This is a genomic window from Sphingomicrobium sp. XHP0239, from assembly GCF_039555325.1.
GTDB lineage: Bacteria > Pseudomonadota > Alphaproteobacteria > Sphingomonadales > Sphingomonadaceae > Sphingomicrobium > Sphingomicrobium maritimum.
On sequence record NZ_CP154608.1, the window covers coordinates 451,064 to 561,186 of the forward strand.

Genomic DNA, 110,123 nt, shown 5'->3' on the forward strand with positions numbered 1-110,123 from the left:
TGCGCGTGCGCGTCTCACCATCGGGACCAACGGTCGCGTGACGGGTTGCAGCATCGTCCAGTCGACGGGATCCCGCGCACTGGATCAGGCGACGTGTCAGGTGCTCGAGCGCCGCGCCCGCTTCACTCCCGCGACCGATTCCACCGGCGCGCGCGTGCAGGACGAATATACGACCCCCTCCATTACCTGGCGGCTTGAAGGCCGGTAAGTTTCACTCTTGAATTTAGAATAGGGAATATCGACCCATGAACACTGAACTTCTTCTTGCCGCCGCCGCCGAGGGCGAAAACCCTTACGGCCTGATTCCTGCGCTTCAGGAAGGTGGGCCCATCGCCTGGGCGACCTTCGGCGTGCTGATCATCATGTCGATCGGGACCTTCTACATCCTGTTCACCAAGTTCATGCAGCAGCAGAAGATCATCAACCAGGGCAACAGCGTTCGCGCCGCCTTCTGGAACTCGAACAGCCTCAAGGACGCCGCGGGCAAGCTCGACAAGAAGAGCGCCTATCGCGCGATCGTCGAGGACGCGCTCGTCGCGCAGGACCAGCACGGCAAGCTCACCGACCCTGTCGACCAGCATGACTGGATGATCGGTTCGCTCGAGCGTTCGAAGACGTCGATCAACAACCGTCTCGGTGAAGGTCTCGCCTTCCTCGCGACCGTCGGTTCGACCGCGCCGTTCATCGGTCTGTTCGGCACCGTCGTCGGCATCTATCGCGCGCTGGTGAAGATCGGTGCGTCGGGTCAGGCCAACATCTCGACCGTCGCCGGTCCGGTTGGCGAGGCGCTCATCATGACCGCGCTCGGCCTGATCGTGGCGGTTCCTGCGGTGCTTGCCTACAACTGGCTCATCCGCCGCAACAAGGGCATCACCGAAGATCTCAACGCCTTCACGACCGACGTGCACGGCTATCTGATGAGCGACGGCAAGGTCCGTCCGGTCATGGCCACTGCCGGTGCCAAGGGTGCCGCTGCCAAGAGCGCGGCCGCCAAGCCGGCGCCGAGCAGCCCGCCGAAGCCGGGCGTGCAGGCCGGTGGTACGCCGACCAAGCCGACGGCGCGCAGCTAAGCCGATCAGGGGAGGTTCAGGTCGCGGGGTCTAAACCTGCGACCATGCCTCCCCGACCGGGCCCCGGACGCGCACTGCGTCCGGATCGTCCGTGAAGTATTTGATTAGAAGGAAGCATTGCCATGGCCATGACGGTCGGAATGGATCAATCGGGCGAAGACGTCCCGATGTCCGACATCAACACGACGCCCCTCGTGGACGTCATGTTGGTTCTCCTGATCATCTTCCTCATCGCGGTTCCCGTGGTGCTCGAGACCATTCCGGTGGCCCTGCCGGAAATCCAGTACGAGCCCACCGAGACCAAGCCGGAAAACGTGAATCTGTCGGTTCGCGGCGGCGAAGGCGGGACCTGCGAAATCTACTGGGACGTGACCCAGGTCGACAGCGAGGAGCTTCTGGAGCGCGCGGTAACGCGGCTTGAGGAAGCGATCGATGCGGCGGGCGGCGAGGCGAACATCACCGACGAGAATATGCCCGAAGCGCATATCCGCGGTGACATCGACACGCCCTACAAGTGCATCGGGGGCGCGATCTTCACCATGCAGCGCGCAGGCTTCGCGCGGGTCGGCTTCATCTCCGAACCGCCGGCGGGCACCGCCGTCGAGCGCCTGTAGTATCGAGTAGAGGAACCAAGAAATGGCCGCAGCTACCCTGTCCGACGATGGTGAGCCGATGATGGACATCAACACGACGCCGTTGATCGACGTCATGCTGGTGCTCCTCATCATGTTCATCATCACCATTCCGATCCAGAGCCACGCGGTGAAGCTCGACCTTCCGGTCGACGATGGCAGCAACAACCCGCCGCCGGTCGACCCGATCAAGAACAAGATCGTGGTCACGCAGAACGACGAGGTCCTGTGGAACGGCGAAGCGGTGAACTTCCAGCAGCTGCGCGAGTATCTCGACCTGTCGCAGCAGCTTCCGGTTCTTCCCGAGTTGCACCTGCAGCCCGAACCGAATGCCCGTTACGAGACCGTCGATCGCGTCCTGGTCGTGACCAAGGAAGCCTCGGTCGACAAGATGGGCTTCGTGGGCAACGAGGCCTACGTCAACGAATTCTAGGCTTCGCGTTTCAGCGCGAGTTTTACGAATGAGAAAGGGCGGCCCGGCGGGTCGCCCTTTTTCATTCATGCGAGCTGTTCGCTGGTGGCGAGCGCGTCATATTTGCGAAACCGTAAGTTGGCGCCGGCCTGTTCGGACTGGGTTACGCGTTCGCAATTCGCTGCAATTGAGGCCGGTCTCGGACGGGTAGCCATTCTGCTTCTCGAACACGTCCGCCGCGTCGTTCCCGCCAGCCGCACGGGCGCACAGGTCCGCGATCCGGACGTTCCGGAGCGAGAAAATCGGATGAGGCGGGTTATGCGGAGCCCTTAGGCGGGACGGAACTTCAGCGAGAGGCCGTTGACGCAATGCCGCTTGCCCAACGGCGCGGGGCCGTCGTTGAACACGTGCCCCATGTGACCGCCGCAGCGCGAGCAATGTTCCTCGGTGCGGGCCATGCCGAACGACATATCGCGGGCATAGCCGATGCGACTGGACGCGATCGGTTTCGTGAACGCGGGCCAGCCGGTACCGCTGTCGAACTTGGTCGCGCTGGAGAACAGCGCCTGATCGCAGCCCGCGCAATGATAGATGCCATCGCGCTTCTCCTTGTTGAGCGGCGAGGAAAAGGCACGCTCCGTGCCTTCTTCGCGCAGGATGCGATAGCGTTGCGGGCCCAGCTGCTTCTTCCATGCCGCGTCGGATTTCGACACGGGGAAGCTGCGGCGGTCGACCTTGGTCCCTCCGCCGCCAAAGGCCAGCGCAGTGCCGGCAATGCCGAGCGCGGAAGCGCCGAGAACGGTTCGTCGGGTGGCAGTTTTGTTGAGCATGCTGCTCTTATAGCAAGGCGAAGGTGAGGAAGAGCTGAACGCTTTTGCCTTTCACTGAAGCCGGATCGGTGGAAGGATCGTCCAAGCGTCGGCAGGCCGGGGGAAACGCGTGGACTTCTTCAAACTCATCAAGTCGCTCGATGACCTGGTGTTCGAGATCCTGTCCTGGCTGTATTTCTATCCGCGCACTTTGCTTCGCGTCCTGTTCCGACCCTTCGCGTTGATGTCAGATACCGCACGGCAGATGGACGAGGACGACGAGCCTGCGTTCGGCGACCGCATCGGACCGCCGCTGTTCCTCGCGATTACGTTGGCGCTCGGCCATTTCATCATGCTGGGGGTGGACCCGTCGGCGGAGACCGCGCAGTTTGAGGGTGGAGTGCTGGAAGGCTTCATGGCCGACGATCGCAATCTGCTTGCCTATCAGATCGTCTATTTCGGGTTGCTCCCTCTGTTCGCGACGGTCCGCCAGCTCGGGCTGCAGCATATCGTGGTGTCCAAATCGACGATGAAGGCGCCCTTCTATGCGCATTGCTATGCCGCTGCCGGGTTCGCCGCCTTGACGACCGCTGCGCAGGTCGGCGCGCACGAGGCCGGTGAAGAGCGGGCGGCTCTGTTTCTCGCGTTCATTCTCGGCGGGTCGCTGATCGCGATCCTGTGGATCGGACTGGTCGAGGCGCGCTGGTTTCACCGGACGCTAGATATCTCGCGCTGGAAAGCGTTCGGCCACGCGCTCCTCGTTCTGGGGGGATGGGCGGCGCTGTCGATCGGGCTCGACCTGCTGCTGACCTGACAGGAAGCTTCAGGCGGCGTCGGAGAATTGCAGGCGAGCGAGGCGGCTGTAGAGACCGCCCTGCGCGAGGAGTTCGTCGTGCGTGCCCTGCTCGACGATGCGCCCTTCGTCCAACACGAGGATCCGCGTCGCGGCGCGAACGGTGGCGAGGCGGTGTGCGATGACGATGGTCGTACGCTGACCCATCAGGTCGTCGAGTGCAGCCTGGACCCGCGCCTCGCTCTCGGCGTCGAGCGCGCTGGTCGCTTCGTCGAGCAGGAGGAGCGGCGCATCCTTGCGTACGAGTGCCCGCGCGATCGCCAGCCGCTGACGCTGCCCCCCGGACAGGCGTGCTCCGCCTTCGCCTAGATAGGTGTCGAGGCCGTCGGGCAGGGCCCGCAGGAAATCCTCGGCGTGGGCCGCGCGGGCAGCCTCCCAGATGTCTTCGTCGCTGGCGCCCCAGCGGCCGTAGCGCAGGTTGTCACGGGCCGAGGTGGCGAAGATCATCACTTCCTGCGGAACCATCGCGATGCGTCGGCGAAGATCTTCGGGATCGACGGTGGCGATGTCCACGCCGTCGAAGAGGACGCGGCCCGCAGCAGGATCGTAGAAGCGCTGCGCGAGCTGGAAGATGGTGGTCTTGCCCGCGCCCGAGGGTCCGACAAGCGCGACCAGTTCGTCGGGCCGGATGTCGATCGACACATCGTCGAGCGCGGCCACGCCCGGGCGGGTGGGATAGCGGAAGGTCACGCCGTCGAGCGTCAGCCGACCCCGCGGCGGATCGGGAAGCGCGGCGGGATTTGCGGGCGCGAGGATGTCCGGTTCGACCCGCATCAGTTGCGCGAGGCGGTCGCTCGCCCCGGCAGCACGCAGCAACTCGCCATAGACTTCGGACAGCGCTCCGAACGCCCCGGCGAGGAAGATGCCGTAGAGGACGAAGGCGGCGAGGCTTCCCCCCGTCATGGCGCCCGCGTTCACATCGCGCGCGCCCTGCCAGATGACGAGCACGATCCCCGAAAAGAAGAGGAGGATGGCGAAGAAGGTGAGCAGGGCGCGAAGGCGGATGCGCTGCTTGGCGACGTCGAACACGGTCTCGGTGGCCGCCGAGAAGCGTTCGGTCTCGCGGCGCTGCTGACCGAAGGCGAGCACGATCTTCATCGCAGAGAAGACCTCGCTGGACACGGTCCCGACGTCGGCGATGCGATCCTGGTTGCGGGTCGAGACGTTCTTCACCTTCCGGCCCAGTAGGATCATCGGCAGCAGCACGATCGGCAAGCCCGCCACGAGCAATCCGGCGAGCTTGGGAGACTGCAGAAACAGCATCACGACGCAGCCCACGCCGATGACGAGGTTGCGCAGCGCGACCGAGACGGTGGTGCCGACGATCTGTTCGATGATGGTGGTATCGACGGTGATGCGACTGGTGATCTCGGCCGGTCGGTTTTCCTCGAAGAAACCCGGGCTGAGGCGAAGGAGGTTGCGATGGACAGCGAGGCGGATGTCGGCGACGACCCGTTCGCCCAGCGTCGAGACGAAATAATAGCGGGCGGCGGTCGCGATCGCGAGGACGACGACCAGCAGCAGAAGATACTGGAACCAGCGCGCGATATCGCCGTCGGCGGTGAAACCGCGGTCGATGACCAGCTTCAGCCCCTGCGGGATCGCCAGCGTGGCGGCGGCGGCAAGCGCCAGCGCCAGACCCGCGCCCGCAATCTGGCCGGGGTAGCGCGTTGCCGTGCGGGCCACCATCGCGAGGTTGGAGATGGGCTTCTTGGGAGGCGGGTCGGATTTCATGGCTCACCCGAGCGCCTAGCAGCGGGGCCTGTCGCCGCCAAGTTCTTCGCAATCGCACAAAGGGGGTTGCGGGGCGGGCATGCGAGGGCCAGATTCACAGGCAACCGACCGATTTTGACGAACTTTCAGGAAATGACAATGCTCTACGACGCTTACGAGCTTCAACGCTCGCTCATGGCTGGGGCCAGCAAAATGGCGGGCCTTTCCGCCGGATGGCTCAGCAATCCCAGCAATCCGTTCGGATACGGGTCGGTGGGGCCGGTCATGGCGGCGGGTCTCGACGTCTTCGCGCACGCCAGCGCACCGCGCGGGAAGCCCGAATTCGGGATCACCGCGGCGGAGGTCAACGGCAAGGCGGTCCCGGTCGACGAGGACATCACGCTGCGCAAGCCGTTCGGCGACCTGCTGCACTTCCGCAAGGAAGGCATCGAGGGGCAGGAGCCGCTGTTGATCGTGGCGCCCATGTCGGGCCATTTCGCCACCTTGTTGCGCGGGACGGTCAAGCGAATGCTCCCCGCGCACGATGTCTACATCACCGACTGGAAGGACGCGAAGAACGTTCCGCTGGCGGACGGGCATTTCGATCTCGACAGCTATATCGACTATCTCGTCGAACAATGCGCCGCCATCCTCGAGGAAACGGGCAAGCGTCCGCACCTGATGGCGGTGTGCCAGCCCGCGGTTCCCGCCTATGCGGCGACCGCGATCATGAACCGCGACGACCATCCCGCTCGACCCAAGACGCTGACGATGATGGGCGGTCCGATCGACACGCGCGAAAGCCCCGGCGCGGTGAACAACGTCGCGACCCAGCGGCCGCACGCGTGGTTCCAGCAGAACGCCATCGCAACGGTGCCCTACGTCTACCCGGGTGCGGGGCGGAAGGTCTATCCGGGGTTCCTGCAGCTGATGGGCTTCATGACCATGAATCTCGGCGATCACGTCATGAGCCATTGGGAGATGTTCAAGCATCTGGTCGTCGGTGACGAGCAGAGCGCGGACAAGACCCGCGAATTCTACGAAGAATATCGTTCGGTCGCGGACATGACGGCCGAATTCTACCTGCAGACCGTCGACGTCGTCTTCCAGCGGCACCTGTTGCCCAAGGGCGAGTTCACGCATCACGACGAAATCGTCGATGCAGGCGATATCGACGAGACCGCGCTGTTGGCGATTGAGGGCGAGCGCGACGATATCTCGGGCGTCGGCCAAACAAAGGCCGGACTGAGCCTCGCGACCGGGTTGGCGGAGGACAAGAAGCAATATTATCTTGCCAAGGACGCCGGCCATTACGGCATCTTCAACGGCGGCAAATGGCGCGACCAGATCGCGCCGGTGGTCGAGGAGTTCATCGCTCGCCACGCGTAGAAGCTTGCCGCGAGGCGTCATCTCGTTACTGATGTTCAGGTCCTGCTATCATCGCGCCCGAGTGGCGATAGCGGGGCTGGTAAAGACGTGGTGACGAGGGGAGCGTGTTGATGGCAGCGGGATTGCTGACGGGTCTGGTGGCGATGGCAGGGGCGACGCAGGCGCAAGCGCAGCCGTTGCAGCCGGATGGCCAGTGGGAAGTCAATTTCGGCGAACGCGCCTGTGTCGCCGCCCGCAAGTTCCGCGATGCGGACGAGGATGCCGTCACGGTCTTCTTCAAGCCCGCAGCGCATCTGCGCAGCATGGAAGTGGTCTCGATCGTCGATGGCTATCGGCGCGATGCCCAGGGCGGAAAGGGCTCGGTCCAGTTCGCCGGGCAGCGTCACGATGCCAAGCTGATCCGCTACGGCGACCGGGAAAGCGATTCCGTGGTCACGCGATTCACCGTACCGCTTCGCGCCGAAGATTTGTCCGAGGCGAGCGAAATGGTTCTCGACACCGAATGGGATCGGCTTTCCATGCCCCTGTCGCGGATCGACGAGGTATCGGGCCTTCTGGCCGACTGCGTCGAGAAACTGCGTATCCTGTACAACGTCGATGGATCGGGGCTGACGGACGGCCCGCGGGGTGGTGCGGACGGCGCGAAGGGCGACGTGCGATCGCTGTTTCGATCGACCGATTATCCGTCTCGTTCGATGCGCGCGGGGGTCGGCGGAATGGCGCGCGCCTTCCTGCTGATCGACGAAGAGGGGAAGGCCGTCGACTGCTCGCTGTCGGCCTATGGCGGCGACCCGCTCATCCTCGCGCAGACGTGCGCGATCCTGCTGGAGCGCGCGCGATTCGAGCCGGCTACCGATGCGAACTGTTTCCCGACGCGCGGATCCTATTTCACCCCGACGATCACCTGGCGAATGCAGGGCAAGGGCGACACCGGGCAGGCCGAGTTCGACGAGATGGAGGCGATCTACGCGACGCCGGTCGACGACCTGATCGATCGGTCCGAGCTGACGCCTCTCGAAGAATAAAGTTCTACGGCGGGACGTGCCTACAACTTGGTGCGGTCTCGATCCGGGCTCAGGCGCGCGAAGGCGCGGGCGATGAGCGATCGTGCGCGCATGACGAGATAGAAGGTCAGGCCGACGACCAGCGCGGCCACAATGGCGGCGGCGACCGGATTGAGGATTGCCATCGCCAAGAGTCCACCGGTCGCGACGTCTTCCACGGTGCTCACCACCACGTTGCTGACGGGCTCGGGCGAAGCGTTGACAACCGTGCGCGCGCTGGCCTTTCCGGTGTGCGCCATGAAGGCGGCGCCACCGCCCAGCAGGAAACTCGCCACCTGGAACGCCGGATCGCCCGCATCGATGATCGCAAGGCCGAGCAGGGCCCCGCCCAGCGGCCGCAGGATCGAGTGGAGCGTATCCCACGCGCTGTCGACCCATGCCACCTTGTCGGCGAAGAACTCCGCAAAGGTGCCGACACCCGCGAGGGCGAGCACCCAATTGTTGGCGAGGACCTGCATGCCTTCCAGCTGTTCGGGTAACGGGACCCAGCCGAACTTCATGCCCAATCCGGTGATGAAGGTGACGAGATAGAGCCGCCAGCCCGCGAGCAGGCTGGTCGAGGCGGCGAGCGCGACGAGTTCGACGGCGTCCATCCTCGCCAGTTTGCCGTTTCGTGGACCTCTTGCCAAGCGCGGTCGGCCGCTCCAGCATCGCGTCCGACCGTTTCAGGAGATCCGCCATGTTGAAAGCTTTACTTGCCGCCGCTTCCGTGATCGCGATTGCGGCGCCCGCCGCCGCGCAGGACACGATCCTCGCCGGCAATCTCATCGCCGATACGCGGGAGGGAGCGATGGGTCCCGCCACGATCGTCGTGAACGATGGACGGATCGTCTCGGTGGCGCGCGGGCTCGACGCGCCGCGCCAGGGGACCGTCCACGACCTTTCCGACAAGACGGTGATGGCGGGAATGATCGACCTGCACACCCATATCACGGGCGATCCGTCGGGCGAATATTGGCGCGCCGCGACGACTCCCGACGAATGGGGCGTGATCGTGGGCGTGAAGAATGCCGAACTGACGGTGAAGGCGGGCTTCACGACCATCCGCGATGTCGGCAGCCGCGGGGCGCAGTCCGCCTACGTGCTGCGCCGCGGGGTCGAGGAAGGCTATGTCACCGGTCCGCGCATCATTTCATCGGGCAGCACGATTGCGATCGTCGGTGGACACGGCGACGTCAACGGCTTCCGCCCGGAGATCAACGAGGCGCTGGACGGCGGCTTCAACTGCACGGGGCCGGTCGAATGTGCCGCGAAGGTACGGCTCGCCAGCCAGAACGGCGCGGACCTGATCAAGATCACCGCCACGGGCGGCGTCCTGTCCCAGCAGGGTCGGGGACTGGAAGCGCATTTCACCGATGCGGAGATGGAGGCGATCGTCGATACCGCTCACTCGCTCGGCCTCAAGGTCGCCGCGCACGCTCATGGCGCGCGCGGGATCGAGGCGGCGGCGCGCGCAGGCGTCGATACGATCGAACATGGCACTTATGCCGACGAGGCGGCGCTGCGCCAGATGCGCGAGACGGGGACTTATTTCGTGCCGACGTTGCTGGCGTTCGAGGGCGTGCGCGAAGGCATGGCGGCGGGAATGTACACGCCGACGGTCGACGCCAAGATCCGCGAAGTGATGGACCAGGTCGGCAAGCCGATCCGCACCGCGATCTCGATGGGCGTTCCGATCGCGTTCGGCACCGACGCGGGGGTGTTCGATCACGGCCGCAACGCCGAGGAACTGGCACTGCTCGTACGGGCGGGCATGACGCCGCAACAGGCTCTGGACAGCATCACGGTGGTCGCTGCGGATGCGCTGGACATGGGCCGCGAAATCGGCCGCGTCGAAAGCGGTATGAGCGCCGACATCATCGCCTTCGACGGCGACCCCTATTCGAACGTCAGCGTGTTGGAAGAAGTGGATTGGGTAATGGCGCGGGGCAACGTTATCGACTAGCGCGCACGACCGGAGCGCCGGTCGGTTCGACCAACGGGCTTGCGACCACGTCTGTAGTCGATTACATCGGTAATCAGAGGTCTCGCCCATTGCCGTCGCGGGCAGGGAGGGGCTTCTTGCATGGCGATGCGAGGGAAGCGGCGCCGGGAGCATGAACCCGGCGCCGTTTTTCTATCGAAGTTCGCATTTGCGTTGGGCGGAACGGGGCAGAGCGGCCTGCCCCCAACGGTCGCCCGGGTTCGCCGTGCGACCCCGTCGGCAGCATTTTCAGGCTCTCTCGCCTAGGTCCCGCGCGCGCTTCGCTCCGCTTGGCTTGCGCTTGGGCCCTACAGAACTTCGAACAGACCCGCCGCGCCCATGCCGCCGCCGACGCACATCGTCACGACGACGTACTTCGCGCCGCGGCGCTTACCTTCGATCAGCGCGTGGCCGGTGCAACGCGCGCCGGTCATGCCGTACGGGTGGCCGACCGAGATCGAGCCGCCGTCGACGTTGAGGATGTCGTTGTCGATGCCGAGCTTGTCGCGGCAGTAGAGCACCTGCACCGCGAACGCCTCGTTCAGTTCCCAGAGGCCGATATCGTCGACCTTCAGGTCGAACTTCTTCAGAAGCTTGGGAATGGCGAAGATCGGGCCGATGCCCATTTCGTCGGGCTCCGCGCCCGCAACCGCCATGCCGACATAGCGGCCGAGCGGGGTCAGGCCGCGCTTCTCGGCCTCCTTCGCTTCCATGATGACGCTGGCACTGGAGCCGTCCGACAGCTGGCTGGCGTTGCCTGCGGTGATCGTGGTGTCGGGGCCGAGGACGGGCTGGAGGCTCTGCAGGTTCTCAAGCGTCGTGCCGGGGCGGTTGCCCTCGTCCTTCTCGATCGTGGTTTCCTGCATCGAGGTCTCGCCCGTCTCCTTGTTCTTGACCATCTGCATGGTGGTGACGGGGACGATCTCGTCATCGAAACGGCCGGCTTCCTGCGCCTCGGCGGTGCGCCGCTGGCTCTCGACGGCATATTCGTCCTGCTGTTCGCGGCTGATGCCGTAGCGGTCGGCGACGATCTGCGCGGTCTGAAGCATGGGCATGTAGGTGGCGTTGTGCATGTCGATCAACGCCTGATCGGGCTGGACGCGCATCTCGGGGGTCTGAACCGTCGAGATGCTCTCGAGCCCGCCCGCAACGACCACGTCCTGGCGGTCGGTGATGACCTGCTTGGCGGCGGTGGCGATGGCCATGAGGCCGCTGGCGCACTGGCGATCGATGCTCATCCCCGGCACGTCGACGCCGAGGCCGGCGCGCAGCGCGACGAGGCGGGCGATATTGGGGGCCTGGCTACCCTGCTGCAGCGCCGCGCCCATGACGCAATCCTCGACATGGCCGCCCTCGATACCGGCGCGTTCGACCGCGGCCTTCACGGCATGCGCGCCGAGCGAGGGGCCGAGCGTCGCGTTGAAGGCGCCCTTGTAGGCCTTGCCGATGGGGGTGCGGGCGGTGGAAACGATGACGGCGTCGCGGGACATGGGGTGATCTCCTGTGTTTAGGTAAAAATGAGGCCGAGCCAGTCGGCGACGAGCGCGGGTTTGTCCTCGCCCTCGATTTCGACGGTGACGTGATGATGGGTCAATAACTGGCCGGGTGCCTTTTCGGTCATTGCGGTCAGAACGAACCGGCCGCGCACTTTTTTCCCTGCCGCGACGGGCTTGAGGAAACGCACTTTGCCGAGGCCGTAATTGACGGCCATCTTGGTCGTTTCGGGCATTAGCATGACGTCGGCGGCCATCCGGCTCAGCAGTGACAGCGAGAGGAAGCCGTGCGCGATCGTGCCGCCGAACGGCGTCTGTTTCGCAAGCGTCTCGTCGACGTGGATGAACTGCCGATCCTCGGTCGCGTCGGCGAACCGGTCGATCCGCTCCTGCGGGACGGCGATCCAATCGGAAACGCCGATTTCGGTGCCGATGGCAGACTGCATGTCGTCGAGGGAGGCAACGGGCATGGCGGCTGCTTACACTTACGTAAGCGGAAAGGGCAAGGGGAATGGGTTAGCTCGCGGTGACAGCGCGGTCAGCGCCTGAGGCAGGGAGAAACCTCGATCGGAACGCGGTGCTCCCGGACAGCCGGGAAAACCGCAGATTGCAGGAGTGAACTTTTACCCCTCGTCGCCGTCGGTATCGCTGGCTCCGGGGCCTTCGATGCGCTGTCCGCCCTTGAGGGAAGCGGAGCCGCCCGCCACGGGCTTGGCCGGCGCGGCGTCCGTCTCCTCCTCGACCAGTCGAAACCCGTTTTCCGGATAGGGCATGATCATCGTGCCGTCGGGCGCGGAGGTGAAGGTCGTCTGGGTGGGATAGGCGAATTCGATGCCCTCTTCTGCGAACAGGCGCGTGATCGCGATCAGCACCAGGCTCTTGGTGCCCACCAGCGTTTCGTAATCGGTCGTGTAGTGATCGTAGACGAACAGGAAGTCGATCGAGCTGTCGCCGAAGCCGGTGCAGATGGTCCGGACCGGAACGATGTCCTCGTTGTCGGCGATGGTGCCTTCGACGAGTGCCTTCATCCGTGCCAGTTTGTCGGGCGGGGTCTGGTAGATCACTCCGAAGGGAATCTCGACGCGGCGGCGCTCGGCCATCGCGATGTTCTTCACTTCCTGGTCGAGCAACTGGGTATTGCCGATGATGATCTGTTCGCCCGTGATCGCGCGCAGCCGCGTGGTCTTCAGTCCGATCTTCTCGACCGTGCCGAAGGTGGAGCCGTAGTTGATCGCGTCGCCGCGCCGGAACGGACGGTCGAAGACGATCGACAGCGCCGCGAACAGATCCTCGAAGATGCCTTGGGCGGCCAGACCGATGGCGATGCCCCCGATGCCGAGGCCGGTGATGAGCGGAAGGACGTTGACGCCGAGATTGCCGAGAATGAACAGCCCGGCGAGCGCGAAGACCGCGACGTTGATGAACACGCGGATGATGCTGATGGCGTTGCCGAGGGTGGAATCGGGATCGTCTTCTTCCTGCGCGGCCTTCGATTTGACGACGCCGAGGATCAGTTCGCGGATCCAGATCGCCCCCTGGATGGCGGCGATGATCACCAGCAGCGTGTCGAAGAAGCCGTCGACCCGTTCGGGCACGCGGGTCTGGTTGATGACGATGTCGACGGCCAGCACGACCATGAACAGCACCTTCGTCTTGGCGAAGACGCCGGCGATGATGCCCTTCCAGCTGGTGCGGTCCTTGGTGCGCGTCCGGTAACTCTGGCCGATCATGCGAAGGATGAGGAGAATGCCGACGATGCCGAGGGCGACGGCGCCGCCGATCAGCAATTCTTCCCAGTTGGTTCCGACCCAGTTCCACGTGTCGACCAGCGGGCGTTCGACGGTTTCTGCAGCATCGGCGATGGCCGCCTCGTCATCGGCGATGATGTCGGACAGCGTGTCGGTAGTCTGGGTCATGCCCGCGGCACTAGGAGAAAAGCGTGCCTGACATCAAGCCGGGCGTCACGCCGGAGCGCGGCCTTTCAGGAAGCGGGCGAGGCGTTTGCGCTTGCTGGGCTTGAGGGCGCCGGGTTCGAGAAAGGCGATCAGGCGGGCCTCGCTCCGTTCCAGTCGCTTGCGCCCGCGGGTCGGGAGCTTGGCGTCGGCGAGCGGGTCGAGCGGCCTGTCCTTGACCGCGTCGATGATCGCGGGATGGATATAGCTCGAACGGGTCACCGCGGCGGTATTGCCGAGCGCCTGCGCCACCGGTTCGACGATGGATTTCAGCGTGACCTTCTCGCCCGACTTGAGCTGTTGTTCCATCTCCTCGAACGCGAGACGCGAGGCGCCCCAGGTGCGGAAATGCTTGGCGGTGAAGTCGGTCCCGCTGATCTCCTTGAGATAGGCGTTGACGTCGCTCGAGCTGATCTGGCGAAGCTCGCCCTTGTCGTCCTGGTACTGGAACAGCGATTGGCCCGGCAGATCGTGGAGCCCCCCGACGATGCGATTGAGCGAGGCGTCGGTGACCGTCACGTCGCGCTCCACGCCATGCTTGGCACGAAAATGAAGCTTGATGCGGGTCTTCAGCTTCTTGACGTGGCGGTGCTGCAAGGTCGTGGCGCCGAAACTCTTGTTGCTTTTCGCGTAGGCGCGGTTGCCGATCCGCAGATGCGCGGTGTCGAGCAGGCGGACGATCGCGGCAAGGACGGGTTCGCGGCGCAATTTGCGGCGGCGCAGGTGGCGGTCGACCTGTTTACGGATCTTGGGCAGCGCCTTGCCGAACTCGACGCATCGGTCGAACTTCGCTTCGTCTGCAAGCTCGCGATAATCGTCGTGATAGCGATACTGCTTGCGTCCGCGTTCATCCATGCCGGTGGCCTGGATATGGCCGTTCGCGTCGCGGCAGTACCACACGTCGGCATAGGCCGGAGGGACGGCGAGCGTGTTCAGTCGCGCGATGACGTCGTCATCGTCGATCCGGGTCCCGCCCTCGTCATGATAGCTCCAGCCCTTGCCACGACGGACACGGGAAAAACCGGGTTCGTCGTCGCTGGAATGCCGCAAGTCACGCACGGCCTGTCTTCCTTTCGGATAGTAGAGCGTTCCGATGCGTTCGGGGTTCCGAGCGATGAATCAAAGAACAAGGAGACACACGATGCGTAATCTCGACGGCAAGAAGGTGCTGATCATGGCGACCGACGGATTCGAGGAACTGGAACTGACGGGTCCGCGCGACCGACTGGGCGAAGCCGGCGCGGATGTGAAACTGGCCAGCCCCAGTCGCAATCCGATCCAGGGGCGGGTCAAGGACGAACCGACGATCATGGTGACGCCCGATCTTCTGATCGAGGAGGCCGACGCGGACGATTTCGATGCTCTGGTGCTTCCGGGCGGGGTCATCAACCCCGACCATCTGCGCACCAACGAGGATGCGATCGCGCTGATCAAGGCGTTCGATAAAGCGAAGAAGCCGGTTGCCGCCATCTGTCACGGGCCATGGCTGTTGGCCGAGGCGGACGTGGTCAGGGGACGAAAGGTCACCAGCTGGCCCTCGATCCGCACCGACCTCAAGAACGCCGGTGCCGAGGTGGTCGACGAAGAGGCTTGCACCGATGGCCATCTCGTCACCAGCCGGAACCCCGATGACGTGCCGGCCTTCTGCGAGGCAATCGCCGAGATCGTCGCAGGCTAGGCACAGCCATTAGGACGACGGAAGGACACCGGCGGCTCGAACAGTCGCCGGTGCCTATTCCCGCGGCCTCATGCGTCGACCAGGGTAAGGGCCTCGATCCGCAGTTCGACGCTGCCGTCCGGCTGGCGGTCGGGACCGGAGGCGACGGCGATGTCGGCCACTATGTGGCCAGCCAGCGTCAGCTCGGCTTCCTCGATTCCGCGAACGAGCGCGGCTGCATCTTCCGAAGGCGTATGCCCGCGGACCCGCAAGGAAATTTCATGCCGCTCACCCTCATACGTGAGCGAATACCAGTCCGTGGAGCGGAAATCGCCGATCAGGATCCGGTCGCGCGGAATGTCGGTCCGTGCCAGGATCTGGCGCAACAATCCGGTGGCGGCGCGCGACAGGGGCGGGCGCATCATCGCCCTTTCTCCAGAAAGCTGCGCACGCGATCGATGGTGCGCTGTCGAGGCTCGCGGCCCCGGCGCAGATCGAAGACGAACCGCGGATCGTTGACCGCATCGCGCCCGAAGCGCGCCGCGGCGATGTCGTTCGACTTCAGAAATTTCTCAACGTCTCTCAGTAGATACACTTGTTTGTCCCTATGATGGCATAGCGACTCGGCACGCATGCTGTGTCCCAAGCGATTTCCTACTTGTCTAGGAAAAAACCTACGCTATAACGGTTCGCATGGTTAACGATCCGCGCGAACGGCTGGAGGAATTGTGCCGCGAGCATCGCGTCGATTTTGCGACGCTTTCCAAGCTGGTCGGGAAGAACCCCGCCTACATCCAGCAATATATCCGGCGGGGCACGCCGAAGCTTCTGGGTGAGCGCGAACGGCGGTTGATCGCCCATTACTTCGGGGTCAGTGAAATCGAACTGGGGGGACCGGAAACCGACAACGCGTTCGGCCAGATGGCGGGAGGCCTGGTGGCGGTACGGCATCGGTCGGTGCGCGCCGCGGCGGGGGCGGGCAGTCTCAATGAGGATCGGGACAGCGGTGCGCGAATGGCCTTTGACCGCCACTGGCTGCGCGGGCTGACCCAGTCACGCCCCGAACAATTGTCGGTGATCCAGGTCGAAGGCGATTCGATGGCACCGACCCTGTCGGGTGGCGACGACATTCTCGTCGATCATGCCGACCGAATGGATCGGCTTCGTGATGGCATCTACGTCCTGAGGATCGACGATGCGTTGATGGTCAAGCGGCTTGCGCTCCACCCGATGGAGCGCACGGTCACGATCCAGTCCGACAATCCCGCCTATCCCGACTGGCCCGGTTGTTCGCTCGGCGAGCTCGATGTGGTCGGCCGGGTGCTGTGGACGGGGCGGCGCATCGGCTAGTTCGGCCTCGGGAAGGCGACGTTAACCCTCAATGTTGGGTGGTTCGTTCACGCCCTGGCGCTAGGAAAAAGCGCATGTCGCTTCCCTTTATCGTCGATCGCGCCGCACTCGAGGACGCCACTCGGCTGATCGACCAGCACGGGGCCGCCGCCCAGCTGAAAGCGGCGGCGATGGCCGAAGCCTCGCGCCGCAACGAGAACGTCCATCTTTTCTGCCATTGGCGTCAGATCGAGCGGGTGATCGCCGCGCTCGCAACGAACGTCGAGGGCGCCACGCGTCACTGAGGCCGCTCGCTTGAGGCACGGTTGGACCTGCGGCGGAGACGCGGAGCGCAGGGGTCGGCCTAACAATTTGCTTGGAGACGGAAAAATGCCCGCCTAGGTTGCGCGCCTATGTCTGTCTCGTACCGCCGGGGGGTTTTGGCCATGTTACTCGCCGGCGCGGCGATGGTGCCCGGTCGCGCCTGGGCGCAGGATTCCGGCGCAGAGGGCGACGTTCTCCCCCCGCCATTGGTAGAGATCGACCCCGACGCGCCCCTCGATCCGCTGCCCGGCCTCGATCTCGACTGGCCCGAGATTCGCGGCGAGGAAGCCGATCCGGAATTCGAACCGCTCGAGGATCTGCTGGCCGAAGAGGACGAGGCGAGCGCGAACGAGGAAGCGCTGCTCGAAGCCGACATTCGCGACTATCGCTGGGAACTGGTCGGTCTGCCCGACGACGAAGCGGAGAGCATCGAGACCGACTTCGATATCCTCTCTACGCTCGAGACGAGCGGCGATGCGGACAATGCGGCGCAGATCGACCGGCGGGCGCAGACCGATCTCTTGCTGCTGGAAAGCATTCTCGACAGCCGCGGCTACTATGCCGCCACGATCGACCTTTCCTATGTGCCGCAGGGCGAGGCGTTGCTGGTCCGCTACACCGTCGATCCGGGGCAGCAGTTCCGTTTTACCGACGTGCAGTTTCCGGGCCTGTCGGCAGCGCAGGACGGTGACGAGGCAGCACTTCGCGAAGCCTATGGCATCGGCGAGGGCGACGCGGTGGTCGCCGCCGACGTGATCGGGGGGACGGTCGCGCTGACCAACGAACTGGGCCAGCGCGGATACGCGACGGCGCAGCTGGGCGAGCGGCAGGTCATCATCGACTACACTACCGCGACCGCCACCCTCGTTCAGCCGGTCACCACCGGTCCGGTGGCGCGCTACGGAACGCTGACGGTCGAAGGCAATCCGCCCTTTCCTCCGCGTCATGTCCAACGGATCGCGCGGTTCGAACCCGGTGAGATCTACAATCGCGACGAGATCGTCGACCTTCGCCTCGCGCTGATCGAGACGGGACTGGTGAGTTCGGCCGTGGTCGAAACGGAGCCGCGCGAGGGCAATGAGGTGGTCGACGTCGCGGTACGGCTCGAGCCCGCACAGACCCGGACCATCGCCGCCGAGGTCGGGTTCGGCACGGGCGAGGGCTTCCGCGTCGAGGGCGAATGGCAGCACCGCAATTTCTGGAACCCCGAAGGCGCGCTCACGCTTCGTGGCATTCTCGGTACGCAGGAACAGCTCCTCGGTGCCTCGATGGTCCGTTCCAACTGGTTGCGGCGCGATCAGCGGCTGAGCATGACCGCGCTCGCGTCCAACATCGACCGACAGGCTTACGAAGCCGAGACGATCCAGCTGTCGGGCCGGGTCGAACGGGTCAGTGATTTCCTGTGGCAGAAGGAATGGACCTGGGGGGCTGGGGTCGAGCTGATCGCGACGCGCGAAGTCGACAGCCGACCGCGGCTGGAGAACGAGGATGGCGAACCCATTCCGCTGCCCGAACCGCAGCGCCTGACCTACTTCATCGGAGCGCTTCCCCTGACCGGCGAATGGGACCGGTCGAACGACCTGCTCGACCCGACCGAGGGCTTTACCGTTTCGGCTTTCGTCAGCCCCGAAGTGAGTTTTCAGGGCGACCGCGATCAGTACGTCCGGTCGTGGATCCAGGGAACCTACTACCAGCCGATCAATGACCAACTGGTGGTGGCGGGCAAGCTGAAGACCGGGACGATCACCGGCACCGACCTGCTCGAGATCGCGCCGTCGCGGCGCCTCTATGCCGGCGGGGGCAGCTCGGTTCGCGGATATGGCTTCCAGCAGCTGGGGCCGCGGGATGAATTCGGCGACCCGGTGGGCGGAAAGAGCGTGAGCGAAGTGCAGCTCGAAGCGCGCTACCGAGTCTTCGGGCAGTTCGCGGTGGTGCCCTTCGTCGACGCCGGGCGCGTCAGCAGCGATGCCTTCCCGGGCGAGGACGACTGGCAGGTCGGGGTCGGCATCGGCGTTCGCTATCACAGCAACTTCGGACCGCTCCGGGTGGATGTGGGCACGCCGTTGAACCCGCGGGAAGGCGACGGGCCGGTGGCGGTCGTTGTCGGGCTCGGGCAGGCTTTCTGACGATGGCGCGCGACGACGAGGAGATTCCCAGGAAAAGGTCGCTCGGCAAACGGGTGAGCCGACGGCTGGGCAAAGAATTGCTGACGCTGCTACTAATCCTCATCGGACTGGTGGCGGTGGGGCTTCTCCTGCTCGACAGCGGACCGGGGCATCGCTTCATCGCCGATCGCATCGCAGCCCTCGAGAACGAGGACTGCACCGAGTTTCGGATCGGGCGGATCGAGGGATCGATCTACAATACCGTTGTCCTGCGAAACGTCGAAGTGCGGGACCCGAACGGCGCCTTCGTGACCATCGACCGCGCCGAGATGGATTGGTCGCCGCTCGCCTATCTGTACCGCGACATCCATATCGACCGTCTCGCCATCGATACGCTGACGATGTTGCGGGTGCCCGATCTGTGCCCTGTCGACAGCGATCCGGACGACCCCATCCTGCCCGACATCGACATCTATATCGGCGCGCTGAACGTCGAACGGGTCGTGGTCGAGGAAGCGGTCACGGGTACGCGCCGCGAAGGAGCGATGAAGGGGCAGGTCACGCTTCGAGCGGGCCGCGCGCTGGTGGAATTGCAGGCCGCGCTCGCCGGCGGCGACCGGATCGCACTGAGCCTCGACGCGGCGCCCGACGATGATCGCTTCGACCTCGATCTCGCTTTGGCGTCGCCCGACGACGGGGTGCTGACAGAACTGGCGGGGCTCGACGAGGCGATCCGTCTGGACGTCGAAGGCGAAGGCAGCTGGACCGCGTGGAATGGCACCGCGCAAGGTTCGATCGGAGACGTGGAGGCGATCGACCTTTCGATCCTTCTCGACGCCGGTACCTATAATCTGGAGGGTCGGGTGGATCCCTCGCCGCTGGTTTCGGGAACGGTCGCGCGGCTCGTCGAGGGCGGGGTGGTCGTGGATGCCGCACTGACCTTCGAGGACAATGTCGTGGCGGGGGACGCCATGCTGACCAGCGCGGCGTTGCGGGCGGTCCTTGGTGGGGGCATCGACCTCGGCACCAATCGCTTCGTCGATCTCGACGTGGGAATGGACGTGCGGCGCCCCGATGCGCTGCTGGCCGATCTGGGTGGCGAGCGGCTGCGGGTGGTGGCGAACCTCGACGGTGCCTTCTCGACCTTCGATTACGATTATCGGTTCAACAGCCCGGTGCTGAATGTCGACGCACTGACCCTCTACGATCTCGAAGCGGACGGCAGCGGGCGATGGTCGCGCTCTCCCCGCCGGGTGCCGTTGACCGCCAGCGCGAGCCGCGTGGTCGGGCTGGGCGCCGATTTCGAGGCGATCCTGCGCAACCTGTCGCTGGACACGACGCTGGTCGTGTCCGATCGCGAACTGGTGAGCGAGAATTTGCGGTTCCGGTCGGACAAGGCCGAGGGGACCGGCGTTCTGACGATCGACTTCTCATCCGGTGCGATCGATTTCGTCCTGTCGGCCAACCTCACCCAATATCTCATTCCCGGCGTGGGCATCGTCGATGTGACGACGGACCTGAACATCGTGCCAGGCGCGGGCGGCGTCCAGTTCGAAGGCAATGCGACCGCACGGGTGCGACGGCTGGACAATCGTTTCTTTGCCGGATTGCTGGGCGGACTGCCGGTCATCGAGACGCGGCTGTCGCGCGGAGCCGATGGCATCATCCGGTTCAGCAAAACGCGGCTGGAAAGCCCGCTTCTCGACCTTTCGGGATCGGGTTTCAGGCGACGCGACGGCACCTACCGGTTCGAGGCGAGCGGGACCCACGAACGGTATGGACCGGTTACCCTTTCGATGGACGGCCGGCTGTCCCGACCGTCGGTCGATCTGGTGCTCGCCAGTCCGAACGAGGCATTGGGGCTCAACGACGTGGCCATCGCACTCCGGCCTAATGCGGCGGGTTTCTCCTATGTCGCTGAGGGTGGCAGCCGGTTCGGTCCGTTCACGTCGAACGGCAACATCCTGCTTCCGCGCGGCGGCGGGCAGGCGGCGATCGACGTCGCCGATCTGACCGTGGCGGGGTCGAGCGGATCGGGACGGCTCGCCATCGTTCCGGGCGGGTTCGACGGGACACTGAACCTCGCGGGCGGCGAGATCGGCGGCACGATCGACCTCAGCGTTCCGCGCGGACTTCGATCCGGCGAGGCGGGTCAGCGAATCGCGCTCGATTTGACTTTCGACAATGCTGCCTTCCCCGGACCGCCTGCCATCGCGGCCCGTTCGGGCACGCTCGACGGCGTGATCCTGCTGCGCGAGGCGGGGCTGAGCGCCGATTTCGATTTCGCACTCGACCGCGCGACCATCGCCGGGCTCACGTTCGACCGAGTGACCGGCAGCGGGCGGCTGGAGAACTTGGTCGGAACCATCACCGCATCGCTGGACGGAAGCCGGCAGAGCGAGTTCGATTTCGATCTCGAGGCGAATTTCACGCCCGACAGCATTTCGATTTCCGGTGCAGGGATGTTGCAGGGACGGCGCTTGGCGCTGGTCCAGCCGGCGGTGTTCCGTCAGACCGAGGATGGCTGGCTGCTGTCCGACGTCGACCTACGCTACGGCCGTGGGCGGGCCCGCGTATCCGGCCTGGCTGGCAGTGGCGGGCCGATCGACATCGCGCTGACGGGAATGCCCTTGCGGCTGGCCGACCTGATCTCGCCCGATCTCGGCCTTACCGGCACGGTCAGCGGCACGGCGTCCTACAATCCCGACACGCGCAACGGGCGGGCAAGTTTCCAGGTTCGCGATCTCAGCCGATCGGGACTGCTTCTGGCCTCGCAGCCGATCGACATGGCGGTGAACGCGGTAATCGAGGGGAACCAGGCAGGCGCACGGGTGGTGATGGAGACCGACGGACAGTCGCTCGGGCGCGGACAGGTCCGTTTCGCGCCGCTACCGTCGGGCAATATCGCCAGCGCACTGCTCGCCGCGCCGATGTTCGCGCAGATCCGGTACGACGGGCCGGCGGGGACCCTGTGGCGCCTGTCGAATGTCGAACTGTTCGATTTGACCGGGCCGCTCGACGTGGCGCTGGATGCACGAGGTTCGTTGCTGCGTCCGCGAATTTCGGGTGTGCTTCGGCTGGATGGCGCCAAGCTAGAAAGTCCGGTGACCGGCACGGTCGTCAACAATCTCGACGCGCGCGGCAGGTTCCGCGGATCGCGGCTGATCGTGGAAAGCATGACCGGCACGACGCCCGGAAACGGCCGTCTGTCGGGAAGCGGGGACTTCACCTTCCTGCCGGGCGGAATCGGTATCGACCTCGGCATCCGTGCCACCAACGCGCGGCTCCTTGCGCGCGACGATATTGCGGCGACCGTGACGGGGCCCCTTCGCATCAGTTCGCGCGGGAACGGGGGATTGATCTCCGGGAATCTCCAGCTCGACGAGGGACGCTACGCACTCGGCCGCGCAGGCCGTGTGGCCGAGGTTGCTAGCATCGAGGTGATCGAACGCGGGCTCGATCCCGACCTCATCATCGAGCAGGAGCGCATTTCGCCGTGGAGACTGGACATCGATGTGGCGGGCGGGCCGCTGTCGGTGACGGGGCTGGGGCTCGAATCGACGTGGACGACCGATGTGTCGATCGCGGGCAGTGCACTCGAGCCGCAAATCACCGGCAGCGCCGACCTGCTGCGGGGCGAGTATAATTTCGCGGGTCGACGCTTCCGCGTCGAGCGCGGCGACATCGACTTCAACGGCAATGCGCCACCCAACCCGACGATCGACGTGCTGGCGGTCGCCGACGGGGTAGGCATCGACGCGCAGGTCCGCGTCACCGGTAGCGCGCTCGAACCGCAGATCAGCTTCACAAGCCCGGGCGTTTCGGACCAGGACGAAATCCTTTCTCGACTGCTGTTCGGCACGTCGGTCGCGAACCTGTCGGCGGCCGAACTGCTCCAGCTTGGAGCCGCGGTCGCCAGCCTTCAGGACGGCGGGGGCGGGCTCGATCCCATCAATGCGGTACGGACCGCCATCGGGCTCGACCGACTGCGGATCCTGCCCGCCGACATCGCCACGGGGCAGGGGACGGCAATCGGTGCGGGTAAGTACATCACGCGGCGGCTGTATGTGGAAGTCATCACCGACGGACAGGGATATACCGCCACGCAAGCCGAGTTCCAGGTCACCAACTGGCTGGCGCTGCTGGCCGAGATCAGTTCGATCGGACGGGCAGGGGTCAATGCGCGCTATCAGCGGGACTATTGATCCTGCCCGGCCAATTTTGCGCGCCGGCGCCGCTCAATATTTCAGATAACCTTCGAGGTCTTCGCGCAGATGTTCGAGGCTGGGCGCGTTCCAGTGACTGGCCCAGGGAGACACCTTCGACGCCTCGCCGCTCTCAGCCTGATGCCGTGACAGGTAGTCGGGACGCGACCAGTTGCTCCGCAATTGCGGACGCGCCTCGGCGAGCCGGGAGATATTGAACGGCATCTCGAACCGCAGGCCCGTCTGTCCGCCCCGCGACCAACTGACATGCGCGAAGATTTCTCCGGCATTATCGAGATCAAGCAGGAGTCCGGCATCGACCGGGAAATAGACTTTTGCCTCGATCAGCGCGCCGTCCGCGGAGATATTGCGCAAGCGCACGGGATGGGTGTCGTGATCGTAATGCACCGCGCCGAACCAGATCAGCGGATGACGCCGTGCGCCGCGTTGAGCCCGATCTTCGTTTGCGATCTCCGGTCTCGAAGAGAAGACCGACGGACCGTGCGCCATGCCGTCGAGATTGGCGGCCGGGAAGCTGCGCCGAATGGTGTCGAGCAAAAGGGCATCCCGCGTGGCGGCATCGCAGCCGAACTGCGTCTCCTCGGCGAATTCCATTCCGATGCGACCCTGCTTCACCCAGCGAACGGCCGCCTCGATCTCGCCGCCGTCGCCGAGGTCGAGAATGATCGGCTCGAGATCTTCGGGCACGTAATCGCTGCCCACCATCGCGCCGCCACCCGAAAGGTTGACGAGATCGACGATGCGGCGCTCGTTATCGATCGTCGTAATGACCGCCTGTTCGGACCGAAGGCGATGCCGTTCGTCCTCGCGCATGTTGGTGAACCGGGTCTGCGATCGCGGGATCGAGATGGAGCGCAAATCCTCCTCCCGCACCGAAAGACGCTTGGCGTCGAAGGGTCGCAGCAGGGCGGGCTCCGCGCGTTCTTCGGGCGAGCCCAGTCGCAATCGTTCGCGGACGTCCTTCAAAAACAGCTCTCCCCCTACCGACACATGCCGGCAGAAGGGAAATTAAATCCGAATGGTTGCGAAGCTATTCCGCAAAAGGGTTAAGGGCGCAGTGTCCATGCGCCAAACGAAAGGCCGCGCCGACGCGGTCGGCACGGCCTTCGTGGTGACAGGTGTGGGGTCGATCAGGCGCTGTAGTACATGTCGAACTCGATCGCGCTTGGCGTGGTTTCCCACTTGAGCACTTCGTCCCACTTCAAATCCATGTAGGCGTCGATCTGATCGTCGGTGAACACGTCGCCCTTGGTGAGGAACGAGCGGTCCTTGTCGAGTGCGACGAGCGCCTCGCGAAGGGATCCGCAGACGGTCGGCACGTCGACCAGTTCGGCGGGCGGCAGATCGTAGAGGTTCTTGTCCATGGGCTCGCCCGGATGAATGCGGTTTTCGATCCCGTCGAGACCCGCCATCAGCAGCGCCGAATAAGCGAGATAGGGGTTCGCCGTCGCGTCGGGGAAACGGAATTCGACGCGCTTCGATTTCTCGCCCGTGCCATAGGGAATACGGCATGAGGCCGAGCGGTTACGGCTGGAATAGGCCAGCAGCACCGGTGCTTCGAACCCCGGGACGAGGCGCTTGTAGCTGTTGGTCGAGGGGTTGGTGAAGGCGTTGAGCGCGCGTGCGTGCTTCACCACGCCGCCGATAAAGTAGAGCGCGGTGTCGCTGAGCCCAGCGTAGCCGTCGCCCGCAAACAGCGGATTGCCGTCCTTCCAGATCGACATATGCACGTGCATCCCGCTGCCGTTGTCCTTGGCGATGGGCTTGGGCATGAAGGTTGCCGACTTGCCGTAGGCGTGCGCGACCATGTGCACGACATACTTGTAGATCTGCATCCGGTCGGCGGTTTCCAGAAGGTTGCCGAACGTAAGACCCAGTTCGTGCTGTGCCGGCGCGACTTCGTGGTGATGCTTGTCGCAGGGGAGGCCCATTTCGAGCATGGTCGAAACCATTTCGCCGCGAATGTCGCTGGCGCTGTCGACCGGCGCGACGGGGAAGTAGCCACCCTTTTCGCGCGGACGGTGCGCCATGTTTCCGCCGTCGTAGGTCGTGTTCGAGTTGGACGGCAGTTCGACGTCGTCGAGCTGGTAACCGTTGCCTGCATAGCCGTTATGGAAACGCACGTCGTCGAACATGAAAAACTCGGCTTCGGGGCCGACGTAGATCGTGTCGCCGATACCGGTCGTCTTGAGGTAGTTCTCGGCGCGCGTTGCGGTCGACCTGGGGTCACGCGCATAGAGTTCGCCCGATCCCGGATCGACGATGTTGCAGAAGATGACCAGGGTCGGCACCGCCATGAACGGGTCGACATAGACCGCGTCGAAGTCGGGCTTCAGGATCATGTCGCTTTCGTTGATTGCCTTCCAGCCGGCGATCGACGACCCATCGAACATAAAGCCGTCGTCGAGCATGTCCTCGTCGAGCGCCTCGGCGACCATCGAGAGATGCTGCCATTTTCCCTTGGGGTCGGTGAAGCGCAGCTCCACATATTCGATTTCCTCATCGTCGATGCGCTTGAGGATGTCTTTCGCTTTCGCCATTTTCCGTGCTGCCCTTCGCTATTGAATGCCTGCCGACGAGCGGGACTCGCCGTTCATGGGCAAGATGTTTCGGACGCGGGGCAGGTTCCGACAAGCGCGATGGCCCGCGCGGTCAATATTTCACGCCGGTGTATTCAGCCACGACCTCAGACAGCGAGAAACTCGCTCCAGTCCGTCGTCGCAACCAGCACTTGCGCGCCGAAAAAGGATGCGACCAGCGCCCAGTCGGCGGCGTCGGAAAGCAAGCGTGACATGCGCGTCTCCTGAACGAGGAATCCACGCAAACTGCCCGATATCCATGGGCAAACGGTCAAGGGAGATAGTTAAGAGACTCTTAACTAAATAATTCTGTTTGCTCGTAAAATGTTATGAATTAATGGCCGGCAAACGATGCTCGGAGAATCTCCCATGTCCAATGCCACCCGCACGCGATCATACGTGCTGACGACGCCCGAGGTCGCAGGCGATCTCGTCGTCGCGCGCCCGGGAGATCGGGAAGGCGACGAGGATTCCGGGCAGATTCCCTATCGCGAGAAGCGCCGTTTTTACGTTCCGGTGCCGGCGAAATATCTTTTCGCGTTGGTAGTTGGACTGGCGTGGATGGTCTTCTCGATCTGGGTGTCCATTCCGTGGATGACCGATCTGGCAAGCTATGTGACATGGCCCGTGTCGATCGCGATCCTGACGCTGGTCGCTTTTGCGCCAGGCTTCATGAACGCCTTCCTGATCACGTCTCTGCTGATGGATCGCCGGCCGCAGCGCTATCCTCTCACGACCTATCCCGGCGTATCGATCCTCGTGGCCGCCTATAATGAAGAAGGGACGATCGCGACGACGATGGAATCGATCGCGCGTGAGCGCTATCCCGGCCCCGTCGAAGTTTTGATCCTCAACGACGGTTCGAAGGACGACACCGCCAATGTTGCGAGCGCGGCCCGAGACCGGATCGACTTCCCCGGCAACGCGGCGGTCAGGATCTGCAACTACGAACAGAATCGCGGCAAGGCTGCTGTCCTCAACGAAGGGCTGAAGGAAGCGAAGCACGACCTGATCGTGACGATCGATGCCGACACGCTTCTTCGTCCCGACAGTCTGACCAAGTTGGTCGAACGGTTGATGGCCGATCCCGACAATACGATCGCTGTCGCGGGGGCCATCCTTGTCGGGAATTCGCGGGAGACCGCGATGGCCGGCTTGCAGGAATGGGACTATTTCCACGGGATCGCGGCGGTAAAGCGGATGCAGTCGATGTATCATGGCACGCTCGTCGCGCAGGGCGCCTTCTCGATCTACTATCGCGATGCACTGCTGGAGGTCGGCGGCTGGCCCGAGACAGTGGGTGAAGACATCGTCCTGAGCTGGGCGCTGCTCAAGAAGGGATGGCGTACCGGATACGCCGAGGATGCGGTGGCCTTCACCAACACGCCCACGTCCTTCCGTCAGTTCGCCAATCAGCGTCGCCGATGGGCTCGCGGACTGGTGGAAGCGTTCAAATATCACGGCAGTCTGCTGTTCAAGCCGCGCCTGCGGACGATGTTCATCTGGTGGAACCTGCTGTTCCTCCCGATGGATCTCATCTTCACGTTCGTTTTCATTCCGGGCGTGATCCTGGCGCTGTTCGGCTATTATTTCATCGCCGGGCCGATGACGCTTCTGACGCTGCCACTCGCCGCCTTCTGGAATATCGTCATCTTCCGCATTCAGAACCGGATGTTCCGCGAACAAGGTTTGAAGGTGCGTCGCAATTTCGGCGCGCTGTTCGGCTATATCCTGTTCTACGCCTTCATCATGCAGCCGGTCTCGCTCTGGGGTTATGTCTCCGAGCTTGTCGGACGTCAGAAAAAATGGGGTACCAAATGACCTTCGGTCTTCGCCTGGCGGGCCTGAGCGCCTGTCTGATCGCCGCACCCGGCACCGCTCTCGCACAAGATGACCAGGATGGTCCCGACCATGCCGTCGGCGCCAGCGTGATCTATTCGACCGACGCCGACGAAACGACAGTGGTGCGCATCGGCCTCAATATCGATGCGCTCTATACCAGCCCCGACGATTATGTCGGTGTCCGCGTCGAGCGCGCCGACTATCGTCCCGAAGGCCTCGACGGCGATACGGACGAGCGTTTCTATCTGCGGGTCGCCAAGCCGATCGGCGACTGGCAGTTCCGCGCCGAGGCCGGGACCGACGGTCGCACCGCCATCGGCGCGATCGCCGTTCACAACCGCGATCCGGTGCGGGTCGAGGCATTCGTCGAGCGCGATCGGCTCGAGACCCCGCTCGGGATCGCGCTGGAACGCTACACCACGTTCGGCGGCGCGGCGATCGACCTTCCGTTCAACGAGGAGCAGACGACGCAGGTTACCCTGCTCGCGGGACTGCAGGATTTCGAGGACGAGAATCTTCGCCATCACCTGCGCGCGAACTTCATCCAGGTCGTGAAGTCCGACTGGGGCCTGAGTGCTCAGTTGCGGACGCGTTACTTCGGCAACAGCGAGCCGCGCGCGCTCGATTATTATTCGCCCGAGTGGTTTGTCGAAGCCATTCCGGTGCTGCAGATGCGTCGTTTCTCAGCGGGATGGCAATATCTGGCGGCGGCGGGGTGGGGCGCCCAGCGGGACAGCGACAGCGACTGGCGATCGGCACGCCTCCTCAACCTGCGTATGATCAGTCCGCAATATGGCGAAGGATGGTCGGTCACCGGCGATCTCGTTTATTCCAACCAGCCGATCACCGACAGCGAGACATACGATTATCTGCGCATCAGTTCGGGCGTCACGCGCGCGTTCTAGGCTCAGTGTGCGCGGCGTTGCGCAGAGAGCAGCATTCGCAGCAGCATCGCGACCGGGCGGGGTACGCCGACCTTTCCATCGAGCCACAGGCTGACGGAAGAACGGGAAACCCCGATCGCGCCAGCAAGATCGGACTGGGTACGATAGCCAAGCGCGCGCATGATGCGGCGCAACTCTTCAGGTGGCATGGAGGCCAGGCGGGGGTCGCGATCGTCGTCGGTCATCGGTGCCAATCGTCCTGCCGGAAAAAGTCCGGCCACTGCCTGTCGTTAGGATCGTTGTTCAAGAAGGAAGGCGGGTCCGGGGTCAAGCCCGCGGTCAAACGTCGCGACTTTCAAAGCGCGTCCATATCGCGGTCGCCCGTGCGGATGCGGACGGCCTGTTCGACGGGCGTGACGAAGATCTTGCCATCGCCGATGCGGCCGGTTCGGGCGGCATTCTCGATCGCTTCGATGGTCCTCTCGAGCTGGTCCTCGACGACCACCACCTCGATCTTCAGCTTGGGCAGGAAATCGACGACATATTCGGCGCCGCGATAGAGTTCGGTATGACCCTTTTGGCGCCCGAAGCCCTTCACCTCACTCACGGTCATGCCGCTGACGCCCACATCGGTCAGCGCATCCTTCACGTCATCCAGCTTGAAGGGTTTGATGATGGTTTCGATCTTCTTCATGGCGTGTGTTGTCGGCATTTTGTGCCTGTTCGGCAAGGGCGATGCGTCGCTGAAGCAGCAAAATCGCCAGCAGCGCGACGGGTACGGCGACGACTTTCGCGATGGCGAGTGCGGCCGCGACGACCAGAACCCGTTCGACGATTGTCAGCCGACCCCAGTCTCGCCACACGAGGCTGGCAATGCCCAGCAACACGACTGCCATGTCGTATGCGAAGGCATAGGGCAGGATCAGGAACGTCGCCGTCGCCAACGGAAAGACGAGCACCTTGAACGGCAGCTTCACCAACGGTGCGATCAGTACCAGCGCGGCGATCGAGAATGCGATCTGGGCGGGCCAAGCGAAGGGCGTGCCGCGAAACCAGACGTAGGCCGACGTCATCGAGCCGAAATATTGCTGCTCGCTGTCGGTCAGAAGGATGCGCGACTGCATCCACAAACCGTCGGTCAGGAACGCCTGAGTGAGACCGAACGCCAGTTCGGCGACGACGAGCAATCCGAGAGCGACCGCGCAAGCGACGAGGATCATGCGCCACCGTTGCTGGACCGCCATCGCGAGTGCGAGGAGGATGCCGACATGGGGCTTGATGGTCAGCAATCCCGCCGCCACGCCGGAACCAGCGAAGGCGAGCATCCACAGTCCCGCAGTGTAGAGCCCATACTGGCCGTTGGGGATCGAGACCATCGCGGGGAACAGGAAGAGCCAGGGCCAGGGAAAGGTGATGTGACGCCGCGCGGCCAGTACGAAGAGCAGCGCACCGCCCACGTGCCACAGCCCCAGAGCGAGGAAATAATCGAGTTGCGACAGAGGCGCGCCGAGCAGGTAGACGGTCGGCGGGTAGGAACTGTTCTGACCCGCGACAATCCCCAGTTCCTTCAGTTCGCGCTGATAGACGGAGACATCGTAGATCGCGACATCGTCGAGCACGAGACGACCGCCGAGATAGAGGTTGGTGAAGTCGCGACCGAACCAAGTCCCCCCGCCATCGAGCAACAGGCCGTCGCGATAGAACCAGTCGCCAAGGGCATATTGAAACGCCGGCAGGCTGATGAAAACGAGCAGCGCCGCCCATGCGATCAGGGGCGGCGGCCGGTTCTCCCGATCCGGCGCGAAGCGCTCGTCCTCCACCACGTCTGCCCCCCTCTTCGACGACGCGTCAGGCGTCGTAGGGAGGCTTATCGAGACCGAGTGGGGATTTGGTAAAGATTTCGCAGCCGTCTTCGGTAATGCCGATGGAATGTTCGAACTGCGCGGACAGGGAGCGATCGCGGGTCACGGCGGTCCAGCCGTCGCGCAGCAGTTTGACGTCAGCGCGACCGATGTTGATCATCGGTTCGACGGTGAAGAACATGCCGGGCTTGAGTTCCGGACCGGTGCCTGGGCGGCCGGCGTGGACGACTTCAGGACTGTCGTGAAAGAGGCGGCCCAGTCCATGGCCGCAGAAATCGCGAACGACTCCGTAGCGATGCGATTCCGCATGGCTCTGGATCGCATGGCTGATGTCGCCCAGCCGCTTGCCGGGCCGCGCCTGTTCGAGGCCCAGCATGAGGCATTCGTGGGTGACCTCGACGAGACGCTTGGCTTTCACATTGGGCTCGCCGACGAAATACATACGGCTCGTGTCGCCGTGCCAGCCATCGAGGATCGGCGTCACGTCGATGTTGACGATGTCGCCATCCTTCAGTGCCTTGTCGCCCGGAATGCCGTGACAAACGACATGGTTGATCGAGGTGCAGCAGCTCTTCGTATAGCCGCGATAACCGAGAGTGGCCGGCACTGCGCCAGCCTCCAGGGTCATGTCGAAGACGATACGGTCGAGCTGGTCGGTCGTCACGCCCGGAGCGACATGCTTCGCGAGCGTATCGAGGATGGTCGCGGCGAGGCGCCCCGCGGCGCGCATGCCCGCAAAACCTTCCTCGCCGTGAAGCTTGATGACGCCCGACTTGGGCTCGACGCGGTCCTCGGGACCCACTTGGACATATTCGGTCATGAACCGCGATATAGACGATCACGGCGCGGAATGCGAGACGGCCAATGTCCGGGCCTTGTGGGGCGCGGACGGGGGGCGCATGAAGGGCGCCATGACCAAGATCTATACCGCCGCGCTGGTCGTCATCGGGGACGAGATCCTGTCGGGGCGGACGCAGGACAAGAATATCGCGCAGATCGCGCAGTGGCTCAATGTGCAAGGCATCCGGCTGGCTGAGGTCCGCGTGGTGGCCGATATCGAAGAGGCGATCGTGGAGGCGGTCAACACGCTTCGCGTTCGACACGACTATCTGTTCACGACGGGTGGGATCGGTCCGACGCACGACGATGTCACGGTCGACGCCGTAGCCGCGGCGTTGGAAGTCCCCGTCGTGATCCACCCCGAGGCCGAGGCGATGCTGAAGGCCTACTATGCCAAGATCGGGAAGGAGCCGACGCCGGCCCGGATGAACATGGCGCGGGTGCCCGAGGGCGCGGACCTCATCCCAAATCCCGTTTCGGGGGCGCCCGGCATTCGCATCGGCAACCTGTTCGTAATGGCGGGAATTCCTCACATTACCGCCGGTATGCTGGAGGGACTGACGGGGGAACTGGAGGGGGGCAGGCCGCTCGTCAGCGTGACCGTCGGGGCCTATTCGCCCGAGAGCGAGGTGGCCGATCTGCTCCGCGACTTGCTGACCCGGCATCGCGATATCGCGCTCGGCAGCTATCCCTTTTTCAAGGACGGCAAGTACGGGTCGAATTTCGTTATGCGTTCCGACGAGGAAGTGAAGGCGAACGAGTGCGCGCGCGACCTGACCGAGGCGTTGCGGGCGGCGGGTTACGAACCGGTGCCCGGCGGGCTCTGACCGCTCGCCCAGTCCGCATAGGGCGTGTTCCTTGCCATCTTGCGATTGAAGTCGGGGGCGCCGTCGGTCCACCACGGCTTCCCGCGTTCACCGAGCGCGTGCTTCGCGGCGTCGATCTGTTGGCGGGCTTTTTCTCGTGCATCGTCATCGCCCGCGCGCATTGCCCGACCCTTTGCGGAACGCGCCGTCATCAGGTCCTTGACCAGTTGCTCGCGCCGCTCGTCCGACAGGGAAGGGTCGCTCGTTCGCCATAGTCGGCCACGCGCGAGGAAATAGCGGCCATCGGGGGTGACGGGATAGTGCACGGTTGCGCAACGTCCACGTGCTGCCTATCGCTCCTCGGGAATGGCTGATTTCCTTCCCCTCCTTCTGGCTGCCGGCGACAACAGCACGGTGATCGCGATCGCGATGATCGGGCTGGCCGGGATCGGAGCGCAATGGGTGGCGTGGCGGACGGGTCTCCCGGCGATCGCGCTCATGCTGGTCGCGGGGGTGCTGCTCGGCCCGGTCTTTGGACTGGTGCGTCCCGAAGAGCAGTTCGGCGATCTTGTCGAACCGGCAGTCAACCTGGCGGTGGCGATCATCCTGTTCGAAGGCGGGTTGAGCCTTCGCTTCAACGAACTCAACAAGACGGGCGGCGCAGTGCCGAGGCTGACGCTGATCGGGGTACCGGTCGGCTGGGGTCTCGGAAGCCTTGCGCTGTATTATATTGCGGGTCTCGTCTGGCCGGTGGCGATCCTGTTCGCGGGTATCCTCGTGGTGACCGGGCCGACGGTGATCATTCCGCTGCTACGGCAGACCAATCTGGCTCAGCGGCCGCGGGCGATCCTCAAATGGGAGGGGATCGTCAACGACCCGATCGGCGCGTTGCTGGCGGTCGTGACCTACGAGTTTCTCCTCCAGCAGCAGCAGGGGCAGGGGTTTCTCGACAATATCATCGGGCTGGCCGTCGCGACGGCGGCGGCGGGCGCTGTCGGCTATGGCGCGGCCAAGGCGGTCGCCTATACCTTCCCGCGTGGACTGGTTCCCGAATTCCTCAAGGCACCGGTGCTGTTCGTCATCGTCTTGGCGACCTTCGTACTGTCCAACTGGGTTCAGCAGGAAACGGGTCTGCTCGCCGTGACCGTCATGGGCATCGTGCTGGCCAACTCGCATCTGTCGAGCGCGCGAACCTATCTGCCGTTCAAAGAGAATATCACGATCATCCTCGTTTCCGGGGTCTTCGTGCTGCTATCGGCCAGTCTGTCAGGAGAGGATATCGCGCAGTTCGAGGGCCGCTTCGTCCTGTTCCTTCTCGCGCTCTTGTTCCTCGTCCGGCCGCTGACGGTGCTCATCAGCCTCTTGTTCTCGCAGGTTCCTTGGAAGGAGCGGCTCTATATCGCGTGGATTGCGCCGCGGGGTATCGTTGCGGTGGCGATCGCGGGGCTGTTCGCCCTCCGGCTCGATGAAATCGGCTATGGCGATGGGACCTTGCTGGTGACGTTGAGCTTCGCGGTGGTGGCGGCCACGATCGTGGCGCACGGGTTCACCGCCAAACCGCTGGCCCGGTTGCTCAACCTCAACGGGCCCGAGAGCAACGGCGTTCTGATCGTCGGAACCACGCCGTTTTCGCTACAACTAGCCAAGACTTTGCGCGATCTCGATGTGCCCGTCATGATCGCCGACACCAGCTGGCAGCGGCTGGGCTCAGCCCGCGCGGAGAAATTGCCGACTTTCCACGGCGAAATCCTTGCCGAGGCAACCGAGGAAGAGCTGGACTTCAATCAGTTTCAGGTGCTCGTCGCGACGACCGCGAACGAGGCCTACAACGCGCTCGTCTGCTCCGAGTTCGCACCTGAGATCGGATCGGATGCGGTCTATCAGCTGGGCGATGCGGCGGGCGACGATCCTCATGCCCTGCCGATGAGCCTGCGTGGCCGCGCCCTGTTCCATACCGGCCACGGGGTCGAGGACGTGGCCGATCATGTCTCGCGCGGCTGGGTGATGATGCCGATCGAACTGACCCTGCGGCTCGACAACGAAATGATGCGCGGGGCGCTTCCCGAGGAGGCCGAGCCGCTGTTCGTTCTTCGCGAGGACGGGCGCCTGCGCTTCTTCACGCATGCGACGCGGCCCGAGGGGCGGCCGGGAGACACGATCGTGATCTATGTTCCGCCGGGAACCCGGAACCCGCGCGAGATCATCCTGCCCGATGCCGACGAGGACGGCGCCGAAGCGGGAATGCGCGATCCGGGCGATGAAATCGAGGAGAGCTGACCGATGCGAGCCGAGCTGAAACCCCTTTCCATCGCGATAGTGCTGCTGGCCCTGGCGGCCTGTGACGGCGGACCGGGCGACGCTGTCAGCCCCGAGGAAGATCCCGCGGCAGCGCCCGATGGCCCGCCCCAGTCGATCATCCGTGAGGACGTTCGCACGGAGGTGGGGATCGAAGACGATCTCGACGTGCCGATGGAACTGACCGTAGGCTTCGGTGACGGCGAGACACTGGGGGCCGAAGCCGTGCAGGCGATCGAGGCCTTCATGGGTCGCGAACGTGTGGAAGGCGACGAGCCCATCACGCTGTTCGGCCATTCGGATTCAATCGGCTCCGACGAGGCGAACGAGCGTGCCAGCCGCGAGCGCGCAGAGGTCGTGGCCGACTATCTCGAGGAGCTGGGCGTCGATCCCGATCGCATGACCATCGTCGCGCTCGGCGAGCATAATCCCGTGGCGCCGAACCTCATGCTCGACGGCGGCGACGACGAAGCGGGGCAGGCGCGCAACCGGCGCGTCGAGATTGTCATCGGCAACCCTGCGCAGATCGCCGAACGCCGTGCCGCCGAAACGCGGCAGCGCCGCGCGAGCGCCGAGGGAGCGGAACTCGATGACGACAGCGCCGAGGATGTGCCCGGGGCATCGAGCGCGACGAGTGAGCCGCGCACCACGGGCTGATCGCGATCAGGCGGCGGGCGGCACCATCTGGCTGTGCTGCACCACACGCCATTCCTCATCGTCCAGACGTCGATAGGTCGACGTGCACCACGCCTCGTAATCGGCATCGTCGCCATCGCGGCGCGCCTTCGCATGATAGGCGATGACGATCATCCCGTGTTCGGGCCGCGCGATAGTGAGATCCGTGAGCTCCGCCTCTGCCCAGCGCGGCGTGCTCTCGACCGCGTCGATGGCCTGTGTTCCGTTCATGATGAACGGTTCGGACGGTACGACGATCACGACATTCTCGCTGTCCATCTTCGCTTCGTAGTTGGCGGCGTCGCCTACCCACAGGCTATGTTCGAAATCTCTGATTTCCTGGTCTTGCATGATGTTTCTCCCTTTGGCGGGATCAACGGTCCGGCGCGGCAAGACGTTCACATCGTTTCGCGCCGGGAAGGAGGTTCATGCAGACCGCGGCGATCGGCATTCAGAATGAGGGCGGCCAAAGCGTCCGAAGAAACCGTCTGAAAAAGTTGGAGCGGGTGAAGGGAATCGAACCCTCGTCTTAAGCTTGGGAAGCTCCTGCTCTACCATTGAGCTACACCCGCCCGGATAGCGCTTGTCCGCCGAATTGTCCGCTGTCCGCTCGTCGCGAGCATGCTGGGTTACAGTTTCGGTTTACACGGCGTGCGATCCGCTGGCCGATTGCCACGCCCTTCGCGCTGTCGTCAATGTAGACTTTGCGGATCCGCGTAACTTCTTCGGGCGACGACGCTCCATCCTGGCAAGCGATTAATCCGGCACTTTTATTGTATCAGGCGCTGTCAGTTTCGAAACGGCGGTTCAAGTATCAGCAGATTTGTCTCGCACATCCGGCTGCGGCTAGGCCGATTCCGGTCAGGCGCTTGTGGTGTAGCGCTGGCCGAAAGGAGCCATTTGGTTTCCCACCCGATCGCCGACCCGAGTAAGTCCCACATAGCTTTAAAAACGGAGCGTCCTAGTTCGCCACCAGTTTGCGAACAGCACTCCGCAGGATGGTCTCGCCATCGACGCGCGCGAGCCTCCCATCGCTCGAGAAAGCGCCGTCCAATACCAGTCCAATCTGCAGCGCGACCGTATTCGGATCATCCAACCCAAGGCGCTTGCAGACCCCGGTCAGACGCTCATGCATCATCTTTTTGTGTTTTCGTGCGACGATCCGGGCTGGGTGGCCCGCGTCAGCGAACTCGGCGGCCACGTTGATCTGCGGGCAACCACGGTAGCCATCGCGAGCTACGCGCTGTGCGATCCATTCGCACAACGCGTCGAGATTTGATCGCGGCCCCGCGACTTCGTCGACAACCGCGTCCCACTGCGTCCAGAACTCTGCATCTTCTCGTTCGAGAAAGGCTGCAATCAGATCGTCCTTCGTCGGAAAATGGCGATAGATGGTCGTCTTGGCGATACCCGAGCGCTCGACGATCATGTCCATGCCAACCGCCCGCACACCGTGTGCGTAGAAGAGCTGCGAAGCCACTGCCAAAGCTCTGTCGCGCGGCTTTGTGAAGGATGTGTGGGCAGCGACGCCGCTCATGAGAGATACGGGATCATCGATTGATGTTGACGACGCTACCGATCGGTGTCAACTAGCACTGCGATACCGATCGGTAGCGGAGTAAAAGAATTGGCGAGAGTGGCGGTGCTAGGCGCAAATGGGCATACCGCTCATTTCGTGATCGACGAGCTCGACCGGCGGGGGTTCGATGTTCTTGCCGCAACGCGCGACGGCAACCTCAATAGCGCGCGCCATCGTGCCCTTCGATGCCAGCCGGTGGACTTCTCGGATGCGCGTTCGCTCGATGCGATTTGCTCGGATGCGGACGCGGTGATCAACTGCGCTGGCCCGTTCTTCGACACCGCTCTTCCCGCTGCCCAAGCGGCTGTACGGGCCGGCATTCCGTACCTTGACGTGACAGCCGAGCAGCACACAACGAAAGCTGTGCTCGACACACTCGACGGCCCGGCTACGCGCGCTGGCGTCGTCGTCGTGCCGGCAATGGGCTTCTTCGGTGGCCTTGCCGACCTCATGGCCAGCACGATCGCGCAACAAGTACGCTCCGTCCGTTCAGTCGAAATCGGCGTCGCACTCGATCATTGGCATCCGACAAAAGGCACGCGGCTGACCGGTGCGCGCAACATCTTTCCGCGCGTCCATGTCGCGGACGGCAGCCTGACGGAAGTCGCACCTTCTGGGTTGCACCAAAAATGGGACTTTGGCGGCGACTTCGGCGTCCAGCACGTCACGCCGGTGCAGCTTTCCGAGATTGTGCTGATCCACCGGCATATCCGTGCACAATCGATCGTGAGCTACATGAACGAGGCGCCGCTGGACGATCTCAAGAACCCCGATGCGCCGGCACCACATAAGGACGGCGACGGGGGCCGCTCGGCGCAGAACTTCGCTTTGTGTGTTTCAGTTACTGACGGTTCCGGGGTACGAAGGCATGTAAAAGCCGAAGGTCGGGATATCTATGCTGTGACGGCACCGTTGGTGGTGAGCGCTTGCGAGCGAATCCTGCGCGGTCAAATCAGGATCAACTCGGGTGCGCGAGCACCAGGCGAACTCTTCCAAGCGCGTGAATTCCTATTCGACCTGGAGCCGAATATTCACGTCGAGTATCGCTGATGCCAAACCCTGACCGAAGAGGATTGCGACGCACAACATTGTCCGCTTTGAATAATCGAACGGGCGTAGTCAGACTAACGCCTTCACTCTTTAACCTTGTCATCGGATAGTGTCGTAGGTGCGGGCGACCACGTTGGCTCCCCCGAACACCATCTGGTTGCGCGCTGGCGGTTGGAACAGCCCATAAAGGAACCTGCCACCTTCATCGCTGGCGGAATCAAGAGCAGATGTCGCTTCCGAAGGCAAAGACAGGCCCAGCGCCCCGACGTTATCGTTCACCCGATCCACGCGGCTTACTCCCATCAATGTGGACGCGACGCAGGGACGCCCGGCGACCCAAGCGAGCGCCACACGTGCTGGGGTTTCGCCCATGTCCGCGGCGACTTTCTTCACGGCGTCTACGATGCGCCAGTTGCGATCGGTGAACAGTTGGTCGCCAAAGGGATTGTCGCCGTCGAGACGCTTGTCGTTCTCCGGTCTGCCGCCGGCTTCGCCGCCGCTGTTCGGAACGCCTCCCGAGCGCGACGGCTCCGCCTCGACCGTCGCCCGATCATACTTGCCGGTGAGTAGCCCGTAGGCAAGCGGGCTCCATGGAACGAGACCCATTCCGAGTTCCCGCGCCATAGGCACGTGCTCGTCCTCCACCCCGCGCTCCACGAGCGAATAGAAGTATTGCAGCCCGATCGGAGCAGGCAGGCCATGCACGCGTGCCAGGGTGCCGAGCTGCGCCACGAACCAGGCCGGGCTGTTCGACAGGCCCCAATAGCGGATCTTGCCTTGGGCGATGAGGCCGCTCATCGTCTGCAGCAGTTCGAGAGCCGGGGTGATGCCATCCCAGATGTGGATCCAGTAGAGATCGATATAGTCGGTCTGCATCCGCTTGAGCGAGCGATTGACCGCGGCTTCGAGATGGCGCCTGCCCTGACCGCCTTCGTGCGACCCGTTGCCAGTGTTGAAACCAGATTTGGTTGCAAGAACCATCCGCTCTCGCAGAGCGGCTTCGGCCACGAACTTGCCGACCATCTCTTCCGACTTGCCACCGGAGTAGACATCGGCCGTATCGACGAAATTGCCGCCCAGTTCGACGTAGCGATCGAAGACCGCCCTGCTTGCCGCCTCGTCCATGCCCCAGCGCGGTGTGCCAAAAGTCATCGTACCGAGGGCGAGGGGGCTGACGAGCAGCCCGGACGATCCGAGCGGGCGAAGGGTGGCGAGGTTCATATTCTGTCTCCGAATGTTTCGGGATAGATTTGGAGAGAAGCACATCGATTGATAAGGGCATGAAAGAAGAATGGGTTGCTGAGGGATTTTCACGAGTGGACCGTGACGTATGGTCGGGGCTGGCGGTGTTCGCGGAGATCGTCGATGCGGGAAGCTTCGCTGCGGCTGCCAAACGGCTAGGCGTATCTCCTTCTGCCTTGAGCCATGCGATGCGAAGTCTCGAGACGCGTCTCGACATCCGCCTGCTCAACCGCACCACCCGTTCGCTCGCTCCGACTGAAGCCGGGCAGGTCCTGCTCACCAGGTTGCAACCTGCAATGACGTCGGTTCAGGACGTCCTCGGAGAATTGGAGAAAGTCCGCAGCCGACCCACCGCTTCTGGGCCGATAGCTGTCACTCGACGAGCGACCCGTGCTTCCCTTTTTTGCTGCACGCAGCGCCCGGGCCGGACAAAATTGTCCATCCCTTTCGCCTTTTGTGCCCTACCTCAGCCCACAAGCGCTTGTGCTCCTGAGAGTAACAGCGCGGAGAGCTGAATTCAGTTCATCGGGTCGGAATGGTTTTGAGAGCAGCGCGAATTCGGAGTTTCTGATTCCCTCCGCGTATCCGGAGATGAGCAAGAGAACCAAATCTGCATTTTTGGATTTGGCGCGCTCCAGAAACTCTTCCCCGGTCATTCCCGGCATGAGGTAATCGGAGATGACGACGTCGAAATCGTGCGCGTCGAGCATCCGCAATCCCTTTTCGCCGGAATCGGCCTCGGCAACATCATGTTCTTCTGCACGCAGGAGCTCGGCAGTAGACCGACGGACCAGGTCATTGTCGTCGACGAGAAGAATGCGTCGTGGGAGAATACGTTCGGCGACGACCCCCGCAGCGACGGGCTCGTCGATCGCATCGTCGGGCGCCGACGGAAAATGCAACGTTACGGTGGTCCCCACACCGACTTCGCTCGCGATATCCAGTCGACCTCCCGACTGCGCGGCGAGTCCGTGCACCATCGAGAGACCCAGCCCGGTGCCCTTTCCCGTCTCCTTCGTCGAATAGAAGGGCTCGATCGCGCGCGCCACCGTCTCATCGTCCATACCCGACCCATCATCCTTGACCGACAGGGCAACGAGCCCCGGGTCCGCGGGATCGACCATGACGGCGATCGTAAGCGTACCGCCGTCCGTCATCGCATCGCGCGCGTTCACGGCCAGATTGAGCAAGGCGAGCTCGAGCTGGTTCGGATCGACCATCGCGAAAGGAACGTCGGGCTCCAGTTTCAGGTCGATTTCAACACGCGGTCCAAGTGAGCGTTGAATTAGATCGACCATTCCCTCGACGAGTTTGCCGACGTCGACCGGGCGCGCCTCGAGCTTCTGGCGGCGTGCGAAGGACAACAGACGCGAGATCAGGGTGCGGGACCGCTCGGATGCCTCCTGCGCCCCGGCAATCAGGCGTTGTGTTCTCTCGTCATTCTCCCGCCGCGACAACAGGTCAAGCGTACCGATGACGGGCGTGAGAAGATTGTTAAAGTCGTGCGCGATGCCGCCCGTCAACTGGCCGATGGTCTCGATCTTCTGCGCCTCGTGCAATTGCGCCGCCGTCTCCAGCTGTTTGCGGGTTCGCTCTTCGACCCGGCGTTCCAGATCGTCCGCAATGTTGCGAAGGGCCTTTTCGGCCTCCTGCTGGACGGTGATGTCGGTATTGGTCCCGAACCAGCCTACGACCGTGCCATCGGAACTTCTGACCGGAACGACCCGGGTGAGAAACGGCGAATAGGTTCCGGACGCGCTCTTGATGGGAAAGACCATCTCGAAGGGCTCGCCCGTCGCGATCGAATGACTCCATCGCTCAACAACCGTGGGAAGGATCTCGGGGTCGTGGACCGATTGCCAACCCCACCCCTGCATCGAAGCTTCGGTGGTACCGGTATATTCGTACCAACGCGAGTTGTACCAGTAGATCGACCCGTCGGCATGGGCGACCCAGCATAGCGTCGGAATGCTGTCGGCAAGCGTCCGAAACTGCCGCTCGCTCTCGCGTAGCCGCTCGTCGGCCTCCTTCTGAGCGGTGATGTCGCGCACAACTCCCGTTGCCCGGGATACATGTTGTGAATTGTCGAACAGGGGACGCCCCTGTGCCTGGACCCAGCGGACTTCGCCATTCGGGCGATGGAAGCGGAACGCGATCTCGTAATTCTGTTCCTCCACCAATGAAGCGGCAATCGCGGCATCCACGTTCGGCCGATCTTCACGATCGATTCCATCGAGAAAGTCGTCCCAGGTGAACGATTCATCCTCGGTGCGACCGTAGATTGCCTTGCACGCGGGTGTGGTATCGAGCCGCATGTCCGCGAGGTGCAGCGTCCATTGACCGAGTGCGCCGGCATTCAACGCATCGCGCAACTCCATTTCGCGATCGGCGATCTCGGTGATGCGGGCGCGGGCGTCGTACTGGCGCTGGCGGCTGCGGAGTGCGGCGCGCGCAAGGCTGACGAATGTCGTGGGGTGGAACGGACGTTCAAGGAAGGTGACGTTGCGAAGGACCTGGAGATAGCGTTGGGCCCTGGGGTTCCGCTCCAGGCCGCCACCCTGGTTTGTTAGAAGGATGAACGGAAGGTCGGACCATTGCTCCTGTTGCTCGAGCGTTTCGACCACCGGTTTGAGATCGACGTTGAGGAAGGCTTCCTCGGCAATGACGGCCAAACCCACACCGCTCTGAAGGCTTTCCACGAAGCTAGCCATGTCGGCGCTGGTATCGGACTCGATGTCCCCCTCGCGCAGCATGGACGCCGCCAATCGAGCATCGCGACCATTGGGCGCAAAGATCAACGCCCGTTCGGATTGGGTCGTGTGCATCCGGCGTTAACGATCGAGAAGCGGCGCGTCATCACCGACGAAGGTCGGGACGCCGCGAAGAACCCCCTGGAAGCCGGTCAACGGCGGTCCGAGATTGATACCGGACTCCGAGATACTGAATTCGCGGATCGTATCCTCGTGCGCCCCGGTGCGCTTTTTCACGACCGACAAAGCGCGCCGCACTCGACCCGCCGCTTCGAAATAGCGAAGCAGAATGACGGTGTCCGCCAGATAGGTCACATCGACCGGCGTGCGCATGTCGCCCACCAGTCCATGTTGCGCGACCGTGAGAAAGGTCGAAGCTCCGCGTCGGTTCAGGAACTGCAGAAGCTCGTGCATGTGCAGGATGAGCGCCTGCTCCTCGGGCATCGCGGCCTGATAACCGTTGAGGCTGTCGATCACCACTGTCGTGGCATCGTTGTTCTCGACCTGCTCTCTCACGCGTTGCGAGAATTGTCCCGGAGTCAGTTCCGCTGCGTCCACCTGCTCCAACGACAACTTTCCGTTGTCGACCATGGCCTGAAGGTCGATGCCCAGTCCTTTGGCCCGCTGCTTGAGCAAGCCCAACTCCTCGTCGAACACGAACATCGCGGCCCGCTCGCCACGATCGACGACGCTCTGGACGAAGCTTAGCGTGAGAAGTGATTTTCCGGTCCCGGCAGGTCCGAGGATCAGCGCGCTCGATCCCCTGTCGAGACCACCACCCAGGATGTTGTCGAGTTGCTCGTTGCCCGTCTTGACCGTGCTTCTCTCGAACTGCCGACGATGTTCGGACGACACGAGGCGCGGGAAGATCTTCACGCCGCCAGTATCGATAATCATGTCGTGGAAACCGCCACGGAACCGCCTTCCGCGATACTTGATCACCCGCATCCGGCGGCGTTCGGGGCCGTAGGTGGGAGCCGACTCTTCGAGCCGCATCACGGCATGAGCGACCGAATGGACGGTCTTGTCGAGAACATCGGTCGTCAGATCGTCCAGAAGCAATACGGTCGTGCGGTGCTTCGCGAAATAATGTTTCAGCGAAAGGATCTGCCGCCGATAACGCAGCGAACTTTGTGCCAGCAGCCGAATTTCCGACAGGCTGTCGAGCACGACGAGGTCGGGTTTGACCCGCTCGAACGCCTCGAATATCCGCTTCGTCGTTTCACCCAGTTCCAGGTCGGAGGAATAGAGAAGACTTTGCTGTTCGTTCTCGTCCAGCAGCGTTTCGGGCGGGACGAGTTCGTAGATTTCGACGGAATCATCGATTTCCCAGCCGTGCGACCGCGCGCCGCTGCGAAGCTCTTCCTCGGTTTCGGAAAGCGTAATGTAGAGGCCCCGCTCGCCATTTTTCGCCCCTTCGAGCAGGAACTGCGTCGCGATCGTGGTCTTGCCGGCGCCCGGGCTTCCCTCAAGAAGATAGATCCGCCCCCGTTGGAGACCTCCGGCGGTGACGTCATCCAGTCCCTCAACACCCGTAAGAGCATTCTCGATCATGACGGGTCGCCTTCTCGCAGCAGAACCAATTGGACGCGCAGTGGGACCGGCCTGATGTGCCGAGACGACAACGAGTTTCTTGGCTTTTTATTCCGGAGCGTATCGAGTGCATTCGCGACCGAATTTTCGATACGCCAATCGAGCGTTACGGAATTTTCTTAGCTGGATTGGTGCGGCCTCGCAATGGGTATGGGAAAGTCCGGCTGTCTGAGGGACGACGTGCCGAGAAATAGCAATGTCGTGGGCTATTTTATCCTAAAAGGGTCGGCGGCTTTTGGGCCGGTAGCGGACTGGCGGCTTTTTGTCGAAGGAGGTGTCAGACGGCAAAAGCATGGGCCGCGGGACACTACAAGCTTCGCGGGGCGTTCGTTTTGCATGACCATGTTCCATACGCGCTCAGGGCGCGGCAAACCCCTCCTGCTCGTCCACGGTTTGGGCGGAAACCATCGCTCGTGGGAAACGATCGCGCCAGCGCTTGCCCAGACCAGGGAGGTGATTTCCCTGAACCTACCTGGCCACGGACAAACCGTCGCAGAGGCCGACAGCGGCACGTTTGACGGGCTGGCGCGCAGCTTGGATGACTGGCTTGACGCCGAGAACCTTGTCGGAATCGATATGGTCGGCAGTTCGATGGGAGCTCGCCTCGTGCTGGAAATGGCGCGGCGCGAGCGCGCCGGCGCTGTCGTCGCCCTTGATCCAGGCGGCTTCTGGCGTGGCTGGGAACGGACCTTCTTCAGAACCACTATCATGGCCTCGATCAAACTAGTGAGAGCCATTCGACCGGCACTTCCAACCATCACCGGCAATGTTGCCAGCCGGACCGCCCTTATGCTCCAGCTTTCCGCAAGGCCATGGGCGCTCGATCCTGCTCTGGTGTTGGCGGAATTACGCGCGTTTGCCGATACATCCACGTTCGACTCATTGGTGAAGGATCTTGCTACCGGCCCAGCGCAGAAAGGCCCATCGGGCACATCCGCCCCGGTCATCATTGGCTGGGGCCGCAAGGATCGGCTCTGTCTGCCAAGACAGGCAAGCCGTGCGATGGCAGCCTTTCCGGAAGCAAGGTTGCACTGGTTTGATCGAAGCGGGCACTTCCCGATGTGGGATCAGCCAGAGGAAACGATCCGACTAATCTTGGACTCTACCGGCACGGAAACACCCGCCTGAAAGGACAACGCGTTGGTCCATAGCCGGATTACAAAGACGTGTTTCTAAACGAATTTCTTGGGCCGAAAGCGGGCCGTCCGGTTCTGAATTTTGCGTCGGCGAAAGCTGGCGTTCGCTTCTAGCGGCACTATAAACGTCTACGCCCGATTCTCCGATTGAAGAGGAAGGTGTAGTCGGCCATCGGCTGGACTTTCCGGTCAATCGCGGTCGGGTGCACCGAGAGGGAAGTAGGAGCGGTACGGCCGCGCATCCTCGATACAGCGCACGGCGGCCGGCAGGACAAGCAGTTCGGCGCGCAGAGCGCGGACCTTCGCGCAATCCTCGGGGATGCGCTCGACCCAGTCGGCATAAAACAGGCTGGGCATCGCCGCGCAGCTGACGAGGCTGATGTGCGGCGGCAGACTGTTCTCACCCAGCCAGACTTCCAGCCATCGGTAGGAATGCAGCAATCCGGTCCGGGCGGCTTCGAGCGCGGCAGGGTCCGGGTTTTCGGCATCGGCGATATGCGCGTTCACCGACAGTTGCGCCACGTCCATGACGTACCGGTCGAAGAACCGGTCCAACATCCGCGCGATCGCGGCTTCGCCCGGCTCGGCAGGAAGGAGTGGCGCGGGACCTGGATGGCGGACTGCGAGCCATTCCACGATGGCGGTCGATTCGAAGATCGTCGTATCGCCGTCGACTAGCAGTGGGAACTTGCCCGCCGGATGGTGGGCGCGCACGAAATCCCAGTTGCCCTGGACCGAGGGATCGACGTTGCGGAAGTCGAAATCGGTGCCGTTGGCGTAGAGCGGCATCAGCGCCTTCCAGGTGTAGCTGGAAAACGGGTGGCCGTAGAGGACGAGGCCGCTCACCAGCTACCATCCTCGATGCGCCTGCGCCGCGCAACCTCGCGGTCACTGGTCGCAGCGATCGGCGCTTCCTCGGGGTAGGGCGGCAGGTCTCCGCCCGGTTTCCAGTGCGCGACGACGACGCCTTGATCGGTCACGCGGTGGCCGGTCATCTCCAGCTTCGTGATCGGGCTACCGTCGCCGAACAGGCGTTTACCGTGGCCCAAAATCACCGGGTAGGTCATCGTGATGAGTTCGTCGATCAGGCCCGCCTCAAGGAGGGCCGGGTAGATCGTGCTCGATCCCTGGATGATGATGTCGGCGCCCGGCTCGGCCTTGATCCGCGCGACATCCTCGACCCCCGTCATCCGATGGCTGTTCTGCCATTCGAGCGGCTGGTCGCCGCGGGTGAGCACGTATTTATTCGCCGCGTCGAAAGCGTCGCGCATCGGGCGGTTCTCCGGCTCCTCGGCATAGGGCCAGTAAGCGGCGAAGATGTCGTAGGTACGCCGGCCCAGAAGCAGGTCGTACTTGCCCGAAAACAGTTCGCCGAGCGTTTCGCCGACCTGTTCGTCCCACAGCCTGAAGACCCAGCCGCCTTCGTCGAAACCGCCGGTCGGGTCCTCGGTCGGGCCGCCGGGGGCCTGCATCACGCCGTCGAGCGACAAGAAGGCGGCCCCGGTGATTTTTCGCGCGGGATTCGGCGTGTCCATTTTAGTTCTCTACGCGCGGGCCGACGAGGCCGAAGGCGACGCCGTGCGGATCGGTACAGACGGCGCTGAACTCGCCGCCGGGGATATGGTGCGGCCCTTCGAGCAGCGTGCCGCCGCCGTCCTTTACGGCGGCAACGGCGCGATCGATGGCGTCGACACCAATGGAATAGACCCAATTCGATTGGGGCATGGCGGGCGGCTTTTCCATCACCGCGCCGATCATCCCCTCGCCGCGATGGAGGAACTTGTAATCGCTCATGCCCGGTATCGGCATCGCGCCCTCCTGTCGCCAGCCGAACAGGTCGGTGTAGAAGGCGATCGCTCCGTCCTGATCGGTCGTGGACAGCTCGTTCCAGCGCACGTGCTGCGCCTTCTCGTAGTCGAACACGTCGCTGCGCGCGTCGGGATCGCCCTCGGGCGGAGTGGGGGTCATCACGTAGAGCGGCGCGCCCTGTCCGTCGGTGACGAGCGCCATGCGGCCGACGCCCTCCATCGTCTGGTCGAAATGGACCGTGCCGCCCGCCGCCTCGAATGCCTGCTTCGCCGCATCGACGTCGGCGACGTGGACGTAGCCGTACCACGCGGGCCGGGCGCCGCCGTCCAGCATGTCCTGCGAGAGGGCGAGGACGCCGCCCGCCATGCCGCCGTCGGAGCGCCGGATCATGCGGTAGTCCATCTCGCCTTGGCTCGCATCGCGCGCGGCGATGTCCCAGCCGATCACCGCGTCATAGAAAATCTTGGCGGCATCGGGGTCAGGCGTCATCAGCTCGTACCAGATGAAGGCGCCGGTATCGGGATCAGTCATTGTCGTTCTCCTTTCGAACCCTATCGGACTTTTCGAAATGGGCGAGCTGGTCGGCGTGCGCCTTCCGGAAGGCCGGCCGTGCGGTCAGGCGCACGACGTAGGCCTCGCTCGCCGGGCGATCGCCGTGCTTGCGGACCAGATCGACGCGCAGGACATCGGCCATGACGAGATCGGCCAGGGTGAAACCGTCGCCCACCAGCCATTCGCGCGCGGCCAGCACCGTTTCCATCTGTGCGAGCCGGTTCTCGAGCCAGTCGGTGATCGCGGGCACATCTTCCTTCGACCATTGCAGCACGACCCAGGGCATCGTGACCATCTCGAGGGTGTTGAGCGCCGCGAAGACCCACTGAATCACCTCGGCCCGGGCCTTCTCGCCCGGCGGCATCAGCACCTCGCTCTTGCCGCCGAGATGGATCAGGCCCGCCCCGCTCTCGAAAAGGCGGATGGAGCCGTCGTCCAGCATCGGCACCTGACCGAAGGGCTGGCGGTCGAGGTGGTTGGTCTCGCGCCCATCGAAGGGCACGCTTGCGATGCGGTAGGGAATGCCCGCCTCCTCGCACGCCCAGCGCAGGCGGATGTCGCGCACGAATCCGCGCGGCATGTCGGGCACCCAGTCGTAGGTCCAGATGGTGACGGGGTCGGCGGGCATCATCATTCGCCGCCCAGCAGGTTGAGCGTGTTGTCGTCGGGATTGGCGAGGGTGGCGATGCGCAGGGTGTCGAAGCCGGGCACCTTTTCGGGATCGCCGACGGCGAGTCCTTCGCTGCGCGGGCGGGCTATTGCACCGTCCAGGTCCTCGATCCTCAGCGAAACGATATCGACTGCGCCCTGCTCCGGGTTGTCGAGCACCTGGAACAGCACGCTGCCGGCCAAGTCCCATTCGCAGCAGCCCGGCACCGGCCGACGGTCGGGCCCACGCCCCAGCACCGTGCTCCACCAGTCGCAGCCGGCGGCGTGGTCCGTCGCACCCAACGAGACGAAGACGTTGGCGACGTTCATGTTAGGCCCGCTTGTCGACGATGGTTTGGAAGCCGCCGTAGATCATGCGCTTGCCGTCGAACGGCATCTCGCCGAATTCTTCCATGCGCGGATCTTCCATCATCTTGGTTTCCGCCGCCTTGGCGGTGGCCTCGTCGGGCCAGGTGACCCAGCTAAAGACGATCTTCTCGCCATCCTCGGCCTTGGTCGCGCGGCGAAAATCGGTGGTGTGTCCGTCCTTGACATCGGCTTCCCAGCATTCGACCTGACTCAGCGCCCCCAATTCTCTGGCGATGTTCCAAAACTTCTCCGCCGTTTCGATATAGGCGTCCTTGTTGCCTTCCGGCACGGCGAGGACGAATCCGTTCACGTAGTTCATTTGTTCTCTCCTGGTTTTTCAGGTTTCGGTGGGGTCCTTATCGAAGCCCATGTCTTCGGGTCCGTGCCGCTCGTATTCCGTCAGCTGTTCGGCAAGCGCGTCGCGGAAGGCGGGCCGAGCGAAGCACCGCTCGCGCCAGGCGGCGAGATTGGGGAAGCCATCGACGTAGCCGGTGTTCCCGGAAACCTTGGATACCGATGAGGCGATCAGATCCGCGATGCTGAAATCGTCGCCGACCAGCCATTCGCGATCCCCCAGCGCGACGGACACCTTCTCGAGCCGGTCGCGCGCGAACTTTTCGGCATGGGGCCGGTATCCGCGCGCAATATCCTTGTCCTCGATCATCTTGTCCGCGAAGAAAAGCTCCAGCAGGAAGGGCTCGACGGAGTTGAGCGCCGCGTAGGTCCAGCATTTCGCCAAGGCTTGCTGGTCCCGGTCGGTTGGAAGCATTCGCCCCGTCCGCTCGGCGATATCGAGGACGATTCCGCCGCTCTCGAAAAGCGTGACGCGTCTTTCTTCGCGCAGCAGGGGCGCCTGACCGAAGGGATGCTCCGCGCGATAAGCGGGGATCGCCAAATGCGCGCCGTCGATCAGTTTTACCGCGTATTCCCAGCCGACCTCGCGCAGCGCCCAGCGGACGCGGTGGTCGCGAACCTGGCCTTGCGCGAAGGCCGGCACCCGTTTGAAGCCGATGACTTGCAGGGCGCCGTGCTCGGCCATCAAACCTGCTCCGTCGCGAAGGCTCCAACGCCCTGTTTTTCCGTGCGCTCGGCGACGGGTAGGATCGCGAAGATCATCTTTGTCATGGCGGGCTCCTTTCTGCGTGCCGCGACTCGGAACTTGCTTTACGTGAGCGATTGGGTTACTAAAAGCAACTATGAAGTTACAAAAGGTAACCGAAGCGGGTCGGGCTGTGCATGGTAAGTGGTACAATGATGCCTGCGGAACCGCGTTCGGATTGGAGCTCCTTGGGGAGCGGTGGTCGCTCCTGATCGTGCGGGAACTAATGTTCGGGCCGCTGCGCTTTTCCACGCTGCGCGCCAATCTGCCCGGGATTTCGGCCAAGGTGCTGACCGAGAGGCTGGAAAAGCTTGAAAGCACGGGCGTGCTGGTGAAGCGGACGCTGCCGCCACCCTCCGCCGTGCAGGTCTACGAACTGACGGCGTGGGGTTATCGCGCCGAACCGCTGATACAGGAGCTAGGGCGCTGGGCCGCGATGTCGCACGGGCACGACCCCACGCTGCCGCTGTCACCCGTCAGCTTCATGCTGTCGTTGCGGACCATGTTCGATGCCGCCACGGCAGGCGACTGGCACACGCGCATCGGCTTCCGTCTGGCCGATGCCGTCTTCACTGGCACTGTCGCGGGTGGGGCGTTCACCGTGAAGCGCGAGGAGCCGCACGATGTTGACGCGGTGTTCAGCGCCCCCGAGGCCCCACCGCTCGCCGCCATGGTCTATCTAGGAATGCCGGCAGCGGACGTCGGCGTGGAGGTGACAGGCGACCGCGAGGTTGCCCGCCACTTCCCGACGTTGTTCAATCTGCCGGAACGGATCGGCTAGATTTAACGAGAAATTCGAAGAACTGATTCATTTCTTTGTTCATCTAATGCCCGGTCTGAGGCACCGCGCTCAGGTTTAGGAATGGCGGTTGCGGACGCCAAGTTGACATCAAACTGGCCTCCCTATCGAAATTGTCCAATCATTCGAGTGCTCACCATATTCACCTCATGCGCGCCAGTTTTCCGTCCTTGTGATATCATACGGTGGCCACTGCCATTTGTTGCGGCTGCACAAGGAGCGGTGTAGGGCGATGCTGCGCAGCAAGAGGAGCCCCACCCGCGTGACCAAAGTCGTCATCAAGAAATATGCCAATCGTCGGCTCTACGATACCGACCGGTCGAGCTACATCACGCTCGACGATCTCTCGCTGCTGATCCGCGAGGGGCGCGAGGTGGAAGTGGTCGACGCGAAATCGGGCGAGGACATCACGCATCAGGTGCTTACCCAGATCATCGTCGAGGAAGAGGCCGACGGTGGCGGGATGCTGCCGGTGCCGTTCCTACGCGAACTGATCAGTCTCTATGGCGGCGGGATGCAGGCCGCGGTGCCGAGCTATCTCGAGGCGGCGATGGAAGCCTTCAAGAAGCAGTCCGCGGCGATGGGCGGCGCGTTCGACGGGTCGATGCTGACCGACATGGCGAAGCGCAACATGGAGATGTTCCAACAGGCGGCTTCGGCCTTTACGCCGGGTAAGATGGGAACCATGGCGAAGGGGTCGGCGGGCGGTACGAAGCCCGAGGCGAGGAAAGATGCCGAGATCGAGGCACTGCGTGCCGAACTGGCGGCGTTGAAGGACAAGGTCGACAAGCTGTAGGAACGTTTCGGCTGCCAAACCGTCTTGAGGAAGGGACCGTCGAGGAGGACGAACAGTGGCCGACAAGAACGACAAGAAGACCGCCAAGGACTTCGGAAAGATTGCGATGAGCCCCGAGGTCATCGCTGCCGGGCTGGCTGCCGCCGCCGCCGCGATCGCCGCCAGTCCCAAGGCGCGGCGCAAGATTCAGGAAGCGACGCTGGATGCGGCGGACAAGGCCAACAAGGCCGCGACCGACGCCATGACCACGACGACCCGCATGGGCGGAATGATCGTCGAGGCGCTCGCCGACGCGGCGCAACGGATGATGGCGGGCGACTGGGACGACACCGAAGTCGCGGCCCCCGCTCCGGCTCCCAAGGCCAAGCCGTCGCCAAAGAAAGCCTCGGGAACCAAGGCTGCAAAAACCAAGAAAGCGGCGGCGACGACGCCTGCCGCGAAGAAGGCTCCGGCGAAAAAGGCCGCAACCGCCAAGACGGCCGCGGAGCCGAAGCCGGCGGCCTCGAAAATGTCCGCGGTCGAGAAAAAGAAGCCGGCGGCGAAGAAGAAGCCTGCAGCGAAGAAGAAGCCCGCCGCGAAGAAAGCGGCGTCGAGGAAGGGCGGGGCCGCCTGATCGCGCTTCACACCCGCTTGTCCCCGTGCCATCGCCCGTGTCCATGAAGAATCCCGCCATCGTGATCCTTGCCGCGGGCAAGGGGACCCGTATGAAATCGCGCACCCACAAGGTGCTCCATCCGATCGCCGGTCGGGCCATGATCGATCATCTGCTCGACAGTACCGAGCGGTTGGGCGCGAGCCGAACGGTCGTGGTTGTCGGCCAGTGGAAAGAGCAGTTGGAAGCGGCGCTACAGCATCGTGACGTGACATTCGCCGAGCAAAGCGAACAGCTCGGCACCGGGCACGCGGTGCAGCAATGCCGGGAAAAGCTTGCCGACCATGACGGGCCGGTCGTGCTGTTGTTCGGCGACGTGCCGATGGTGCGCGCCGACACCTTGAATGCGATGATCGAGCGCCTTGACCGCGACGACCGTCCCGGGATCGTGGTGCTGGGCTTCGAGCCGGACGACACCAAGGCGTACGGTCGGATCCTGACGCTCGGAAACGACACGATCGACCGGATGGTCGAGCACAAGGACGCGAGCGAGGACGAGCGGCGCTGCCGCCTGTGCAATTCGGGCATGATGGCGGTCGAAGGGTCGCAACTGTTCGGCTGGCTCGACCAAGTGACCAACGACAATGCCGCGGGCGAATATTACCTTCCCGATATCGTCAATATCGCCAAGCGCGAAGGGCGGCGCCCCGTGGTGGTGAAGGCCGACGAGACCGAAGTCATGGGGATCAACAGCCGCGCCGAACTGAGCCAGGCCGAAGCGCAATGGCAGGATTTCAAGCGTAGCGAGATGATGGACGCGGGCGTGACGCTTCGTCAGCCCGACAGCGTGTTCTTCAGCTGGGACACCGAAATCGACGCTGACGTGGAGGTGGAGCCCCATGTCGTGTTCGGACCCGGGGTCACGGTAGCCGGTGGCGCGCGGATCCGTGCCTTTTCACATCTCGAGGGCGCGACCGTCGGCGAGGGGTGCGAGGTGGGACCCTATGCACGGCTTCGCCCGGGAGCGGAAATGCAGGCTCGATCCAAGGTCGGCAATTTCGTCGAGATGAAGAAGAGCGTCCTTGGCGAAGGCGCCAAGGCCAACCACCTGACCTATCTGGGCGACGCCACCATCGGACCGAACGCGAATGTCGGTGCGGGGACGATCACCTGCAATTACGACGGTTTCAACAAGGCATGCACGCAGATTGGCGAGGGCGCCTTCATCGGATCGAACAGCGCGCTGGTGGCACCGGTGACGATCGGCGACGGGGCGATCGTCGGAGCGGGCAGCGTCGTGACGAGCGACGTGGCTCCCGACGCCATCGTGGTGGCGCGTGGTGAGCAGAAGCAGATCGATGGTGCGGCGAAACGCTTTCGAGAGCGGGCGCAGGCAAAGGCGAAGCGAGGCTAACAGGTTATGAAGGCCTATCTTTCATCGCACGGGCTGGGACCCGGTATCGGCGCTTTACGAGAGATTGCGGGGGGCAACCGAACCGCGATCATCGTCAACGCACTCGATCATTTCCCGTCCGCCGAGCGCAAACGCATCGTGAACGACGTGATTGGAATCGAGCCGCTGTTCGCCGGTGCAGGGCTGCTTCCGAAGATCATCGATCTGCGCGAATCGTTCGAGACGAGGTCGTTTGGGAATTTCGCAGATGAATTCGATATTGTCTGGCTGACGGGAGGGAACTGCTTCGTGCTTCAGCGGGCCCTCGTCCATTCAGGGATGGACCGCTATTTGATCGATGCCGTTCGCGACGAGCGAATCGTATATGCTGGCTGGAGCGCCGGAGCGTGCGTTGCGGGGACATCGTTGCGGGGTCTCTATCAGGTGGACGACCCCGATATCGTGCCGCAAGGTTATCCGACGTTTCCGGCACCCGAAAGCGGTCTGGGGTTCATCGAGGGAACGATCCTGCCCCATTTCGATTCGGCTCATCCCGAAAGTGACGACATCGGCCGAGCGTTCAAGCAATTAAAGCGGGAGGGCGCGGTCGTAACCTGCCTGCGAGACGGCGAAGCGCTGCTGATTGCGAACGAGAACGTTCGGCACATATCGACTGAGAGGGCTGCCTAATGTGTGGGATCGTCGCCATTGTCGGCAAGGAGCCGGTCGCCGAACGCCTGTTCGATGGGCTCAAACGGCTGGAGTATCGCGGTTACGATAGTGCGGGGATCTGCACGCTGCAGGACGAGAATTTCCAGCGCCGCCGGGCGGAGGGTAAGCTCGACAATCTGCGCAGTCTGCTCGACGAACAGCCGCTTCCCGGTCAGATCGGCATCGCCCACACACGTTGGGCCACCCACGGCGCACCGGTCGAGAAGAACGCCCATCCGCACATCGCGGGGCCGGTGGCCATCATCCACAACGGGATCATCGAGAATTTCAAACCCCTTCGCGCCGAACTGGCGGCCGAAGGGGTAGAGATGCAGTCGGATACCGACAGCGAGGTCGTGGCGCATCTGGTCGCCCGCGAGCTGCGGGGCGGGGCGAGCCCGAGGGACGCGGTCGGCGCCGTTCTGTCGCGACTGCAGGGGGCGTTCGCGATGGCCTTCCTGTTCCGCGAACATGAGGATCTGGTCATCGGCGCGCGGCGGGGCAGTCCGCTGACCATCGGCTATGGCGAGGGCGAGAATTATCTCGGCTCCGACGCCATCGCGCTCGCGCCGTGGACGCAGCGCATCGCCTATCTCGAAGAAGGTGATTGGGCGGTCGTGACGCGCGAGACCGTGCAGATTTACGACGCCGACAACGAAGCGGTGCAACGCGAGATCGTGACATCGGGCGCCAATGCGAGCGCCGTCGAGAAGGGCAACTATCGCCACTTCATGCAAAAGGAGATGTTCGAGCAGCCGATCGTGGTTGCGCAGACCCTCCAGAGCTACGTCCGCCCGTACGACGGCGAGGTCAGCCTGCCCGACAACAGTCTGGAGCTGGCGTCGATCAACCGGGTGACGATCGTCGCCTGCGGGACGAGCTTCTATGCCGGGATGGTCGCGAAATACTGGATCGAGCGCTTCGCACGTGTACCCGTCGACATCGACGTGGCGAGCGAGTTTCGCTATCGCGACCCCATCCTCGTAAAGGGCGAACTGTCGCTGTTCATTTCGCAGTCGGGCGAGACCGCCGACACGCTGGCGGCGCTGCGCCACGCCAAGGAAAGCGGACAGGTGATTGCTGCGGTCATCAACGTGCCGACCAGCACGATGGCGCGCGAAGCGGATCTCCTCCTTCCCACCCACGCGGGTCCCGAGATCGGCGTGGCGTCGACGAAGGCGTTTACCTGTCAACTTGCGGTGCTGGCAGCCTTCGCAACGCGGTTGGCGCGGGCGAAGGGGATGATAGACGCGGACGAGGAAGCCGCGATCGTCGAACATCTGCAGGAGGCACCCGAAGCGATGCAGCGCGCGCTCGACCATGACGAGGACATCGCCTCGATGGCGCACCTCGTCAGTCCTGCGCGCGACGTGCTCTACCTTGGTCGTGGGCCGGATTATCCGCTGGCGCTGGAGGGTGCGCTGAAGCTCAAGGAAATCAGCTACATCCACGCGGAGGGCTACGCCGCTGGCGAGATGAAACATGGGCCGATCGCGCTGATCGACGACAAGGTGCCGGTGATCGTGCTGGCGCCGTCGGGGCCCTATTTCGAGAAGACCGTCTCCAACATGGAAGAGGTGCGCGCGCGCGGTGGAAAGATCATTCTGGTGTCCGACGCCGAAGGGATCGAGAAGGCGGGTGAGGGGTGCATGGCGACCATCGAGATGCCCGCCGTCCACCCGCTGATCCAGCCGCTCGTCTACGCCATTCCGGTCCAGCTGCTCGCCTATCACGTAGCGGTCGAGAAAGGCACCGACGTCGATCAGCCGCGCAATCTCGCCAAGAGCGTGACGGTCGAATAGTCTCGCCCAACGGAGAATGGCCATGCATGTCACCGAGGATTTCAGCTTCACCGGCGCGGGCGGTCATATGCTCGTCGGGAAACTGGAAACGCCGCGGTACGGCAAGCCCCGCGCTTGCGCGATCTTTGCGCATTGTTTTACCTGCGGAAAGGACAGCAAGGCCGCGACGACCATCACGCGCAAGCTGGCGGAGGAGGGGTTTGCGGTGCTCCGCTTCGATTTTGCGGGCCTGGGAGAATCCGAAGGCGACTTTTCCAGCTTCGCGAGCCAGGTCGAGGATCTTCAGGCGGCGGCCGACGCGATGCGAAGGAAGGGTAGCGAGCCCTCGCTGTTGATCGGGCACAGCCTCGGCGGGGCAGCAGTCATCGCGGCTGCACCCGAAATCGACAGCGTGACCGCGATCGCGACGCTAGGCGCTCCGTCGGATACCGACCATGTGCTCAATCATCTGGGCGGCGCGCGCGAGGAGATCGAGGTCGAAGGCGAGGCGGTCGTGAGGATCGCCGGCCGCGACTTTCAGGTGACGAAGGAATTCATCGAAAATACGGCAGGGCAGCTCCAGAAAGACCGGCTCGAGAAGCTCTCGAAGCCTATCCTCATCATGCATTCCCCGACCGATGAGGTGGTGGACGTCGATCATGCGGGTAAAATCTTCCGCGCCGCCGCCCATCCCAAGAGCTTCGTCGCGCTGGACGGAGCGGACCATCTGTTACGGGACCCGGTTCAGGCCGAATATGCGGCGACGATCATCACGGCTTGGGCGCTTAAATATGCACCCAGGCTGGAGGAAGGCGTTGCCCCGCTGCCGCTGGACGGAACGGTGCGGGTCGAGACGGCAGGCGGCAAGTTCGCGCAGTTCGTGTCGTTCCGCGAGCATCGTTTCATCGCCGACGAGCCCAAGAGCTACGGCGGGTTCGACGACGGACCCACGCCGTACGACCTGTTGCTGGGCGCACTCGGCACATGCACCGCGATGACGATGCAGATGTATGCGCGGCATAAGGAGTTTCCGCTCGACGGCGTGGCAGTCACACTGGAGCATAGTCGCGACCACCACGCCGATACGAAAAGCGACGTCGAAGGCGATGACAAGAAGGTCGAGGCGATCGATATGCATATCGAGGTTCACGGCGCCCAATTGACCGATGAACAGCGCGAGAGGATCGTCGCCATCGCCTCCAAGTGCCCCGTCCACCGGACGCTGACGGGCGATCTTCATATCCATAAGACATCCTGACGCGATGGCGCATCGCCCCCATCGTCTGCTGCTGTCGGGACGCGCGCTGCGCGCCAACTGGAGAGCGCTCAACGATGCGGCGAAGGTAGAGACGGGCGCGGCGATCAAGGCTGACGGCTACGGGCTTGGCGCGCGCGAGGTGATGGAACGGCTTTACGACGAGGGCGCACGGGAGTTCTTCGTTGCGACATGGGGCGAAGCGGAGGCTCTCGGCGATCTGCCCGAGGGCGCGCGGCTCGCGATCTTTCACGGCCTCGGCCCCTACGATATCGACGATGCGAGGCGAAGCGTTGCCCGCCCGGTCCTGAACAGCGTCGAACAGGTCCGACGATGGCGCGGATCCGGGATCGACGGCGCTTGCGACGTGATGGTCGATACCGGGATGAACCGGTTGGGGCTCGCGATGGACGAATTGGGGGCTCTCGACGGGTTGAGAATAGATATCTTGCACAGCCACCTCGCCTGTGCCGACGAGCCCGATAACCCGCTGACCCCGCTTCAGCGGGAGCGGTTTCAGACCGCAAAGGCCAAGGTCGCCGCAAACCGCTACAGCCTCGCCAACTCAGCCGGGATCGCGCTCGGCCGCGACTATGCGTTCGATCTCGTCCGCCCGGGTCTTGCGCTCTACGGCGGCGTGCCACGACCGGACATGGCGGCGATGGTCGCACCGGTCGCAAGGCTGCAGGCACAGGTAGTGCAGCGCCGCACAATCGCTGCGGGGGATACGATCGGCTACAACGCGACCTATACCGCGCCCGCCGACATGCCGGTCGCGATTCTGAACATCGGCTATGCCGACGGCTATCCGCGCAACATGACAGGCAAAGGCGTGGCGTCGTTCGACGGGATCGCGTTGCCGCTCGTCGGGCGGGTGTCGATGGACTTGGTAGCGGTCGACCTCCGCGAGGCACCGCAAGTGAAGGAGGGGGACTGGCTCGATCTTGCGTCCGATCCGCAGACGCTCGCGGCGGCAGCGGGGATCAGCCAGTATGAAGCGCTGACCGGGATGGGTCAGCGCTTCGAAAGGAAATGGGTCGACTAGCGGGTCTCGGCGCTGGCCATTGCGTCGCGCGCACCCATGCGAAGCAGCAGGATGTCGGCGACTTTGTGGCTCGACAGAATGTCACCATCAACGCCTTCGAGCACGATGTCGTCATTCTCCTTGACCGAGCGGAGCAGGACCAACGCTTCGCGCGTCTTCCCCTTTTTCACGAAGATCTGCGCGAGATTGATGCGTGCGCCCACGTCCGTGCGTGCGGTTTCGAGCAGTTTGCGTTCGGCGGCGTCATAGTCGCCGGCCATCATTTCGGCGAAGGCCGTCTCGCTCGGCTCGTAGCCACGTTCCTGAGCAGCCGCTGGAGAAATCGAGAGCGCAGCAATGGCCGCGGCAGCGAACAGGATCTTCATGGTCAACCTCCTTGTGGATCGAAGGCGACGATAGGATTATGACACCAATGTGTCAACTTGAGTTCATCAATCTGTCACAAAGCTGGCGACTCCTCGTTCGATTTTGCGTTTTTCTGCGCCTGTCTTTGTGACAAACGGGTTTCACCTAGCCGCCGGATCGGGGGTTTTCTTGCGATAGCGGCAGAGGTCCGCGACCACGCATCGCCAGCATTCGGGTGTCCGCGCCTTGCAGGTGTAGCGGCCATGCAGGATTAGCCAATGATGCGCCCTCAGCCGAAACGGGGCGGGGGTTTGCTTGTCGAGTTTCTTCTCGACGCTGAGCGGGGTCTTTCCGGGCGCGAGGCCGGTGCGATTGCCGACGCGAAAGATGTGCGTGTCGACGGCGAACGTTTCCTGTCCGAAAGCCTCGTTGAGAACGACATTGGCGGTCTTGCGCCCCACGCCGGGGAGGCTCTCCAACGCCGCCCGGTCCGCGGGCACCTCGCCGCCATGTTCCTCGACCAGGATGCGGGCAGCGCGGATGACGTTCTTCGCCTTCTGATTGAACAGGCCGAGTGTCTTGATGTGGGCCTTCAATTCATCCTCGCCCAGGTCCAGCATCTGCTGCGGTGTCTGGACACGCTCGAACAAAGATTTGGTCGCCTTGTTGACGCCGACATCGGTCGACTGGGCAGATAGAGCGACCGCAACGACGAGCTGATAAGGGTTGGAATAGGCAAGTTCGGCCTCGGGCTCGGGATTGTCCTCGGCGAGCCGCGAGTAGAAGGCGAAGATATCGTCCTTCTTCATGCCGTCTGCCGCTCGGGCTATTGCCCGATCACGTCTCGCATCGAGTAGAGACCGGGTTCCCTGTCGACGAGGAATTGCGCTGCGATCAGCGCGCCGCGTGCGAAGATGGCGCGGTCCTCGGCGCGGTGCGAGAGAATGAGGCGCTCCTGCGGGCCCAGAAAGAGCACGTCGTGATCGCCCGCGACGCTGCCGCCGCGGAGCGCGGCATAGCCGATCGCGCCCTGTTCACGGTGAAGGCCGGTGCCGTCGCGTCCGCGTTCCTCGCCCGTCTCGCCGCCGCGCCCCTTCGCCGCCGCGCTGCCGAGATGGAGCGCGGTTCCGGAGGGGGCGTCGGCCTTGTGCCGGTGGTGGGTTTCGCTGATCTCCACATCCCATTCGTAAGACGGCAGGATCCGGGCGGCGCGTTCGACGAGATCGGCCAATAGCGCGACCCCGACCGAGGTGTTGGGGGCCTTGAGGATGGCGATCTGCTGCGACGCATCCTCCAGCATCTTGTCGTGATGGTCGTCCAGTCCGGTAGTGCCGACGAGCAGCGCCACGCCGCTCGCCTTCGCCTGTTCGATCGAGGCTTTGAGGGCGGCGGGGGCGGAGAAATCGATGAGGACGTCGGGGTCGTGATTGTCGACCTCGATGTCCGGCATATCATCGGCGGCTGCGGAAATGGCGCGGCCCATGCGGCCGTCGGCGGCAAATAGCTTGATCTTCATGGCCCGTGTTGTGGCGGCGCGAACGCCGGGGCGCAAGCTAGTCGCCGACGAAGCGATCGACGATGTCGGCTTTGAGGCGGGCCGGGCGCTGGCTGTCGGCGTCGAGACAGCACCAGACACTCTTCACTTCCGCGACGACTTCCTCGCCGCGTTTGATGACGGTGGTAAAGAAGGCGCGCGCTCCGCGAACCCGGTCCGCCACGACGCTGGCAACGACGTTGTCGTCGATGAAGGTTGGAGCGCGATAGTTGATCTCATGCTTCAGCGCGACCCACAGATGACGAGCGACCGCATCGGGCGGCGCGACCTTGGACCAATAGTCCACGACCGCGTCCTGCACCCACTTGAGATACACCGAATTGTTGACGTGCCCCATGTGATCGATATCGGAAGGTTCGATACCGATGGGGTGCTGATACGCGCGATCGACCATGCCACAATCCTGCCTTTATTGACATCTTTGTCAATGCCTATTGCCGGACAATGGTTGCGGATTGATTGCGCGCTCCCCATTTTTGCTGGCGATGCAGGTTCGCAATATCGTCATTCTGACCGGCGCCGGGATATCGGCGGAGAGCGGGCTGGCGACCTTCCGGGGTCCCGAGGGTCTTTGGGAAGGTCACCGGGTCGATGATGTGGCGACGCCCGAAGCGTTCCAGCGCGATCCCGAGCTTGTGCAGCGATTCTACGATGCTCGAAGAGCCGCGCTGTCGGATGTCGAGCCCAATGCCGCGCACGAAGCCCTCGCCCGGCTCGATCGCGAATGGGAGGGCGACCTGTTGATCGTGACGCAGAATGTCGATGATCTACACGAACGCGCCGGAGCCGAGCGGCTCGTCCACATGCACGGCGAACTGCAGAGCGCGCTGTGCACGGCGTGCGGCGAACGCTCGCGAAGCCCTGCGCGCTTGAGCGAGGCACCGAGGTGCGGCTGCGGATCGGCGAGCCTACGACCCGATATCGTTTGGTTCGGCGAGATGCCCTATTCGATGGAGCGGATCGAGGAGGCCTTGGTGCGGTGCGACCTGTTCGTGTCGATCGGTACGTCAGGCGCAGTCTATCCGGCGGCAGGGTTCGTGCAGAGCGCGAAATATCGGGGTGCGCATTGCGTCGAACTCAACCTCGACCCGAGCCAAGGAAGCATCTTCTTCGACGAAAGCCGAATGGGGCCGGCGAGCGAACTGGTGCCGACGTTCGTCGATGAACTTCTCGCGGACGATACCTGAGATCGCCTCAGAGAAAGATCGTGATCCCGAGGCACGAACCGATGCCGACGACGATATTCATCGGCAGGCCGACGCGAAGGAAGTCGGCGAAACTATAATTGCCCGCACCGTAGACCAAGGTATTGGTCTGGTATCCGATCGGCGTTGCGAAGCTGGCGCTCGCCCCGAACATCACCGCGACGATCAGCGATCGCGGATCGGTGCCGAGCTGGGTCGCCAGTGCGATGACCAGCGGCGTCATGACCACAGCCACGGCATTGTTCGTGACCGTTTCGGTCAGCACGCTGGTGATGGTGTAGATCCCGACCAGCAGGAGCAACGGCGAGGCGAGCGCGAGCGTGGGGGCGATGGTGTCGACGATCAGTTCAACGGTTCCGGCGTTCTGAAGTCCGGTCCCGAACGCGAGCATGCCAAAGATGAGCACCAGCGTATTTCCGTCGAGTGCGGCCCAGGCGTCCTCGGGTTCGATGCATCGCGTCAGCAGCACGAACCCGACGCCCGCGACGGCGAGCCCCTCGATGGGAAGACCGAAGACGGCTGCCAGCAACACTACGCCTGCGAGCGCGGCGACGGCCAGCGGGGCCTTGCGTCGGCGAAAGGGGCGAACCTGCGCCTCGCCGACGTCGGCTAGCCCGATATTCGCCTCGAGCGCACGCTGTGCATCGAGACCTGCCGCAAGGAGCAGACGATCGCCCGCGCGAACGCGCACGCTGCCGAGATCGGGACCCGCCAGATGTCGCGGTCGTGCAAGGCCGAGGACGCGGACATGCAGACGCGAGAGCAATGGAATTTCTTCCAGATGGCGACCGACGATCGGATGCGAGGTCGTGATCATCGCTTCCACAAGTTTGAGATCCGACGATCGCTCGGGGCCGTGCATTCGGATGCCCTCTCCCAGACCCGTCAATCCGACTGCCCATTCACGCCCCTCGCCGAGGGAGGCGAGTTCGACGGGCGAGGCCGCGATGACGAGCGTGTCGCTTGCGCGTAATGTCATTTCGGTGGCCCCGCTGCGCACGATCTCTCCCCCGCGACGGATGCCGACGAGCCGCACACCCTGTCGCTTTGCGAGCGGTGTCTGATCGAAGGTCAGTCCGAGATAGCGGCTGTCGGCGCCCAACTGCAGCTGGGAGAGGTATCTCATATTCTCCGCATCTTCGCCGAACCCTTGCTCGGGACGGTCGGGGAGCAGCGATTTCCCAAACAGAAACAGAAAGAGAAGGCCGCTCGCCGCCGACGCGATGCCCACCAGACTGATCTCAAAAATTCCGAACGCCGGTTGGCCCTCCGCTTGCGCGACGCCGTCGACAAGCAGGTTCGTCGAGGTCCCGATCAGCGTGATGGTCCCCCCGAGGATCGAAATGTAAGAAAGGGGGATGAGGAGTTGCGTGGCATTGACCCCGATCGCCTTGGCGAGCCGTTTCACAAGCGGGATCATGACGATAACCACCGGGGTGTTATTCATGAAGGCCGACGCGAACAGCGTCCCGCCGCCGACTTCGGCCGTTGCAAGGCGCGGTCGCTTCGCCGTCCGACGAATGACGTAACCGGTCACCTCTTCGAGAGCGCCGGTTCGAAGGAGCGCGCCCGACAGGATGAACATGGCGGCGATCGTGATGGGGGCGGAGTTGGAGAAAACTCCCAGAAGATCATCGACCGGCAGATAACCCAGAAGCATGAGCGCGACCGCTCCCACCAACGCGACGACTGCAGGAGGCCGCCGCTCGAGCAGGAATGCGACGAACAGGAGGACGAGGAGGAGCAGTCCGATTTGCGCGCTGTAGGTGTCCAGAAAGACGAACGAAGCGCGGTTCATCGAGGCTCGACCTCAGTGGGTACGCTTGGTGGCACCGGACGACACCTCAGACTTTCCAGTCCAGTCCGACTTCTTCGTAGACTTCGCGGTCCTCGTCCCATTTCGCATCGACCTTCACGTGCAGGAACAGATGGACCTGCCGACCGAGATAATCGGCGATCTCGCCGCGAGCGGCCTCGCCGATCGACTTGAGCCGCGAGCCGCGTTTGCCGAGCACGATGCCTTTCTGGCTGTCGCGGGCGATGCGGATCTGCTGGTGGATGGCGGTCGAACCGTCGGGGCGGTCTTCCCATTTTTCGGTGACGACGGCGCTGGCGTAGGGAAGTTCCTGGTGCAACTGCGCGTAGAGCTGTTCGCGGGTCAGTTCGGCGGCGATCATCCGGTCGGTCGCGTCGGAAAGTTGATCCTCGGGGAAATGCCACGGCCCTTCCGGCATCGCGTCGGCGAGATGCCGTTTCAACTCGGGGACGCCCTCTCCGCGAAGCGCGTCGGTGAAGAAGATTTCTTCGGGATCGAGACGATCGGACAACGGCTGCGCGAGTTTGAGGAGCTTGTGCTTCTTGGTCAGATCGACCTTGTTCAGCACGAGAATCTTGGGTTCGGGGCGACGTTCCGCGCCCTCCAGCAGCATTTCGTCGCGCTTGCCGATACCGGTCGAAGCATCGATCATCAGAACGAGCCGGTCGGCGTCTTCGGCCCCGTCCCACGCGGCCTTGACCATCGCGCGGTCGAGGCGCCTACCGGGAGCGAAGATTCCGGGCGTGTCGAGAAGCAGAAGTTGCGTCTGTTCGTGGATGGCGATGCCCATCAGCCGGGTGCGCGTCGTCTGCGCCTTGGGCGAGGTGATCGCGACCTTCTGTCCCACCAGCGAATTGACGAGCGTCGACTTGCCCGCGTTGGGCGCGCCGAGAATGGCGACAAGGCCGCAGGATTGGGTCATCGGGTCAGTTCCTCGAGAAGAGCGGCGGCGGCGGCGGTTTCGGCTTCCTGCTTGCTGGCCCCTTCGGCTTCGGCACTCTGTCCGCTGCGTAAGCTCGCGCGGACGGTGAAGCGGGGGGCATGGGGCGGGCCCTTGGTGGAAAGATGATCGTAGGCGGGTGCGCCGAGGTTGCGCGCGGCGGCGAGTTCCTGGAGCCCCGACTTGGGATGGACGGGGGCGCGGCGTTGCCCGTCGAGCCAGCCCTTCCAATGGGTACGGACAAACTCGTCGCAGGCCTCGAGCCCGGCATCGAGATAGAGCGCTCCCAGCAAGGCTTCGACCACGTCGCCGATGACATTTTCGGACAATTGTGCCTTGTCGTCGCGCGCCTGGCGACCGAGACGAACGTGATCGGGAAGCCCCATGGCGCGACCGACCTCGGCGCAGGTTTCGCGTGCGACGAGGGCATTGAAACGACGGGCGATCTTGCCTTCCGGTTCCTGCGGGAACCGCTCGTAGAGCCAACCCGCGACGACAAGGCCGAGAACCCGGTCGCCGAGGAATTCGAGCCGCTCGTAGCTGGCGGCGCCCTTCTGCGTGCTGGCGTGACTGCCATGAGTCAGCGCGGCGAGGAAAAGCGCGGGATCGTGCGGATTGCGGTCGAACCAGCCCTTGGCCAGCCGGGCGGCGTCGTCAGTCTCCATAACCCATGCCGATCCGGTCCCAGCGAGCGGCGGAGAACCACGTCCAGGGCAGGAGCAGGTTGGCGCTTCCGTCGGTGGACCAGAAATTGAATTCGGCGCGGCCGACGATATTCTCGTGCGGCACCATGCCGACGCCGCCGCCGATGGGGAGGAAGCGGCTGTCGAGGCTGTCGTCGCGATTGTCACCCATCAGGAAGAAATGGCCGGCGGGGACGGTGATCGGCGCTCGGTCGTCGCCCGGGCTTCCCGTGAGCTGATCGAGCACCTGATAGCTTCGGCCACCCGGAAGGATCTCGCGATAGGCGGGATAAAGGCACAGTTGGCTGCCGTCGGGGCCGGGCTGGATGAAGCGCGAGCCGCCCTGTACGACGCGGCACGGGCTGTTGGGGCTGACGGTCATCGCATAGTCGCGTTCGAGACGCTGGCGCTCGAGCAATTCGCCGTTCAGAACGACGCGGCCCTCGCGGATCTCGATCCGGTCGCCGGGAAGGCCGATGACGCGCTTCACGAAATCGGTGTCTTCCTGACCCGTCGGGCGGAACACGACGACGTCGCCGCGTTCGGGTGCGTCGGCGAAGACGCGGCCCTCGAAACTGGGAATGCCGAAGGGAAAACTGTAGCTGGAATAGCCGTAGGGCCATTTGGATACGAACAGATGGTCGCCGATCTGCATGGTCGGCAACATCGAGCCCGACGGAATCGAGAAGGGCGCGACGATGAAGCTGCGCAGGATCCATGCGAACAGCGCGAGGCCGAGAATGAAGCGCAGCAGCGAGCCGACGCTTTCCTCCTTCTTCGCCTTCTTCTTTTTTTCCGGCACGGGCGCGGTGGCCGGGTCGTCGGTTCGGGTCTCTTCCATCGTCTTTCCCTTTCGATAGGTCGCGCCACGAGGTCAAGCGGGGATGGCATTTGGTTCGTCGGGCGGTAAGGAAGGCTCGATGACCGACACCCCATACGACCCCGGCGAGGACACAAGCTCTCGCGCCGCCGCCTTTTCCGCCATCGCCAATTACGAGGGGCCGCCGCTGGGCGCGCTGTTCGACGCCGAGCCGGACCGGCTGGAGCGGATGATGATCGAGGATGCGGGGCTGACCTTCGATTTCTCCAAGACGCATCTCGACGCCGACCTGATGGAAATGTTCGAGGCGCTGGCCGGTGCGGTCGATCTGGAAGGGGCGCGCAAGCAACTGTTCTCGGGTGCCGAGATCAACGCGAGCGAGGGGCGGGCGGCAACCCATGTCGCCGAACGCGGCGAGGGAGCGGATGCCGACAACCAGCTAGCCGCCAAGTTCCGCCAACGGGTGCGCAGCCTGCTCGACGCGATCGAGGGCGAGGCGTTCGGCGAGGTCGACGCGATCGTCCATATCGGGATCGGCGGATCGGTGCTGGGTCCCGCACTTGTGGTCGATGCATTGGGGCGCGAGGGGGCGAACGTCGACCTTCGGTTCGTCGCCAACGTCGACGGCGAGGCGATGGACGAAGCGCTGATTGGGCTGGACCCCGACACGACATTGATCGTTGCCGTGTCGAAGAGTTTCACCACCATCGAGACGCTGACCAACATGGGTGCGGCGATCGACTGGCTGGAAGGGGCGGGGGTCGAGGATCCGTATGGGCGGCTGATCGCCGTGACCGCAAACCCCGAAAAGGCGATCGAGCACGGGATCGACGAAACGCGAATTCTGCCGTTCGCCGAAAGCGTCGGCGGGCGTTATTCTTTGTGGAGTTCGGTCGGCGTTTCGATCGCGATCGCGCTGGGCTTCGACAAGTTCGAGGAACTGTTGGAAGGCGCGGCGGCGATGGACCGTCATTTCAAGCTGAAACCGCTTGCCAGGAATGCACCGGTCGTCGCGGCGTTCGGCGATCTGTATTATACCCGCAACCGCGGGGCCGAAACGCGCGCGATCTTTCCTTATGACGAACGGCTGCGTCTGCTGCCGCTTTACCTTCAGCAACTAGTGATGGAATCGAACGGCAAGACCGTCGACACCGACGACCAGCCGATCGACGGACCGACGTCGGCGATCCTGTGGGGCGGGGTGGGGACCGACGCGCAGCACGCCGTGTTTCAGCTGCTGCACCAGGGAAGCCATCTCGTGCCGGTCGAGTTCATCGCGGTCGTCGAGAGCGAGCACAGCCAGGACCCGCGCCAGCATCGCCAGCTGCTCCTCAATGCGTTCGCGCAAGGCGCCGCCTTGATGGCGGGGCGAGAGAGCGAGGAGATGGCGCGCAGCTATCCCGGCGACCGTCCTTCGACGACGATCCTGATCGACAGGTTGAGCCCCGAACGGCTGGGCGCGCTGATCGCTTTCTACGAGCATCGCACATTCGTCGAGGCGGTGCTTCTGGGCATCAACCCCTACGACCAGTTCGGGGTGGAGCTGGGCAAGGACATGGCGCGCAGTATCGACGACCCCGAAACCCGCAAGGATATGGACGCGTCGACGCGCGCGCTGATCGAGAAGGCCGGACTATGAGTGACGAGTATGACTACGACCTGTTCGTGATCGGCGCGGGATCGGGCGGCGTCCGGGCGGCGCGTATCTCCGCGAGCCACGGCGCGAAGGTTGCGATCGCCGAGGAATATCGGGTCGGCGGGACGTGCGTTATCCGGGGGTGCGTTCCCAAAAAGCTGCTCGTTTTCGGTGCCCAGTTCGCGGAGGATCTCGAGGACTGCCAGCGGTTCGGTTGGGACATCGACGAGCCCGAATTCAGCTGGGAGAAGCTGCGCGACAACGTCGCGGACGAGGTCGACCGGCTGGAAGGGCTGTATCGCGATACGTTGGAAGGCAACGACGTCCAAGTCTTCGATTGCCGGGCGCGGTTGAAAGGGGGTCACGAGATCGACGTCGACGGCAAGACGGTAACCGCCAAGAACATCCTCATCGCCGTGGGCGCACGGCCGCGCATGCCCGAAATCGAGGGTTGCAAGGAACATGCGATCGTGTCGAACGACGTGTTCAAGCTCAAGAAGCTGCCCAAACGGATCGCGATCGCGGGCGGTGGCTATATCGCGAATGAATTTGCAGGCATTTTCAACGAGTTCGGATCGAAGGTCACGATCATCAATCGGGGCGACACCATCCTGAGGGGGTATGACGAACAGCTGCGTGACCGGCTGCTCCAAATCTCGATGACCAAGGGCATCCGCTTCGAGTTCAACACCCGCCCCACGAAGATCGAGAAGCAGGACGATGGCTGCATCAAGCTGCACATGAGCGATTGCGAGGATATCGTGGTCGACGAGGTTCTGTTCGCGGTGGGCCGCGTCCCCAATACGTCGGACCTAGGGCTGGAAGATGCGGGCGTCGAAATGGACGACGAGGGCGCGATCAAGGTCGACGACTATTCGCGCACCAACGTCGATCACATCTACGCCGTCGGCGACGTCACCGATCGCATGCAACTGACCCCCATCGCCATTCGCGAGGGCCATTGCGTGGCCGACAATCTGTTCGATGGCGGGGATCGCAAGGTCGATTACGGGTGCGTGCCGAGCGCGGTCTATTCGCACCCGCCGATCGCGGCGGTCGGGATGACCGAGAGCGAGGCGCGCGACAAATTGGGCGGCGCCTACAAGACCTATACCAGCGACTTTCGCGCGATGAAGAACGTATTGGCCGGTCGCAACGAACGGTCGCTCTACAAGATCATTACCGACGCCAATACCGATCGGATCGTCGGCGTGCACATGATCGGCCCGGAAAGCCCCGAGATCCTCCAGACGGCGGCGATCGCGGTGAAGGCGGGACTGACCAAGGAGCAGTGGGACGAAACCGTCGCGCTGCATCCCACGATGGCGGAAGAACTGGTCCTGATGCGCTGATGCACGACGCGGTCATCATCGGGGCCGGTCATAACGGCCTCGTATGCGGTTATTTCCTGGCGAAGCGTGGACTGGACGTCGTGCTGCTGGAGGCTGCGGACACGGTCGGCGGCGGCGCGGTGACCGACGAATTCCATCCCGGTTACCGCAACAGCGCGGCAAGCTATACGGTCAGCCTGCTGCAGCCCAAGATCATCCGCGAAATGCAACTCGAACGCCACGGTCTCGAAATCGTGTTGCGCAAGGTGGACAATTTCCTGCCGACCCGGGGAGCGGACTATCTGCTCGCGGGGCGGGACGGGCTGACACGGGCCGAACTGGTGCGGCATCACAGGGCCGACGGTCCCGCCTATGATGCCTACGAGGCCGAATTGCGAGCGCTGGTGGCCCTCGTGCGCCAATGGATGCTCAAGGCACCCCCGCGGGCGAAGCGGGAAGTGTCGAACCTCACCGACTGGTTGCGGCTGGGACGCGATCTGGTCGGGATGAGCGCGGGAGAGGTGGAGACGCTGGCCGCCTTCTTCACCAAGAGTGCTGGGGACATTCTCGACGCGCGGTTCGAGGGGAAACTGGCCAAAGCCTTGTTCGGGTTCGACGGGATCGTGGGTCACTTTGCGTCGCCCTACGAGCCCGGGGCCGCCTACGTTCTTCTTCATCATCTGCTCGGCGAGGCGGCTGGCGTCGAGGGCGCGTGGGGGCATGCGATCGGAGGGATGGGCTCCATCACGCAGGCGATGGCGCGCGCGGTCCGGGAGGCGGGCGGCGACATTCGCCTGTCGAGCGCGGTCGAGGAAGTGCTGGTCGAGGGCGACCGCGCGGTCGGGGTGGTGGCGGGCGGCCGGACCCTCCGCGCACGCACGGTGATTTCGAACGCCAATCCCCGATTGCTGGCCGAGCATCTGCTGCCCGACGGCGCGCTTCCCAAGCCGGCAGCGACGCATTTCCGGCATTGGGCCTGCGAAAGCGCGACCTTCCGCATGAACGTGGCGCTGGAACGATTGCCGAATTTCACCAGCCTTCCGGGGAGGGGCAAGCATCTGACGGCGGGAATCGTGATGGGGCCGAGCCTCGACCACATGGCGCGCGCCCATGCGAGCGCGGTGCTCGATGGCTGGTCGGCCGATCCGGTCATCGAAATGCTGGTGCCATCGACGCTCGATCCGGGTCTCGCGCCTCGTCACGGCCATGTCGCGAGCCTGTTCTGTCAGCATTTCCGCTACAGTCTTCCCGGCGGGCGATCGTGGGATGCGGTGCGCGAGGAGGCGGCGGATCATGTCCTCGCGACGGTCGATCGCTATGCACCGGGGTTTGCCGACAGCGTGATCGCGCGGCAGATCCATTCGCCAGCCGACCTGGAATCGCGGTTCGGTCTCATCGGCGGAGATATCTTTCACGGCAAGATGACGCTCGACCAGATCTTTTCCGCTCGGCCGCGGCTGGGGGATCCGGCGTACCGAATGGCGGTCGACGGACTGTATCTGTGCGGGGCAGGGGCGCATCCGGGCGGGGGAGTGACGGGAGCGCCGGGACACAATGCAGCGCGCGCGGTCTGGGCCGATCGTCGCAAATGGAGGAAAGCGGCATGAGCAGCCGACCGTTGAACGGTGTGAAGGTGCTGGACCTCAGCCGCGTGCTGGCCGGACCGTGGTGCACGCAGTTGCTCGCCGATCTGGGCGCGGACGTCGTGAAGATCGAAAGGCCGGGGGCGGGTGACGACACGCGGCATTGGGGACCGCCATGGCACGAGGCGGGCGGGGAGCGGGTCGCGGCCTATTTTCTTGCCGCCAATCGAGGCAAGAAAAGCGTCGCTCTCGATTTCTCGCGCGAGGAAGGCGCCGCGCTGCTTCGCCGGATGGCCGGAAAGGCCGACGTGCTGGTGGAGAACTATCGCGTCGGGGGACTGGCGAAATACGGATTGGATACGGATAGCCTGCGGGCCGAAAATCCCGCGCTCATCACCTGCTCGATCACGGGGTTCGGGCAGGACGGGCCTTATGCCGAACGGGCGGGGTACGATTACATCATCCAGGCGATGGGCGGAATGATGAGCCTGACGGGCCTGCCCGATGGCGAGCCGGGCGGTGGGCCATTACGTGTCGGCGTGGCCATCGCGGATCTGTTCACGGGACTCTATGCGGCCAATGCGATCCAGGCGGCGCTGGTCGAACGGGCGCAGACGGGCGAGGGGGCGGCGATCGACATGAGCCTGTTCGATACGCAGCTTGCGGTGCTGGCGAACCAGGCGACGAACGCGATGGTATCGGGAACCGACCCCGGTCGGGTGGGCAACAGCCATCCCAACATCGTGCCTTATCAGCCCTTTCAGGCGGCGGATCAGCCGCTGGTCATCGCAGTGGGCAACGATCGGCAGTTCGCGCGGCTCGCCGCAATCTGCGGCCACCCCGAATGGACCGAGGACGAGCGGTTCGCGACCAACTCGGCGCGCGTCGCCAACCGGGTGGCCATCGTGGCGAAAGTCGGCGCGGTCATCGCCGATGCGCCGGCGGACGAATGGATGGAGAAGCTGCTCGACGCAGGCATCCCGGCGGGTCCGATCAATTCCGTCAGCGAGGCGCTGTCCGACCCGCAGGCGGTCCATCGCGGAGCGAGGCAAGAGCGAAGCGGCGGACGGCTGGGCGTCGTGCCGACGGTAGGATCGCCCGTCCGGATCGGCGGATCGCGGTGCGATGCCGCTCTGCCGCCGCCGGGTCTGGGCGAACACACCGAGGAAATTCTACGCGACTGGATGAGCTCGGACGAGATCGAGACGCTTCGGAAAGAAGGCGTCATCGGCTGAAAAGTGAGGGGCGTCAGTCGAGCGGCTCGTCCTTGTCGCCATAACGGTTCTTGAGAAAGCGGCCATGAGTTTCGAGTGCGGAGACATCCTTCTTCGCCAGCGTCTCGCCCAGTTCCTCCAGCGCCTTGCGTCCTGCCTTGAGACCGTCGGTCAACCGTTCCTCGACGGTCAGGCCTTCGTTGTCGGTGGTGTCGCGATACCCGGCGGGGACCTGTTCGTAACGGTCGATGAGGCCCGGAAGATGACGGCTCATCAGGCGGCGCGCGTCGACGGCCTGCGGATCGCCGGACGGAACGCGCTCCAGCACCTTTTCCAGCTCGGGCAGGCGTGCGAGCATGGCATCGACTTCCTTCTGGGCAGGGGCGGGGAGGAGCCGGCGTTCGGCCGCCATGTAACGGTCGAAGCTTCGCACCATCTCCCCATTGTCGAGCTTGGGCGTATCGGTGGGCGCTTCGGGCGCGCTCGCCGGCCAGAAAAGGGCCATGGCGGCCAGCCCGATCGCGAGACCGACCGCGGCGAGAAATCCGAACAGGCCGATGGGCGCGATCATGCCGATCCCGATCGCGATCGCGCTGACGATGGCGACGGCGAGGCCCGCCTTCATCAGACGCGACTGCACATCGCCGACAAAGGCGGCACGCTGTCGTTTGGCGGCCGGCGAGGAACCGGTGCGTTCGAGAACGCGGGTCGCGCGGTCGACGCTGTCGGAGACGCGCGTCCGCAGCGCGGGAAGATTGGCGATGCTCTCGCTGTGCCGCTCAACGGCGGCGATTTCGGTCTCGACCGTCATTCAGCCGCTCATTCGATGGCTTCGAAGGGCGAGGCCTTGTTTTCGAGCTTGGCCTGCTCGACCCCCTCGGCGCGGGCGATGTAGCCTTTTGACTTGTCGACTTCCTGTCCGAGCACATCGACGGTCTGCTTCATGTTGGCGAGAGCCTGCAGCTTGAACTGATCGACCTGATCCATCGTGTCGTAGATGTTCTGGAAGGCGCGCTGAAGCGTCTCCAGCGGAATGGTGCTCGAGGCGGCCTGCTCGTGGATGCTGGCCGTATTGGACTTCAGGAGTTCGCCGGTACTGTCGATCATGCCCGCGGTGGTCGTGTTGAGCGCGGTGATCTGTTGCAGAACGAGCTTCTGGTTGCTCATCGCCTGCGCGACGGTGACCGCGGTCCGCAACGCCGCGACGGTTGTGGTGGAGGCGCGGTCGACGCCCTTGATGAGCTCGACATTGTTCTTCTTGACGAGATCGAGCGCGAGATAGCCCTGCACCGTCACCGCCATCTGGGTCAGCAGGTCCTGCGTCCGCTGGCGGGTATAGAAGAGCGCGCTCTCGCGGATCGCCTTGGCCTTGGCCGGGTCGGTCGCGTCGAGGTCGTTCGCCTTGGCCTCCAGCGTCGCGTCCAGCTGCTTGGAGATGTGGATCATCTGCTCGAGCTTGTGCATCGTTTTCCACAGGCCCGCGCGCTCGGTATCGATGGCCGCATTGTCCATCTGCAGCTCTTCCTTGCCGTTCCCCAGCCGCTCGAGGATCGCGCTGATGTGCGACTGCGCGCTGCGATATTTGTCGAAGTAGCGGTTCACCCGCTTGCCGAAAGGAATGATGCCGAGGATCTTGCGGCTGGTCAGCATCCGGCTGTTCTCGGACGGGTCGAGCTCCTCGACCGTCTGACGCAGCTTGGTGAGATCGGCGCCGATGCCGGTATCGCTGTCGATCGCCTTGGTCGGGCGATCGAGAAAGCGGTTGCTGGCACCTGCGGCCGCGGCGATTTCCTTGCGGCCCATCGCCGTCAACTGATCTACCTTGGCACCGAATTCGGGACTGTTGCTGTCGAGGGCGACCAGTTCGTCGACGAAGGTGTCGACCTTGGTCTGGAGCTGGCTCTTCTCCTCTTCCTTGAGCGGGACGAGGCCGGCGGCCTGGTCGGTCGCGATCGGCTGGAGCGCGTCGGGCGGATCGAGCTTGATCTTGGTGGTCGTCTGCGCGGGTGCTTCGCTCGCCATGCCTGTTTCCCCTCAGGTGTCTTCGTCGTCTGCCCGACAGGGTGGCCCCAACGCCTCCTGCCTGACAAGTCCTTTCGGTGTCTTAGCGATGTAAGACGCGCATCGGGTCGCGACAAGGGTGCGCGGAGGAAAGGAAACGTTAACCACGCTTGGGAACGGATCGCTCACCATCCGCGGGGTAGTGCTCCTGCCGAATGGACCAGTGTCCGGGAGGCATGACGTGATGCGCAAACTGTTCAGCAAGGTCTGGAACGACGAGACGGGGAACGTGCTCGTCATCATGGGCGCGACGTTGCCGCTGCTCGTGGGCGCAGCGGGGATCGCGACCGACACGGTCCAGTGGACGTTGTGGAAACGACAGTTGCAGCGCGCCGCCGACTCTGCCGCCATTGCCGGCGTGTACGAGCGGATCGAGGTGGGTGACAACGTGACCAAGGTGGAAGGCGCGGTCGGTCGCGATCTCACGCTCAACCATCACACCGGCATCGCGCTTCACAGCGGTTTTCCCAAGACCCAGTTGCTCGCCGACGACGGCACTAAGGTCAAGCGGGTGAAGGTCGCACTGCAGGTGTCCCGACCGCTTTCCTTCTCTGGCATGTTCATGAAATCGGCGCCCGACATCTATGCAGAAGCGACCGCGGCCAGCGTGCCCGGCACCGATGCCTATTGCGTGATCAGCCTGGAAGATACCGCCGAAACCGGGATTACGGGGTCGGGGAACGCCGGCGTCGAGATGGACTGCGGGATGATCACCAATTCGATCGCCACCAACTCCGCCATTGCGAAGGGGTCGGTGATGATGAAGGCGAGCGTGATCGCCTCGGTCGGGGGCATCCAGAAATCGGACAATTGGATCGTCAACAAATACGATCCGTACGTGTCGGCGATGGTCGATCCCTACAAGAACATAAATCCCGATCCGAACGACATGAAGTGCGACGGCGCGCGGACCGTCGTGAAGGGCGGAAAGAACGTCATTTCCACCGATCCCGTCGCACTGACGCCTGCAAACTACGACAAGACCATCAAGACGCCGGGTGGCGACAGCGTCAACTGTTATACCAGTCTGAGTGTGGCGCCGGGTGAGACGCTCGCGCTCGACCCGGGCGTCTATTATATCAACGGGGGCGATATCGACATCAAGGGGACGGTAACCGGCACAAACGTGACGCTGGTGCTGACTAACAAGGACCCTTCGTCCACCAAGATCGGAAACTTTACGATGAACGCGGGTGAAGGAACCCTCGACATCGATGCGCCGGATTCGGGTACTTACAAGGGGATTGCGGTCATGCAGGACCGTCGCGCGCCCCTTATCAAGCAGAACAACAAGAACCGGGTGAACGGCGGCGGGTCGGGCGACATCATCGGCGCGCTCTATTTCCCGAAGCAGGCGATCACCTACAACGGCGACGGGAACATGACCGCGGTCTGTACCCGGTTCGTGACGCGGCGAATCGTGTTCACCGGAAACAGCACGGTGTCGAACAAGTTCAAAAAGGATTGCGGCGGCGACAATGTGGACACGTTCGAGGGCGGTCGGTTGATCCGGCTGGTCGCCTGATGAAGACGCTTCCCCGCACCATCGCGCGCGACGAGCGCGGATCGGCGACGATCGAACTGGCCATCGTGGCGCCCATGCTGGCCGTGATGATCACCGGAGTGGTCGATCTTTCGATGGCCTACAGTCGCAAGCTGGAAATCGAGCAGGGCGCCCAGCGCGCCATCGAAAAGGTGATGCAGACGACGACGACGGAAACGGTCCACACGACGCTGAAGGCCGAAGCTGCAGCGGCAGCGCGCGTGCCGCTCAACCAGGTCACGGTGAAATACATCATCGATTGCGACGGTACCGAGACCGATATTTCCGCCGACGTGGCTGCCGTCCAGGCGGCAATCGACGCCAAGATCGCGGCAGGGGAAGACCCCGCCGACGTCGACAAGTCAAAAATTCAATGCACCCCGGGGCAGCAGACCCGCTTCTACATCACGCTGAACATCACCGACAGCTACGAGCCGGTGCTGGATCCGCGCTATGTCGGATTCGGCGATGCCAACGGGCGACTGCCGATCGACGTGACGACCGGGATCCGGACCAAATGATCCGGCGGGTGCTCCGTAACGGCTTCAGCCGGGACGACCGCGGCGCGGCGGCGATCGAGATGGCGTTCGCGCTGCCGATCTTCCTCGTCATGTTGTGGATGGTGGTGCAGATGGGACTGGTGATGCGCGCGGTCGCGGGGATGCAGCACGCGCTGGGCGAGGGCGCGCGGCTGACGGTGATCTACCCCACCCCCACGCACAACGACATCGTCAACGAGATCAACGATCGCGTGTACGGGATCGGGCCGGGAACGTTCAACATCGCCACTCCTGTCAACGGCAACGGCTACATCGATCTGTCGGTGACCTATTCGCAGCAGACGGACCTGCTGTTCCTGCCCGGGCCGAACGTCTCGCTGACCCGCAACAAGCGCGTCTACGTCGCCAACTAGGCGGCGTAGTGGGCGCGGGGTCAGCCCCTGCCGCCACCGCTCCTTTTCGCGAAGAAGGCGGCAATCGCGGCCTTGAGCTCGTCCGATTGCAGCCGTTCGGAAAACTGGCCGTTTTCCAGTTTCATCCGCTCCGCGATCGCATCGCGGTCGGTGGTACGGAGAAGTTTCTGTGTCAGGCGCATCGCCTGCGCGGGCCGCGACAGGATGGTGGCGACGAGCGCGTCGAACGTCTCGTCGAGCGCATCGGCGCTGGCGACATGGCTGACGATCCCGATGGCCTTCGCCTCGGCCGCGTCGAAACTCTCGCCGACCAGCAGGTAGCGCGCCGCCGCGCGGCGACCGGCGAGGTCGGGAAGGATAAGGCTGCTCGCGGCCTCGGGAACGAGGCCCAGTTCGGTGAAGGGCATCTTGAACCGCGCTGCGTCGGACGCGACGACCAGGTCGCAATGGAACAGCATGGTGGTGCCGATGCCGATAGCGTTCCCCTGGACCTTGGCCACGATCGGCACTTCGTTGGACGCCATGGCGCGAAGGAAACGCCACACGGGAATATCGGTGGGCTCGTCGCCTGCTACTTCGGGACGCGGCATCGCCTGCATGAAATCCATGAGATCGTTGCCGGCGGTGAAATCCTCGCCCGTGCCCTCGATGGTGACGAGGTCGATGCCATCGTCGGCGTTGGCGCGTTCGATCGCGTCGGCCATGGTCGCATACATGGCCACCGTGATGGCGTTGCGGCTCGACGGGCGGTCGAAGCGGATGGCGAGGCGGCGACCGTCCTGTTCGACCTTCACCTGATCGGTGCCGGATGCTTCGCTCATCATTCTCTCCTTCGCTCGAAACGGGAATCGGGTGACGCGACGTGTCCCACTGGCTATCGCTTGGAGCCGACCAGCGCCAGCCACCGCACCAGAACAGGGAACCGACATATGAAATTCTTCGCCGACACCGCCGACATCGACGCCATCAAGGAACTGGCTGACAGCGGCCTGCTCGACGGCGTCACGACCAACCCCTCGCTGATCAAGAAATCGGGCCGCGACATCATCGAGGTGACGAAGGAAATCTGTTCGATCACCGATGGCCCGGTCAGCGCGGAAGTCGTCGCGACCGAGCATGGCGAGATGATGCGCGAGGCCGAGGTGTTGCGAAAGATCGCCGACAATATCGCGATCAAGGTGCCGCTGACGCGCGACGGGTTGAAGACCTGCAAGGCGCTGAGCGACGACGGGTCGATGGTCAACGTGACGCTGTGTTTCTCGGCGAATCAGGCGCTGTTGGCCGCAAAGGCGGGTGCGACGTTCATTTCGCCGTTCGTCGGTCGACACGACGATGTCGGCTATCCTGGGATCGAACTGATCGCCGATATCCGGCTGATCTACGACAATTACGATTTCGCCACGCAGATCCTGGTGGCGAGCGTGCGCAGTCCCATCCACGTCCATGACAGTGCGAAGATGGGTGCCGACGTGATGACCGCGCCCCCCGAAGTGATCTGGAAGATGTTCGGCCACCCGTTGACCGACAAGGGGCTGGCGGCGTTTCTCAAGGATTGGGAAGCGACGGGCCAGAAGATTGGATAGGAAAGATCGGCTAGGGCGGCGTTAACCGCATCGGCTTAGGATTGCTCTCATGGCGGAAGTGATTCGTTTCGAGGACCGGGCATTGAAGTCCCTTCGCGACCGACTGGGCGCGGCGGAGGAAGCACGCGACGAGTTGCTCGCCTTCGCGCGCGGTCATGCGGGGGCGACGGCGTCGATCCACCACGCGGTGCTGGCCTTGATGGCGTGCGAAAGCGTCGAGGAGTTGTTCGAGGTCGTGGTGAACGACTGGCCCCGGTTGCTGTGCGTCGACCATGCCGCCATCGCGTTGAAGGCAGGCGAGGCGGCGTTCCGGATCGACGCCGAGGGACGCCATCGGCTCGAGCCGGCGTGGATCACGCGCGCAATGGGTCTCGGCGAGGTGCAGATGCGATCGACCAATCATGGCGATCCTCTGTTCGGCGCAATCGGGCCGAGAATTCGTACCGAAGCGCTGATCCCTTTCGTGGGCGGCAAAGGGCGGTTGAGCGGTCTAGTGTTGCTGGGTCAGGAAGACAGTCTTCCGCTCGACGGAGCGCATGGGAGAACGCTGGTCGGCTTTCTCGGTGAGACGCTGGGCGCTATGCTCGTGCGGTGCAGCCGGACCTGAACCCCCATCCCGCCAGTGCGGCGGTCGTGAAATGGTCGGAGCATCTCGCCCATGACCGGCGGATGAGCCCGCATACGGTGCGCGCTTACACGGCGACGGGGCACAGGTTTCTGTCATTTTTGGGCGAACATCGCGGCGAAGCGGTGGTAGTCGAGATGCTTCTGTCACTCGAGGCCAGCGACATCCGCGCCTATCTCGCGCGGCGGCGTGGAGAGGGCCTCGGGGCGGCGTCGGCGGGCCGCGAACTCTCGGCGCTCAAGTCCTTTCTGACGTTCGTGGCGAAGAACGCGGGGGTCGAGCCCGCCGTGCCGAAGCTGCGAGCGCCCAAACGGCCCAGGACCCTTCCGCGTCCCGCCGCGCCCGCCGATGTCACCGCGCTCGCAGAAACGGCGGCGGCGGAACGCGACGAGGATTGGGTCGGAAAGCGGGACCTGGCCCTGCTTCTTCTCCTCTATGGATCGGGCCTGCGCGTGGCGGAGGCACTGGCGCTGACGGGAGCGTCTCTGCCGATGGGAGAGGCGATCCGCGTTACCGGCAAGGGTGAAAAGCAGCGGGTCGTGCCCGTCGTTCCGATGGTGCGGAAAGCGATCGCGGACTACGTCGCGGCCTGCCCTCATGGATTGACGCGGGATGCGCGCCTTTTTCGCGGAGTGCGCGGCGGACCGCTGGCCGACGGGCAGGTGCGAAAAGCCGTGCGCGACGCGCGGCGACTGCTCGGACTTCCTGACAGCCTGACCCCGCACGCCCTCCGACACAGTTTCGCCACCCATTTGCTGGCGGCAGGGACCGATCTGCGATCGCTGCAGGAACTGCTGGGGCACGCAAGCCTGTCCTCGACGCAGATCTATACCGATGTGGACGCCGCACGCTTGCTCGACGTCTATCGGACCGCGCACCCGAGAGGTTAGGGGCGACCGACCTTTCGGTGGGTCCACAGTCGCCAGACGTAGGCGACCAGCAGCGTCACGATGATGGCACTGCTGATGGGGCCGAGAAACTGTTCGATGTCGTCGAAATTCGATCCCAACTGATAGCCGGCAACGGCCAGAAGCGTGGTCCATCCCGCGGTGCCGATAGTCGAGGCGATCAGGAAACCCTTCCAGCGCATCTTGAGCAGCCCGGCGGGAACCGACACGAGACTCCGAACGGTCGGAAGCATCCGGCCGAACCCGACGAACAAGGTGCCGTGGGTGGCGAACCAGCGCTGTGCGCGCTCGATCTCGGGCCAGGTGAAGGTGATCCAGCGACCATAGCGATGGATGAACGGCTTGAACCGTTCGATGCCGAGCGCGCGGGCCACCGCATACCAGAAGACGTTTCCCAGCATGGCGCCGGTGGTGCCCGCAATGATGATGCCCGTCAGCGACATCTGACCCTGACCGGCCCGGATGCCGGCGAGGCTCATGATCAGTTCGGACGGGATGGGGGGAAAGACGGTCTCGAGGAACATCAACAGCCCGACGGCGATGATGCCGCCCGCGTCGATGAGGTCGACGACCCAGTCCGTCACGCCTTTGCCTCGATCGCGTCCCAGATGAGGCCCGCCGAATTGATGCCGTCGAAGCGGTCGAGCGCCACGAGACCCGTGGGGCTGGTCACGTTGATCTCGGTCATCAGACCACCGATGACGTCGATCCCGGTGAACAGTAGGCCGCGGCGCTTGAGTTCGGGTCCGATGGCCGTGCAGATTTCGCGGTCGCGGTCGGTGAGTTCGCTTTTCTTGGCGCTGCCCCCGACGACCATGTTGGAGCGGAACTCGCCCTTCGCGGGGACGCGGTTGATGGCGCCGATGGGCTCTCCGTCGACGAGGATGATGCGCTTGTCGCCTTCGGTGACGGCAGGCAGGAATGCCTGCGCGATGAAGGGCTCCTTCAGTTCCTGCCGGAACAGTTGGACGAGGCTGGAAAGGTTGCGCGCGTCGGCACCAATCCGGAAGACGCCTTCACCCCCTTTGCCGTGAAGCGGTTTGACGACGATTTCGCCGTGCTCGGCGAGAAACGCGCGGATCTCGGCCTCGGACCGGGAGATGAGCGTGGGGGGCATCAACTCGGCGAAATCGAGGACGAACAGCTTTTCAGGCGCCCCGCGGATGCTCTCCGGATCGTTCACGACCATCGTTTCGTCGGCGACCCGCTCGAGCAGATGGCAGGCGGTAATATAGGCGATATCGAACGGAGGATCCTGCCGCACCCAGACGACGTCGGTGTCGTGTCCCAAGTCGATCAGACGGCGTTCGCCGGCTGAAAAATGATCGCCCTTTTCGCGCCGCACCGTGACGGGACGCGCATCGGCGCGGACGCGGCCGTCGAGGTAGGACAGGTGGCCCGGCTGATATTCGAACAATTCGTACCCGCGCGCCTGCGCTTCGAGCATGAGTGCGAAACTGCTGTCGCCGTCGACATTGACGGTTTCGAGCGGGTCCATCTGGAAAGCGGCGGTCCGGGTCATGCGATTTCGCTAGAGCGATATGGTCACGCTGTCACCAACCGGCCCAGATATTTTCGAGATGCCGGATGCGTGGGCCCGGTGCGACGAGGATAGCGTCGATGCGGGTATCGCAACCATCGGCCACGTGATCGTGCGCCAGCGACGAGGCGGCAGCGACGATCCGCTGCATCGCCCGTGGTTCGAGAAACGCCTGCGCCTCGTCGAGGCTCGGTCGCGCCTTCACTTCGACGAACGCGACCATCTTTCCGCGCCGCGCGACCAGATCGATCTCGCCAACGGGGGTGCGGACGCGTCTGTCGAGGATGCGCCACCCCTTCAGACGAAGCCACCAGGCGGCGATCCGCTCGGCTTGCCGGCCCCGCGCCTCGGCAGCTTGGCGTTTCATCTCGTGTCGCGCTTCTGGATGCGGGCGTAGATATCGTTCTTCTTGAGACCGAAACGATGCGCGACGGTCTTGGCGGCGCGGCTGGGCGTTTCGTTTTCGAGCGCCTCGTCGATAGCCGCGTCGATGGCCGCGTCGTCCGGGACATGGGACTTTGTCGGCGGGCCGATGACGAGGACGAGTTCGCCCTTGGGGGGCGCATCGGCATATCGGGCAGCCAGATCAGACAAAGAACCGGTGACGGTTTCCTCGTACAGCTTGGTCAGTTCGCGCGCGAGCGCGGCGGGGCGATCGCCCAGTACGTCAAGCGCTGCTGCGAGGCTTTTGACGATACGCGGACCGGTGTCGTAGAAAAGGAGGGTCGCGTCGAACGAGCCGATTTCGGCCAAGGCGTCGCGCCGCGCCTTGTCCTTCACCGGTAGAAATCCGCCGAAATAAAAGCGGTCGGTGGGCAGGCCCGATAGCGTCAACGCCATGAGGGCCGCGTTCGGCCCGGGGACCGCGCCGATATGCGCACCCGCCGCGCGCGCCGCCGCCACCAGCTTGTAGCCCGGGTCGGCAATCAACGGCGTGCCCGCATCGCTGACCAACACGACGATATCGGTCGCAAGGCGCGACAAGATGGCATCGCGATCCGTCGCGCTGGAATGATCGTGATACGGACGCATCGACTTCTTGAGACCGAGGTGATGGAGCAGCTTGCCCGTCACGCGGCTGTCCTCGACCAGCACCAGATCGGCGGCTTCCAGCATGGTTCTGGCCCGATCGGAAAGATCGGAAAGATTGCCGATCGGCGTCGAAACGATATAGAGGCCGGGAGGGGGCGCGTTCTGCATGAGGAAAAACCAAGCCATGAATTCGACCGGGCCGCAAGCGCCGTTCACTGCCAATCGTTTCGTGCTGGGGGCCGCTTTTCTTGGTCTCGCAGCCTGTTCGAGCACGCCCGAGGTCGAGACTGCCGCGCCGCCGCCGCCGAGCGAACCCGTGGGCGAGGAAACGTCCGAGCCGGTCGCTGCGGCGGACGCCGATGCGAAGAACATGGTGGCGGTGCTGGTCCCGCTATCGGGCGACAACGAGGCGATCGGGCGATCCATTGCGAATGCCGCGACGATGGCGTTGCTGGATACGGGCGAGGAATCGGTGCGCATCACGCTCTACGACACCGCCGGTACCGGTGGTGCGGCGCAGGCGGCGAACGAGGCGTTGGCGGAGGGCAACCGCCTGTTCCTCGGGCCACTCCTCGGCGAGAATGTCGGCATCGTGGCGCCGATCGCCGACCGCGCGGACGTGCCGGTGATCGCGTTCTCCAATGATGAGAGCGTGGCGGGCGAGAATGTCTATATCATGGGGTTCACGCCCTCGCAGTCGATCGAACGGGTGGTGGACTATGCCGATAGCCAGGGCGCGGACGTCTTCGCTGCGCTGGCGCCCAACGGCCTCTACGGACAGCGCACGACGCAGGCGTTCCTGCGGGCGGTCGAACGCGAAGGCGGACGCGTCGCGCGGGTCGAGACCTACGATCGCAGCCGTTCCTCGGTCGAGGCGGCGGCGCGACGGGTCGCGGGCGTCAGCGACGTCGACATGATCCTGGTCGCCGATTCGGGCCGGATCGCACAGATCGCCGCGCCCTCGCTGCAGCTGTCCGGCGACTTGATCGGCACGGAATTGTGGGCAGCCGACAGCAATCTGGGGCAGGTCGCGGGAATGCGCGGCGCGGTATTCGCAGCGGTTCCCGATACGCAGTTCCAGCGCATGGCGCAGCGGTATCGATCGCGCTACGGCAGCGCGCCCTATCGGCTGGCGAGCCTTGGCTATGATTCCATGCTGCTGGTCGTTCGACTGGCACGCGACTGGAACATCGGCGACGCCTTTCCCGAACGGGCGCTGCGCGATGACGGCGGGTTTCAGGGCGTCGACGGTATCTTCCGCTTCGGAAACGATCGCATCGCCGAACGCGCACTGGAAGTGCGTCGCGTGACGGCGGGCGGAACCGAGGTGGTCAGCCCCGCCTCGACCAGCTTCGGCGACTAGAGTGCGATCTCCGCGAGGATCGCGTCGTTGAGCAGGCGCCCCGCGCGGGTCAGCCGCAGGCGATCCTCATAGGTCAGGAGACCCTGTTCGATCAGCCGCCGCGCGGCATCGCTATCGACGGCCGGGACACCGAAGCGGCGTTCGATTTCGAGCAAGTCGATTCCCTCGGTCAGGCGCAGCCCCATGACGAGGGCCTCCCGGGCGCGCTCGCGAGGGGTGAGCATTTCTTCCTCCCGGAGGCCATGACCGTTGCGACGGACCGCATCGAGGAAATTTTCGGGCTTCCGGTGCCGGAACGTCTGCATACCCCCGCGACGACCGTGCGCACCCGGGCCGATCCCGACATAGTCGTGATAGCGCCAGTAGGTAAGATTATGGCGGCTTTCCTGCCCCGGGCGCGCATGATTGGAGATTTCGTAGGGCGGGAGGCCCGCGGCGGTCATGCGATCGGCGGTCATCTCGAACAATCGCGCGCCCGTTTCCTCGTCGATCGGCGTGAACTCGCCCTTCCGGACCATCGTTTCGAACCGCGTGCCGGGTTCGATGGTCAGTTGATAGAGCGAGACATGGTCGGTGCCGAGCGAGAGCGCCTGCTCTAGAACGGGAGCGAACGAGGTCGGCGTGTCGCCGGGGAGCGCGGTGATGAGGTCGAACGAGACGCGGTCCACCGCCGCCTGCGCATGGTCGAGCGCCTGTAGGCCTTCGCGAGCATCATGCAGCCGCCCGAGAAAGGCGAGGCTGGCGTCGTCGAACCGCTGCAACCCGAGGCTGAGGCGATTGACGCCCGCGCGAGCGAGGTCCGCGAACTTTTCCGCCTCCGCACTTTGGGGATTGGCTTCCAGCGTGATCTCCAGATCGTCGGCGACGGACCAGTGCGCCGCGACCGCATCGATGATCGCGGCGACGGTGCCGGGGAGCATCAGGCTGGGTGTGCCGCCCCCGAAGAAAATGCTGACCACGCGGTGATCGGGAAGCAGGGCTGCCTCGTGAGCCAGATCGCGCAACAGCGCGTCGCGCCACAAGTCATGATTAACAGTCTCGCGCACATGACTGTTAAAATCACAGTAAGGGCACTTGAGTAAACAGAATGGCCAATGGACATAAATCGAAAGGTCGGTCATCTTTTAGTTAGATTCTCTTCTGTACACAGGTGTTCATGACGAAGAACCTTGCGAGACTAGGCGTTCTGCTTGTGCCGTTTCTGGCAGTTTCGACCGCTTGGGCCGAGCCGTGGGATCTGTCCATGCCCGACGATAGCCGAACCGTGGCATTGTCGCAGGGTAACTTCGAACAATCCATTCTTCTCGAACATCAACGCGCGCGAGAAGATTTCGGCGTGGTCCCGCTCGTCTGGGACGCGGCATTGGCGCGCGACGCCTATCGTTGGGCGGCCGAGATGGCGCGGACCGACGCGTTCAAGCATTCGCCCAAGAGCTGGCGTTCTTCCCGCCAGGGCGAAAATATATGGTACGGATCGCGGGGGGCCTTCTCCTACACCACGATGGCAAAGTCGTTCACCGACGAGGTGCGCTTTTTCCGTCCGGGTCGGTTCCCGCAGGTATCGTCGACGGGCAACTGGGCCGACGTCGGCCATTACACCGCGATCATCTGGCCGACCACCACGCATGTGGGTTGCGCGGTGGCGAGCAATGCGCGGTACGATTATCTCGTCTGCCGCTACAACCCGTCGGGCAATATCGACGGCGTCCACCTGTCCGCTGCGCGCTAGACCTTCAGCCAGTCCGTCAGCTGTCGGAATGCATCGGCACGGTGGCTCATCGCATGTTTGTCAGCCGGATCCATCTCGGCGAAGCTGACGTCGTGGCCGTTGGGGACGAACATCGGATCATAGCCGAAGCCCCTCTCTCCCCGCGGCGGCCAGACGAGGTGGCCGTTGACCTTCCCTTCGAACGTCTCGGTGCGCCCATCGGGCCAGGCCAGCGAGAGCGCGCACACGAAATGGGCGTCGCGCCCCGCATCGGGACCGGCTGCCTGCAGCGCGGCCTCGACCTTTTCCATCGCGCGCGCGAAGTCGCGGTTGCCCGTCTCGTCCTCCGCCCAGCGTGCCGATCGTATCCCCGGGTCCCCGCCCAGGGCATCGACGCACAGGCCGCTGTCGTCCGCGAGCGCAGGATGGCCTGACAGGTCGGCGGCCTGCCGTGCCTTCAGTTCGGCGTTGGCGACGAAGGTCGTGCCGGTCTCCTCGGGTTCGGGAAGTCCCGCTTCCTCAGCGCCGACGACGCGGATGCCGAACGGTTCGACGAGATCGGCGATCTCGACCAGCTTGCCCTTGTTGTGGGTCGCGAGGACGAGGGTATCGCCGAGTTTCCTCACCGTCCGGTCGCTTTCAACTGCGCCGCGAAGATCTCCTTGCAGCCGATTTCGGCCAATCGCATCAGGCGAAGGAGGGCTTCCTGGTCGAACGCCTCGCCCTCGGCGCTGACCTGCGCCTCGACGATATTGCCGCTGGCCGTGAGGACGAAGTTGCCGTCCGACCCGGCGTTGGAATCCTCGGGATAGTCGAGATCGAGGACGGGTGTGCCGTCGTAGATGCCGCAGCTGACAGCCGCGACCTGATCGGTGATCGGATCCTGCTCGAGCTTCCCTTCTTCCAAAAGCTTGTCGACCGCGAGCCGCAGCGCGACCCACGCACCCGAAATGCTGGTCGTGCGCGTCCCGCCGTCGGCCTGGATAACGTCGCAGTCGAGCGTGACCTGGCGCTCGCCCAATTTCTTGAGATCGACACAGGCACGAAGACTGCGACCGATCAGCCGCTGGATCTCGACCGTGCGCCCGCCCTGCTTGCCGCGCGCCGCTTCGCGGTTTCCGCGGGTGTGGGTGGAGCGGGGGAGCATGCCATATTCGCCGGTGACCCAGCCCTTGCCCTTGCCGCGCAGCCACGGGGGCAGTTGCGTCTCGACGCTGGCTGTGACCAGCACCTTGGTGTCGCCGAAGCTGGCGAGCACGCTTCCCTCGGCATGGCGGGTGAAGCCGGCTTCAAAGCCGAGCGGGCGAAGTTCGTCGGGGGCACGGCCGGATGGGCGCATGGAAAGGGTCCTTCGTCGAATGAATGTTGTCGTTCGCCCTAGCCATTCTGATGATCGGGCGAAAGGCAAAGGGGGGAATATCATGGCAAGTTCTTCGAAGGGCGGAGCATTTCTGGCGGGGGTCGCGCTGCTGCCGGTCATCGCGGCGATCGGCGCCCTCGTCGCGATGGTGCTGGGCGCGGCGGCGGGATGGCTCGGGGGGCTCATCTTTCCCCAGGTGTTCGAGCGATTGTCGACTTTGTTGTTCGGAGAAAACGCTCCGGCGTGGCAAATCGGCGCGATGTTCGGTTTCGTCGCGGGGTTCCTTCGGGCCTCGCTGCCGAAGCGCCGATGAATTGACCCTGCGACCTCGCATCCTACATTCCCTTTTATGAGCGAGGGACTGGGCGAACTGACAGACCGGATGCGGTCGATCTTCGGAGAGGTGGTGACCGCCTATCTCGAACAGGGTGCGCCGGTGGGATCGAAGGCACTGACGGGGCGCGTGGCGCTTTCGCCCGCCTCGATCCGTGGTGTTATGGCTGAGTTGGAGGCGCGCGGCCTGCTGACGGCGCCCCACACCAGCGCGGGGCGGATGCCGACCGAGACGGGCCTTCGGCTGTTCGTGGACGGGATGATGCAGGCACGCGTCGCGCCCAAGCGGCTGCGCGAGGCGATCGAGAAGGAATTCGAGGACAAGAGCGTCGATCAGGCGATGGCGGGCGTGACTCAGCGATTGTCGGGTCTGTCCGAATGTGCGGGCATCGTGACGGCGCCGAAGCGCGAAGCGCGATTGAAGCAGCTCGCCTTCATGCCACTGGACGAAGGGCAGGCGCTGGCGGTGATGGTCGGGCAGGACGGTAGCGTCGAGAACCGCGTCGTGCCGCTGCCCGCGGGGACCAGCGCCATCGCATTGAACGAGGTCGCGAACTTCGTGTCGGCGAGACTCGCGGGGCTGACGCTGTCGGAAGCCGAAGCGCGGCTGCGGGCAGAGTTGGCCGAACGCCGCGAGCAGCTGGACGATCAGGCCGCGGATCTTGTCGCGGCGGGCCTTGCCGACTGGGGTCGCGACCAACGGAACCGCGAAGTCCTGATCGTGCGGGGGCGTGCCAACCTTCTCGACGATCAGAGCGCGGAAAATCTGGAGCAGGTCAAACAGCTGTTCGAGGAACTGGAGAATCGTCGCGACATCATGCGGCTTCTCGAGAATGTCCGCGAAGGCGAGGGCGTGCGGATTTTCATCGGATCGGAAAACCGCATGTTCGCGTTGAGTGGATCGAGTGTCATTGCCGCGCCCTATCGCGACGGCGACGACAAGGTGGTGGGGGTGATCGGCGTGATCGGTCCCACGCGATTGAACTATGCGCGGGTGGTCCCGATGGTGGACTTCACCGCCGAAGCGCTTACGAGACGGATGCCATGAACGAAGAAGAACATATCGAAGAGGCCGAAGAGCTGCGCGAGGAAACCGCCGAAGAGGCGCCCGAGCTGCAGGAGCACGATCGGCTCGCCGAGCTGGAAGCCCAGCTGGAGGATCAGAAGCAGAAGGCGCTCTATGCCGCTGCCGAGGTGCAGAACGTGCGCCGCCGGCTGGAGCAGGAAAAGGCCGACGCCACGAAGTTCGCGGTGACGGGGTTTGCGCGGGACATTCTGTCCGTGAAGGACAATCTGGAACGCGCGCTGGATCACGTGCCCGACGAAGCGCGCGAAGGTCGTGCTGCCAAATTCATCGAAGGGATCGAGGCGACGCTTCGTGAACTCGACAAGGTGTTCGAGCGGCAGGGAATCGAGCGGGTGGCTTCGGAGGGCCTAGAACTCGACCCCAACGTCCATCAGGCGATGATCGAGGTCCCGAGCGAAGATGCCGCGCCGGGAACGATCGTGCAGGAAATGCAGGCGGGCTATATCTTGAGGGGCCGTTTGCTACGCCCCGCAATGGTGGGGGTTGCCAAGCGGCCGTGAAGGCGTTCGCGTCTGTCGCCATCCTGCTCGCGATCCTGGCCTCGGGCGGTTGCGGGGGCGAGGAATCGGGGCGCGACCTGACGACATCGGATTTGGAAGGTCGTCCCGGCGATCCCGAGCCTGTCCCACCTCCGCGGCAGGCGAGTGCCCCGCATTTGATCCTCTACAAAAACGTCGAGGACGGCGGACCCGAAGCGTTCATGGAATCGCTGATCGGCGGGACGCTCGACCTATCGGGGCCGTGCGTGGCGATCCGCTCGGGAGATGAGCCGCACGTCATCGTGACGACCGAAGGGCGAATCTTAGTCGACGAGGAGGGATCGTTACTTCGTGTCGGTCCGCACGTGTTTCGCGATGGCGATCCCATCATCTCGGGCGGTGGCTTCATGGGCGATACGCCGCAGAACGAGACCATCCTGCGCGAGCCGGTCCCCGCCGCCTGCGCCGATGCGCCCAAGGTGCAGTTGAGCGCTATCTATCCCATGCCGCCCGAGGGCTTCGGACCCGGAGGTGCCGGTGAACCACGCATCAATCCGCCGCCGCCCCGAACCGTGACGTGATCGATGTTAGGCTTTCTGCCGCGCAAGCGCTTGGACCGCGCCCGGCTCATCGAAGAAAGCCGGGCACGGTCGTGAACGCTTCCTAGTAGCGTTTGCGCAACGTCAGGCCGAACGTGCGCGGTTGGCCGACGCTATAGCCAAGACGTGCGCGTCCGCCCCGTTCGCGGTCGAACGACAGCAAAGGCGTCTCGTTGAAGGCGTTCTTCATGTAGAGGACGATGTCGAGCCCATCGAGATATTCGATCCCGGCAGACAGATCGAGCAACTGGTAACCGGGCAGTTCGAGATCGACCAGAGTCCCTTCGCCCTGATTCGGTGCGCCGTTGAACGGTAGACCGGGGATGAAGAAACGCGGGTTGTTCTCCTGGTCGGCTGGTTGGGTGAATCGCGATCCGACGTGCTGCGCGGTGACGGAGAAATAGATATCCGCGTTCCGATTCAGTTCGGTCGTATAGGTCCCGGTCGCCGCTAGCTGGAACTCGGGGACCGAGGGCAGGCGGTTGCCGTCGCGGATGCCGGTACTGGTCGCGAGCGGTTCGGGAAGCGTGGTGTCGAATTCGGCATCGACGTAGGAGCCTGCAATCGAAACGCTGATTCCGTCCATGAGGTTGGCGGAAAACTCGCCTTCGATACCCTGGGTATGCGCATTTTCGACGTTGAAGACGATGCGCGAGGAGCAGGTGCCCGCGTCGAGCGTGACCTGGAGATTCGAGATATCGGTGTAGAAGACCGCGCCGTTGAGCGTGACCCGGCCGTTGGAATATTTACCGCCGACCTCGTAGTTCCAGAGGGTTTCGTCGTCATAGTTCTGGAAGCCGCCGAACAGCGCCGCGTCGCCGGGCGAGCAGAGCGGGACGTTGAGAGGATCGTTGACCCCGCCGAGACGGAAGCCCTTGGCGACTTGCGCCGAGAACAGCAGGTCGTCGTTTGGTTCGTAGGTCAGGATCGCGCGCGGGCTGACACCGTCGGACGCGGTCGTGTCGTTGCGGCTGTCGCCTCCGGAGAACAGGCCGCCGGACGTGAAGCTGCGTTCTTCCTCGAAGTCGTAATAGCGCGCGCCGAGCGTAGCGGTGAGGGGTCCGAATGCATAGCTCGCCTCCCCGAACAGTGCGAACTGCGTAATGTCGTAGGGAAGGAAGGCGTTATAGGGACTGTCTGGCAGGGCGATGCCGTTGGACACCGCATCCGCCGTTCCGCTTCCCAGGACCTGGTCGGTGAAGTCATCGTAGCCAGGGGTCGGCAGAACCTGCTGATATTCGCGCGTCGTGTCCGAATAGAAGCCGCCGATCACCCACTGGAACGGCCCCGGATCGATCGATGCGAGACGGACTTCCTGTGTAATCTGATTGAGTTCGGTGGTATCGCGAAGATTGGACGGAATGTTCACCGCCACATCGGGAAAGCCGAGGTCGACCGACACCGAACCGGTCAGAGCCGAGGCATCGCGTGACACCAGGATCGACCGGTCGGTGAGGCTGGTCACGCTGGTCAGTTCGATCCCGCCGAGATCGACTGACGCGACAAGATCGGCGAGCATGAAGTCGTCCTCGAACTTCTCCGAAAGCAAGAGATATTGCTCGTTGTCGTCGTAGATCGTCTGCGGAGTGGTGAACTCGTTGGCATAGAGATTGTAGATTTCGGCACGGTTGAACCCGCCGACGCGAATTTCCTGGTAGACCACGCGCGGGGTCACGCGAATGCGGTCGGTCGGCTCGAAGGTCATCGCCAAGCGTCCGCCGACGCGGGTGCCTGAATTCACATTGTCGTCGCCGGCGGGTCCGATCGCATCGATGAACCCGGGAAAGCGCTGGTAGTAGCCGACGATGCGCGCCGCCGTCTGATCCGACATGGGAACGTTGATCATTCCCTTTACGTGGCCGCCGACGCCACCGCCCCCACCGATGAAATTGACGTTGCTCTCGACCATCGCCTCGTTGACGTCGATGGTCGGCTGATTGGTGATGTAGCGCAGCGTGCCGCCGACACTGCCCGATCCGAACAAGGTGCCCTGGGGCCCACGCAGCGTCTCCACGCGATTGAGATCGAACAGATCGATGTCGGGAGTGAAGAGCGAAAGCGAAACGACGCTTTCGTCGAGGTAGATGCCGACCTGTTCCTTGACGCCGGGCTGGTCGCGAACGATCTGTCCCGCCGAAACACCGCGCACCGACACTTGGCTCTGGCCCGGCCCCAAATTCTGGATCGACAGGCCGGCGACGTTGCGCGCGAGGTCCTCGACCGTCTGGGCGTTCGACTTCTCGATATCTTCCTGCGTCTGGGCGTCGATCGAAAAGGGGATATCCTGGAGATTCACGGCGCGCTTGGTGGCGGTCACGATGATCGGCTCGGGCTCGTCATCGTCCGGCTGGTTGGCAGCTTGCGCCTCCGCTTCTTCGGTCGACTGCGCGACGGCCGGGGCCGCGGCGAAGAGTGCGATGCCCGCGACGCTGGCACAAAGAGTGTGGATCTTCCGCATGAGCTTTCCGCTGTCTGATAGACGACATTCAGAATGTCCTCATTCGGAAAGCGCTCAAAGCGTTTCTTGCAGTTTTATGGCATTTAAACCGGTCTGCGTGACATTCTGGAAACAGTTGCCGGTCCGTCCGTTATCCGGTTTCGTCGCGATCGAGGAACGGCAGCAGCTCGGAAGGGGGGATCTGCGCGACCTTTATGCCCCGGTTCGCATAGAAGCGGTGTTTGACGATCTCGGCCTGTTGCTCGATCCCGTATTGTAGGAAAGAGCGGCCTTCCTTCAGTTCGTAGCCGTAGCGGCAAAACGGGTGGCGGATCAGCGGAAGGTACCACCGTCCGGCGCGTTGCGTTTGCCAGACATGGGTCATTTCGTGGATGAAAAGACCTTGGCTGGTCAGTTTGTCCCGCGAGAAATCGTCGCTCCATCGGTCGCTGTCTGGATGAAAGTGGATGTTGCCGGTGGGTGCCATGACCACGCCGCGCGGCTGAAAGAAGATCCACTTGCCGCGAACGAGCTCGACGCGGTCGTAGTCGATGGTGTCGCCGAACATGGTTCGCGCAAGTTCGATCTCGCCGGGGGTAAGGGGGCGTCGTTCGGTCATGTCGTTCGCGCTCTTATCGCGGTCGAGGGACGTACGCCAACCACTTGCCGTGTCCCGCCCCCCACGCTAGGGCATGGCCAACTTTTAACAGGAGACTATTTCATGAGCGATACTGCCGATCGGGTGAAGAAGATCGTTGTCGAACATCTGGGCGTCGATGCCGAGAAAGTGACCAAGGATGCGCGCTTCATCGACGATCTGGGCGCCGACAGCCTCGACATCGTCGAACTGGTGATGGCGTTCGAGGAAGAGTTCGGCGTCGAGATCCCCGACGATGCGGCCGAGGATATCGCGACCGTCAACGACGCGATCGTCTACATCGAGAAGAACAAGGGCTAAGCCCCCGCCGACCCCTGAAGAGGGCCGGGAAAGCGACCAGCTAGGGCCCGGTTCCTCCAAAGGAGGGGCCGGGTCTTTTGTGCTGGCTTTCAGGAGAATTGCATGCGCCGCGTCGTCGTCACCGGACTGGGACTCGTCACCCCCCTGGGAGGGGATGTGGAGACGAGTTGGACGAACATCCTCGCCGGAAAGTCGGGCGCGGGCCGGATCACTCGTTTCGATGCCGATGGGTACAAGTGCCGCATCGCCTGCGAGGTGAAGCCCGCCGATCACGAAGACGGATTCGATGCCGACAAGCGCGTCGATCACAAGGTGCAACGTCAGGTCGATCCGTTCATTGTCTTCGGCATCGATGCTGCCGGCCAGGCGATCGAGGATGCCGGTCTCGAGGACATGTCCGACGACATGAAGCTGCGCGCGGGCTGCTCAATCGGTTCGGGGATCGGCGGTCTGCCGGGGATCGAAAAGGAAAGCCTCGTGCTCGCCGAAAAAGGGCCGGGGCGGGTCAGTCCGCATTTCGTCCACGGGCGCCTTATCAACCTCATTTCCGGGCAGGTCAGCATCAAATACGGGCTCAAGGGCCCGAACCACGCCGTCGTCACGGCCTGTTCGACGGGAGCCCATTCGATTGGCGATGCCGCCCGGATGATCCGTGACGACGATGCGGACATCATGCTGGCAGGCGGCGCGGAAGCGACGATCTGCCCGATCGGGATCGCCGGTTTCGCGCAGGCGCGCGCGCTTTCGACCAATTTCAACGACGATCCCACCAAGGCATCGCGACCCTACGACAAGGATCGCGACGGCTTTGTCATGGGCGAAGGTGCGGGCGTGGTCGTGCTCGAGGAATATGAGCATGCCAAAGCGCGCGGTGCGAAGATCTACGCCGAGGTCGTGGGCTACGGCCTGTCGGGCGATGCCTATCATGTCACCGCTCCGCATCCGGACGGCGACGGAGCTTATCGCTCGATGGCGATGGCATTGAGAAAGGCGGGCATGGACCCCGCCGATATCGACTACATCAACGCACATGGCACATCGACTCCGCTCGGCGACGAGCTGGAACTGGGCGCGGTACGCGAATTGTTCGGGGAGGCGCTCGATGGCGTCTCGATGAGCTCGACCAAGTCGGCCATCGGCCATCTCCTCGGCGGTGCGGGAGCGGTGGAAAGCATCTTCTGCATCCTGTCGATCCGCGATCAGATCGTCCCGCCCACGCTCAATCTCGACAACCCGTCCGAAGGGGTCGAGGGGGTCGATCTGGTGCCGCACGAAGCGAAAAAGCGTGAAGTGCGTGCCGCGCTCAACAACAGTTTCGGGTTCGGCGGCACCAACGCCAGCCTCGTGATGAAGCGGATCGACGACTGATATGCTCAAGCGGCTGGTGATCGTCCTCGCGGTACTGGGCGGCCTCGTCGCCGCGGTGCTGGCGTACAATTGGTGGGGCAGCGGGCCCACCGACGAGGAAACCGGGCTGATCGTGGTCGAGGGGACAAGCGTCAGCGGCCTTGGTTCCCGGCTCGCCGAAGACGATCAGATCGGTATGTCGGCAGGGCTGTGGAGCCTGCTGGCGCGAGTGCTCGGCAGCGGCGATCCGATTCAGGCGGGCGAATTCAACATTCCGCCCCGCACCAGCGCAGCCGGCATTCTCGATATTGTCCAGCACGGTACGCCGGTACAGCGGTTCGTGACGATCCCCGAAGGCATGCCGAGCGTGCTCGTCCAGGAACGCGTGGAAGGGACCGACCTTCTGGAAGGCGACACGCCCTTGCCGCCCGAAGGCACGGTCCTACCGCAGACCTACAGCTTCCAGCGGGGCGATACCCGTGCCGACATGATCGCGCGGATGCAGGAGGCCATGAACGAGACCCTCGAGGAATTATGGCCGACGCGCACCAATCGTAGCGTGGTCCAGACCCCTGCCGAAGCCGTGATTCTCGCCTCGATCGTGGAAAAGGAAACCGCCAAGCCGTCGGAACGGCGGATGGTGGCGGGAGTCTATTCCAATCGACTGCGGCAAGGCATCAAACTGGATGCCGACCCGACCATTATCTATCCGATCACCAAGGGGCGGCCGCTCGGACGACGGATCCGGCGCTCCGAGATCGACGACGTCAACGACTACAACACCTATGCGATGACAGGACTTCCCGCGGGACCGATCGCCAATCCGGGCCGCGAGAGCATTGCGGCCGTCCTCGATCCGGCGCCGACCAGTGCGCTCTACTTCGTGGCCGATGGCACCGGCGGACACATCTTTGCCGACACGCTCGAGGAGCATAACCGCAACGTTCAGAAATGGTACGCCATTCGCCGCGAACGGGGCGAGATGTAAGAAGCGTGACGAGAGCGCTTCAGGTGACCGGCGCGCCATTATCGTAACGAAGGACGATCAGACCAGCGCTTCTTCGGGAAGATAGCCGACCAGTCGATCTTCACCGCCATAGCCCCAGACCCACCCGCCGCGACTGTCGAGCAGCGCGAAGGGTGCGCCAGCGGATAGGTGGACGATGGAAGGACTTTCGCGATCAGGCGCGGTCCACAGGCGCGCGTCTCGGCGCAACTCGCGCGCAACCGGATGGGCATAGTGCGATGCAATGACCGTACCGGCGAGCGCCACGTCCGCCAGATCCTTTCGGAAGGCGTGCATCGCGGGATCGGGCTCGTCCGACGGGCCGGTAAGGTGAAAGCCTCTAGTAGGCGCTTTCAAGGATGGCTTGTCGGGCGTCGGGTTGCCGCTCGGTCGAGGCGCGTCCGCTGGACGTGCTGCCGCGGAAGAGCTGTTTGAACTCGTCAAGGAAATCGGCCCCTTCGCTCGTGCGCACGATGAATATGTTGCGTCGATCGTCCTGATCGCGCTCGCGTCGCAGATAGCCGAGGCTGCCCAACGTATTCAAGGCGCGTGTGACCACTGGCTTGGAGACGTTCAGCGTCTGTGCGAGCCCGCGAACCGTGTGGGGTCCGGGCGTGAGGTAGACGACGAGCAGTAGCGCCATCTGCCGGTTGGTGAGATCGGGCGAGCCGGAACGGACATAGCCGGTCAGGGTCCGCATCCAGGTCGCGAGCGAAAGGTCGCTCATGGGAGGTCCTCGTTTCTTCGTTTGTCGGTACTCAACGTCGCGTTACGTAAAAATAAACCGTTGGGAAGCCTGCATTGTTTCGCTCCCGCACTGGCTTTCACCGCAACAGGTCCACGCTTCGACCGAGCAACTGGACTAAAGCCCGTAGCGTTCCTGCAACATGGCGAACGTCGCCCGAAGTCCCAGTGCTTCGCCTCCCTTGGGTCGACCCGGTTTTGCCGAAGGACGCCAAGCGAACGTATCGAAGTGCATCCAGTCGGTATTATCGGGGATGAAACGACGCAGAAACAGGGCGGCGGTGATGGAACCGGCAAAGCCGCTGCCACCCGAATTCACCATGTCGGCGAGGTTGGATTTGAGCATGTCATCGTAGCCGTCCCACAGCGGCAGCCGCCAGACCGGATCGGCCACATCGTCGCCACCTTGTTCGACCGACCGGGCCAACGCGTCCTCGTTGGCGAACAGGACCGGAAGATCGGGGCCGAGCGCAATGCGGGCCGCGCCCGTCAGCGTCGCGAAATCGACGATCAGGTCTGGATTGTCCTCTCCCGCCTTGGCGAGCGCATCTCCCAGAATGAGGCGACCCTCGGCATCGGTGTTGTCGATTTCCACCGTGATTCCCTTGCGGCTCTTGAGGACGTCGCCGGGACGAAAGGCGTTGCCGGCAATCGCATTCTCGACAGTGGGGATGAGGAGGTGGAGGCGGACGGGCAGCTTTGCATCCATGACCATCTGCGCGAGCGCGAGCGCGTGCGCCGACCCGCCCATATCCTTCTTCATCAACGCCATCCCCTTGGACGACTTGATGTCGAGACCGCCCGAATCGAAGCTGACGCCCTTTCCGACGATGGCCAGGCGGGGGTATTCGGTGTTGCCCCATTCCAATTCGACGAGACGCGGAGCGTGCGAACGCGTGGCAGCCCGCCCGACGGCGTGGATCATGGGATAGCCCTGCTCGAGTGCATCCCCGCTGACCGTTTCGACCGAAGCATCGTATCGCTTGGCGACATCCCTGACGCGCGCCTCGATCGCCGCGGGGCCCATGTCTTCGGGCGGGGTGTCGACCATGTCGCGCACGAGCAGCGTCGCCTCGGCGGCCCGTCGCACGCCGTCGATCTTGCCAGGGTTGGACGTGAGAAGGGTGCGCGGACCCTCCGAAGGCTTCTCGGTCAGATAGGTGTCGAAACGATGTTGCGCCAGAATCCAGCCCAGCATGGCGGGGCCGGGATCCCGACCGTCTGCGAGGCGATAGCTTCCTTCTGGCAACACTTCGGCAAGGCGTGCGAGGCACCAAGGCGAAAGATCGTCGACATCGGCAACCGTCGTGACGACGGACCATTCCTCGTCGCCATCGCTAGGCAGGATCTGATGCGCATAACCGGTCTTGCCGTCGTAGCGCGCCGCATCGAGCAGGCTTCGCAGCCGCTGCGGCCGGTCCTTCCTCCAATCCTCGAAGTTCTTTTCGTCGACGAGGTGGATGAGGTGGGCGGACTGGCCTTTGTCGGCGAAGAGAAGATCGGTCATGTCCCCTCAATGAGCGAGCGGGGGGAGGGTTTCATGGGGGCCCTGTCGGCATCGGCAGCCGGACCAGTGGACGGTGATCGCCTACGTGCCTAGGCTGCGCCCTGCCGTCGACGGTTCGAGAGCGGAGAATTCATCATGCCGATACGCCCTACCATCCTGTTCCTCCTTGGCGCTTTCTGGCTCGCGGGTGCAGGGACTGCGCAAAGCCAGGATGCGCCTCCGGCGTTTCCGGAAACCGAGATCTTCCTGTTCGATTACGATGCGGCAAGTGGGTCCGACGCGCTGGCGAATGGCCGTAACGTTACGCAGCGACCCGGTTACGACAATCAGCCCTACTTCACGCCGGATAGCTCGACGTTCATGTATTCGCGGGACGATGGCGTCCAGACCGACATCTGGGAATACGATCTGGCTTCGGGAACGCATTCGCAGGTAACACGGACGAGCGAGTCCGAATTCTCGCCTACCCCGTCGCCCGACGGCACGACCATCTCGGTCGTCTACGAGCGCAATAACTCGATCTGGGAAATGGATCGGGACGATCCCGATACCCCGCGCTGGGTGCTGGAAACTGCGGGAATTTCCGAACCAGTCGGCTATTTTGCGCGAAATCACGCGACCGGCGATGTCTTGTTCTGGTCACGATACGGCTACAATGTGGCGCTGACCCATGACGATCGGCAGGACTATCATTTCATCAGCGGCCACGCGGTGCCCGCAACCCCGCACCTGATCCCCGGAAGCAACGAGTTCAGCTTCGTCCATCGGCAGACCAATGAGGAAGTGTGGATCAAGGCATTCGACCCCGCGACCAAGGCCGTGCGACCGCTCACCCCGATCGTGGGATCCAACGCCAACTACAGCTGGGCACCGGATGGTTCGATCCTCCAGATCGAAGGGACGGAGTTGCATCGCTGGCGCGAGGGAGCCGATGGTTGGGAGATGATCGCCGATCTGTCCGAGTTCGGGCTTAGATCCGCAAATCGGATCGCGATCAGCCCCGACGGGCGCCGCATTGCCATCGTCGGCATCCCGAAGGACTGACCGCGCCTCACTCGCTCTCGATCAGGGTCAGTTCGCGCTGCCGACCGTCGACCGACTCAAAAGGAAATGGCGTCGGGGATCACGTCCGGCGCGCGGTCTCAGCCAGTCGGTGCGCCGAACAGATCGTGCTCGTCCGCCTCTTCGATGGTGGCCATCACGATGTCACCGGGAACAAGATGTCCCGCATCGCGCAGATGCACCTCTCCGTCGATTTCAGGAGCGTCGGCCTCGCTTCGGCCGGTAGCGCCACCACTTTCCGCATCGACGAGGTCGATGATGACGGGAAGCGTTCGGCCGATCTTCGACTGTAACTTTGCGGCGCTGATCCTGGCGCTGTGCTCCATGATCCGGGCGTACCGTTCTTCCTTCACTTCTTCCGGCACCGGATCGGCGAAGGCGTTCGCCTCGGCACCCTCGACGGGTTCGAAGCGGAAGGCACCGACACGGTCGAGCCGTGCTTCGGTAAGCCAGTCGAGAAGATACTGGAAGTCCTCCTCGGTCTCGCCGGGGAAGCCGACAACGAAGCTCGAGCGCACCGCGATGTCGGGGCAGAGGCTGCGCCATTTGGCGAGACGTTCCAACACCTTGGCCTCGTTGGCGGGCCGTTTCATCGACTTCAGGATCTTCGGGCTGGCATGCTGGAAGGGGATGTCGAGATAAGGTGTGAGCTTGCCGGCAGCCATCAGTTCGACAGTGCGATCGACGTGAGGATAGGGGTAGACGTAGTGCAGGCGGATCCAGGGCGTTTCACCGTCAGGGGTGCGTAGATCGCCGAGCTTGTCCGCAAGCGTGTGCATGCGGGCGTCGATTTCCTCGCCTTTCCAGTTCCACGTCTGCTTCTTGAGATCGATGCCGTAGGCGCTGGTGTCCTGGCTGATGATCAGCAGCTCTTTCGTTCCCGCCGCGACCAGTTTTTCGGCTTCGCGCAGGACCGCGTCGGGCCGGCGGCTGGCGAGGTCGCCGCGGATCGAGGGGATGATGCAGAAAGCGCAACGGTGGTTGCAGCCCTCGGAAATCTTGACGTAGCTGTAATGGCGCGGGGTCAGCTTGGTGTCGGGTTGCGGGATGAGGTCGACGTAGGGCGAAAGCTCAGGCGGGACGGCCTCGTGGACCGCCTCGACGACCTGCTCATATTGCTGGGGACCGGTGATGGCGAGCACGTTGGGGTGCTTGGCGCGGATCAGTTCGGCCTCGTTGCCGAGGCAGCCGGTGACGATGACGCGGCCGTTTTCGGCGATCGCCTCGCCGATGGCATCGAGGCTTTCTTCCTTGGCCGAGTCGAGAAAGCCGCACGTATTGACGAGGACGACGTCGGCACCATCGTAATCGGGGCTCATCTGATAGCCGTCGGCGCGCAGACGTGTGAGAATGCGCTCGCTGTCGACCAGCGCCTTGGGGCAGCCGAGGCTGACCATGCCGACTTTCTTGGGAGAGGGGATCTGCGTAGCCATCTGGGGTGCGCCCCTAGCGGCTAAGCGGTTGGGACGCCAGTTTTAATAGCTTTCCGCCGTCAACTCGACCGCATCGAAATTGCCCGTGGCGAGATCCTCGGGCCGGATCCAGAACTGGTAGACACCTTCGGCGAAATGGTGACCGAGCCCCGGGTTGGCCCCCATTTCGAGGAGCAGAAGCCATTCGTCGGCACGCTCTTCGGCCTCCATCGAAACGAAAGTCGGTGCGCACAGCATCCGCTCGTCGCCCGCGCTAAAGCGGTGACGGTCGATTACGAGGGCGATGGCCTCGGGCGGCAGGTCAGAGGGGTCGCCCGAGCCGAGCGTCGCCTCGACGCTGTCGGTGACGATGGTGGCGAGCCTGGGTTCGACGAGGGCATCGTGCGCTTTGAGCATGCGCCAGAAGTCGGCGCGGGCCGTCTTCGACAGTGGCCGACCGGCCTTGTCGGCGCGTTCGACCTTGCGCTGCCAGTCGGAAAGATCCCCGGTGAGTGCCTTGCGCGCCTTCTTCGTTCCGCCTTCGACATCTTCGAGTTGGGCGAGTGCAAGACGAATGGCTTGCCAGTCCTGCGGGAAGATGCCGAACGGCTGTTCGAGCGCGCCCCGCGGATCGCGCGTGGGTTCATAGTCGGTTGCTACGAGCCCCGATTCCAGATCGGCAATCGCGGCGGTCGCGGTGGTGCGATCGATGCCGCCGGGCCAGAATTTGTTCGTTTCCGGGGTCGCTGCCTCGGAGGCGCGAATGACGACGGGGTCGAACGTCCATCTTGGGAGCGTGCGCGGCCAATTTCCTGTTGCGGTCCACACGCCCGGATCGGCGAAGGCTCGCGGAAGCGATGCCGGGACGTCATGTTCGACGAAATCCGGGGGGAAGCCGGTGCCATGCACGATTTTCCACTCCCAATAGGCTCCCCAGTGGAGATCGAGAAAGACCGCGAGGACTCCGTGGTCGGGGAGGAGGTGAAAACCGGCCGCCGCCGGGATTTTCGACAGGTCTATCTGCCCGATGAAGCTGAGGGCGCGGGTTTCACCTTCCCGCGTCGTGAAGGTGGGCCAGTCGAATCCGTCCGGCAGAACGGGACGTCCGCCCCAGAAGCTCAGTTCGGTGGGGCTGCGCCGCGGCGGCAGATGCTGGCGGAACATGATCGCCTGCGCTCGCGCCTTGACGAGTGAAGGATGCGGGCCGGTGCGGTTTGGCGGTGCTTCGGCATCGGGTGACTCGAACGCCAAGGCTTCGTTCGTAGCGACCGTCTCCGTGTCCGTTTCGGGCACGAGAATTGTGTCGTCCCGCAACTTGCTTTGCAACGTGTCGAGCAAGCCGTGGACTTCGTTCGGGGCGGGCGGATTGTCGGGATCGTAATCCTCCACCGAAACGGGTGTCGGCGGCGGATCCTGATCCGAACTCTCATCGACGGACCGATCTTCCCGGCTAGCGGCAGCCGAGGGGGCGTGCTTGCGCAGAGGCGGAGCCTTGGCAAATTTCTCCTTGGCGGCGGCGCTCTGACCGCGGCTGGCGAGGCGGTGCAGACGGTCCTGTGCGGGGTCGATCGCTGGCGATTGCGCGGCGTCGGTCGTGTCCTCGTGCGTCGTTCCCGCTTTCTTGTTCAGTCCCAGAAAGTTCTTGAACATCGTGCCATCCCGTTTCCCTACCCCGCGCCATCATGGACGGAATTGGTTTCGGAAGGGTTTACTCAAAAGCCGCGGAATGAGGCCGAAAGGCCGCAGATACTTGCGCTAAATTGGCTGGACCTAGGTACCCGTATTACAGGGCGGGAAGGCGAAACCCGGGATGATTTCGATGATATGGTCGCCTTGCTGAAGTTCGTTGGCGCCCTCTTCCCAGAATCCGATCGACTTGCCGTCGCGAAGGATGCGCACGCCCAATCCGATGGCGACATCGGCGAGCGACTTGCCGGCCTCGAACGGCTCGATCTCGCGTTCGTGAAGCCGGACACGTCCCGTCGCACTGGCAAGGTCGGCCATATAGTCGGCGATGCCCGCGCCGTGGGCGCTGCCCGCGAGAAGTAGGCCCGCGAAGCTGGTCGGGTTGATGACCGTCGTGGCCCCGGCGGCACGGGCGGGGAATTCGTTGTCCTCGGCGCGCACGGCGAGGCTGATGTGCAAATTGGGACACAGGTGCCGCGCGGTGAGGCAGATGAGGATCGAGGTATCGTCCCGACCCGCCGAGATGATCATGGTCGAGGCCTGGCGCAGGCGCACTGCCTCCATCGTTTCATCGCGCGTCGCATCGGCCTGCAGCACGATACATCCAAGCCGTTCGGCCTTGGCGATGCTTTCCGGATTCTGGTCGACGACCACGATCTTTCGCGGATCCTCGCCGCGCGCGATCAGTTCGTCGACCGCCTCGCCGCCGGAGGTTCCGTATCCTGCCACGACGATGTGGCCGGTGAGGGTACGTTGCAGTCTGCGCATGAGGAAATTGTCCCAGGATCGCTTGATGACGAAGGTGTAGGCCGTCCCCGCCAGAATCAAGATGAAGAAGATGCGCGCCGGCGTGACGACGAGAGCGTCGAAGAGCCGCGCGCGCTCGGTGACCGGCACGATGTCGCCGTAGCCCGTCGTGGTGGCGGAGATCATCGTGAAGTAGATCACGTCGGCAAAGGAGAGCTCGCCATCGGCATTGTCGACGAAGGCGTCCCGCTCGATCCAGTGCACCGCGATGATGAAACCCAAGAGCGCGAAGAGCAGCGCGACCCGAATGCCGAATTGCGCCCAGCCCGAAAGCGGCGATTTCTGACGCAGCAAGGGCACCTGCGGCAGGCTGCGCTGTTGCGGTACGGCACGGGGCTGACGGCGTTCCATCGGGGGTTATCTAGGCGCGCTGTCGCGGCAAGCCAAGCGATGCCTCACGCGTCGATCGCTTCGTCGTCGAAGCCGGCCGCTTCGGACTGGATGAACTCGAAGCGATGTTCGGGCTTCTTGCCCATCAACCGTTCGACGATGTCGCGTGTACCTTGCTGGTCCTGATATTCGGGGGGCAGGGTGATGCGAATGAGGCTTCGGCTCGCGGGGTCCATCGTGGTCTCCTTGAGCTGATTGGGATTCATCTCGCCAAGGCCCTTGAATCGGCCGACGTCGACCTTCTTGCCCTTGAATTCGCTTTCCTCGAGCTCGGCACGGTGGGCGTCGTCGCGGGCGTAGAGCGACTTGGTCCCCGCGGTCAGACGGTAGAGCGGGGGCTGGGCGAGATAGAGCCGTCCGCGCTTAACCAGCTCGGGCATCTCCTGAAAGAAGAAGGTCATCAGGAGGGTCGCGATATGCGCGCCGTCGACGTCGGCGTCGGTCATGATGATAATCTTGTCGTAGCGCAGCGCGTCGTCGTCGTAAGTGTCGCCCATCCCGCTGCCGAGCGCGAGTGCGAGGTCGGCAATTTCCTGGTTGGCGCGGATTTTCTCGCGGGTGGCGCTGGCGACGTTGAGAATCTTGCCGCGGATGGGAAGGATCGCCTGCGTCTTGCGGTTGCGCGCCTGCTTGGCACTGCCGCCCGCGCTGTCGCCCTCGACGATGAAGAGTTCGGTTTCGCCATCCTCGCCGCCCGAATTGGCGCAGTCGGTAAGCTTGCCGGGAAGGCGAAGCTTCTTGGCGCTGGTTGCCGTCTTGCGTTTTACTTCGCGCTCGGCACGGCGCTTCAGTCGTTCGTCCATCCGCTCCAGAACGGAGCCGAGAAGCGCACGCCCGCGGTCCATATTGTCGGCAAGATAATGGTCGAAGTGATCGCGCACGGCATTCTCGACGAAGCGCGCAGCCTCCAACGACGTCAGGCGATCCTTGGTTTGCGACTGGAAATGGGGATCGCGGATGAACACCGACAACATGCATTCGATCCCGCCCATGATGTCGTCGGCGGCGATCTTGGCGGCCTTCTTCTCGTTTACGAGATCGCCGAACGCGCGAAGGCCCTTCGTCAAAGCGGCGCGCAGGCCCGCTTCGTGGGTGCCGCCGTCGGGGGTCGGGATCGTGTTACAGTAATAGCGCTGGTAGCCTTCGGTCCACAGCGGCCAGGCGATAGCCCACTCGCATCGCCCCTGGTCGTCGGGAAAGTCCTGGCTGCCGGTAAAGGGCGGCGACGTAATGGTGCCGCGCTCGCCCAGCATGTCGTCGAGATGGTCGGCAAGACCGTTGTCGAATTTGAAGGTCGCGGTTTCCGGCACGTCGTCGCTGGCGAGCGAAGGCGCACATTTCCAGCGGATTTCGACGCCACCGTAGAGATAGGCCTTTGACCGGGCGAGATCGTGCAGGCGCTTGGGGCTGAACTTCGCGTCGCTCCCGAAGATTTCCGGGTCGGGCGTGAAGACGACCTTGGTGCCGCGGCGGTTGGGGGCGGCCCCGACTTCCTCGAGCTTCGAGGTCGCATGGCCCTTCGAAAACGTCTGGCGATAGACCTTCTTATCGCGGGCGACCTCGACGACGGTATCGTTGGAAAGCGCGTTGACGACGCTGACGCCGACGCCGTGGAGGCCGCCGGACGTCGCATAGGCCTTGCCCTCGAACTTGCCGCCCGAATGGAGGGTGGTCAGAATGACCTCCAAAGCGGATTTGTCCTTGAACTTGGGGTGCGGGTCGATGGGAATGCCGCGCCCGTTGTCGGCCACGCTCAACCGGTTGCCTTCGTCCAGTTCGATTTCGATCCGGTTGGCGTGACCGGCGACGGCCTCGTCCATCGAATTGTCGATGACTTCGGCGGCGAGATGATGGAGCGCTCGCTGGTCGGTCCCGCCGATATACATGCCAGGACGGCGACGCACCGGTTCGAGCCCCTCGAGCACCTCGATCGAGGAGGCATCGTAATCGGCGGAAGCTTTTTCGGGCGAAGCGGAATCGAACAGGTCGTCGGACATTGGCAGGGGGTATAGGCGGCGGAAGGGCGCGCTGCAAAGCCGGATCCCGGCGCAGCCTATCGTCAACGCTTTCTTTACCGCCTTCGCTTACTCTCCGGTGCTGGAAAGGTGCGGCTGATGGCACGAATCATTGTGGTCGACGACGACGAATTGACGGTGGACGTGGTACGGGCGGCGCTGGAGCGCGAGGGGCACATCGTGGGCGCCTTGCCCGATGGCACCTCGGTCACCGATGTCGCGGTGCACAAGCGGCCCGATCTCATGATCCTCGACTGTTCGATGCCGCACAAAGGCGGGATCGAGGCACTGCGCGAGCTGCGCCAGTCGAGCGCGCACGACATGCCGGTGATCATGCTGACCGGCCGGACGGGCAAGTCGGACGAGCGCATCGCGTTCGAAGCGGGCGCGGACGATTATCTGCGCAAACCCGTCGATCCCGACAAGCTGGCGATCTGCGTCGAGACGCTGATCGATCAAGCCCGGGCGGCATGACCGTTTCGACGGCGGCCGATCGCGTGCCGCCCGAATTTCCGCGGGCTGCGGCAATCACCGGGATCATTGCGATCCTGGTGATGACCCTAGGCGCACTGGCTTCGAACTTGTTCGTCAGCGACCGGACCCGCGCGATCGTCGACGTGCAGTATGAAGTGTTCGAAGCGGCCGAGGAACTGGCGCGGGCTCAACTCGCCAACGATGCAGCGCTGGCGTTGGCTGTCGCCTCCGCCAACCCCGACGATACGGCGCGGTATGATGAACGCGTGCGCGAACTGCGGGATGCGCGGCGGCGGCTGGAAGAAGCGATCCGCTTGCCCGAAAACCGGATCGCCTTTGCGGAGATGGATGCGGTCTCGCGGCACCTGGAGGCCGAAAACCGGCACGTCCTCGATCTGGTGCGCAGTGGCGACCGCGGCGCCGCCGAAGCGCGCATGAGAAGCACGGAAATTCGCTCGCTGCGGGCGGAAACCGCCCGCGTGCAGGAGGAAATCTACGCACGTTCGCGCCGCCATACCTCCAGCCTGCGCGACGCGGTGGGCAACACGCTCGATCTCAATCTCTATGCCGCATTGGCGGCGATGCTGCTTCTGGTGGCATGCGGTTTCTTGGTCGCCCGTCCGGCGCGGGACTGGGCTCGCGAATTGAAACGGATGGAGCGCGAGGCGGCATCGCTGGCGGAGGCGCGGAGTCAGTTCGTGGCGGTGATGAGCCACGAGATCCGCACGCCGCTTAACGGTGTGATCGGATTCGCCGACATGCTGCTGACCGACAAAACCCTCAACGAGGAGCAACGGCACCGGGTCGAGATCATCCATTCGGCAGGCGGAATGCTCCTTGGCATCGTCAACGACGTGCTGGATTTCTCCAAGCTGGAGGCGGGGCAGATGCTGGTGGCGGTGGAGGACTTCCCGCTCGAGAGCCTTATCGACAATTGCGTGTCGGTGGTGCGCCCATCGTCCGATGCGAAGAACCTTGCGATCGAGACGCGGATCGATGCGAACCTGCCCGTTTTCCTCCGCGGGGACCGTGGGCGTCTGGCGCAGATCCTCATGAATCTGCTGGGCAATGCCGTGAAATTCACCGCGCGCGGCGGCGTTCGGATCGAGGTTGTGCAGGGTGCCGGAACCGAAGTCCTCTTCCACGTGATCGACACGGGTCCGGGAATTGCGGCGGAGACCCTCGAGCGGTTGTTCGCCCCCTTCACGCAGGCCGATGCGACCGTCGCGCGCGATTATGGCGGCACGGGACTGGGCTTAAGCATCAGCCGTCAGCTGGCACGCGCGATGGGCGGGGACATCGAAGTTTCGAGTATCGAGGGTACGGGAACCACCTTCACGCTGCGCCTTCCGCTCACCCCCGGGACCAACCCGAACGCAGCAGGCGTCGTGGATCATGCCTCCGCCGGCGCGCGCATCCTCTTGGCCGAGGATGTGGCGATGAACCAGGAACTGGCGATGGCGATGCTGTCGTCGATGGGCCATTGCGTCGAGGTGGTGGAGGACGGTGCGGCGGCGCTAGCGGCCATTCGCGCCCGCGATTTCGATCTCGTCTTGATGGATATCCAGATGCCCCACATGGACGGTCTCGCGGCGGCGCGGGCTATCCGTTCGATGCCGGGGCCGCGAGGCAAGGTACCGATCATCGCGCTGACCGCCAACGGCCTTCCCGAACAGGTCATCGCCTATCGAAAGGCTGGAATGGACGGCCATGTCGCCAAGCCGATCCATCGTCCCTCACTTGAGGCCGCGCTGTCGGAGCACTTGGGTTCGGTAGTGTCGGAAAGGCCGAGCGCGGCCCATCCTCAGGACGCACCCCTTTCATTCGAAGAGACGTCCTTCGACGGCGTGCGAAATCTGCTGGGGGACGAACGGGTCGCGGGTCATCTCGAAACGGTGGCGAACAGCTTGCGCGACATCGATGCGGCATCCCCCTCCGATCAGCGAGCCATCGCACACAAGTTGGCCAGTCAGGCCGCGACCCTGGGGCTGCATCGGCTGGCGAGGGCGGCGGCTGCGGTCGAACAGGATCCAAATGGGCGAAATCTGGCCGAGTTGGCGGCCGTGAGCGCAGACGTCGTCGTGGCCCAGTCGCGTCTCGAAATCATCGCCCCGCGGCAGCGCGCCTAAGTCTCCGCAACTAGATTTGCGGGTAGACCTCGCGGAGCGCCTCGAGAAGCACGTCGGGAGTCACCGGCTTGCGGACCACTCGATCGTCGGACAGCACGAAAGTGATTTCACGGCGATCGTAGGCGGTGACGAAAACAAAGGGGATACCCCGCTCGCGGAAGATCTCGGCGATCGGCTCGGACGTCTTGCCGCCGCCGAGGTTCACGTCGAGCAAGGCGGCATCTACCATTTCCTCGCGCGCCGCCTTCTTCGCTTCCTCGAAATGCACGTACGGTCCTGCGACGGAGATGCCCATCGATTCCAGCGTATCCGCCATTTCGAACGCGATCAGAAATTCGTCTTCCACGACGAATACGCGCGGTCTTTCATCAACCATCGAAACCGATTTCCTTGTCCTGCGCCGGCACTAGCATTTCCAAGATCCAGCAGGGTTCATCGCCATGATCATCGATCATGGTGTGTCCGCCGGTCCAAGCTGCAACCCCTGACCGATCACGAAGGTCCTGCGACCGTCGTTTTCATCCAGAGTCAGGGAGGACCGGTTCAGACGTCCGTTCAGCGGACGCGCGGACCGCCGAAGGGGAGGGGCGGGGGAGGCTTGCGATCGCGGCGCGGAAGCTGCGCCTGATAGGCGACGCCGCAATGATCGACACAATAGGGGAAGCCCGGATTGGCCGCCTCGCCGCAGAAGTGAAAATCGCTCTCGCCCGGATGACCCATGGGCCAGCGGCAGATGCGTTCGTTCAGATCGAGAAGCGAGGTCTTGTCCGCAACTTCCTCGGAAGGCTTTTCGGGAATCAGCCGACGCGGCGGTGCGGGCGGAATCGGGGCCTGTTGATCGGAAGGGCCCTGGCGCACGAAACCGCCGGGACCCACACTGCGATACTGCGGCTTTCCACTTCCCGAACCGGACGCGGGCGCCTTCTTGTCGTCGGGTTTCCCCGAACCGGTCGCTTTTTCGGGTTCGGGACGCGCGGCGCGATCGGGGTCGGGAGTGCCGACGGCCTTCTTCGCTTCCTTGGGAACAGCGGGCGCCGCTTTCTTGGGCGCGGCCTTGCTGGCGGCGGGCTTCTTCGCGGCGGCTTTCTTCCTCGGCGCAGCCTTCTTCTTCTCGCCCGCCTTCACCGGGCTGGGGCGCGATTCCAAGCCGAGGCGATGCGCTTTGCCGATGACCGCATTGCGGCTCACTCCGCCCAAATCCTCGGCGATCTGGGACGCGGTCTTTCCCTCCGCCCACATTGCTTTCAGTCGATCGATCCGCTCGTCGGTCCAGCTCACGTTGAAAATGTCTCCGATTGTCTTTGGCGCGCCATGCCCTTAGGCGAGGCGGCGATGGCCCACAACGATAACCCGTCGGGGGGTGAAAACTCCTGGTCGAACGCACCGTATGGCGAACCGTTGCTCGGTACCGTCAACTGGCGCGGTCTTCGTACGCTCTATGTCAAGGAGGTGCGGCGCTTTTTCAAGGTGCAGCTCCAGACGGTGTGGGGTCCGGCGGTCACGACTCTGCTGTATCTGGCAATCTTTACGATCGCACTGGCGCGCGGCGGGCGCGAGGTGCTGGGTGTCCCGTTCACCGATTTCCTGGCGCCGGGGCTGATCGTCATGGGAATGATCCAGGCAGCGTTCGCGAATGCCAGCTTCTCGCTTCTGGTCGGCAAACTGCAGGGGACGATCGTCGATTATCTGATGCCACCTTTGTCGACCATGGAATTATTGATCGGTCTGGTCGGGGCGAGCGTCACTCGCGCCTTCATGGTCGGTGGCGCGGTCTGGCTCGTCATGGCGCTGTGGCCGGGGCTCTCGGTCGTTCCCGACAATCTGCTCGTGGTCCTGTTCTTCGGGCTGATGGGGTCGTTGCTCCTGTCCTTTTTCGGACTGCTGACCAGCTTCTGGGCGGAGAAGTTCGACCATGCGGCAATGGTCACCAACTTCGTGGTGGCGCCGCTGGCGCTGCTGTCCGGGACGTTTTACGCGGTCAGCGCGCTTCCCGAGAGCTTCCAGACGGCAAGCCTCGCCAATCCCTTCTTCTTCGTCATTTCGGGATTTCGCTATGGGTTTATCAGTGTCGCGGACTCGCCGGTGACGACGGGTGCGATCGTGCTCCTGTTGCTCAATCTCGCGCTCTTCTTCCTGTGCTACCGATTGCTGGACCGAGGGTGGAAGATTAAGAGTTAACCGCCGCCCGGTTGCCGCCGTTCACCTCCGTGAACCGCCGATAACAGGCCCATTCAGTCGCGCCTCACCGCGCGGCGATCACAACCGACGCATCGAACGACCCACCATCCTGACAAGGAGTAAGGCGTATGCGTTTCCAGTTTCTCAGCATTGCCGCGATCGCGGGTGCGGGCCTTGCCGCCACGCCCGCTCTGGCCGCGGATGTCGGCGTCAATAATAGCGCGGATCAGCCGTATCGCGGCTATCAGCAGCCGTACCGGGGCGGCGGTTACGACCAGCGGGCCCGGGGATACGCATACGGCAATCAGCATTTCGCCTATCAGAAGGTTCGCGAACTGCAGAACCGCGTCGGACGGATGCGGCAGGACATCGCCTATTTCGCGCAGCAGCGCGCGATCGCGCCGAACGAATATCGCAATCTGCAGCGCCGCGCCGCAAACCTGCAGCAGCGGATCGACCGGATGGCTTATCGAGGCTTGAACCGGAACGAATATCAGCGCGCCGTCAACGGCATTCGCAGTCTCCGGCAGCAGATCCAGCGCGACCTTCGCGACGGCCGCCAGTACGCCAACTACGGCTACGGCTATAATGGACAGCGCGATCGCTACTGGAACGACGACGATCGCTACTACAACGATCGTCGTTGGGATGACCGTCGCTACGATCGTCGGGATCGCGACGATGACGATTGGGACGACGACTGGGACGATTGATCTCGGCATCGCCCTTTCCCCCAAAGGGGCAATGCCGAAGTTGGCGCCGTCACCCTTTCCGATGGGTGGCGGCGCCTTTTCTTTTGTCTTAGGGCTGCCCACATCGAGGCTAGCCCAACATTTTCAGAGGAGTTTTCCATGTCGTTTCCCGCGCTGATGCCGGTCTATCCCCGTTGCGAAGTCCGGCCGGTCAAGGGCGAGGGGCCGTATCTGTACGGCGAAGGCGGCGAGAAATACCTCGATTTCGCCAGCGGCATCGCGGTCAATCTCCTGGGCCACAATCATCCCCATCTGACCAAGGCGATCCAGGATCAGGCGGCGAAGCTGATGCACGTCTCGAACCTCTACGGAAGCCCGCAGGGCGAAGCGCTCGCCAAGCGACTGACCGAGCTGACGTTCGCGGACACGGTCTTCTTTACCAATTCGGGGGCCGAGAGCGTCGAGTGCGCGATCAAGACGGTGCGTCGGTTCCACGTCGTCGACGGCAATCCGCAGCGCAAGGAAATCATCACCTTCAAGAACGCCTTCCACGGGCGCACGATGGCGACCGTCAGCGCGGCCAATCAGGAAAAGCTGCACGACGGGTTCGAGCCGCTTCTGCCGGGCTTCACTTACGTCGATTTCGACGATCTCGAAGGTGCGAAGGCGGCGATCAACGACCGCACTGCGGGTTTCCTGGTCGAGCCGATCCAAGGCGAGGGCGGCATCCGCCCGGCGAGCAAGGAATTCCTGCAGGGCCTGCGCAAGCTTGCCGACGATCATGGTCTTCTGCTGGCGCTCGACGAGGTGCAGTGCGGCGTGGGTCGCACGGGCACGCTCTACGCCTACGAACAGTATGATATCGTCCCCGACGTGCTCGCGAGCGCGAAGGGTCTGGGTGGCGGTTTCCCGATGGGGGCCTGCATGGCGACCGAACATGCCGCCAAGGGAATGACGTTCGGCACGCACGGATCAACCTATGGCGGCAATCCGCTCGCGATGGCGGCGTGCGAGGCCGTGCTGGACGTGGTCGCCGACCCCGAATTTCTTGCAGGCGTCCGGGCGACGGGGGAGCGACTGCGCGGTGCGCTCGAGCAGATGATCGGTAATCATCCCGACATGTTCACCGGTATCCGCGGCATGGGACTGATGCTGGGCGTGAAGATGCACGAGGATGTGGTCGCGCGTAGTTTCGTCGGCTGGCTGCGTGGCAAGGGGCTTCTGGCAGTTGCGGCGGGCGACAATGTCGTGCGCGTCCTGCCGCCGCTGAACATCACCGATGAGCATATTCGCGAATTCGTCGACACACTGTCGAGTGCGGCGGGGCAATATCATGCCGAAACCGCCAAGGAGACGGCGTGACCGACACACCGGGCCTGCCGCTCGACGAGGACGTCGTCGTCGGCGTGATCCTGCCGACGCGGGGTGCGCGCGGGCGGGTGACGCGTCTGACGAAGACGGTCGACGCGATCCTCGGACCGCACGCCTATCCCGAACGGATCGAACGCCTGCTGGCCGAGGCGCTGGCGCTCACGGCATTGTTCGGGTCGTTGCTCAAAGACGAGAAGGGCCAGATCACGATGCAGGCTCAGACGCAGGGCGGCATCGTTGAATTGCTGGTGTGTGACTGGCTGGCGGGCGAGTTGCGCGGTCATGTGAAATATGACGGCGACCGATTGGCCGAAGCCGGTCCGGACGTCAGCCTCGGCGACCTGTTCGGGAAGGGGTTTTTGGCGATCACGTTCGACCAGCCCAGCCGCAACGAACGCTATCAGGGCATTGCGCCGATCGAGGGAGCGACTCTCGGGGAGGTGGCGCAGAGTTATTTCGCGCAATCCGAGCAGATCCCGAGCCTGGTCCGGATTCACGCCGAGCGCGTCGCGACCGGTTGGCGCGTCGGCGCGCTGATGCTCCAGCATCTGCCCGAGGGCGAGGAAGGGCGCGAGCGGTTGCATACCAAGCTTGACCATCCCGACTGGCCGCACGTCGCCATTCTCGGCGGCAGCGTGAAGGATTCCGAACTGGTCGATACCGACCTGACGCT

The 110,123-nt window shown here is 63.7% G+C and carries 113 protein-coding genes and 1 tRNA gene (2 of these 114 running past the window's edge); 56 read left to right on the forward strand and 58 right to left on the reverse strand.

Annotated elements, in window-relative coordinates:
- The 4 genes from WJT74_RS02255 to WJT74_RS02270 form a co-directional block, all read left to right on the forward strand.
- Window positions 1-208, forward strand: partial view of an energy transducer TonB gene (locus WJT74_RS02255; RefSeq protein WP_343346348.1) — the 3' portion only. 491 nt of this gene lie to the left of the window's left edge; only the last 208 of its 699 coding nucleotides appear in the window; its start codon lies off the left edge, out of view; the stop codon is at window positions 206-208.
- A 37-nt stretch (window positions 209-245) separates the two neighbouring features.
- Entirely contained in the window at window positions 246-1,070 is an 825-nt protein-coding gene (locus WJT74_RS02260; RefSeq protein WP_343346351.1) for a MotA/TolQ/ExbB proton channel family protein, read from the forward strand.
- A 122-nt stretch (window positions 1,071-1,192) separates the two neighbouring features.
- The gene (locus WJT74_RS02265) at window positions 1,193-1,684 is read left to right on the forward strand and encodes an ExbD/TolR family protein (RefSeq protein WP_343346353.1); all 492 of its coding nucleotides are present in this window, start codon (window positions 1,193-1,195) and stop codon (window positions 1,682-1,684) included.
- Between the two features lie 22 nt (window positions 1,685-1,706).
- Entirely contained in the window at window positions 1,707-2,135 is a 429-nt protein-coding gene (locus WJT74_RS02270; RefSeq protein ID WP_343346354.1) for an ExbD/TolR family protein, read from the forward strand.
- A gap of 308 nt (window positions 2,136-2,443) precedes the next feature.
- Here the strand turns inward: WJT74_RS02270 and msrB are convergent, their stop codons facing one another.
- Window positions 2,444-2,944, reverse strand: coding sequence for a peptide-methionine (R)-S-oxide reductase MsrB (gene msrB, locus WJT74_RS02275; protein ID WP_343346356.1), 501 nt, complete (start codon window positions 2,942-2,944; stop codon window positions 2,444-2,446).
- Window positions 2,945-3,053: 109 nt separating this feature from the next.
- Between msrB and WJT74_RS02280 the strand changes: the two genes are divergently transcribed.
- Complete coding sequence (locus WJT74_RS02280) at window positions 3,054-3,737, forward strand: hypothetical protein (RefSeq protein WP_343346358.1); 684 nt, start codon at window positions 3,054-3,056, stop codon at window positions 3,735-3,737.
- Window positions 3,738-3,746: 9 nt separating this feature from the next.
- Here the strand turns inward: WJT74_RS02280 and WJT74_RS02285 are convergent, their stop codons facing one another.
- Window positions 3,747-5,510: an ABC transporter transmembrane domain-containing protein gene (locus WJT74_RS02285; RefSeq protein WP_343346360.1), complete on the reverse strand. Its 1,764-nt coding sequence runs from the start codon at window positions 5,508-5,510 to the stop codon at window positions 3,747-3,749.
- A 138-nt stretch (window positions 5,511-5,648) separates the two neighbouring features.
- On the opposite strand from WJT74_RS02285, the gene WJT74_RS02290 reads away from it, so the two are divergent.
- Window positions 5,649-6,878 (forward strand): polyhydroxyalkanoate depolymerase, encoded by a 1,230-nt coding sequence (locus WJT74_RS02290; protein ID WP_343346363.1) that lies wholly within the window; start codon window positions 5,649-5,651, stop codon window positions 6,876-6,878.
- A 110-nt stretch (window positions 6,879-6,988) separates the two neighbouring features.
- The gene (locus WJT74_RS02295; protein WP_343346365.1) at window positions 6,989-7,903 is read left to right on the forward strand and encodes a hypothetical protein; all 915 of its coding nucleotides are present in this window, start codon (window positions 6,989-6,991) and stop codon (window positions 7,901-7,903) included.
- Window positions 7,904-7,923: 20 nt separating this feature from the next.
- Here WJT74_RS02295 and WJT74_RS02300 read toward each other — a convergent pair whose 3' ends face one another.
- Window positions 7,924-8,535 (reverse strand): DUF4126 domain-containing protein, encoded by a 612-nt coding sequence (locus WJT74_RS02300; protein WP_343346367.1) that lies wholly within the window; start codon window positions 8,533-8,535, stop codon window positions 7,924-7,926.
- 86 nt (window positions 8,536-8,621) lie between these two features.
- On the opposite strand from WJT74_RS02300, the gene WJT74_RS02305 reads away from it, so the two are divergent.
- Window positions 8,622-9,887 carry a metal-dependent hydrolase family protein gene (locus WJT74_RS02305; protein WP_343346369.1) on the forward strand — a complete coding sequence of 422 codons (1,266 nt, stop codon included), beginning with the start codon at window positions 8,622-8,624 and terminating at the stop codon, window positions 9,885-9,887.
- 326 nt (window positions 9,888-10,213) lie between these two features.
- Here WJT74_RS02305 and WJT74_RS02310 read toward each other — a convergent pair whose 3' ends face one another.
- The 4 genes from WJT74_RS02310 to WJT74_RS02325 all read right to left on the reverse strand — a co-directional run bounded on the left by WJT74_RS02310 (window position 10,214) and on the right by WJT74_RS02325 (window position 14,409).
- Window positions 10,214-11,395 (reverse strand): acetyl-CoA C-acyltransferase, encoded by a 1,182-nt coding sequence (locus tag WJT74_RS02310; RefSeq protein ID WP_343346371.1) that lies wholly within the window; start codon window positions 11,393-11,395, stop codon window positions 10,214-10,216.
- Window positions 11,396-11,412: 17 nt separating this feature from the next.
- Window positions 11,413-11,868: a MaoC family dehydratase gene (locus WJT74_RS02315; protein WP_343346373.1), complete on the reverse strand. Its 456-nt coding sequence runs from the start codon at window positions 11,866-11,868 to the stop codon at window positions 11,413-11,415.
- A 153-nt stretch (window positions 11,869-12,021) separates the two neighbouring features.
- Entirely contained in the window at window positions 12,022-13,314 is a 1,293-nt protein-coding gene (locus WJT74_RS02320) for a mechanosensitive ion channel family protein (RefSeq protein ID WP_343346376.1), read from the reverse strand.
- Window positions 13,315-13,359: 45 nt separating this feature from the next.
- A complete protein-coding gene (locus WJT74_RS02325; protein WP_343346378.1) occupies window positions 13,360-14,409 on the reverse strand; it encodes a DNA topoisomerase IB in 1,050 nt (349 codons plus the stop codon).
- A gap of 82 nt (window positions 14,410-14,491) precedes the next feature.
- On the opposite strand from WJT74_RS02325, the gene WJT74_RS02330 reads away from it, so the two are divergent.
- Window positions 14,492-15,028 carry a type 1 glutamine amidotransferase domain-containing protein gene (locus tag WJT74_RS02330; RefSeq protein ID WP_343346380.1) on the forward strand — a complete coding sequence of 179 codons (537 nt, stop codon included), beginning with the start codon at window positions 14,492-14,494 and terminating at the stop codon, window positions 15,026-15,028.
- 68 nt (window positions 15,029-15,096) lie between these two features.
- Here the strand turns inward: WJT74_RS02330 and WJT74_RS02335 are convergent, their stop codons facing one another.
- Both WJT74_RS02335 and WJT74_RS02340 read right to left on the reverse strand, forming a co-directional pair.
- The gene (locus WJT74_RS02335) at window positions 15,097-15,429 is read right to left on the reverse strand and encodes a hypothetical protein (protein ID WP_343346383.1); all 333 of its coding nucleotides are present in this window, start codon (window positions 15,427-15,429) and stop codon (window positions 15,097-15,099) included.
- Complete coding sequence (locus WJT74_RS02340) at window positions 15,429-15,602, reverse strand: hypothetical protein (protein WP_343346386.1); 174 nt, start codon at window positions 15,600-15,602, stop codon at window positions 15,429-15,431. Before WJT74_RS02340 ends, WJT74_RS02335 begins: the two co-directional genes overlap by 1 nt.
- Before the next feature lie 98 nt (window positions 15,603-15,700).
- On the opposite strand from WJT74_RS02340, the gene WJT74_RS02345 reads away from it, so the two are divergent.
- The 4 genes from WJT74_RS02345 to WJT74_RS02360 all read left to right on the forward strand — a co-directional run bounded on the left by WJT74_RS02345 (window position 15,701) and on the right by WJT74_RS02360 (window position 22,970).
- Window positions 15,701-16,357, forward strand: a complete 657-nt coding sequence (locus tag WJT74_RS02345) for a S24 family peptidase (RefSeq protein ID WP_343346388.1) — start codon at window positions 15,701-15,703, stop codon at window positions 16,355-16,357.
- 74 nt (window positions 16,358-16,431) lie between these two features.
- The gene (locus WJT74_RS02350; RefSeq protein ID WP_343346390.1) at window positions 16,432-16,641 is read left to right on the forward strand and encodes a hypothetical protein; all 210 of its coding nucleotides are present in this window, start codon (window positions 16,432-16,434) and stop codon (window positions 16,639-16,641) included.
- Window positions 16,642-16,782: 141 nt separating this feature from the next.
- Window positions 16,783-18,786: an autotransporter assembly complex protein TamA gene (locus WJT74_RS02355; protein ID WP_343346393.1), complete on the forward strand. Its 2,004-nt coding sequence runs from the start codon at window positions 16,783-16,785 to the stop codon at window positions 18,784-18,786.
- A gap of 2 nt (window positions 18,787-18,788) precedes the next feature.
- Window positions 18,789-22,970 (forward strand): translocation/assembly module TamB domain-containing protein, encoded by a 4,182-nt coding sequence (locus WJT74_RS02360; RefSeq protein ID WP_343346394.1) that lies wholly within the window; start codon window positions 18,789-18,791, stop codon window positions 22,968-22,970.
- A gap of 33 nt (window positions 22,971-23,003) precedes the next feature.
- Here the strand turns inward: WJT74_RS02360 and WJT74_RS02365 are convergent, their stop codons facing one another.
- Both WJT74_RS02365 and glnA read right to left on the reverse strand, forming a co-directional pair.
- Window positions 23,004-23,957: a hypothetical protein gene (locus WJT74_RS02365; RefSeq protein WP_343346396.1), complete on the reverse strand. Its 954-nt coding sequence runs from the start codon at window positions 23,955-23,957 to the stop codon at window positions 23,004-23,006.
- A 164-nt stretch (window positions 23,958-24,121) separates the two neighbouring features.
- On the reverse strand, window positions 24,122-25,531 hold the full coding sequence (gene glnA / locus WJT74_RS02370; RefSeq protein ID WP_343346399.1) for a type I glutamate--ammonia ligase: 1,410 nt from the start codon (window positions 25,529-25,531) through the stop codon (window positions 24,122-24,124).
- Between the two features lie 408 nt (window positions 25,532-25,939).
- Here glnA and WJT74_RS02375 point away from each other — a divergent pair, with 408 nt between their 5' ends.
- Window positions 25,940-27,391: a glycosyltransferase gene (locus tag WJT74_RS02375; RefSeq protein ID WP_343346402.1), complete on the forward strand. Its 1,452-nt coding sequence runs from the start codon at window positions 25,940-25,942 to the stop codon at window positions 27,389-27,391.
- Window positions 27,388-28,317, forward strand: a complete 930-nt coding sequence (locus tag WJT74_RS02380; protein WP_343346404.1) for a hypothetical protein — start codon at window positions 27,388-27,390, stop codon at window positions 28,315-28,317. Before WJT74_RS02375 ends, WJT74_RS02380 begins: the two co-directional genes overlap by 4 nt.
- 2 nt (window positions 28,318-28,319) lie before the next feature.
- Here WJT74_RS02380 and WJT74_RS02385 read toward each other — a convergent pair whose 3' ends face one another.
- The 4 genes from WJT74_RS02385 to map all read right to left on the reverse strand — a co-directional run bounded on the left by WJT74_RS02385 (window position 28,320) and on the right by map (window position 30,978).
- Window positions 28,320-28,541, reverse strand: coding sequence for a helix-turn-helix domain-containing protein (locus WJT74_RS02385; protein ID WP_343346407.1), 222 nt, complete (start codon window positions 28,539-28,541; stop codon window positions 28,320-28,322).
- Between the two features lie 110 nt (window positions 28,542-28,651).
- Window positions 28,652-28,990, reverse strand: coding sequence for a P-II family nitrogen regulator (locus tag WJT74_RS02390; RefSeq protein ID WP_343346410.1), 339 nt, complete (start codon window positions 28,988-28,990; stop codon window positions 28,652-28,654).
- Window positions 28,947-30,116 (reverse strand): glycosyltransferase family 87 protein, encoded by a 1,170-nt coding sequence (locus tag WJT74_RS02395; protein ID WP_343346413.1) that lies wholly within the window; start codon window positions 30,114-30,116, stop codon window positions 28,947-28,949. Before WJT74_RS02395 ends, WJT74_RS02390 begins: the two co-directional genes overlap by 44 nt.
- Before the next feature lie 28 nt (window positions 30,117-30,144).
- Window positions 30,145-30,978: a type I methionyl aminopeptidase gene (gene map / locus WJT74_RS02400; protein WP_343346416.1), complete on the reverse strand. Its 834-nt coding sequence runs from the start codon at window positions 30,976-30,978 to the stop codon at window positions 30,145-30,147.
- A 79-nt stretch (window positions 30,979-31,057) separates the two neighbouring features.
- On the opposite strand from map, the gene WJT74_RS02405 reads away from it, so the two are divergent.
- A complete protein-coding gene (locus WJT74_RS02405; RefSeq protein WP_432215247.1) occupies window positions 31,058-31,825 on the forward strand; it encodes a competence/damage-inducible protein A in 768 nt (255 codons plus the stop codon).
- Here WJT74_RS02405 and WJT74_RS02410 read toward each other — a convergent pair.
- Entirely contained in the window at window positions 31,798-32,130 is a 333-nt protein-coding gene (locus tag WJT74_RS02410) for a hypothetical protein (RefSeq protein ID WP_343346419.1), read from the reverse strand. The two genes, WJT74_RS02405 and WJT74_RS02410, sit on opposite strands and share 28 nt — an antisense overlap.
- A 40-nt stretch (window positions 32,131-32,170) precedes the next feature.
- Between WJT74_RS02410 and WJT74_RS02415 the strand changes: the two genes are divergently transcribed.
- Window positions 32,171-34,081: a cation:proton antiporter gene (locus WJT74_RS02415; RefSeq protein WP_343346422.1), complete on the forward strand. Its 1,911-nt coding sequence runs from the start codon at window positions 32,171-32,173 to the stop codon at window positions 34,079-34,081.
- Window positions 34,082-34,084: 3 nt separating this feature from the next.
- Entirely contained in the window at window positions 34,085-34,756 is a 672-nt protein-coding gene (locus WJT74_RS02420; protein WP_343346425.1) for an OmpA family protein, read from the forward strand.
- Window positions 34,757-34,762: 6 nt separating this feature from the next.
- Here WJT74_RS02420 and WJT74_RS02425 read toward each other — a convergent pair whose 3' ends face one another.
- The 3 genes from WJT74_RS02425 to WJT74_RS02435 all read right to left on the reverse strand — a co-directional run bounded on the left by WJT74_RS02425 (window position 34,763) and on the right by WJT74_RS02435 (window position 36,311).
- Window positions 34,763-35,125 (reverse strand): DUF4440 domain-containing protein, encoded by a 363-nt coding sequence (locus tag WJT74_RS02425; protein ID WP_343346427.1) that lies wholly within the window; start codon window positions 35,123-35,125, stop codon window positions 34,763-34,765.
- Between the two features lie 147 nt (window positions 35,126-35,272).
- Window positions 35,273-35,346: transfer RNA gene (locus WJT74_RS02430), tRNA-Gly, on the reverse strand.
- Window positions 35,347-35,735: 389 nt separating this feature from the next.
- Window positions 35,736-36,311 carry a TetR/AcrR family transcriptional regulator gene (locus tag WJT74_RS02435; protein WP_343346430.1) on the reverse strand — a complete coding sequence of 192 codons (576 nt, stop codon included), beginning with the start codon at window positions 36,309-36,311 and terminating at the stop codon, window positions 35,736-35,738.
- 105 nt (window positions 36,312-36,416) lie between these two features.
- Here WJT74_RS02435 and WJT74_RS02440 point away from each other — a divergent pair, with 105 nt between their 5' ends.
- A complete protein-coding gene (locus tag WJT74_RS02440) occupies window positions 36,417-37,403 on the forward strand; it encodes a saccharopine dehydrogenase NADP-binding domain-containing protein (RefSeq protein WP_343348256.1) in 987 nt (328 codons plus the stop codon).
- A 99-nt stretch (window positions 37,404-37,502) separates the two neighbouring features.
- On the opposite strand, the gene WJT74_RS02445 is transcribed toward WJT74_RS02440, so the two are convergent.
- On the reverse strand, window positions 37,503-38,669 hold the full coding sequence (locus WJT74_RS02445; RefSeq protein ID WP_343348258.1) for an aldo/keto reductase: 1,167 nt from the start codon (window positions 38,667-38,669) through the stop codon (window positions 37,503-37,505).
- Window positions 38,670-38,683: 14 nt separating this feature from the next.
- Here WJT74_RS02445 and WJT74_RS02450 point away from each other — a divergent pair, with 14 nt between their 5' ends.
- Window positions 38,684-39,160: a LysR family transcriptional regulator gene (locus WJT74_RS02450; RefSeq protein ID WP_343346433.1), complete on the forward strand. Its 477-nt coding sequence runs from the start codon at window positions 38,684-38,686 to the stop codon at window positions 39,158-39,160.
- On the opposite strand, the gene WJT74_RS02455 is transcribed toward WJT74_RS02450, so the two are convergent.
- Both WJT74_RS02455 and WJT74_RS02460 read right to left on the reverse strand, forming a co-directional pair.
- Complete coding sequence (locus tag WJT74_RS02455; RefSeq protein ID WP_343346435.1) at window positions 39,107-41,470, reverse strand: hybrid sensor histidine kinase/response regulator; 2,364 nt, start codon at window positions 41,468-41,470, stop codon at window positions 39,107-39,109. The two genes, WJT74_RS02450 and WJT74_RS02455, sit on opposite strands and share 54 nt — an antisense overlap.
- A 6-nt stretch (window positions 41,471-41,476) precedes the next feature.
- Window positions 41,477-42,949, reverse strand: coding sequence for an ATPase domain-containing protein (locus tag WJT74_RS02460; protein WP_343346437.1), 1,473 nt, complete (start codon window positions 42,947-42,949; stop codon window positions 41,477-41,479).
- Window positions 42,950-43,324: 375 nt separating this feature from the next.
- Between WJT74_RS02460 and WJT74_RS02465 the strand changes: the two genes are divergently transcribed.
- A complete protein-coding gene (locus WJT74_RS02465; protein ID WP_343346439.1) occupies window positions 43,325-44,116 on the forward strand; it encodes an alpha/beta fold hydrolase in 792 nt (263 codons plus the stop codon).
- A 197-nt stretch (window positions 44,117-44,313) separates the two neighbouring features.
- On the opposite strand, the gene WJT74_RS02470 is transcribed toward WJT74_RS02465, so the two are convergent.
- Genes WJT74_RS02470 through WJT74_RS02500 form a run of 7 tightly spaced genes read right to left on the reverse strand, consistent with a single transcriptional unit; the run spans window position 44,314 to window position 48,541 of the window.
- Complete coding sequence (locus tag WJT74_RS02470; RefSeq protein WP_343346442.1) at window positions 44,314-44,970, reverse strand: glutathione S-transferase family protein; 657 nt, start codon at window positions 44,968-44,970, stop codon at window positions 44,314-44,316.
- On the reverse strand, window positions 44,967-45,659 hold the full coding sequence (locus WJT74_RS02475) for a dihydrofolate reductase family protein (protein ID WP_343346445.1): 693 nt from the start codon (window positions 45,657-45,659) through the stop codon (window positions 44,967-44,969). Before WJT74_RS02475 ends, WJT74_RS02470 begins: the two co-directional genes overlap by 4 nt.
- A gap of 1 nt (window position 45,660) precedes the next feature.
- Window positions 45,661-46,464: a VOC family protein gene (locus WJT74_RS02480; protein WP_343346447.1), complete on the reverse strand. Its 804-nt coding sequence runs from the start codon at window positions 46,462-46,464 to the stop codon at window positions 45,661-45,663.
- A complete protein-coding gene (locus tag WJT74_RS02485; RefSeq protein WP_343346449.1) occupies window positions 46,457-47,119 on the reverse strand; it encodes a glutathione S-transferase family protein in 663 nt (220 codons plus the stop codon). Before WJT74_RS02485 ends, WJT74_RS02480 begins: the two co-directional genes overlap by 8 nt.
- Entirely contained in the window at window positions 47,116-47,463 is a 348-nt protein-coding gene (locus tag WJT74_RS02490; RefSeq protein ID WP_343346451.1) for a hypothetical protein, read from the reverse strand. Before WJT74_RS02490 ends, WJT74_RS02485 begins: the two co-directional genes overlap by 4 nt.
- Window position 47,464: 1 nt before the next feature.
- Window positions 47,465-47,821, reverse strand: coding sequence for a DUF1428 domain-containing protein (locus WJT74_RS02495; RefSeq protein ID WP_343346453.1), 357 nt, complete (start codon window positions 47,819-47,821; stop codon window positions 47,465-47,467).
- Window positions 47,822-47,839: 18 nt separating this feature from the next.
- Window positions 47,840-48,541 (reverse strand): glutathione S-transferase family protein, encoded by a 702-nt coding sequence (locus tag WJT74_RS02500; RefSeq protein ID WP_343346455.1) that lies wholly within the window; start codon window positions 48,539-48,541, stop codon window positions 47,840-47,842.
- A gap of 286 nt (window positions 48,542-48,827) precedes the next feature.
- Here WJT74_RS02500 and WJT74_RS02505 point away from each other — a divergent pair, with 286 nt between their 5' ends.
- From WJT74_RS02505 to alr, 8 genes are all read left to right on the forward strand, one after another.
- On the forward strand, window positions 48,828-49,382 hold the full coding sequence (locus WJT74_RS02505; RefSeq protein WP_432215228.1) for a winged helix-turn-helix transcriptional regulator: 555 nt from the start codon (window positions 48,828-48,830) through the stop codon (window positions 49,380-49,382).
- 253 nt (window positions 49,383-49,635) lie between these two features.
- Complete coding sequence (gene phaR / locus WJT74_RS02510) at window positions 49,636-50,196, forward strand: polyhydroxyalkanoate synthesis repressor PhaR (protein WP_432215248.1); 561 nt, start codon at window positions 49,636-49,638, stop codon at window positions 50,194-50,196.
- Between the two features lie 55 nt (window positions 50,197-50,251).
- Entirely contained in the window at window positions 50,252-50,809 is a 558-nt protein-coding gene (locus WJT74_RS02515; protein ID WP_343346461.1) for a hypothetical protein, read from the forward strand.
- Window positions 50,810-50,852: 43 nt separating this feature from the next.
- Window positions 50,853-52,202 (forward strand): bifunctional UDP-N-acetylglucosamine diphosphorylase/glucosamine-1-phosphate N-acetyltransferase GlmU, encoded by a 1,350-nt coding sequence (glmU, locus tag WJT74_RS02520; protein ID WP_432215229.1) that lies wholly within the window; start codon window positions 50,853-50,855, stop codon window positions 52,200-52,202.
- A gap of 6 nt (window positions 52,203-52,208) precedes the next feature.
- Complete coding sequence (locus WJT74_RS02525) at window positions 52,209-52,871, forward strand: Type 1 glutamine amidotransferase-like domain-containing protein (protein ID WP_343346465.1); 663 nt, start codon at window positions 52,209-52,211, stop codon at window positions 52,869-52,871.
- The gene (gene glmS, locus WJT74_RS02530) at window positions 52,871-54,694 is read left to right on the forward strand and encodes a glutamine--fructose-6-phosphate transaminase (isomerizing) (RefSeq protein ID WP_343346468.1); all 1,824 of its coding nucleotides are present in this window, start codon (window positions 52,871-52,873) and stop codon (window positions 54,692-54,694) included. Before WJT74_RS02525 ends, glmS begins: the two co-directional genes overlap by 1 nt.
- Window positions 54,695-54,710: 16 nt before the next feature.
- Complete coding sequence (locus WJT74_RS02535; protein WP_343346471.1) at window positions 54,711-55,931, forward strand: bifunctional alpha/beta hydrolase/OsmC family protein; 1,221 nt, start codon at window positions 54,711-54,713, stop codon at window positions 55,929-55,931.
- Window positions 55,932-55,935: 4 nt separating this feature from the next.
- A complete protein-coding gene (gene alr, locus WJT74_RS02540) occupies window positions 55,936-56,973 on the forward strand; it encodes an alanine racemase (RefSeq protein ID WP_343346473.1) in 1,038 nt (345 codons plus the stop codon).
- Here the strand turns inward: alr and WJT74_RS02545 are convergent.
- The 4 genes from WJT74_RS02545 to WJT74_RS02560 form a co-directional block, all read right to left on the reverse strand.
- The gene (locus tag WJT74_RS02545; RefSeq protein WP_343346475.1) at window positions 56,970-57,338 is read right to left on the reverse strand and encodes a hypothetical protein; all 369 of its coding nucleotides are present in this window, start codon (window positions 57,336-57,338) and stop codon (window positions 56,970-56,972) included. The genes alr and WJT74_RS02545 overlap by 4 nt on opposite strands.
- 141 nt (window positions 57,339-57,479) lie before the next feature.
- Window positions 57,480-58,127 carry an endonuclease III gene (gene nth, locus WJT74_RS02550; RefSeq protein ID WP_343346477.1) on the reverse strand — a complete coding sequence of 216 codons (648 nt, stop codon included), beginning with the start codon at window positions 58,125-58,127 and terminating at the stop codon, window positions 57,480-57,482.
- Between the two features lie 17 nt (window positions 58,128-58,144).
- Complete coding sequence (dapB, locus tag WJT74_RS02555) at window positions 58,145-58,834, reverse strand: 4-hydroxy-tetrahydrodipicolinate reductase (protein WP_343346480.1); 690 nt, start codon at window positions 58,832-58,834, stop codon at window positions 58,145-58,147.
- A 37-nt stretch (window positions 58,835-58,871) separates the two neighbouring features.
- Window positions 58,872-59,267 carry an acyl-CoA thioesterase gene (locus WJT74_RS02560; RefSeq protein WP_343346483.1) on the reverse strand — a complete coding sequence of 132 codons (396 nt, stop codon included), beginning with the start codon at window positions 59,265-59,267 and terminating at the stop codon, window positions 58,872-58,874.
- A 91-nt stretch (window positions 59,268-59,358) separates the two neighbouring features.
- Between WJT74_RS02560 and WJT74_RS02565 the strand changes: the two genes are divergently transcribed.
- A complete protein-coding gene (locus WJT74_RS02565) occupies window positions 59,359-60,060 on the forward strand; it encodes an NAD-dependent deacylase (RefSeq protein ID WP_343348261.1) in 702 nt (233 codons plus the stop codon).
- Window positions 60,061-60,067: 7 nt separating this feature from the next.
- On the opposite strand, the gene WJT74_RS02570 is transcribed toward WJT74_RS02565, so the two are convergent.
- The 4 genes from WJT74_RS02570 to lepB are packed head-to-tail and all read right to left on the reverse strand — an operon-like array spanning window position 60,068 to window position 64,358.
- Window positions 60,068-61,876: an SLC13 family permease gene (locus WJT74_RS02570; RefSeq protein WP_343346485.1), complete on the reverse strand. Its 1,809-nt coding sequence runs from the start codon at window positions 61,874-61,876 to the stop codon at window positions 60,068-60,070.
- 46 nt (window positions 61,877-61,922) lie between these two features.
- A complete protein-coding gene (era, locus tag WJT74_RS02575) occupies window positions 61,923-62,816 on the reverse strand; it encodes a GTPase Era (protein ID WP_343346488.1) in 894 nt (297 codons plus the stop codon).
- Complete coding sequence (rnc, locus tag WJT74_RS02580; RefSeq protein ID WP_343346490.1) at window positions 62,813-63,499, reverse strand: ribonuclease III; 687 nt, start codon at window positions 63,497-63,499, stop codon at window positions 62,813-62,815. The genes era and rnc overlap by 4 nt, the downstream gene beginning before the upstream one ends.
- The gene (gene lepB, locus WJT74_RS02585) at window positions 63,489-64,358 is read right to left on the reverse strand and encodes a signal peptidase I (protein WP_343346492.1); all 870 of its coding nucleotides are present in this window, start codon (window positions 64,356-64,358) and stop codon (window positions 63,489-63,491) included. The genes rnc and lepB overlap by 11 nt, the downstream gene beginning before the upstream one ends.
- A gap of 79 nt (window positions 64,359-64,437) precedes the next feature.
- On the opposite strand from lepB, the gene pgi reads away from it, so the two are divergent.
- Genes pgi through WJT74_RS02605 form a run of 4 tightly spaced genes read left to right on the forward strand, consistent with a single transcriptional unit; the run spans window position 64,438 to window position 70,122 of the window.
- Window positions 64,438-65,976: a glucose-6-phosphate isomerase gene (gene pgi / locus WJT74_RS02590; RefSeq protein WP_343346496.1), complete on the forward strand. Its 1,539-nt coding sequence runs from the start codon at window positions 64,438-64,440 to the stop codon at window positions 65,974-65,976.
- Window positions 65,973-67,325, forward strand: a complete 1,353-nt coding sequence (gorA, locus tag WJT74_RS02595; protein ID WP_343346499.1) for a glutathione-disulfide reductase — start codon at window positions 65,973-65,975, stop codon at window positions 67,323-67,325. The genes pgi and gorA overlap by 4 nt, the downstream gene beginning before the upstream one ends.
- Window positions 67,325-68,911, forward strand: coding sequence for a phytoene desaturase family protein (locus tag WJT74_RS02600; protein WP_343346503.1), 1,587 nt, complete (start codon window positions 67,325-67,327; stop codon window positions 68,909-68,911). The genes gorA and WJT74_RS02600 overlap by 1 nt, the downstream gene beginning before the upstream one ends.
- A complete protein-coding gene (locus WJT74_RS02605) occupies window positions 68,908-70,122 on the forward strand; it encodes a CaiB/BaiF CoA transferase family protein (RefSeq protein WP_343346505.1) in 1,215 nt (404 codons plus the stop codon). Before WJT74_RS02600 ends, WJT74_RS02605 begins: the two co-directional genes overlap by 4 nt.
- A 13-nt stretch (window positions 70,123-70,135) precedes the next feature.
- Here the strand turns inward: WJT74_RS02605 and WJT74_RS02610 are convergent, their stop codons facing one another.
- Together WJT74_RS02610 and WJT74_RS02615 are read right to left on the reverse strand one after the other, a co-directional pair.
- A complete protein-coding gene (locus WJT74_RS02610; RefSeq protein ID WP_343346508.1) occupies window positions 70,136-70,912 on the reverse strand; it encodes a hypothetical protein in 777 nt (258 codons plus the stop codon).
- Window positions 70,913-70,920: 8 nt separating this feature from the next.
- Window positions 70,921-72,123, reverse strand: a complete 1,203-nt coding sequence (locus tag WJT74_RS02615) for a toxic anion resistance protein (RefSeq protein WP_343346511.1) — start codon at window positions 72,121-72,123, stop codon at window positions 70,921-70,923.
- A gap of 223 nt (window positions 72,124-72,346) precedes the next feature.
- On the opposite strand from WJT74_RS02615, the gene WJT74_RS02620 reads away from it, so the two are divergent.
- From WJT74_RS02620 to WJT74_RS02630, 3 genes are read left to right on the forward strand one after another with little or no spacing between them, the layout of a single operon-like run.
- Window positions 72,347-73,687, forward strand: a complete 1,341-nt coding sequence (locus tag WJT74_RS02620; protein ID WP_343346514.1) for a pilus assembly protein TadG-related protein — start codon at window positions 72,347-72,349, stop codon at window positions 73,685-73,687.
- On the forward strand, window positions 73,687-74,226 hold the full coding sequence (locus tag WJT74_RS02625) for a TadE/TadG family type IV pilus assembly protein (protein WP_343346516.1): 540 nt from the start codon (window positions 73,687-73,689) through the stop codon (window positions 74,224-74,226). Before WJT74_RS02620 ends, WJT74_RS02625 begins: the two co-directional genes overlap by 1 nt.
- A complete protein-coding gene (locus tag WJT74_RS02630) occupies window positions 74,223-74,618 on the forward strand; it encodes a TadE/TadG family type IV pilus assembly protein (RefSeq protein WP_343346518.1) in 396 nt (131 codons plus the stop codon). The genes WJT74_RS02625 and WJT74_RS02630 overlap by 4 nt, the downstream gene beginning before the upstream one ends.
- A 20-nt stretch (window positions 74,619-74,638) precedes the next feature.
- Here WJT74_RS02630 and WJT74_RS02635 read toward each other — a convergent pair whose 3' ends face one another.
- Complete coding sequence (locus WJT74_RS02635) at window positions 74,639-75,439, reverse strand: enoyl-CoA hydratase-related protein (RefSeq protein WP_343346520.1); 801 nt, start codon at window positions 75,437-75,439, stop codon at window positions 74,639-74,641.
- 108 nt (window positions 75,440-75,547) lie between these two features.
- On the opposite strand from WJT74_RS02635, the gene fsa reads away from it, so the two are divergent.
- Genes fsa through WJT74_RS02650 form a run of 3 tightly spaced genes read left to right on the forward strand, consistent with a single transcriptional unit; the run spans window position 75,548 to window position 77,716 of the window.
- Window positions 75,548-76,201 carry a fructose-6-phosphate aldolase gene (fsa, locus tag WJT74_RS02640; protein ID WP_343346522.1) on the forward strand — a complete coding sequence of 218 codons (654 nt, stop codon included), beginning with the start codon at window positions 75,548-75,550 and terminating at the stop codon, window positions 76,199-76,201.
- A 49-nt stretch (window positions 76,202-76,250) separates the two neighbouring features.
- Window positions 76,251-76,808, forward strand: a complete 558-nt coding sequence (locus tag WJT74_RS02645) for a DUF484 family protein (protein ID WP_343346524.1) — start codon at window positions 76,251-76,253, stop codon at window positions 76,806-76,808.
- Window positions 76,793-77,716, forward strand: a complete 924-nt coding sequence (locus tag WJT74_RS02650; RefSeq protein ID WP_343346526.1) for a tyrosine-type recombinase/integrase — start codon at window positions 76,793-76,795, stop codon at window positions 77,714-77,716. The genes WJT74_RS02645 and WJT74_RS02650 overlap by 16 nt, the downstream gene beginning before the upstream one ends.
- Here the strand turns inward: WJT74_RS02650 and WJT74_RS02655 are convergent.
- Genes WJT74_RS02655 through rsmI form a run of 4 tightly spaced genes read right to left on the reverse strand, consistent with a single transcriptional unit; the run spans window position 77,713 to window position 80,492 of the window.
- Entirely contained in the window at window positions 77,713-78,318 is a 606-nt protein-coding gene (locus WJT74_RS02655; RefSeq protein WP_343346528.1) for a DedA family protein, read from the reverse strand. The genes WJT74_RS02650 and WJT74_RS02655 overlap by 4 nt on opposite strands.
- The gene (gene gshB / locus WJT74_RS02660; RefSeq protein ID WP_343346530.1) at window positions 78,315-79,256 is read right to left on the reverse strand and encodes a glutathione synthase; all 942 of its coding nucleotides are present in this window, start codon (window positions 79,254-79,256) and stop codon (window positions 78,315-78,317) included. Before gshB ends, WJT74_RS02655 begins: the two co-directional genes overlap by 4 nt.
- 31 nt (window positions 79,257-79,287) lie before the next feature.
- Entirely contained in the window at window positions 79,288-79,641 is a 354-nt protein-coding gene (locus tag WJT74_RS02665; RefSeq protein ID WP_343346532.1) for a YraN family protein, read from the reverse strand.
- Window positions 79,638-80,492 (reverse strand): 16S rRNA (cytidine(1402)-2'-O)-methyltransferase, encoded by an 855-nt coding sequence (rsmI, locus tag WJT74_RS02670; RefSeq protein ID WP_343346534.1) that lies wholly within the window; start codon window positions 80,490-80,492, stop codon window positions 79,638-79,640. Before rsmI ends, WJT74_RS02665 begins: the two co-directional genes overlap by 4 nt.
- Here rsmI and WJT74_RS02675 point away from each other — a divergent pair.
- Window positions 80,491-81,669 (forward strand): penicillin-binding protein activator, encoded by a 1,179-nt coding sequence (locus WJT74_RS02675; RefSeq protein ID WP_343346536.1) that lies wholly within the window; start codon window positions 80,491-80,493, stop codon window positions 81,667-81,669. The genes rsmI and WJT74_RS02675 overlap by 2 nt on opposite strands.
- On the opposite strand, the gene hemW is transcribed toward WJT74_RS02675, so the two are convergent.
- Window positions 81,666-82,790, reverse strand: a complete 1,125-nt coding sequence (gene hemW, locus WJT74_RS02680; RefSeq protein ID WP_343346539.1) for a radical SAM family heme chaperone HemW — start codon at window positions 82,788-82,790, stop codon at window positions 81,666-81,668. The genes WJT74_RS02675 and hemW overlap by 4 nt on opposite strands.
- Window positions 82,791-82,912: 122 nt before the next feature.
- On the opposite strand from hemW, the gene WJT74_RS02685 reads away from it, so the two are divergent.
- Window positions 82,913-83,398: a CAP domain-containing protein gene (locus WJT74_RS02685; protein ID WP_343346542.1), complete on the forward strand. Its 486-nt coding sequence runs from the start codon at window positions 82,913-82,915 to the stop codon at window positions 83,396-83,398.
- Here the strand turns inward: WJT74_RS02685 and rdgB are convergent.
- Both rdgB and rph read right to left on the reverse strand, forming a co-directional pair.
- Window positions 83,395-84,003, reverse strand: coding sequence for an RdgB/HAM1 family non-canonical purine NTP pyrophosphatase (rdgB, locus tag WJT74_RS02690; protein ID WP_343346545.1), 609 nt, complete (start codon window positions 84,001-84,003; stop codon window positions 83,395-83,397). The two genes, WJT74_RS02685 and rdgB, sit on opposite strands and share 4 nt — an antisense overlap.
- Complete coding sequence (gene rph, locus WJT74_RS02695) at window positions 84,000-84,716, reverse strand: ribonuclease PH (protein ID WP_343346548.1); 717 nt, start codon at window positions 84,714-84,716, stop codon at window positions 84,000-84,002. Before rph ends, rdgB begins: the two co-directional genes overlap by 4 nt.
- Before the next feature lie 82 nt (window positions 84,717-84,798).
- On the opposite strand from rph, the gene WJT74_RS02700 reads away from it, so the two are divergent.
- From WJT74_RS02700 to WJT74_RS02715, 4 genes are read left to right on the forward strand one after another with little or no spacing between them, the layout of a single operon-like run.
- Window positions 84,799-85,050, forward strand: a complete 252-nt coding sequence (locus WJT74_RS02700; RefSeq protein WP_343346550.1) for a hypothetical protein — start codon at window positions 84,799-84,801, stop codon at window positions 85,048-85,050.
- Window positions 85,051-85,086: 36 nt separating this feature from the next.
- Window positions 85,087-86,118 (forward strand): heat-inducible transcriptional repressor HrcA, encoded by a 1,032-nt coding sequence (gene hrcA, locus WJT74_RS02705; protein WP_343346553.1) that lies wholly within the window; start codon window positions 85,087-85,089, stop codon window positions 86,116-86,118.
- Window positions 86,115-86,657, forward strand: coding sequence for a nucleotide exchange factor GrpE (grpE, locus tag WJT74_RS02710; protein WP_343346555.1), 543 nt, complete (start codon window positions 86,115-86,117; stop codon window positions 86,655-86,657). Before hrcA ends, grpE begins: the two co-directional genes overlap by 4 nt.
- Window positions 86,654-87,217: a hypothetical protein gene (locus tag WJT74_RS02715; protein WP_343346557.1), complete on the forward strand. Its 564-nt coding sequence runs from the start codon at window positions 86,654-86,656 to the stop codon at window positions 87,215-87,217. The genes grpE and WJT74_RS02715 overlap by 4 nt, the downstream gene beginning before the upstream one ends.
- 82 nt (window positions 87,218-87,299) lie before the next feature.
- On the opposite strand, the gene WJT74_RS02720 is transcribed toward WJT74_RS02715, so the two are convergent.
- Both WJT74_RS02720 and WJT74_RS02725 read right to left on the reverse strand, forming a co-directional pair.
- A complete protein-coding gene (locus tag WJT74_RS02720) occupies window positions 87,300-89,693 on the reverse strand; it encodes a TonB-dependent receptor (RefSeq protein WP_343346560.1) in 2,394 nt (797 codons plus the stop codon).
- A gap of 130 nt (window positions 89,694-89,823) precedes the next feature.
- Window positions 89,824-90,291 carry a vgr related protein gene (locus WJT74_RS02725; RefSeq protein WP_343346563.1) on the reverse strand — a complete coding sequence of 156 codons (468 nt, stop codon included), beginning with the start codon at window positions 90,289-90,291 and terminating at the stop codon, window positions 89,824-89,826.
- Between the two features lie 102 nt (window positions 90,292-90,393).
- On the opposite strand from WJT74_RS02725, the gene WJT74_RS02730 reads away from it, so the two are divergent.
- The 3 genes from WJT74_RS02730 (at window position 90,394) to mltG (ending at window position 92,965) form a co-directional block, all read left to right on the forward strand.
- A complete protein-coding gene (locus WJT74_RS02730; protein WP_343346566.1) occupies window positions 90,394-90,630 on the forward strand; it encodes an acyl carrier protein in 237 nt (78 codons plus the stop codon).
- Between the two features lie 102 nt (window positions 90,631-90,732).
- A complete protein-coding gene (gene fabF, locus WJT74_RS02735) occupies window positions 90,733-91,998 on the forward strand; it encodes a beta-ketoacyl-ACP synthase II (protein WP_343346568.1) in 1,266 nt (421 codons plus the stop codon).
- Between the two features lies 1 nt (window position 91,999).
- Window positions 92,000-92,965: an endolytic transglycosylase MltG gene (gene mltG / locus WJT74_RS02740; RefSeq protein ID WP_343346571.1), complete on the forward strand. Its 966-nt coding sequence runs from the start codon at window positions 92,000-92,002 to the stop codon at window positions 92,963-92,965.
- Window positions 92,966-93,022: 57 nt separating this feature from the next.
- Here the strand turns inward: mltG and WJT74_RS02745 are convergent, their stop codons facing one another.
- From WJT74_RS02745 to WJT74_RS02755, 3 genes are all read right to left on the reverse strand, one after another.
- The gene (locus WJT74_RS02745; RefSeq protein ID WP_343346573.1) at window positions 93,023-93,340 is read right to left on the reverse strand and encodes an SH3 domain-containing protein; all 318 of its coding nucleotides are present in this window, start codon (window positions 93,338-93,340) and stop codon (window positions 93,023-93,025) included.
- Window positions 93,324-93,710: a MarR family transcriptional regulator gene (locus WJT74_RS02750; RefSeq protein WP_343346575.1), complete on the reverse strand. Its 387-nt coding sequence runs from the start codon at window positions 93,708-93,710 to the stop codon at window positions 93,324-93,326. Before WJT74_RS02750 ends, WJT74_RS02745 begins: the two co-directional genes overlap by 17 nt.
- Window positions 93,711-93,845: 135 nt before the next feature.
- On the reverse strand, window positions 93,846-95,234 hold the full coding sequence (locus tag WJT74_RS02755) for a leucyl aminopeptidase family protein (RefSeq protein ID WP_343346578.1): 1,389 nt from the start codon (window positions 95,232-95,234) through the stop codon (window positions 93,846-93,848).
- A 135-nt stretch (window positions 95,235-95,369) separates the two neighbouring features.
- Between WJT74_RS02755 and WJT74_RS02760 the strand changes: the two genes are divergently transcribed.
- The gene (locus tag WJT74_RS02760; RefSeq protein ID WP_343346581.1) at window positions 95,370-96,278 is read left to right on the forward strand and encodes a TolB family protein; all 909 of its coding nucleotides are present in this window, start codon (window positions 95,370-95,372) and stop codon (window positions 96,276-96,278) included.
- A gap of 98 nt (window positions 96,279-96,376) precedes the next feature.
- On the opposite strand, the gene rimO is transcribed toward WJT74_RS02760, so the two are convergent.
- The 4 genes from rimO to parE form a co-directional block, all read right to left on the reverse strand.
- Window positions 96,377-97,729 carry a 30S ribosomal protein S12 methylthiotransferase RimO gene (gene rimO, locus WJT74_RS02765; RefSeq protein WP_343346584.1) on the reverse strand — a complete coding sequence of 451 codons (1,353 nt, stop codon included), beginning with the start codon at window positions 97,727-97,729 and terminating at the stop codon, window positions 96,377-96,379.
- Window positions 97,730-97,771: 42 nt separating this feature from the next.
- Window positions 97,772-99,358: a DUF1963 domain-containing protein gene (locus tag WJT74_RS02770; protein WP_343346587.1), complete on the reverse strand. Its 1,587-nt coding sequence runs from the start codon at window positions 99,356-99,358 to the stop codon at window positions 97,772-97,774.
- A gap of 120 nt (window positions 99,359-99,478) precedes the next feature.
- Window positions 99,479-100,552: a potassium channel family protein gene (locus tag WJT74_RS02775; RefSeq protein ID WP_343346590.1), complete on the reverse strand. Its 1,074-nt coding sequence runs from the start codon at window positions 100,550-100,552 to the stop codon at window positions 99,479-99,481.
- 44 nt (window positions 100,553-100,596) lie between these two features.
- A complete protein-coding gene (gene parE / locus WJT74_RS02780) occupies window positions 100,597-102,588 on the reverse strand; it encodes a DNA topoisomerase IV subunit B (protein ID WP_343346593.1) in 1,992 nt (663 codons plus the stop codon).
- A gap of 117 nt (window positions 102,589-102,705) precedes the next feature.
- Here parE and WJT74_RS02785 point away from each other — a divergent pair, with 117 nt between their 5' ends.
- Window positions 102,706-103,080: a response regulator transcription factor gene (locus tag WJT74_RS02785; protein ID WP_343346596.1), complete on the forward strand. Its 375-nt coding sequence runs from the start codon at window positions 102,706-102,708 to the stop codon at window positions 103,078-103,080.
- Window positions 103,077-105,209, forward strand: coding sequence for an ATP-binding protein (locus WJT74_RS02790; RefSeq protein ID WP_343346599.1), 2,133 nt, complete (start codon window positions 103,077-103,079; stop codon window positions 105,207-105,209). The genes WJT74_RS02785 and WJT74_RS02790 overlap by 4 nt, the downstream gene beginning before the upstream one ends.
- A gap of 10 nt (window positions 105,210-105,219) precedes the next feature.
- Here the strand turns inward: WJT74_RS02790 and WJT74_RS02795 are convergent, their stop codons facing one another.
- Together WJT74_RS02795 and WJT74_RS02800 are read right to left on the reverse strand one after the other, a co-directional pair.
- Entirely contained in the window at window positions 105,220-105,585 is a 366-nt protein-coding gene (locus tag WJT74_RS02795) for a response regulator (protein ID WP_343346601.1), read from the reverse strand.
- A gap of 179 nt (window positions 105,586-105,764) precedes the next feature.
- Window positions 105,765-106,487, reverse strand: a complete 723-nt coding sequence (locus WJT74_RS02800) for a GcrA family cell cycle regulator (RefSeq protein ID WP_343346603.1) — start codon at window positions 106,485-106,487, stop codon at window positions 105,765-105,767.
- 54 nt (window positions 106,488-106,541) lie between these two features.
- Here WJT74_RS02800 and WJT74_RS02805 point away from each other — a divergent pair, with 54 nt between their 5' ends.
- The 4 genes from WJT74_RS02805 to WJT74_RS02820 form a co-directional block, all read left to right on the forward strand.
- Window positions 106,542-107,387 carry an ABC transporter permease gene (locus tag WJT74_RS02805; protein ID WP_343346605.1) on the forward strand — a complete coding sequence of 282 codons (846 nt, stop codon included), beginning with the start codon at window positions 106,542-106,544 and terminating at the stop codon, window positions 107,385-107,387.
- A gap of 128 nt (window positions 107,388-107,515) precedes the next feature.
- Window positions 107,516-108,100, forward strand: a complete 585-nt coding sequence (locus tag WJT74_RS02810) for a hypothetical protein (RefSeq protein WP_343346608.1) — start codon at window positions 107,516-107,518, stop codon at window positions 108,098-108,100.
- Window positions 108,101-108,238: 138 nt separating this feature from the next.
- On the forward strand, window positions 108,239-109,441 hold the full coding sequence (locus tag WJT74_RS02815; protein ID WP_343346610.1) for an aspartate aminotransferase family protein: 1,203 nt from the start codon (window positions 108,239-108,241) through the stop codon (window positions 109,439-109,441).
- Window positions 109,438-110,123, forward strand: the 5' portion of a protein-coding gene (locus WJT74_RS02820; RefSeq protein ID WP_343346612.1) for an Hsp33 family molecular chaperone HslO. Its footprint extends 250 nt past the window's final position; 686 of the gene's 936 nt are visible here — the first part of the coding sequence; the start codon lies at window positions 109,438-109,440; the stop codon falls past the right edge of the window. The genes WJT74_RS02815 and WJT74_RS02820 overlap by 4 nt, the downstream gene beginning before the upstream one ends.

What these genes read in the sequence shown, in the direction of transcription:
- WJT74_RS02260 (WP_343346351.1), top strand. Translation starts at nt 246, where the DNA reads ATGAACACTGAACTTCTTCTTGCCGCCGCCGCCGAGGGCGAAAACCCT.
- WJT74_RS02265 (WP_343346353.1), top strand. Translation starts at nt 1,193, where the DNA reads ATGGCCATGACGGTCGGAATGGATCAATCGGGCGAAGACGTCCCGATG.
- WJT74_RS02270 (WP_343346354.1), top strand. Translation starts at nt 1,707, where the DNA reads ATGGCCGCAGCTACCCTGTCCGACGATGGTGAGCCGATGATGGACATC.
- msrB (WP_343346356.1), bottom strand. Translation starts at nt 2,944, where the DNA reads ATGCTCAACAAAACTGCCACCCGACGAACCGTTCTCGGCGCTTCCGCG.
- WJT74_RS02285 (WP_343346360.1), bottom strand. Translation starts at nt 5,510, where the DNA reads ATGAAATCCGACCCGCCTCCCAAGAAGCCCATCTCCAACCTCGCGATG.
- WJT74_RS02290 (WP_343346363.1), top strand. Translation starts at nt 5,649, where the DNA reads ATGCTCTACGACGCTTACGAGCTTCAACGCTCGCTCATGGCTGGGGCC.
- WJT74_RS02295 (WP_343346365.1), top strand. Translation starts at nt 6,989, where the DNA reads ATGGCAGCGGGATTGCTGACGGGTCTGGTGGCGATGGCAGGGGCGACG.
- WJT74_RS02300 (WP_343346367.1), bottom strand. Translation starts at nt 8,535, where the DNA reads ATGGACGCCGTCGAACTCGTCGCGCTCGCCGCCTCGACCAGCCTGCTC.
- WJT74_RS02305 (WP_343346369.1), top strand. Translation starts at nt 8,622, where the DNA reads ATGTTGAAAGCTTTACTTGCCGCCGCTTCCGTGATCGCGATTGCGGCG.
- WJT74_RS02310 (WP_343346371.1), bottom strand. Translation starts at nt 11,395, where the DNA reads ATGTCCCGCGACGCCGTCATCGTTTCCACCGCCCGCACCCCCATCGGC.
- WJT74_RS02315 (WP_343346373.1), bottom strand. Translation starts at nt 11,868, where the DNA reads ATGCCCGTTGCCTCCCTCGACGACATGCAGTCTGCCATCGGCACCGAA.
- WJT74_RS02320 (WP_343346376.1), bottom strand. Translation starts at nt 13,314, where the DNA reads ATGACCCAGACTACCGACACGCTGTCCGACATCATCGCCGATGACGAG.
- WJT74_RS02330 (WP_343346380.1), top strand. Translation starts at nt 14,492, where the DNA reads ATGCGTAATCTCGACGGCAAGAAGGTGCTGATCATGGCGACCGACGGA.
- WJT74_RS02335 (WP_343346383.1), bottom strand. Translation starts at nt 15,429, where the DNA reads ATGCGCCCGCCCCTGTCGCGCGCCGCCACCGGATTGTTGCGCCAGATC.
- WJT74_RS02345 (WP_343346388.1), top strand. Translation starts at nt 15,701, where the DNA reads ATGGTTAACGATCCGCGCGAACGGCTGGAGGAATTGTGCCGCGAGCAT.
- WJT74_RS02350 (WP_343346390.1), top strand. Translation starts at nt 16,432, where the DNA reads ATGTCGCTTCCCTTTATCGTCGATCGCGCCGCACTCGAGGACGCCACT.
- WJT74_RS02355 (WP_343346393.1), top strand. Translation starts at nt 16,783, where the DNA reads ATGTTACTCGCCGGCGCGGCGATGGTGCCCGGTCGCGCCTGGGCGCAG.
- WJT74_RS02360 (WP_343346394.1), top strand. Translation starts at nt 18,789, where the DNA reads ATGGCGCGCGACGACGAGGAGATTCCCAGGAAAAGGTCGCTCGGCAAA.
- glnA (WP_343346399.1), bottom strand. Translation starts at nt 25,531, where the DNA reads ATGGCGAAAGCGAAAGACATCCTCAAGCGCATCGACGATGAGGAAATC.
- WJT74_RS02375 (WP_343346402.1), top strand. Translation starts at nt 25,940, where the DNA reads ATGTCCAATGCCACCCGCACGCGATCATACGTGCTGACGACGCCCGAG.
- WJT74_RS02380 (WP_343346404.1), top strand. Translation starts at nt 27,388, where the DNA reads ATGACCTTCGGTCTTCGCCTGGCGGGCCTGAGCGCCTGTCTGATCGCC.
- WJT74_RS02385 (WP_343346407.1), bottom strand. Translation starts at nt 28,541, where the DNA reads ATGACCGACGACGATCGCGACCCCCGCCTGGCCTCCATGCCACCTGAA.
- WJT74_RS02390 (WP_343346410.1), bottom strand. Translation starts at nt 28,990, where the DNA reads ATGAAGAAGATCGAAACCATCATCAAACCCTTCAAGCTGGATGACGTG.
- map (WP_343346416.1), bottom strand. Translation starts at nt 30,978, where the DNA reads ATGACCGAATATGTCCAAGTGGGTCCCGAGGACCGCGTCGAGCCCAAG.
- WJT74_RS02405 (WP_432215247.1), top strand. Translation starts at nt 31,058, where the DNA reads ATGAAGGGCGCCATGACCAAGATCTATACCGCCGCGCTGGTCGTCATC.
- WJT74_RS02415 (WP_343346422.1), top strand. Translation starts at nt 32,171, where the DNA reads ATGGCTGATTTCCTTCCCCTCCTTCTGGCTGCCGGCGACAACAGCACG.
- WJT74_RS02420 (WP_343346425.1), top strand. Translation starts at nt 34,085, where the DNA reads ATGCGAGCCGAGCTGAAACCCCTTTCCATCGCGATAGTGCTGCTGGCC.
- WJT74_RS02425 (WP_343346427.1), bottom strand. Translation starts at nt 35,125, where the DNA reads ATGCAAGACCAGGAAATCAGAGATTTCGAACATAGCCTGTGGGTAGGC.
- WJT74_RS02435 (WP_343346430.1), bottom strand. Translation starts at nt 36,311, where the DNA reads ATGAGCGGCGTCGCTGCCCACACATCCTTCACAAAGCCGCGCGACAGA.
- WJT74_RS02445 (WP_343348258.1), bottom strand. Translation starts at nt 38,669, where the DNA reads ATGTGCTTCTCTCCAAATCTATCCCGAAACATTCGGAGACAGAATATG.
- WJT74_RS02450 (WP_343346433.1), top strand. Translation starts at nt 38,684, where the DNA reads ATGAAAGAAGAATGGGTTGCTGAGGGATTTTCACGAGTGGACCGTGAC.
- WJT74_RS02455 (WP_343346435.1), bottom strand. Translation starts at nt 41,470, where the DNA reads ATGCACACGACCCAATCCGAACGGGCGTTGATCTTTGCGCCCAATGGT.
- WJT74_RS02460 (WP_343346437.1), bottom strand. Translation starts at nt 42,949, where the DNA reads ATGATCGAGAATGCTCTTACGGGTGTTGAGGGACTGGATGACGTCACC.
- WJT74_RS02465 (WP_343346439.1), top strand. Translation starts at nt 43,325, where the DNA reads ATGACCATGTTCCATACGCGCTCAGGGCGCGGCAAACCCCTCCTGCTC.
- WJT74_RS02475 (WP_343346445.1), bottom strand. Translation starts at nt 45,659, where the DNA reads ATGGACACGCCGAATCCCGCGCGAAAAATCACCGGGGCCGCCTTCTTG.
- WJT74_RS02480 (WP_343346447.1), bottom strand. Translation starts at nt 46,464, where the DNA reads ATGACTGATCCCGATACCGGCGCCTTCATCTGGTACGAGCTGATGACG.
- WJT74_RS02485 (WP_343346449.1), bottom strand. Translation starts at nt 47,119, where the DNA reads ATGATGATGCCCGCCGACCCCGTCACCATCTGGACCTACGACTGGGTG.
- WJT74_RS02490 (WP_343346451.1), bottom strand. Translation starts at nt 47,463, where the DNA reads ATGAACGTCGCCAACGTCTTCGTCTCGTTGGGTGCGACGGACCACGCC.
- WJT74_RS02495 (WP_343346453.1), bottom strand. Translation starts at nt 47,821, where the DNA reads ATGAACTACGTGAACGGATTCGTCCTCGCCGTGCCGGAAGGCAACAAG.
- WJT74_RS02500 (WP_343346455.1), bottom strand. Translation starts at nt 48,541, where the DNA reads ATGGCCGAGCACGGCGCCCTGCAAGTCATCGGCTTCAAACGGGTGCCG.
- WJT74_RS02505 (WP_432215228.1), top strand. Translation starts at nt 48,828, where the DNA reads ATGTTCGGGCCGCTGCGCTTTTCCACGCTGCGCGCCAATCTGCCCGGG.
- glmU (WP_432215229.1), top strand. Translation starts at nt 50,853, where the DNA reads ATGAAGAATCCCGCCATCGTGATCCTTGCCGCGGGCAAGGGGACCCGT.
- WJT74_RS02525 (WP_343346465.1), top strand. Translation starts at nt 52,209, where the DNA reads ATGAAGGCCTATCTTTCATCGCACGGGCTGGGACCCGGTATCGGCGCT.
- glmS (WP_343346468.1), top strand. Translation starts at nt 52,871, where the DNA reads ATGTGTGGGATCGTCGCCATTGTCGGCAAGGAGCCGGTCGCCGAACGC.
- WJT74_RS02535 (WP_343346471.1), top strand. Translation starts at nt 54,711, where the DNA reads ATGGCCATGCATGTCACCGAGGATTTCAGCTTCACCGGCGCGGGCGGT.
- alr (WP_343346473.1), top strand. Translation starts at nt 55,936, where the DNA reads ATGGCGCATCGCCCCCATCGTCTGCTGCTGTCGGGACGCGCGCTGCGC.
- WJT74_RS02545 (WP_343346475.1), bottom strand. Translation starts at nt 57,338, where the DNA reads ATGAAGATCCTGTTCGCTGCCGCGGCCATTGCTGCGCTCTCGATTTCT.
- nth (WP_343346477.1), bottom strand. Translation starts at nt 58,127, where the DNA reads ATGAAGAAGGACGATATCTTCGCCTTCTACTCGCGGCTCGCCGAGGAC.
- dapB (WP_343346480.1), bottom strand. Translation starts at nt 58,834, where the DNA reads ATGAAGATCAAGCTATTTGCCGCCGACGGCCGCATGGGCCGCGCCATT.
- WJT74_RS02560 (WP_343346483.1), bottom strand. Translation starts at nt 59,267, where the DNA reads ATGGTCGATCGCGCGTATCAGCACCCCATCGGTATCGAACCTTCCGAT.
- WJT74_RS02565 (WP_343348261.1), top strand. Translation starts at nt 59,359, where the DNA reads ATGCAGGTTCGCAATATCGTCATTCTGACCGGCGCCGGGATATCGGCG.
- WJT74_RS02570 (WP_343346485.1), bottom strand. Translation starts at nt 61,876, where the DNA reads ATGAACCGCGCTTCGTTCGTCTTTCTGGACACCTACAGCGCGCAAATC.
- era (WP_343346488.1), bottom strand. Translation starts at nt 62,816, where the DNA reads ATGACCCAATCCTGCGGCCTTGTCGCCATTCTCGGCGCGCCCAACGCG.
- rnc (WP_343346490.1), bottom strand. Translation starts at nt 63,499, where the DNA reads ATGGAGACTGACGACGCCGCCCGGCTGGCCAAGGGCTGGTTCGACCGC.
- lepB (WP_343346492.1), bottom strand. Translation starts at nt 64,358, where the DNA reads ATGGAAGAGACCCGAACCGACGACCCGGCCACCGCGCCCGTGCCGGAA.
- pgi (WP_343346496.1), top strand. Translation starts at nt 64,438, where the DNA reads ATGACCGACACCCCATACGACCCCGGCGAGGACACAAGCTCTCGCGCC.
- gorA (WP_343346499.1), top strand. Translation starts at nt 65,973, where the DNA reads ATGAGTGACGAGTATGACTACGACCTGTTCGTGATCGGCGCGGGATCG.
- WJT74_RS02600 (WP_343346503.1), top strand. Translation starts at nt 67,325, where the DNA reads ATGCACGACGCGGTCATCATCGGGGCCGGTCATAACGGCCTCGTATGC.
- WJT74_RS02605 (WP_343346505.1), top strand. Translation starts at nt 68,908, where the DNA reads ATGAGCAGCCGACCGTTGAACGGTGTGAAGGTGCTGGACCTCAGCCGC.
- WJT74_RS02610 (WP_343346508.1), bottom strand. Translation starts at nt 70,912, where the DNA reads ATGACGGTCGAGACCGAAATCGCCGCCGTTGAGCGGCACAGCGAGAGC.
- WJT74_RS02615 (WP_343346511.1), bottom strand. Translation starts at nt 72,123, where the DNA reads ATGGCGAGCGAAGCACCCGCGCAGACGACCACCAAGATCAAGCTCGAT.
- WJT74_RS02620 (WP_343346514.1), top strand. Translation starts at nt 72,347, where the DNA reads ATGCGCAAACTGTTCAGCAAGGTCTGGAACGACGAGACGGGGAACGTG.
- WJT74_RS02625 (WP_343346516.1), top strand. Translation starts at nt 73,687, where the DNA reads ATGAAGACGCTTCCCCGCACCATCGCGCGCGACGAGCGCGGATCGGCG.
- WJT74_RS02630 (WP_343346518.1), top strand. Translation starts at nt 74,223, where the DNA reads ATGATCCGGCGGGTGCTCCGTAACGGCTTCAGCCGGGACGACCGCGGC.
- WJT74_RS02635 (WP_343346520.1), bottom strand. Translation starts at nt 75,439, where the DNA reads ATGAGCGAAGCATCCGGCACCGATCAGGTGAAGGTCGAACAGGACGGT.
- fsa (WP_343346522.1), top strand. Translation starts at nt 75,548, where the DNA reads ATGAAATTCTTCGCCGACACCGCCGACATCGACGCCATCAAGGAACTG.
- WJT74_RS02645 (WP_343346524.1), top strand. Translation starts at nt 76,251, where the DNA reads ATGGCGGAAGTGATTCGTTTCGAGGACCGGGCATTGAAGTCCCTTCGC.
- gshB (WP_343346530.1), bottom strand. Translation starts at nt 79,256, where the DNA reads ATGACCCGGACCGCCGCTTTCCAGATGGACCCGCTCGAAACCGTCAAT.
- WJT74_RS02665 (WP_343346532.1), bottom strand. Translation starts at nt 79,641, where the DNA reads ATGAAACGCCAAGCTGCCGAGGCGCGGGGCCGGCAAGCCGAGCGGATC.
- WJT74_RS02675 (WP_343346536.1), top strand. Translation starts at nt 80,491, where the DNA reads ATGAATTCGACCGGGCCGCAAGCGCCGTTCACTGCCAATCGTTTCGTG.
- rsmI (WP_343346534.1), bottom strand. Translation starts at nt 80,492, where the DNA reads ATGGCTTGGTTTTTCCTCATGCAGAACGCGCCCCCTCCCGGCCTCTAT.
- hemW (WP_343346539.1), bottom strand. Translation starts at nt 82,790, where the DNA reads ATGACCGACCTTTCGATTTATGTCCATTGGCCATTCTGTTTACTCAAG.
- WJT74_RS02685 (WP_343346542.1), top strand. Translation starts at nt 82,913, where the DNA reads ATGCCCGACGATAGCCGAACCGTGGCATTGTCGCAGGGTAACTTCGAA.
- rph (WP_343346548.1), bottom strand. Translation starts at nt 84,716, where the DNA reads ATGCGCCCATCCGGCCGTGCCCCCGACGAACTTCGCCCGCTCGGCTTT.
- WJT74_RS02700 (WP_343346550.1), top strand. Translation starts at nt 84,799, where the DNA reads ATGGCAAGTTCTTCGAAGGGCGGAGCATTTCTGGCGGGGGTCGCGCTG.
- hrcA (WP_343346553.1), top strand. Translation starts at nt 85,087, where the DNA reads ATGAGCGAGGGACTGGGCGAACTGACAGACCGGATGCGGTCGATCTTC.
- grpE (WP_343346555.1), top strand. Translation starts at nt 86,115, where the DNA reads ATGAACGAAGAAGAACATATCGAAGAGGCCGAAGAGCTGCGCGAGGAA.
- WJT74_RS02720 (WP_343346560.1), bottom strand. Translation starts at nt 89,693, where the DNA reads ATGCGGAAGATCCACACTCTTTGTGCCAGCGTCGCGGGCATCGCACTC.
- WJT74_RS02725 (WP_343346563.1), bottom strand. Translation starts at nt 90,291, where the DNA reads ATGACCGAACGACGCCCCCTTACCCCCGGCGAGATCGAACTTGCGCGA.
- WJT74_RS02730 (WP_343346566.1), top strand. Translation starts at nt 90,394, where the DNA reads ATGAGCGATACTGCCGATCGGGTGAAGAAGATCGTTGTCGAACATCTG.
- fabF (WP_343346568.1), top strand. Translation starts at nt 90,733, where the DNA reads ATGCGCCGCGTCGTCGTCACCGGACTGGGACTCGTCACCCCCCTGGGA.
- mltG (WP_343346571.1), top strand. Translation starts at nt 92,000, where the DNA reads ATGCTCAAGCGGCTGGTGATCGTCCTCGCGGTACTGGGCGGCCTCGTC.
- WJT74_RS02750 (WP_343346575.1), bottom strand. Translation starts at nt 93,710, where the DNA reads ATGAGCGACCTTTCGCTCGCGACCTGGATGCGGACCCTGACCGGCTAT.
- WJT74_RS02755 (WP_343346578.1), bottom strand. Translation starts at nt 95,234, where the DNA reads ATGACCGATCTTCTCTTCGCCGACAAAGGCCAGTCCGCCCACCTCATC.
- WJT74_RS02760 (WP_343346581.1), top strand. Translation starts at nt 95,370, where the DNA reads ATGCCGATACGCCCTACCATCCTGTTCCTCCTTGGCGCTTTCTGGCTC.
- rimO (WP_343346584.1), bottom strand. Translation starts at nt 97,729, where the DNA reads ATGGCTACGCAGATCCCCTCTCCCAAGAAAGTCGGCATGGTCAGCCTC.
- WJT74_RS02770 (WP_343346587.1), bottom strand. Translation starts at nt 99,358, where the DNA reads ATGTTCAAGAACTTTCTGGGACTGAACAAGAAAGCGGGAACGACGCAC.
- WJT74_RS02775 (WP_343346590.1), bottom strand. Translation starts at nt 100,552, where the DNA reads ATGGAACGCCGTCAGCCCCGTGCCGTACCGCAACAGCGCAGCCTGCCG.
- parE (WP_343346593.1), bottom strand. Translation starts at nt 102,588, where the DNA reads ATGTCCGACGACCTGTTCGATTCCGCTTCGCCCGAAAAAGCTTCCGCC.
- WJT74_RS02785 (WP_343346596.1), top strand. Translation starts at nt 102,706, where the DNA reads ATGGCACGAATCATTGTGGTCGACGACGACGAATTGACGGTGGACGTG.
- WJT74_RS02790 (WP_343346599.1), top strand. Translation starts at nt 103,077, where the DNA reads ATGACCGTTTCGACGGCGGCCGATCGCGTGCCGCCCGAATTTCCGCGG.
- WJT74_RS02795 (WP_343346601.1), bottom strand. Translation starts at nt 105,585, where the DNA reads ATGGTTGATGAAAGACCGCGCGTATTCGTCGTGGAAGACGAATTTCTG.
- WJT74_RS02805 (WP_343346605.1), top strand. Translation starts at nt 106,542, where the DNA reads ATGGCCCACAACGATAACCCGTCGGGGGGTGAAAACTCCTGGTCGAAC.
- WJT74_RS02810 (WP_343346608.1), top strand. Translation starts at nt 107,516, where the DNA reads ATGCGTTTCCAGTTTCTCAGCATTGCCGCGATCGCGGGTGCGGGCCTT.
- WJT74_RS02815 (WP_343346610.1), top strand. Translation starts at nt 108,239, where the DNA reads ATGTCGTTTCCCGCGCTGATGCCGGTCTATCCCCGTTGCGAAGTCCGG.